The organism is Paenibacillus sp. FSL P2-0322 (assembly GCF_037975315.1).
GTDB lineage: Bacteria > Bacillota > Bacilli > Paenibacillales > Paenibacillaceae > Paenibacillus > Paenibacillus polymyxa_B.
Map to the genome: position 1 here is coordinate 851,200 of NZ_CP150243.1, position 115,343 is coordinate 966,542.

Below are 115,343 nucleotides of genomic sequence, written 5' to 3' on the forward strand. Positions count from 1 at the left end.
AGTAAAAGAGCCGTCCTCAGTCGTTAAAAAAGACCGAGGACGGCTCTGAGTCACATGAATATACTTGTATGTTCGTTAAAGCTAATCGATGCCACCATCGCTTTCAATCAGCCCTTTGCCGATTACATTGGCCGAAACCGGAGGCTTGCCTAGCTCCCGAGACCATATGGACAACTGCCCAATATGGTGGATTTGGTGGGCGATGACATGACGCATCACCTCGCCCCAGGCATCAATTACAATCCTGCCGTCCGGGAGGTGATCTTCAAACCTTTTCCGTTCCAGACCATCATGCCAGGCGAGCACGAACGGCTCGACATCGAGTCGAAACTTTGCATCCAGCTCACGGACTTTGTCGAGCGTATCATACAGAGAGAAGTCCTCCTGAAAGTCGGGTTTGCTCTGAATCGTTTGAATCCAGCTCCACTCCACATCAACGATATGAAAGAGTGTCTTTAGAATGCCGCCGACTCCGCCGACGCGTTGTTTCAGTAATTCCTCCTGCGGCACCTCTTCACACCAGCGGTACCATTGTTCCCGAATCATCCAGTTGTAACGAAAAAAAGTCTGCATCCATCAACCTCCAGGGACTATATTTAAGAATCATCTCCACCAGTTTACCATGGAATGCCAAAAGGGCTGTCTCATTCGTAGAAAATCTACTTTTGAGACAGCCCTTTATTATAGGATAGAGATGTTGTTACTGGCTTATTTCTTTGCAGCCGCGTAACGTTTGTTTACTTCATCCCAGTTGATTACATTGTAGAATGCTGCAATGTAGTCTGGGCGTTTGTTTTGATATTTCAGGTAGTAAGCATGCTCCCAAACGTCCAGTCCAAGTACCGGAGTCAGACCTTCGGACAGCGGGCTATCCTGGTTTGGAGTGCTAGTGATCGCCAGTTTGCCGTCTTTGCCGACAACCAACCAAGCCCAGCCGCTACCAAAACGTGTTGTAGCTGCTTTAGTGAAGTCTTCTTTAAATTTGTCGTAGCCGCCCAGCTCGTTGCTGATTGCTTCAGCAATAGCACCTGTCGGTTGTCCACCGCCGTTAGGACCGATAACTTCCCAGAACAGGCTGTGGTTGTGGTGTCCACCACCGTTGTTGCGAACCGCAGTGCGGATGCTTTCAGGAACGCTGTCCAGATTGGAGATCAGATCCTCCAGGCTTTTGCTTTGCAGTTCAGGAGCGCTCTCCAGAGCTGCGTTTAAGTTCGTTACATATGTGTTATGGTGACGATCATGGTGAATTTCTACTGTCAGTGCATCAATGTGCGGTTCCAGTGCGTCTTTTGCGTAAGGAAGTTCTGGTAATTGAAATGCCATAGTAAAATCCCTCCTGGTTATATGGTTGGGTAAGTGTTCCTATGTAATAATACCCTCGACAGTTATATTAAACCGCATTCAGCCTATTTAATCAACATTTTTGTTTGTAAAATAGCAAACTGGGCAATACGGCCTGGTAGCTAGCATGTCCAAAAACCCGATTGGAATACATAATACCTAGGTAATAAGAGGTAAATTGTGAACATTGAAATGTAAACGCTTTATATACAGCGCTTACATGAGAAAAAGGGATGTATTCCATCAAAAAGTATGGTTTAATGGTCAAGGAAGCAGAAATTTCGGCTTTTTTGTCGTCTGCTATAATCTGTCATGTCTATGACATGACGAACTTGAGGGCATACACCCTTTTCCTGTTCTTCATTTCATATATAGCAGATCGTATGCATTTTTATCATAATGCCTTGTGATTAACACCATGATAAGAAATTTAAGGATTTATGTAAAAATGACGGTGCTGTCTCAATTTTTTTATTATGCTTACGAAAAGGGAGATATTACTTATGCACGTTCGTTCCTTTCAATTAAGTGATGTGAACTCAGTAACGGAACTCATGCAAATTGCCTTGTCAGAGGAGTGCTACAAAGAGACGGTGAGTGCGTTTGCCCGTCAGCTTTCGTGGGATTCCGGTTTGATCATCGTTGCAGAAGAAGAGGGTGAGATCGTTGGTGCTTTGATCGGCACGATCGATCAGAATGATGGTTGTTACTATCGTATCGCTATTCACCCGGATCGTCGTCGGATGGGAATCGGCAAATCGCTTGTGGAATCCATGGAGCAGCGTTTTCAGCAACGTAAGGTTAGCCGTATTTGGGTAGCAGGGGACAAGCATAACAGTGCGGCCATGCCTTTGTACGAAGCGATGGGCTATGGAGCAAGCCAGATTTTACAGGCTTTTCAGAAGCTGAGTATTTTGGCGCCTCATTAATCGGGAATCGAAATAAAGAGAATTGAATAACATTAAGTATAATATTTACATTTAGAGCATATCTGAGTAACCGTTGCAATCGGGTACGGGATATGCTTTTCTATTTATAACAGGGTTAAGGAGGTTTAATCATGGACGCTTTGGCTCCTTCGCCAGGCCCGCTTCCCTCGCCGGAAACGTCCAAACCAGCAGGTCACTCTGGTTACATACGCGATTGGTTAGTCACCCTTCTGATTGCCATGGTCGTCTTGCTGCTTCTGAACCTGTTTGTATTTAACTTGTCCACGGTCAGAGGACATTCGATGCAGCCGACGCTAATGGAAAGCCAGCATTTGTTCGTCAACAAGCTGGTTTATAATTTTCATGATCCGGGCAGGGGGGACATTGTGATTTTAAAAGATCCCGATTCCAAGCTGTCGAGTCCAAGATTTTTAGTGAAAAGAGTCATAGGTATTCCCGGAGATGTAATCCGAGTTGAACATAATCATTTGTATGTGAACGGTGAACTGCTAAATGAACCTTACACCAACTCTGACGTGGAGGATGGTGATTATGGTCCTTTTACGGTGGAGCCGGAGCACTTTTTTGTCATGGGAGATAATCGCCATATTGCAGCGAGCAAGGATAGCCGCTATTTTGGAAGCATTAAATCTGAAGATTTACTGGGACGTGCAGAATTTATATTTTGGCCGATATCTGAGTGGAAATGGCTATAGAGCAACTAAAGTCTGAAATTAATGCGGAACACGTCCGAACCGATCAGGACCATGACGGAGCAGGCGGTTACCGATTAGGAAAGGAAGAGGATGATGAAAGAAGTGATGGTATATACCGACGGTGCTTGTTCGGGAAATCCCGGTCCTGGGGGCTGGGGGATTGTTTTGCTGTATGGGGAACATCGTAAGGAGCTGTCGGGTGCCGAGAAAATGACGACAAACAACCGTATGGAGATCAAGTCCGTGATTGAAGCACTGAAGCTGCTCAAGGAGCCTTGCCATGTGAAAGTACATAGTGACTCTGCCTATGTCGTCAATTGCTTCAAACAGGGCTGGATTAAGAATTGGCTTCGTAATGGCTGGCGCAACAGTAAAAACCAGCCAGTGGAGAACAAGGAACTATGGGAAGAATTGTGGGAACTGATGGGTAAGCATGAGGTTGAATATGTGAAGGTTAAGGGGCACAGTGACAATGAACTGAATAATCGCTGTGATTTTCTGGCGACCAGTGCTGTTAAAAATTTACGGTAGCATCTGCTGCTATTTTCTGTTGAAATTTGAGATATGAGAATTTTGCAAATCCTCATATCTGTAATGATAAAAAGTGGAAGAGAGGTGAGTATCGGATGCAACGCGGATTGACTCAGGCGGCTGCCGGAACCGCTTCGACTTGGGCTTCGCTCAAGCAGGAAATTATTGAGGCAGCTCCAGGGCTGGGTATCGACTCCATCGGGTTCGCATCCGCCGACCCCTTTCTGTCTCTGAAAGCTATATTGGAAGAGCATCGTGCGAAAGGCTATGAATCCGGCTTTGAAGAGCCAGATATTGATAAGCGGATCTACCCGGAGCTGTATGGCTCACAGCCTGCATCTCTGATTGCTATTGCGGTGGCGTACCCTTCCAAAATGAAGGACCCGCCGAAGTCGGACAAGGGGAAGTACCGTGGTATTTTGGCACGTTCAGCCTGGGGGAAAGATTATCATCTGGTACTACGCGAAGCGATGGAAAAGCTTGAGGCTTTTATAAGTGAGCGGGTACCTGATGCCATATTGAAAAACATGGTGGATACCGGAGAATTGTCGGATCGAGCCGTTGCGGAACGCGCAGGGATTGGCTTTAGCGGCAAAAATACGATGATGATTTCACCGACGCTGGGATCATGGATTTATCTAGGTGAGCTGTTGACGAACATTCCTTTCCAGCCAGATGAACCGGTAACGGATGGTTGCGGCGAGTGTACCAAATGTTTGGATGCCTGTCCTACGGGCGCGCTTGTGGGTCCTGGACAGCTGAATGCCCAGCGGTGTGTGTCCTTTTTGACGCAAACGAAGGGCTTTCTGGATGAGGAGTTTATGCGGAAGATAGGGAATCGGCTATACGGATGTGATACCTGCCAAATGGTATGCCCCAAAAATCGGGGTCTCAATTGGGATCACCATCCCGAGCTTACACCCGATCCTGAAATTGTGAAGCCGTTGCTGCTGCCGTTATTGGATTTGAGCAACCGTGAATTCAAAGACCGATTTGGACAAAGTGCGGCGGCTTGGCGGGGGAAGAAGCCCATTCAACGCAATGCAGTCATTGGACTGGGCAATTTCAAGGATATCAGCGCGGTGCCCAAGTTAACGGAGGTTTTATTGGATGATCCGCGTCCCGAGCTACGAGGCACGGCGGCGTGGGCTTTGAGTCGAATAGGAGGGGAGAACGCTATGACAGCGATCAAGCAAGCATCAGAGAAGGAACAACATGAGCAAGTACGCGAAATGATCGCGCAAGCGCATTCCAAACTAGAGGAACAAGAGCAGGCAGAACAGCAAAAGGCGTCTGAATTACCAAAATCAGAAGTAACGGCCGGAGATTCACAGGGTCCAACCACCATTTATTATGATGAGATGGAGACACCTGTGGGCACGTTGACGCTGTGCGCTACGGATCGGGGGCTGTGCCGAATAGACTATGGCGTTTTTCATGCAAAGGAAGCACTGCTTCAGCAATGGGCCCGAACATGGATTGGGGAATATGTCTATGTGCAGGAGCCGGAAAAACTGCGCGAAGCCGCGGACCAACTGCGTGAATATTTTGCGGGAGAACGACGGGAATTCAGTATAGCCTATGATTTGAGAGGCACTCCTTTTCAAGAGCAGGTATGGCGTGCATTACAAAATATTCCGTACGGACAAAGTGTGTCCTACAAAGATATTGCAGAATCGATCGGACGAGCCAAGGCGGTACGTGCTGTGGGTGGAGCCAATAACAAAAATCCGTTACCCATTCTGTTTCCATGTCACCGGGTATCGGGTGCAAACGGAAGTTTGGTCGGTTATGCTGGAGGCTTACCAGTCAAGACGAAGCTGCTGGATTTGGAGAAACAATAAGGACATATGTTTGCAAAAAGTGATTTGCTAGCTGTCCCATGTTTTGCTATGATAGGTTCGTGCAATTCAAGATGTTTCATATAAATATACAGAGGTGACGACTTCGTGGTGTGGAATATTGTCATTCCGATTATTACCCTGATTGCTGGTTTGGTTGGGGGATTTTTCATCGGTGCTTATTATCTTCGTAAACAGCTTGAAAAGATGCAAAACGACCCCGAAACGCTGCAAAAAATGGCCAAACAGATGGGTTACAACCTGAATGGGAAACAAATGCAAAAAGCCCAGCAGATGATGAAGAACCAACAGTTCTCCAAAAATCAGCCTGGTCCGCGTAAAAATCAGGGCCGTCGGAAATAATGAGCAACGTGAGCACGGATGCCGCATGAGGTTGCTGCATAGAGGAGGATTACTGTGGCTGGCGTAAAAGATTATATTAACCGCAAAGCTGCGGATAACCGGGATAAAATCGAGTACCATGTGGAGCAGATTTTACAACTGATCGGTGAGGACCCCAAGCGTGAAGGGTTGTTGGAAACACCGGCACGCGTTGCGCGCATGTATGAGGAAATATTTGCGGGTTATGAGGTTGATCCCCGGGATGCGTTGGGTGTGACATTTGACGAGAATCACGAGGAGCTTGTGATCGTGAAGGACATCGTCTATTACAGCCAGTGTGAGCACCATATGGCTCCTTTCTTCGGAAAAGTGCATATCGGCTATGTACCCAGCGGCAAAATTGTAGGACTGAGCAAGCTTGCACGCCTGGTAGAGGCAGTGACCCGCCGATTGCAGGTACAGGAGCGTATTACATCACAGATCGCTGATATTTTAAATGAAGCGGTCTCCGCTCACGGGGTTATGGTGGTCGTGGAAGGCGAGCACTTGTGCATGTGTGCAAGAGGTGTCAAAAAGCCTGGTAGCAAAACGGTAACGTCTGCGGTACGCGGTACGTTTCGTGATGATGCAGCGCAGCGCGCAGAGTTTTTGTCGCTGCTCAAGGATTGATCGAACATCGCAAGACGTTTATGTGATGAACAAAAAAAGGGTGGTTTACGCATAGGCGTAGCCACCTTTTTTTGTTAACATCAGAAATAGAGACGACGGGATAGCTGCCTTAAAATTACGATTTGCCTATGGATAACAGTTATTTTTATAGATAGGGGATAACGTATGGAGAATGTACATAGATCAATGGAAAAAACAACAGCTTTGCCTGAGTTACAGTGGTTTGAAACGCCACTCGCGGCCACTCAGGAGAATGTTTTGTCTCCGCTGGCTTGGGAGGAGCTGGCTTGTCGGCAAGTAGGGAAAGGAGCTACACCCATTTTGCATCTATGGCGGCATCCGTCAGCGCTTGTGATCGGTCACCGGGACCGCAGGCTTCCCTACGCCCCACAGGCGATGGAACGAGTGCGCAACGCGGGAACCTCGGTATGCGTACGCCCCTCGGGTGGAGCAGCCGTCATGCTGGACAGAGGGGTACTGAACCTGTCCTTAATCCTGCCGAATCCACAGCGGGCCATCAGCCTGCATGAGGATTTTCGGCTCATGGCAGCGCTAATTGCCGATGCGCTGGTTCCGTGGTCTGGCGAGGCGCAGACCGGAGAAATCCTCGGGTCCTTCTGTCCCGGGGATTACGATGTCAGCGTCCGGGGCCGCAAGTTTTGCGGCATTGCACAGCGGCGCCAAGCCAAGGCGTATATCATCACAGCCTTCGTGATGATTGAGGGCAGCGGTGCAGAGCGTGCACAGGCGGTGCAGCATTTCTATACAGAGGCAGCCGGGGACACATCGGCAGGCGTGCAGCAGCAGGATTACCCCCGGGTGAATCCAGCAACGATGGGTAGCCTGGCAGAGCTGGCTGGAGTGCCATCTGTTGAGGCGTACACGGCATCTCTGCGCCGTGTCGTTGAGAGCCGGACAGCCATTTTACCTGCCGATGGCTGGGTGGTACAACCGGAAGGATTGACCGAACAAATGGCAGCGCTCAGAGAGCGATACGATTTGCAGGTGTAGTTTTTCTTTAGCTTAGAAGCTTAGAAGGGTTGCCATCTCAGTTTGGAGGCTTGATCGTAGCGCGCTTCCACTTCAGGCCAGTTAACGACATGCCACCAATCCTCAATGTATTTGTTACGCTCATTTTGATGCTTTAAGTAATATGCATGTTCCCATACATCTATCGCCAGCAGCGGAATGGACTCCCATTGAGTCAGATTCTGGTGCTTTTCGGCCTGCAAAATTTCAAGCCGTCCCGCGCGTGGACTCCATACCAGGATAGCCCAGCCGCCACCCTCGACCTTTTCGGCTGCCGAACTGAATTGCTTTTTGAATGCATCGTAGCTGCCAAAATCCTTTTTAATCTGTTCAGCCAGCGGTCCGCTTGGGTTTCCGCCACCTTTAGGACTCATGATCGTCCAAAAAAGAGTATGCAGATAATGGCCTGCGCCGTTGAATGCCAGTTCGCGTTCCCAATGTTTTACGAGGTCAAAATCACCTGTTTTTCGGGCTTCTTCCAGCTTCTTTTCCGCTTTATTCAGGTCATTCACATAGCTCAAATGATGCTTATCATGGTGAATACGCATCGTTTTCTCATCAATATACGGTTCAAGCGCATTATAGGGGTAAGGGAGCGGCGGTAGCCGATGTCCCCCAATAGGAACCGAGCGGCCGATTGAGGTTTTTTCCGTTGCCGAAGGTTGTGCCTGGCTGGACTTGACGCTTTTAGTCGTCCATGCGCCTTCTCCCCTTATGCCTGCCTGCCGTTCTCGAAACGCTTCCTCTGGGTAATTCTCACCCTCTGCCGCTACATGATACAACCTAGCAGCCCTTGCGATGGAGCCAGGTTCTTGAAAGGGGGTTGTCGAGATTAGGAAATATTGGCTTTCATGTGCCGCGTGTAATACAACTCCGGCAGATTTTGGCTGCTGACGCAATGCATGACTGTGCTCGCTCAGCAGACCGAGCTGTCGTACATACTCCTGTGACTGACGGTTTGCGGTTTGCAGCAAATCGTCCAGTCGACGATTTAATTCTTGTGAGTCAGGCTGAGAGTTTAAGGCTGACTCTGACAATGGCATCTTTACAGATGATGATGCGTCTAATCCCCTTGACTGTTTTGAATGTCCAGTGAATTCGTGTGTATGTGCTTGTGGAGCAGCCGACATCTGTTTCCATTCCTGATGCCACGCCTGATCTGCCGGATCGAGTACGCTCCGTTGCTCTTCTAGCAACTCTATGGCGGTGCGTTCCGTCTGTTCGAATACAGTCCGCCAATCATCCAGCAACCGTACATAAGTTGGCTCCAATCCCTCGGTAGCGGATTTAATCACTTCCACATGCCAACTTTCCTGCTGCTTCCAATGCCGAATTTCCTCCAGCACACGTAAGGGCAGGAAAGACCCATAAGTACTCAGCATCGTTTTTTTACCTCCCGTATCCTACTATGGCTATCCGGCGGATCTGGCAGATCTGCCCTGGATGCATACGTACCCAGTATATTCGCTGTCTCATCAGGAATATGTCTATGAACTCCCTTAATCCGGTCACATCTGTTACGTAAAACAATGAATACCCATGGAAAACGAAAAAGAAGCCCAGCTACGGCACGGGTTAAGTGTCCATAGGCAGGCTTCTTCCAGGCGAAGAATAGAATACAGTTCTTCGAAAAATTTACTTCGTAGTCGTTTGTTTGTGGGCATCAGCGATGGTTTTCTTGTCCTCCAGCTCCTGTACACTGCTTAGAAACGTCGATACCCGTCGCAAATATTCACGAGGGTGCTCTCTGAAAATAAGCTCATGTATCCCGTTTTTAACAATCCATACACTGGAAAGCGGGTTGGTTTGATTGGCAGCGAGCTTTTCCGCAATAGGATAAGGAGCTTTTTCATCCTGTGTACCATGCACAAACATGATCGGGAACGGATAGTTTTCCTTTTTAACCTCCTGATATGGAATTTGATGCAAGCTGGTTCCGTTCAAGACTGGAAACAGCAACTCCAGAATTTCCAAAGACGGATGTCTTGGCAGATTAATTTGATTGTGAATGTTATGGTACAGCGTATCTGGCTCCAGCAGGAAGGTGCTGTCCAAAATCATTGCGTCCACATCCTTGGTTTGCAAGCCCGCCTGAAGAGCGGTTCCTGCCCCCATGGAGAAGCCCCATACGATAATCTCCGACGAGCCGCGTTGCTTCGCAAGCTGGATCGCTCCGAGAAGCTGCTGGGATTCCGCTTTGCCTCCGGTTGCGACTGCTTTGCTGTTTTGTGACGCAAATCCATAATCGAACATGACCACATTAAAGTTCAAACTGTGGGCATAATGCGCCAAATCATACATGGGAATCCAGCTTTCTTCGCGGTTAGCCCCATAGCCATGACTGAAAATAATCGTTTTCCGCGATTGGTCCGCCGGGATATACCAGCCTTGTACCATGCGGCTACCATCCTTGGCAGGGAAGCTGACTTCCTCATAAGGCATGCTTTTAGCCTGCATCGGATTAGAGTACAGTGGTGCAACGGTGGGATTCGTAAGTACCCATGCGATGTAAGCATGCAAGGCAATAAAACAAAACAACAGAAAAAAGACGACCGACAGCAGCAGAGCAATCACAACGTGCTTGAACCGCAGCAGACGGGGATTAAAGAGTGGGGTGGACGGCTCCTGAACAGCGGTCTGTAGCTGAGCGTTGCGCTGGGATGTCGAAATCATGTAAGAGCCTCCTTATATAAAATTGATCTTCGTTTCATAGAATTTAGGTATAATTCCACTTGAAAATAGTAGTGTAGATCCGTATAGATACCTATTATCGTATGATGGGGATTATCCAAAGTCAACGCCTGAACCGGAAAAGTAAAAATGATGCAAAGTATTGTCGATGTTTGTTCTCGTTCTGTAATATGGTTGTCACAAAAACATCGGTTTACAGTAGCCGCGACTATTCTATATAATTTATGTAACCATGTTTCATAGTGTGAAACGAATATGGATACAAGAGGAGCGGTTCACGATGGAAGACCGTAAATTAACCGTTCGCGCTGTAGAGCGTGCACTTGATATACTGCTGTGTTTTACCGCAGATTCGGATCTTGGCCTGACGGAGATTGCCTCCAAAATTGGTCTACATAAAAGCACGGTTCATCGGCTGCTGACTACGTTGGAGGATCGGGGCTTTGTCGTTCGGAATGCCGAAACGGAAAAATATCGACTTGGCTTCCGCATTTGGGAGCTATCCACGCATTTGTCCCAAAGCGACGAGCCGGCGGTGTTGTTACAGCCTGCAATGGAAGGACTACGTGATCGTCTGGGCGAGACGGTCAGCTTGTACTTACGGGACGGCAGCATGCGTATTCGCATACAAGCCGTGCAGAGCAATCAGGCGATCCGCAGGGTTGCGCCTGTAGGTGCGCGTATGCCGCTGGCTGTAGGGGCCTCCAGCAAAGTGCTGGCAGCCTTTATGCCGCCGCAAGAGCTGGAAGCCCTGCTAAGCGGGGATGAATGGCCGCCCTCGGTAGACCCGGAGGTCTATAAAGCCCAGCTGCAGGACATTCGCGAGAAGGGCTATGCGACCAGCTATGAAGAACGGGAGCCAGGGGCTGCTGCTGTGGCTGCCCCAATTGTAAACCGGAAGGGACAGGTCACTGCGGCTTTATCTGTATCCGGTCCGGTCAGTCGGCTTGCACCCGAGACGCTACATGACTTTGCTCCGATTTTGATTGAAGCGGCGAAGGAAATGGGACTTATGCTTCCGTAACAAGAATGAGCACAGTTGAAGCAAGCAAAGTGATTTGATGGGGAGCGTCTCCTTGGTAAAGGGAACCTAGAAGGGTTGCCAAAGCCATAAATTTAAAGTAGTCTGGTAAGGATGGCGGGATATCTGTTATAGCCGCCTCATGTGAATAGAAGTATCACAGTTACTGGGGGAGCCTGTAATGCCGGGCTGAGATGGAATCGTGCAAGATTCCGGACCCTTTGCACCTGATCTGGATCATACCAGCGTAGGGAAGTAATCGGCCATTGAAATGTATACGCGGCTGCTGTCTACGGTGACGCATTGGAATAGGATTATTCCACATGCGTACTGTCTGGATAGCTGCCTCGTTAGATTAGCCGGTTCCCTGGGGAACCGGCTTTTTTGCATAGATCAGCGCCACCCTGGGAATGGTTCCGGATCGGTGTGTCATTTCATCGAAACGGGAGGAATGGACAATGAAGCCGACAGAAGTAGAAGGAACAAAAGGAACAGAATTGAAATCAACAGAAGTAAGATTGGTAGGAACAAAAGAAGTTGAGGTAGAGAAGACAAACGGGGAGCAAGCCAGTGGGGTAAGGCCCTTTCCAGGGAGCCGTAAGGTATATATTCAAGGCTCACGGCCGGACATTGCCGTGCCAGAGCGCGAAATTGCTCTTCATCCTACACATACGCCGCAGGGCACGGAGCATCATGAGCCATTGCGTGTGTACGATACGAGCGGTCCCATGACCGACGAAGCCTATCAGGTCGATATCCGTCAGGGCCTGCCTCCATTGCGGCGAGCTTGGGCCCTGGAACGGGGCGATGTGGAGGCTTACGAGGGACGCGCCGTCCAGCCGGAGGATAATGGACTGAAACCTGGCTCCAAACGGGAGACAGTGGAATTTCCCGGCGTGACCAACCGTCCGCTTCGTGCTTTGCAAGGTCGTACAGTGACACAAATGCATTATGCGCGGCAAGGGATCATTACGCCCGAAATGGAATTTGCGGCGATCCGCGAAGGGGTGGAGCCTGAGTTTGTACGGCAGGAGTTGGCGGCTGGACGAGCCATTTTGCCTTCGAATATCAATCACCCTGAAAGTGAGCCAATGGTCATTGGGCGTCATTTTCACGTGAAGATCAATGCGAACATTGGTAATTCTGCGGTTACCTCCTCCATCGAGGAGGAAGTGGAAAAAATGACCTGGGCTGTGCGTTGGGGCTCGGATACGGTTATGGACCTGTCCACAGGCCGTAATATCCATACAACACGTGAATGGATCATTCGGAATTCTCCTGTACCGATTGGGACTGTACCGCTGTATCAGGCACTTGAAAAGGTGAACGGCGAAGCAGAAGCGCTGACGTGGGAGCTGTATCGCGATACGCTGATTGAGCAAGCGGAGCAGGGAGTGGACTATTTTACAATTCATGCGGGTGTATTGCTGAGGTATATACCGATGACGGCGAATAGAATGACGGGAATTGTATCCCGTGGCGGGTCGATCATGGCAGCCTGGTGCCTTGCGCACCATCAGGAGAATTTTTTGTATACACATTTTGAAGAAATCTGCGAAATTATGAAAGCCTATGATGTGGCCTTTTCTCTCGGGGATGGTCTACGTCCGGGTAGCATCTATGATGCGAATGATGAAGCACAGTTTGCAGAGCTGGAAACGTTGGGCGAGCTAACGCAAATCGCCTGGAAGCATGATGTTCAGGTCATGATTGAAGGGCCAGGACATGTCCCTATGCATAAAATCAAAGAGAATGTGGATTTACAAATGGAGATTTGTAAGGAAGCTCCTTTCTATACCTTGGGACCGCTCACGACGGATATTGCCCCCGGATATGATCATATTACCTCAGCCATCGGGGCGGCGATGATCGGTTGGTTCGGGACGTCCATGCTGTGTTATGTTACGCCTAAGGAGCATTTGGGTCTGCCCAATAAGGATGATGTCCGTGAGGGTGTCATTACCTACAAAATTGCGGCACATGCTGCCGATCTGGCGAAAGGTCATCCACGGGCGCAGCAGCGGGATGATGCTTTGTCCAAGGCACGCTTTGAGTTCCGCTGGCGGGACCAGTTCAATCTGTCGCTTGATCCCGAGCGGGCCTTGTCCTACCATGATGAGACGCTACCGGCAGAGGGCGCCAAGGAAGCACATTTTTGCTCGATGTGCGGCCCCAAATTTTGTAGTATGCGTATCACTCAGGACATTCGCGCCTATGCAGCGGATAAGGGGCTGAACACTCAAGAAGCAGTAGCTGCCGGGATGCGTGAGAAGGCAGAGCAGTATCGGGATGGAGGTCAGTAAAACGAACGTGGGAGTTTAGGGACAAATGAATTAAAAAAGCCGTGGTTCTCTACAGTCGATGTAGGAAACTACGGCTTTTTAGCTTATGTAAAGCGGATCATGCAACCGGATAAACGGCGCCTTATTTTTTACCCATTTTTTCATTCAAAATGTCCTGAAAGCTGAGCTTCTTCTCCGAGCTATCTTCTTTCTTCTGCATACTCACCGCGTTGGCACGTTGGTATTGGTGGTGAAAGGGCATCAGGGTGTGGACGGTTAAGTTCATTGTATTCATGTAGGTCATTCCTCCAATTCCATATTGTCAAATTCAGATTGAGTTGCTTAGGACGTCTGTATAGGACTATTTGTATGTACTTGATGTCGTGATGCTATGTAGGTTGCTTGGTAATGTTTCAATCATTATACCCACATTTTTTCAAAGTAAAACGCTTTTGACATAAAACAGGAAGATGGTCATATGTGTCCAAAATGTCGATTAGGAGGATGGTCGTTTTAGAGGAAAATGTGCCTAGGTCTAAAACAAGGGCTAGAGGCCCGTTTTCTTAGTTTAGTAGTCGGGATTGTGTTATTTTGTCGAATAACCTTGTAAAAGGAGAATTTTGCGGAATCCAAGTCAGGATTGAGGCAGTCTGGTGGCGAATTAAAGTGTCAAAGTTGTATTGACTTTATGTTTGGTAGTAGATACCATGAACTGGTTGTCAGCGTATTTTGGCAACAAGAGTCAGCCAATCCATCTGGCGATTCATCCTTTGAAATGTTAGAGAAAGGATTAGAGCATATATGAAAAAAAGTATTGCAGATATCGCATTTATTATTCTGGGTGCGTTTTTTTTCGCGCTAGCTGTTAATCTGTTTGTGATCCCGAATGAGTTTGGTGAGGGGGGCGTTACAGGGGTTACGATCATTTTGTACTACCTGTTTCAGTGGTCTCCCTCGATCGTCAATCTGGTGATCAATGGCTTGCTGTTGATTGTCGGATATAAATTTTTGGACAAGAGAACGACCCTGTACACTATAATTGCGGTCGCTTTTAACTCGCTGTTTCTACATTTAACGGTCAACTGGCGGATTGATTCGCATGAGCCGACGATTAATGCTGTATTTGCCGGAGTTTTGGTGGGGGTCGGCATTGGCTTAATTGTACGGGTAGGTGGCACTACGGCGGGAACGGTCATTTTAGCCCGAATTGCCAACAAGTATCTGGATTGGAATATCAGCTATGGCCTGCTGTTTTTTGATTTGATTGTCGCGTTCTCTTCCTATTTTATTATTGGTCCAGAAAAATTGATGCTAACTATCGTTATTTTGTACGTTGGTACGAAGGTGATGGACTTCATGATCGAAGGACTAAACCCTAAAAAAGCGGTCATGATCATTTCGGAGCACCAAGATAAAATTGCCGAGATGGTCATCACGAAAATGGATCGTGGAGTTACCGTCCTGTCAGGCCACGGATATTACACTAAAAATCCAAAAGAAGTGCTGTATATCGTCATTAGTAAACAAGAGGTATCAGCGCTTAAAAAGATAGTGAAAGCCATCGACACAGCAGCATTTATCACCATTCATGACGTGCGGGATGTGTTCGGAGAGGGTTTTCTGGATATTTCGAAATAACTCGCGTGCGAAGGTAAGGTTATAAGAGAACATAGTTGGAAGTCGGTCCTGAGGGATCGACTTTTTTTGTTTTATATAAATAAGATGAACTTGAAAAATGAACATCAAAACGGAGTAGGCGGAATGGTGCTGTACAAGCGAAGCACCATCCGACTGCGCAGTGGCGCTATAGGTAACTCTTAAGTTCGGTTTATATAAATAAAAAAATACCCCCGATTGCAGCTTTATCTGCAAAACGGGGGTTCTTCACATATGAAGTTCATAAACTTAGCTTTCGATCATTTGACGCAATACGGTTTGCAGAATACCACCGTTGTGGTAGTAGTCGATATCGACAGTGCTGTCCAGACGGGCAATTACTGGGAATTCGAACTTCGTGCCATCCTCGCGTTTAGCCACAACCGTAAGCTCTTGACCAGGCTTCACGTCATTGTCGATGCCAAGAATGTCAAACGTTTCACGACCGTTCAGACCCAAGCTGGACCAGCCATAGCCTTCCTGGAATTGCAGAGGCAGTACACCCATGCCGACCAGGTTACTGCGGTGAATCCGCTCGAAGCTTTCGGCAATGACAGCCTTAACGCCCAGCAAAAGCGTACCTTTGGCCGCCCAGTCACGAGAGCTGCCTGTGCCGTATTCCTTACCAGCAATGACGATCAGGTTTTGATCGGCTGCCTGATATTTCATGGATGCATCATAGATGGACATTTCCTCATCCGTTGGCAAGTATTTGGTCACGCCGCCTTCAGTACCTGGAGCCACATTGTTGCGGATACGGATGTTGGCGAATGTACCGCGCATCATGACCTCGTGGTTACCGCGACGGGAGCCGTAGGAGTTGAAGTCCTTGCGTTCCACGCCATGCTCCTTCAAGTACAGTCCTGCCGGGCTGGAAGGAGCAATGTTGCCTGCTGGTGAGATATGGTCGGTTGTGACCGAATCATTCAACAGGGCAAGCACACGGGCATTACGGATTTCCTTGATATCCTGCACGCCATCCTGAAGTTTTTCAAAGAATGGTGGATTTTGAATATAAGTTGATTTTTCATCCCATTCATATAGTTCGCCTTCAGGAACCGGAATGGAGTTCCATTTTTCGTTGGCAGTAAATACATTCTCATATTTACGACGGAACATATCCGGGCTGAGAGACAGGCTGATGGCTTCCTTGATCTCCTCGGAGGTTGGCCAGATATCTTTCAGGTAGACAGGCTGATTGTCCTGATCGTAACCGAGCGGATCATTCACCAAATCAATGTTCACTGTGCCTGCCAGCGCATAAGCGACAACCAGTGGCGGTGAGCCGAGATAGTTGGCTTTTACTTGCGCATGCACACGACCTTCAAAGTTCCGGTTGCCGGAAATAACTGCGCCAACCGTCAAATCATTGTCAGTGATGGCTTGACTCACTTCGTCAGGAAGTGGGCCGGAGTTACCGATACAGGTTGCGCAGCCGTAGCCTGCTACATGGAAGCCGAGGGCTTCGAGCGGTCCGATTAATCCGGCTTTTTGCAGGTATTCCGTCACGACGAGGGAGCCTGGTGTCAAGCTTGTTTTAACATAGCCTGGTTTTTTGAGCCCGCGCTGCACTGCTTTTTTGGCCAGCAAGCCCGCACCGAGCATAACGCTTGGATTGGAGGTATTCGTGCAGCTTGTGATAGCTGCAATAACGACTGCTCCTGTACCCAACTCGCTGGTGGAGCCGTCCGGATGGGTCAGAGGAATCTTCTGTGCGATTTTTTCATCGCTCAGTCCATAGCCGCCCTTGTCCACCGGGGTACGGATAATGCCTTCAAACGTTTCTTTCATGCGGCTAAGCTCAACACGGTCCTGCGGACGTTTGGGTCCCGCGAGACTCGGTACAACCGAAGCCAGATCCAGCTCAATCGTATCGCTGAACACAGGGTCCGGCGTATCGGATGTGCGGAACATGCCTTGCGCCTTGTAATATTCCTCTACAAGGCTTACTTGCTCATCGGAACGTCCGGTGCTGCGCAGGTAGGCCAGCGTTTCCGCATCGACCGGGAAGAAGCCAATCGTTGCGCCGTATTCCGGTGCCATGTTGGCAACTGTCGCACGGTCAGCCAAGCTGATGTTAGCCAGACCAGGCCCGTAAAATTCCACGAATTTGCCGACTACGCCTTTTTTACGCAGCATTTGCGTTACAGTGAGCGCCAGATCGGTGGCGGTAGAGCCTTCCGTCAGACTGCCTGTCAGCTTGAAGCCAATCACATCGGGAGTGACAAAATACAGCGGTTGCCCCAGCATACCCGCCTCTGCCTCAATCCCGCCGACACCCCAGCCAACAACACCAAGGCCGTTAATCATCGTGGTATGGGAGTCTGTTCCCACGAGGGAATCCGGGAAGACGACCGTTTCGCCGTCAATGGTTTTGGTGGCGGCCACGGAGGCGAGATACTCCAGATTGACCTGATGGACGATACCGGTGGACGGCGGTACAGCACGGAAGTTGTTGAACGCCGTTTGCGCCCAACGCAGAAAACGGTACCGCTCCTCGTTGCGTTCAAACTCTACATTAATATTGTAGTCCAGCGCGTCACTGGTACCGAAAGCATCGACCATGACCGAGTGGTCGATAACGAGATCGACAGGGACGAGCGGATTGATTTGTTTCGGATCACCGCCCGCTTTTTTCACCGTATCACGCATAGCTGCCAAATCGACAACCACCGGGACACCGGTAAAATCCTGTAGCACGATGCGTGCAGGAATGAACGGAATCTCCTTGTTGGTGTCACGATCCTCAGCCCATCCTGTCAGCTGTTGCACATGTTCTTCTGTAATGGCGCGTCCGTCAAATTGGCGAACCGCAGCTTCCAGCAACACTTTAATGGAGAAAGGCAGCTTGGCAATACCGCTCTTTCCTTGTTCCTCCAGTGCCTTAAGACTATAGTAGCGATAAGGCTTACCGTTAACTTCGAGACTACGGGCAATGGAGAACTGATCTTTTCCTGACATAAGTATTACCTCCTTGAAGTGGATGCTTGGGGGAAAATAGGGATGTCGTTTTTTCGACGTCTTGCACAGTTGGTTTAAATTGGTTGCGTTCTCAATTACATCTTCAGTGGTTCATTACGTGTTAGAGGTTGCGATCAATGTAATTTGTTTCATTAGATGAAACGTGATTTCAAAATGATTGCTTTTGGATTAAGTATACCGTTTTCAGACGGTTCCGTAAAGTTTTTTTGGCCTAAATGATGCGTTGCAGATTGGAAAATAAAACGTTCCGCTCCCTCGCGTTTCGATGTTCATACCAAGCTTTAGAGATTCATACTTATAGATAGAGAGCATTTCAGACCAGAGAGGCAAGAAAGGAAGTCATACATCACTCCGGTTATCCCCAGGAAAGGATAGCGGGACGAATATGGAGGGATTGGGATGGGGGAGCGGGAATGGAAACAGGCCCTTTTTGCTTACGTGAATCAATACAATCGCAGTGAAGTGAATGGTGTACCGCAGCCAGATGAGTATCTGGAGGTGGGGCAGCGGATGGAACGAGCAGCACGTGCGGCCAGATTGGAGCAGTGGTACAACGAACGGGACGCTGTTCCCCTACGCAGCGAGACACGCGCCAAGCCGCTACGAATGGTGCAGGATACTCCGGATGAGGCTGTGGTAGATGTACAACTGCATGTCCGACTCTTTTATGAGAAGGGCGGGATGACTCACCGGGAGGATCGGATTGAACGGGAGCGTCTGACGTTCACACGCGAGGGTGAAGCCTGGCAGGTAGCGAGAATTGAGCGCGATCCGGCAGAAAGGAAGCCAGCAGGGGGAGAGGTTCCTTTTGAACAGGCTTCGTTTAATCAAGGAGGAAATCTGCCGCTGCTGAATCGCGGTGTGCTGGGCTTCGGCTCATCAGCACGTCCCAGCCGATATCGCCGCGAAGAAGCAGCGGCCTATGCAGATCAGTGGTGGGATAGCTTCAATCCGGAGTTTGAAGGTTTTGATGTGGATTGCACCAATTATATCTCGCAATGCCTCTTTGCAGGGGGAGCACCGATCCACTATACTGGTAAAAGAGAATCGGGCTGGTGGTATAAAGGACGGGTTGCCGGACGTGAGCTGTGGAGCTACAGTTGGGCAGTTTCCAACAGTCTGGAGCGGTATTTGGGCTCCAGTTCATGGGGGTTGACTGCTGAGCAAGTGAGTCGCCCAGAGCAGCTCATGCTGGGGGATGTCATTTTTTACGATTGGGATGGTGACGGAACCTTCCAGCACAGCACGGTGGTGACGGCCTTTGATGCGGGCGGCATGCCGCTAGTCAATGCACATACGGTAAGCTCCAGACATCGTTATTGGGACTATAAAAATTCGTATGCGTGGACCGACAACACGGTATATCGCTTTTATCACATCGCCGACTATTTTTAAATGAGATGATGGATAACAGGTACAGTGATGCAAATCAGTCACAATGACGAAAGCAGGAAAGCGGAGGATAGGCATGGCAAATCAAAAATTGACCGTAGGGCTGGTGTACGGTGGCAAATCGGGTGAACATGAGGTTTCGCTGCAAACGGCGTATGCGGTAATGAACGCTTTTAACTATGAGAAATACGAGATTATTCCTTTTTATATTACGAAGGCTGGCGATTGGCGTAGAGGGGCGCTATTAAGCGCTCCTCTGGCTTCTGTAGAGCAATTGAAGCTGGAACGCGCAGAGGGTGGCACCAAGGCGGCATTAGATACATTGTTCGGCAAGCTGTACGGAGAGCAGACGCTGGATGTGCTGTTTCCGTTGCTGCACGGTACCTTTGGCGAGGACGGAACGATTCAGGGTCTGTTCGAAATGGCGGATATGCCTTATGTCGGTGCGGGAGTGCTGGCTTCGGCAGCAGGTATGGATAAAGGCGTCATGAAGAAGCTGTTTGAGCATGCAGGATTGCCGCAAGTGAAATACTGTTATTTTAATAGTACACAGTGGGCCCAAACCAGTCATGATCTGGTACGTAACATGGAAACCGAGCTAGGTTATCCTTGCTTTGTCAAACCAGCCAATCTGGGATCAAGTGTCGGTATTTCCAAAGCCAGCAACCGAGAAGAGCTGGAAAAGGCTGTAGATCTGGCTTTGCAATTTGACCTAAAGGTGATTGTTGAGGAGTACGTCGATGCCCGTGAGATTGAGGTCAGCGTACTGGGCAATGATGAGCCGATTGCCTCGGTACCGGGTGAAATTGTATCGGCGAGTGATTATTACGATTACGCTGCCAAATATACGGATGGCCAATCGGAAATGCTTATTCCGGCACCGTTGGATGAGGAAGTGGCAGATCGTATTCGTGAAGCCGCATTGCAAGCATTCCGCGCTCTAGAAGGCTGCGGGATTTCCCGTGCCGATTTCTTCGTCAGACGCTCGGACGGACATATCCTTATTAATGAAGTGAATACAATGCCTGGTTTTACACCGTTCAGTATGTATCCATTACTGTGGAGAGAAACAGGCGTATCCTATGCAAGTCTGCTGGACCGCATGATTGCCCTTGCACTGGAGCGTTATGAGCGCAGGTCGGCACTGCACTACGAGAACTCATAAACGAAACAAAGGGGAGCTGATCACTCTCCTTTTTGTTCATATAAATGGCATATCTTTGAGCACAACACTAAACCCTTAATCATGAAAGGTGGCGGCTACACATGGGCTTTCAAACTGAATTTAACTCAGTGTGCAAATTCAAGAGCGAACAAGAACTTTACGAACTGCTGGAATACGGACGTGGCAAGATGGTTAAATCCGGGCTGCGCGTGTTTCCGACAGGCCAGAAGGTCATCGCTTACAGCGTGGATAACGTGGCAGTAGCCATCGTGCAGATTGTGGGCTGTATCGCCGAAATTAATTTCCAGGGCGATGAAGTGACCGAAGTTGAAATGATTCTCATTCGTAAGCTGAATGAAGAGGAAGCGAGAATTCAGACCGCATTGGCGGATGAAATGTTTTTTGGAGCACAGCAGCAATCCTAGCTGATTCCTTCTTGCAATTTGTGCGATAACACCGAATCAGCAGGTGCTTTTCCGGGTATGATCAGTAGAAAAGGGTTTTAGGTCACAGAACGAAAGCGGCCTTACCATCTACTGCGACTGCTGAAAGGAAGACACCCTATGATCGTAAGGTTCGGTTATGTAGCCATGTCGGTTACCGTGCAAAATGCATCCCCCTCTAAAACCATGACAATGAGCAGCTTTAACAAGATTGGAGACCGAGAAGCTGCGATCCGCAAGCTAGAACGGATAGCAGCCGAAAATCTCCATAATACTTTGAGGCTGCTGCGCCATAATCGCGCGAGTGATATCCAGGTCTATCGTTTCTCATCTAAGCTGATTCCGCTCGCGACCCATCAGGATCTGCGGGATTGGGACCCGTTTCAGGCGCTTGCTGCTGATTTTGCAGAGGTAGGGAACTATGTCAAGGCGAATAGGATGAGGGTATCGTTTCACCCCGATCATTTTACAGTGTTAAGCACTCCCCGTCCTGAGGTGTTGCAGAGCTCCATTAATGATCTGAAGTACCACAAAGCGATGCTGGAGGCCATGGGGCTCGGTGCCGAAGCCAAGAACAACATTCATATTGGTGGTGCATACGGAGATAAGGTGACCTCAGGCCAGCGTTTTGTAGAGCAGGTTAGTGCGCTGGATCTTTCGTTAAGAGAACGGTTAACGCTGGAAAATGATGATAAAACGTTCAATGCGGTGGAAACGCTGGAGGCTTGCAAATTGACGGGGTTGCCGATGGTTCTCGATATTCATCATCAATGGGTGAATAATGAGGGGGAAAAGTCGTGGGAGCTATGGCCGGGTATTTTGGATACTTGGAAAGGGGAGTTGGCCCAAGCCGGATCTTCTGCTGATTATCCATTGCCGCCCAAAATTCATGCGTCCAGTCCCAAAAGTGAAAAAGATCCCCGGGGCCATGCGGAGGGTGTTCTAGTGGAGCCGTTGCTTACCTTTTTGCGCAATATTGCCGGATATACGGATCGAATTGATGTCATGCTTGAAGCCAAGCTTAAGGATGAAGCGTTATTCGGATTGATGAATGAACTGCGCCTTCAGGAAGACAATGGGGTTAAAGTGCTGGATGGGGCTTCCGTAGAAATTATGCCTTAGAAAGTGGCATTTCGCGGATAAAGCTCCCATTTAGAGAAACTTTATGCAGTTTATTGTGTATACTAGAATGTGTAAACTAGCAAACTTGTAATGAAACAGAGATGGTTAAGAGACTGTGCTGTAGGGCAGCTTCGTAAACCACGTAACAATGATATAGAAAGTAGAGTGAACACGTTGAACGAACATGAAAACGAAAAGGTTCCCTATATCGTATCAGGAAAAAGCTATACTGCCGTGGCTATTAACGCGGCATCCAAAGCCGGGGAATGGATTAAGAGCAGACTGGGAACTGTTGAACATTTGAATACTAAACAGTCTCCTACGGATCTAGTGACCGAGGTAGATAAAGGTGCAGAGCAGATGATTCGCAGACTGATTCTGACCCATTTTCCCGATCATGCTATTTTGGGTGAAGAGAGTGTAGAGCCGGGAGCCGAAGCTTCGGCCCGCGCATTAGAGGCTGCCCGTGAAGAGGAATATTTATGGATTATTGATCCGGTAGATGGCACTACCAATTTTGTACACAGTCTGCCGTATTACAGTGTGTCTATTGCCTTGGCCCATCGTGGAGAGGTGATTGTCGGGGTCATTTATGATCCGTCCCGTGATGAAATGTTTGTAGCGGAAAAAGGAAAAGGCGCGTATGTGCATGGCAATCGCATGCAAGCATCGAGAGAAGAAACACTGGGAGATAGTCTGGTCTGCATCGGCTTCCCACCGGACCGTACGTATGCACAACCGCTAAATATGAAAATTACGCAGGTTCTTACACCTCAAGTACGTGGCATTCGGGCGCTGGGATCGGCAGCATTGCATCTGGCTTATGTAGCGTCAGGACGGCTGTCGGCTTATTGCGAAATTGGTTTGAATGCGTGGGATGTAGCAGCGGGCGCTTTGCTGGTACAGGAATCAGGCGGTACCATCACCGATACATTGGGCAGACCTTATGACCTGAGTGTACGGCATATTGCAGCTACGAATACAGCTATTCATTCTCAACTTATTCAAGTGCTGAAAGAAGCAGACGCAACCGGGTTATAATTCTACGTAGACCATCATCCTGAAGGAGGAAATCGCGATGAGCCAATCCGAAGAATTGGAACGCCAGCTCAGTGAACTGCTGACGGAAGGCGAAATTCGTGAGAATGAGGCCAAAAAGCGGGAACGGCTCAGCCCTAAATATGAGGTGCGGATTCAGACTCATATCGATCCCATTGTTGAGGAGACGCGTAAATACCGGAGTATGGCACGTGAACTTGATGACCGATACGACGAATATATGAGCAAGGCGGACAAATCGAAACCATCCGATCAACGCTAAGCAAATACAAATACCTCTTGCCGAATGACCAAGGCATGGGGTATTTTGTATGTTATAAAGGAGGCGACATTCACTGATTACCTACTTTAAAAGCGCTTACAAAAATGCTGGAATCCATCATAAAATGGTACTACTGATTACGGTGCTTATGCTGGTTAATTTTGCAGTAGTTGCAGTCATACTTAAGTACGTATTTCATATTTATGATAATCAAATGTACAAAAAAACATCCGAAGTACTCAATATTTCTTCAATCGGTATAGAAAATGAGTTGAAGGATGTGGAAAAAGTTACTTTCAAGGTAACAACGGACGAGCAGCTTCAACGTTATTTGCTGCAATTGGAAAAGGAAACGTCACCTTATGCCAAAATGGTGCTGCGTAAAAAAATAACGAATAGGCTCGTCGCCTTTGCCGGCTCTGAGACCTATGTCTATTCTATGATAGTGATCGATAAAGAGGGACAGGTCATGAGTGCGGGCAACCGCGAAGGTATTCCCCAAGAACTTCGATCCACCCTGTCGGAGCTGGCAGACGAACATGACGGTTCCAATGCATGGTATGCGGCAGGCCATTCCTCCTTGCTGGCAGCTCGGCAGTTCAAATCCTTTACCGATTCCAATTTTACGCTGAATGGGCTCGGAACGCTTGCGATTCGTGTGCGAATTGACCGGATTGTAGCGGATCGTGTGCAGACCTCCGGCCGTGACGGACAACTGATGATTACAGATGGAAGGCGGATGATTTATCCCGAAACACCACTATTGAGTGAGAGTGATATTCAGGCCGAGCTTGGTCGGAAGCAGCCTTACGGGATTGCGACCTACTCAGGAGGAACCTTTTTCGCTGCTCAAATCAAATCCTCTTATACGGGTTGGACGTATTTGCATATGACCCCCTTCGATGATATGTTTCGCAGCATTACGATCATTAAAGAAGTTGTAAGCGCTATTTTTGTCATTATGCTTCTTATCGCATTGGCACTGGGGGCTAGGTTGTCAGGGAGCATTACCAAACCGATCGTTCAATTAATCCAGAACATGCGTAAAATAGAAAAAGGCGATCTCGACCGTTTGGAGGAAGAAGCACTTGGCGCGGTCCCTCTTTCCACACAGGATGAGGTGGGCTTGCTGCATAGGACATATAAGAAAATGATTCGCCGCATTCGTGAGCTCATTAATGAAAATGTTGCCAAGCAGCTATTACTGCGGGAAACAGAGCTAAAGGCACTACAAGCACAGATTAATCCACATTTTTTATACAACACGCTGGAATCCGTGAACTGGCTCGCCAAGGCCAATAAGCAGGATCGGATTTCAGAGATGGTGGAAGCACTTGCTTTTCTATTGCGTAGTGCGGTCAGTTTTGAAGAGCAACTGATTCCGCTTCGAAAAGAACTGGATATTGTAAGGAGCTACGTAACGATCCAAACAACACGTTTTGATGAACGTCTCGTTTTCCATCTGGATGTCCCGGAAGAACTGATGGATGCGCAAATTCCGAAGCTAACGCTTCAGCCTTTGGTGGAGAATGCCATCCATTATGCGTTGGAGCCGCGAATTGAACCCTGTCGGATTGCTATTATTGCGAGAGAAGGCGAGGGGGCTCTATTTCTGCGAGTTGAAGATGACGGACCGGGAATGACGCCGGATTTCTTGGAAAAACTGCGGAGCGGGCAGGTCACGACCCGTGGGCAGGGCATTGGACTTACGAATATTCAAGAACGGATTAACCTGACATTTGGTACACCTTGGGGGATAGAGCTGCATAGCGAGTCAGGAACAGGAACGTCGATTCATGTCTGTATTCCATATGTGAAAGGGGATCAGGGTCGTGTACAAGGTGCTACTGGTTGATGATGAGCGTATGATTTTGGAAGGCATATCGCAGGTGGTTGATTGGGGTAAAGCGGGAACGAGATTGGTGGGTACGGCACGTAACGGGATTGAGGCTTATGATCAGATTCAGGCCAGCCCGCCTGACTTTGTGATTAGCGACATCTCTATGCCTGGACTAGACGGTATCGGACTGGTTGCCAAAACGACGGAGCACTTTCCAGACGTTCGTTTCATTCTGTTGTCTGGTTACAAAGATTTCGACTATGCCTGTCGGGCCATGCAATACGGGGTGAAGCACTACTTGTTGAAGCCATGCAATGAGCGGCAAATTCATGAGGCTCTGACCGAGTTGGGGCAGGAGCGGGAGGAGCAGGAAGAACGCAAGCAGTTTGTAAACCGGATGAAGCTAGATTTTCAGCGTATGCTGCCTCATGTGAAGGAACACTTTTTGAAGGAGTTTATTTCCTATAAAACTTACGGTAGCCGCGATATCGCATTTTATGAACGGTTATTCGGACTTGAATTGCAAGATAAGCAGGTTCGAATGCTACTGCTGCGGGTGGAGGAATCACATGAGCCGGAGCATTTGTTTGCATTGCAAAATATAGCGGCAGATTTGATGGATGATGTCTTGCTCAGTACGACCATGCAGGGGCAATTGCTCATCGTGCTGGAAAGTGAGGATGACACGTCACGGTTTATGAAACAGATTGAAGCGGTACGTGCGACATTTCATCGCTTTTACAAGCTGGAGGTAACGGTCGCAGTTAGTGAGTCGGATAGTATGCAGCATTCACGGGGGATGTATCGGGAGACACTGCATTGTATGAATCACCGGTTTTACACCGGGGAAGGCAGTCTGATTACGAAGGAGGATTTAGCGGCTGAGGATACCCGGGAGATGGCAGATTTGGAGCTGGACGAGGAGAAGTTCGGTCTGCTGATCAAGGCTGGAAATACGGTGGAGGTTGCACAGGAAGTGGATCGGTTGTTCGGTATTCTGTCCCGTATGAAGCTGGAAATTTCCGTGACCCGCTCCTATGTGCTTCAGCTCTATGCCGCTATGATCCGTATATGCCCCGAAGAAGAGCGTGCGGCGTTTACGAGCCGAATGGTGGTGCTGGCAGAGCAAAAAACGCTGGCATGTCTCAAATCTTTTGTACAGGAAGCTGCCGAACGAATGACCGCAATCTATTATAAAAGTAATGTGTATCGCCAATCTTCCACCGTTGATAAAATGATCACTATTATTGAGCAAAACTACAGAAAATCGGATCTGTCGCTGAACGGAGTGGCAGGTCAAATGCTGTATATGAATTCCGACTACTTAGGGAAGATATTCAAAAAGGTGACGGGGGAAAACTTCTCACACTACGTCAATCGTTATCGGATCGAACGTGCGGCTGAGCATATTCGGGAGACAGGAGACGTGAAGGTGTTTGAGCTGGCGGAATGGTTCGGCTTCGGTGGGAACGCACAATATTTTAGCCAAGTGTTCAAAAAGTGGGCGGGTATGACGCCTTCCGAGTACATTAAATCACATGAACGGGGATGAGCGTATGGAGTCCCACTGTTTTTTAAACCCAGGAAACCTGATTTGTGTATTCCAATGTTTCTCGGCTTTTGGGAAAATAACAACAGGAGCTAATGTAAACGCTATCAAAATTGCGAAAGTGCGTTGTCACTCGTAATTTGGCTCCTTTCTAGAACAGCGAAAAGGGGAGAGATAGGTGGGCAAAAAGGGATGGTTTCTGATCATAGCTATGCTGCTCGTTTTGACGACGGCATGTAGCGGAGCGGGCGGCGGCAATTCGGGCACAAGTGCAGACGGGAAAGTAAAGTTACGTATCGCTTGGTGGGGATCGGATACGCGTCATGAATACACGCAAAAGGTCGTTGATTTGTATAAGCAGAAAAATCCAAATGTAACGATTGATGTGGAATATGCCTCTTTCGATGACTATTGGAAAAAACTCGCTCCGCAGGCTGCGGCTAATCAGTTGCCGGATATCGTGCAAATGGACATTTCGTACATTAGCCAATATGCGAAAAATGGTCAGCTGGAGGATCTCGCGCCTTACTTGAATCAAAAAATTCAGGTCGCTGATGTGACCGAAAATGTACTCAAAACCGGCGTAATTGCTGGAAAGCAATATGGTATCCCAACCGGTGTTAATGTTCTGGGTTTCCAGTATGACCCGGCGTTGCTCAAAAAAGCGGGTATAGACAAAATTCCTGACAACTGGACATGGGATCAATACAAAGAAATGGCTTTAAAGGCTGGTTCCAATAAAGTATACTTTGACAGCTCGATGGCTGCCGATATTTTCTTCCACTACTATTTGCGTACTCAAGGAAAGACTCTCTACAATGCGGAAGGAACAGGATTGGGGTATGACGACGATAAGCTGTTTGTTGACTTCTTCAGCGGATTGGCTGATCTGATTAAGAAGGGAGCGACCCCGCCTCCTGAAATCATGAACCAGACCAAGGGGATTCTTGAGGAATCCGATATCGTAAAAGGAACAGGCATCGGTATTTGGCAGTGGTCCAATCAGTATGTGGGCTTACAGCAGGTCGTTAACCGCCCAATGGCACTGGCTCCGATGTTTGGGCCGAATATGGAAAAAGGCGTATATATGCAGCCTACGATGTACTGGACGGTTGCTTCCCGTTCACAGGTGAAGGATGAGGCCGCAAAGTTTATTGATTTCTGGATGAACGATGTAGAAGCGAATAAATTGATTAAAGGCGAACGGGGCGTGCCGATTTCCGCCAAAATCAAGGAAGCTGTTGCACCAGAGTTGAGCGAGCCTACGAAGCAGGTGTTTGAATTTGTAGCTTCCATGGAGCCGAAGGCTTCTCCAATGAGCCCGCCGCCACCAGTCGGATCGCCGGAAGTGATTGCGACTCTGACCGATTATATTGAGCAGGTCAATTTCGGACAGATGACGGCTGAAGACGCAGCGACCAAATTCCGGGCTGATGCGAATACCATCCTTGCGAATAACAAGCAATAATAAGCGTAATGAGACCTTTAGGATATCTGACAACGTTTTAGCATAAGAATCGATAGGATCGAAGGAACATTTCGTTAAGTTAACCGTGCGTAGTCCAAAACATGATTGCGCACGGTTGATTCGACGAAGCAACTGCATAAGCACCCTTTGCAGACATCACGATATTATTCTCATAACAACGAATTATTGACATCATAAAGTTTTACTAATTCTTTAAATGCAACAGAAGGGAGGCTTGATGAGCTTGCGAAATCATCAGAGCTTGAAAGCCAATATGACCGGATATGCGTTTATCAGCCCTTTTATTGTGGGCTTTCTGGCGTTTACGTTAATTCCAATGTTTATTTCGCTGTATCTGTCCTTTACCACCTACAACCTGTTCACCCCGCCCAAATGGATTGGTCTGGGTAACTTCGAAAAGATGTTCACAGGCGACCCGAAATACTGGAATTCGATCAGGGTCACGTTTACGTATGTATTGGTCGGTGTACCGTTGCGACTGATTTTCGCGCTGTTTGTGGCTATGATTTTGAATACCAAATCGCGCATGGTCGGCACCTATCGGACGATGTACTATCTGCCATCCATTATCGGAGGTAGCGTTGCGGTATCGATTATGTGGCGGAACATTTTCAGTAATAACGGCATAGTGAACAGCCTGCTTTCGACTCTAGGGGCGACCCCGGTGAAATGGTTTGGTGATCCGGATGCTTCGCTTACGATGCTGATCACCCTGTCCGTATGGCAATTTGGCTCCTCCATGCTAATTTTTCTGGCAGGTTTGAAGAACATTCCTGTTGAATTGTACGAGGCGTCCAGTGTAGATGGCGCTAAGCCAGTACGAAAATTTTTCAGTATTACGCTGCCGTTGCTTAGCCCCATTATTCTATTTAATCTGATTATGCAGACGATCAGCGCCTTTATGACCTTCGTCCCGGCTTATGTTATTTCTAAGGGCGAAGGAGGCCCGATGGATGGAACGATGCTGCATTCACTGTATCTGTTCCGGCAGGCGTTTATGTTCAGCAACATGGGATATGCGGCAGCCATGGCTTGGGTCATGCTCATTATGATTGGGATACTGACAGCGATTTTATTTATAACCTCCAGATACTGGGTATTTTATGAAACGGAAAAGGGGCGCTGATACTGATGGCATGGAAAACGGTCAAATGGCCAATTTATCACATACTGGTTGCTGCACTGGCGCTCCTGATGCTGTATCCCGTTTTTTGGATGCTGTTCAGCTCGTTTAAAGAAAGTCGGACGATATTCGTCACGGCATCCTCGCTTTTCCCTACAGAATGGATCTGGCAAAACTATGTAACAGGTTGGAAAGGGACGACTGGCTACAACTTTGGCACGTACATTCTGAACTCGCTCACGATCGTGGTGATTTCAACGATTGGAGCTGTGCTTTCCTCCTCGTTGATCGCATTTGGCTTCGCACGCTTGAAATTCAAAGGGCGTAACTTGTGGTTTGCTTTGATGATGGTGACGCTTATGCTACCAGGGGATGTGGTACTGGTACCGCAATATATTATTTTCACCAAGCTCGGTTGGATCAATACGATCTTACCGTTAGTGGTACCCTCCTTCTTCGGGATGCCGTTCTTCATCTTTCTGATGGTGCAGTTTATACGGACGATTCCAGCAGAGTTGGATGAGGCGGCGACGATTGACGGATGCGGCAAGTTCCGGCTGTATTTCAGAATTATTTTACCCTTACTTAAATCGTCGTTGGCTACAGCGGCAATCTTCTCTTTCTACTGGAAGTGGGAGGATTTGCTTGGTCCGGTACTGTATCTGAATTCGCCAGAGAAATATACCGTATCTATTGCACTCAAGATGTTCCTCGACAGCGAGTCGGCTTCCAACTGGGGAGGAATGTTCGCGATGTCTATCCTAAGCCTGCTTCCAGTTATCGCTGTATTCTTCGCATTCCAGAAGCAAATTGTAGAAGGAATGAGTACGAGTGGTTTGAAGGGGTAAGATCCAAAATCCATAGCGTGAGTTATGAAGCTTACGAGTGGAAATGGAAGGCATCCGGGTTTGTGCGATTGAATGGACGGGATTTGAGGGCGATGGCTGAGAGGTGAGTAAATTGTGGAAGTTTGATTTTGGTCCGGGGGAGCCTGCGGATGGCTACAAGGGAGTGTCTCCGGATTGCTTATATACAACTGAACAGGGCTATGGCTTTGAGACTACGGAGCATGTGTACGGTCGGAAAAGGCAGAGTGCAGCCAAGGATGCACGCACGCGGCTGCGAAGCAGCTTTTGTATTCCACTAAACGCTGCATTTGTTGTAGATGTGCCAGACGGGCTGTATCTTGTCACTATACTGGTTGGCGATTCGCAGGCGGAAACGCTCACGCGACTCAAGGCTGGTGAAGGCAAGCACATGCTTCCCCCAGTGCACACGCTGCCGGGCCAGTTCACCGAAGCACTGTTTGCGGTGCCTGTCCGGGGTGGCAAACTGCGCCTCACCGTGTCAGGCACCGCGCCAAGGCTCAATGCGCTGGAGATTGCACCAGCGCCACAGACCCTCCGGCTATTCCTAGCCGGAGATTCCACGGTTACGGATCAGGACGCATCCGGCTATCCGTATACAGGCTGGGGTCAGGCTTTGCCCGCCTTGTTCAAGCATGATGTCTGCGTGGATAATCATGCCGTATCGGGGCGAAGCTCCAAAAGCTTCATGGACGAAGGACGGCTGGGTGTCATTTTGGGCGAAATAAAGGCAGGAGATTTCCTGTTCATCCAGTTCGGTCATAATGATCAGAAGCCTGATCCGGAGCGGGCTACAGAGCCTTTTACAACCTACAAGGAGCATCTTCGCCTCTATATCGACGGCGCAAGAAGCCATGGGGCAACCCCGGTACTGGTCACGCCCGTACATCGTCGCTATTTTAACGAGGATGGTACGCTATCTGACACACATGGTGACTATGTAACAGCGGTTCGTGAGCTGGCGGAAGAAGCGAATGTACCGCTGATTGATTTGTCTGCCCGCACGCAGGAGTTATATGAGCAGCTGGGTCCCGAAGAGAGTAAAGAGCTTTTTATGTGGTTGCTGCCTGGTGAATACATGAACTTTTCCGGCGGCTTAGAGGATAACACGCATTTTCATGAGAATGGCGCGGTTCGTATTGCAGACATGGTGGTGGATGCTGTGAAGGAACTGGATTTGCAACCGCTGCGCATGTATTTACGTTGAAGGACGACCTTTTCATGTACGGGCGTCAAGGAGGTAACTCACGTGAAACTTACCAAAGGGGGAGACGTGGAAATGCCTGCATTGATTTTTGATGAAGAACAAGTTAAGCAGGTGATCGACCGGGTAGTAGAACGCACCTTTCAAATGCACTACAGCTGGGATTGGCCGGGCGGAGTAGCCTTTTACGGAGTATGCGAAGCGTATGAAGCGACAGGGAACGAAAAGTATCTGACCAAGCTAAAAGAATGGGTAGACGAAAATATCGAGGATGGGCTTCCGTCTCTCTCGGTGAACGGCGTTTCTGTCGGGCACTGTTTGTTGACGCTTTATCAGGCCACAGGTGAGCAAAGATATCTTGATATTTCCATCGAGATGGCAGAATTTTTGGCCAAAAAAGCGGAGCGGTTTGCCGACGGCATTTTCCAGCATACGGTGAATTCACTTCATGATGTATTTCCGCAGCAAGCATGGGTGGATACGATGTTTATGGCCGGTTATTATTTGCTGCGCATCGGTCATCTGTTAGGCAACAAGGAGTATTGGGAGGATGGAATTCGTCAATATCACGGGCATGAAGAATTTTTGCAGGACCCGGATACGAATCTGTATTATCACGGATGGGATCATGCGAATCAAAGCCGGATGTCAGGAATATATTGGGCGCGCGGCAATTCATGGGCAGCCCTCACGATGGCAAAAGCGCTGAAACTTGTGGAGGTGCAGCATCCATCTTATATGATCATCGACGGCTCGCTGCGTGACCAGCTCAATGCACTGGTGCGGCTGCAATCCCCAGAAGGGCTGTGGCATACGGTGCTGAACGATGATACCTCTTATCTGGAAACCTCGGGCTCGGCAGGAATTGCGACCGCCTTGCTTATGCAAGGAAGATTGTTTAACAAATACACCCAAAAGGCGATCGAAGGTATTCTTTCCCGCATTAAGGACGACGGCACAGTAACGGGTGTATCCGCGGGAACTGCTGTGATGAACGATATTGACGGCTATCGAAACGTTCCATACAAACGCATTCAGGGATGGGGTCAGGGATTGGCGCTTGCTTTTCTGGCTCAACTGTTGCGTACCAAGGAGAATCCGTATGGCTAGAAGAAGGGACATAGGGAAACGAAAGTATTCATAGGTCAAAGGAGGCCGATAGCATGGGAGATACTGAACTTTCTCAGGAGCTTTCTCATGAAAAAGTAGCTAATCAGCCGCGAGGCAGCCTATTCTGGGTCATCCCCGATGGGTATATTCCACCGGAAAGCCGGGGTGAGCTGCTCAGTCATGAGAGTATATGCGTGCTGAATTGTGGGAGCCGTGTGGCAAATCTGAGTATGGACATCTATTTTGAAGACCGCGAGCCATTGGAGGGATTGATCGAGGTGGTGGAAGGAAGACGAACCCGTCATATCCGAACAGCCTCGTTGGAGAAATCCGGCGAGCAGATTCCGGTAGGTATTCCTTACGCAATTACGGTCACTAGCGATGTGCCCATAATCGTACAATATAGCAGATTGGACACGACACAGCCGGAATTGGCGTTAATGAGTGTCATGGCGTACCCTATCTAATGCGACGAAGACTAAGAAATGAAAAAAGAAATCTCTCGGCTGGAATTGCGCAGCCTGGAGATTTCTTTTTTTGCAGGCAAATGAGTGTCTATTTTTAGCCCGTTTTTTGTGATTTTGCCGAAGTTGTTTTGATTGGCGTGAAGTTTTTTCGTCCTCCGAAATTGGTACCCAACACGCCGATAATGATCATCACAGCCCCAATAATGTGATAGTAGGCGAGCTGCTCCTTCAAAATGTAAGCACCGGCAATCATGGAAATGAGGGTGGATAAATTGCCGATCACACTCATTTTGGAGGCTTCGATCCACTTCAAGGCAAAGCTCGATAACAGCGAGGTGACGAGGGTAGACAGAATGCCTAGATAAATCAGTGCCATCCAATAACCAGGCTTCACCAGTGGAGCGGTATAGGCGCTCATGGAGCCGTCTATGGCATGATATCCCAGTGCCACCACGTTAAAAACGATACATCCCAAAATAGAGGTAACGTAGGTCAATTCCATTGGGTTGTACTTTTGTGTTAATGGTCGTGCCAGCACATTATAGCCAGATAGGCATATCGCAGAAAGCACGAGCAGAAGAATACCGCCATAGCTATTGGATGCTAGCGGTGCTCCGCTTTTCATCACAAATATAAAAACCACGCCAAAGACAGAGAGCAGTAAGGAAATCTTCTGGACTACCGTTGTACGCTCTTTAATAAAATAGGAAGCTAACAGCAGCGTAAAGATGGGAACGGTTGCTTGGATAATTCCACCTTCCGATGAAGAAGTGCTCATCAGCCCGAAGGCTTGCAGTGGAAAATACACTAATGGCGAGAGCAGCGCCAGTGGTAAAATGCGCAGAATGTCACGCATCTTGATGTTGATCTTGATCCAACCGAGCAACACGGGAATGGTCAAAGCGATAAAAGACAGCGCAAAGCGGTGGGCGATCACATCCAGCGGGCTCGCCTCTGTGACTGTCAATTTTACAAATAAAAATGAAAATCCAAGTATAGCTGCATAGCTGAGAGCTGCCAGATAGGCGGCTCCATTTCTGGAACGACTGTTCATAATAAACCTCCGTAATAATGACCTTAACCTGTGGTTCTCTCAATATACCCGGATGGCATAACTTGATACAATCCATAAAATCTGCAACTGTACGGGTACAGTTGTGAAATGAAAAAAAGCCGGAACGAAGTCCCAGAGGTCGGATACCCATCCCTAAGACTACTTCCAGCTCTTATCCTATTCATATTTTATCAACTTACTGTTTAGTTTACTTACCTTGTGACATCGCCCGGAACGAATCGTCCGCCGCTTCCAGCGTAGTATCCACGTCTTCATCCGTATGCGCTGTTGTGAGAAACCAGGCTTCGTACTTGGATGGTGCCAGATGAATACCGCGATCCAGCATGTGACGGAAGAAGGATGCAAACGCTTCGCTATCCGTATCCTGCGCCTGCGCGTAATTCGTGATCGGATGATCACAGAAATGCGTCGAGAACGCTCCACGAATTCGGTTGATCGTCAATGGCACGCCGTAGCGTTCGGCAGAGGACTGGATACCGTCCGTCAGCCTCACAGCCAGACGTTCCATCTCTTCATACACGCCTTCCCCTTGAAGGACTTCAAGGCAGGCGATGCCTGACGAGATGGACGCCGGGTTGCCCGCCATCGTACCCGCCTGATAAGCTGGGCCGAGTGGGGCAACCTGCTCCATGATGTGCTTGCTGCCGCCGTAGGCACCAATCGGCAGACCACCGCCCATGATTTTGCCCAGCGCGGTCAAATCTGGCTGAATCGCATCATGGTTGTCCAAACCTGCATACGTTTGGGTGGAACCGAAGTGGAATCGGAATGCGGTAATGACCTCGTCATAAATGACGAGTGAGCCGTTCGCACGCGCCATGGAGCACAACCCTTCCAAATAACCGGGTTGCGGCATGACCATGCCAAAATTACCGACAATGGGCTCGACCATGACTGCCGCCACATCGTCGCTCCAACGCTCCAAGGCTTGGCGTAACGCGTCGAGATCATTGAATGGTACGGTAATAACCTCGCTCGCAATGTTGGTCGTAATGCCTGCACTGTCAGGTATGCCTAGCGTGGAAGGGCCGGAGCCTGCGGCAACAAGTACCAGATCCGAGTGACCGTGGTAGCAGCCGGCAAATTTGATGATCTTGTTCCGTTTCGTATAGGCCCGTGCAACACGAATCGTTGTCATAACCGCTTCTGTGCCAGAATTCACAAACCGGACCTTGTCCATAGAAGGAATTGCTTCCTTCAGCATCTTGGCCAGTTTGATTTCCAATACCGTTGAGGTTCCGTACAATACGCCGTTCGCGGCCGCTTCGCTGATAGCCTTAGTAATATGGGGATGGGCATGTCCAGTAATAATAGGGCCATAAGCCGCCAAATAGTCGATATACCGATTATCATCCTCATCCCAGAAATGAGCACCTTTAGCGCGTTTCATGAATACTGGAGCGCCGCCGCCCACAGCTTTAAAGGAGCGTGAAGGGCTGTTAACGCCCCCGACAATATGCTCCAGGGCTTCTTTATATAGTGCTTCGGAGTTTTCCCGTTTCATCATCAAAAACTTCCTTTCCGTTCATTAAAATAGGGTATACACACGCCAAAGGGCAGCGTTCACGGCTGCCCCTGCATACATCATTATAGCTCTTTTTGTCCTGTCTTTGTTGTTGATTGTGTGGAAGCATCCTCATTACTGGTTTTACTGCCCCCTGTAAAAGAAGCTTTATCCTTCTTGGTAGACGATGCACTGTCTGGCTGTTTCGTTTCATTCTGATCCTTATTTTGTTCCTGTGTTTGTGCGGGTGGATTATTAAATATATCCTGCACATACGTTTTCAGTTCTTCCGGATCGCGGACAGTAAGAACTGCCGCGCCGCCCACATTCTCTTCTCCGAGCATCTTCATCGGTGGAACCTGTTCGCTGCCTGCAAAGTTGCTTTGGTACCCCACATTTGCCAGCTTCCACATATCGTTAACACTGAGATTCGTGTCAATGAACGGGTTAACCTGCTCTAAAATATTTGGCAAGTTAGCGATGGAAGTCGTGGTCTGCATTTTCTGGGCTATTGCCTCCAAAAATGCGCGTTGCCGTCCTGATCGGGAGAAGTCGGACATTGCATCGTGGCGGAACCGCACATATTGAAGCGCCGTGTTGCCATCTAGATGCTGCATGCCCTTTTTCAAATCAATATCGTACTGATGTTTATCCGCATTACTTGTATAATGCATATCCTTTTCCACTTCAAAATCAATCCCGCCTACGGCATCCACCAGTTTGATAAAGCCCTGGAAATCCGTGTACACATAATATTGCACCGGGATGCCTAACAGATCGCCAGCCGTCTTCATGGCTGTGTTGGGTCCGTGAGTAATGGCGGTGTTAATTCGATTTTTTCCATAGCCGGGAATATCCACGTACGTATCACGCAAAATAGAGAACAGGTGGATTTTTTTCTTAACGGGGTCCAGCGATACGACCATCATACTGTCTGATCGGGGAACTTCCCCTTTCTGGATACCGCGCCCATCGACACCCATCAGCAAAATGTTAACCATATCGGTACCTTCCCACTTGGGCGGTTCTGGCGTACGAACCTGATCGACCTGCTTTACATTTTTGAAGGGGGAGTTAGCGCCTTCTTTATGCAGATTATCCAGCTGATTATAAATGGATGTAAAATAGTACACGGCAAAGCCGACAATCGCGACGATTACCACGGCTAGAACCGACCATATCGTCCTTTTGGTTCTGCTTGTCATGGATGCTCTCCCTTTCGCTTTTCAGTTCATTACATTATAATTTCTTTTTGGAGCACAATCAATTTAACTATGGATTTTACAAATCCTGATTGAGAGGTATAACATGCTGGCAATTGATGTGCAGGATCTGCGCAAAACATTTAAGGTTCAAAAAAATCGCGAGGGCTTAAAAGGTGCCTTCCTTGATTTATTCGCCCGCGAATACAACGAGGTAGCCGCGGTCAAAGATATATCCTTCCGTATTCCGCAAGGAGAAATATGCGGTTATATCGGTGAGAACGGCGCCGGAAAGTCCACCACGATTAAGATGCTGACAGGCATTCTCGTGCCGACATCGGGACATCTCAAGGTGGGCGGTTATGTCCCCTATGAGGAACGCGAGAAATTTGTAGGCAACATTGGTGTTGTTTTCGGTCAGCGCAGCCAGCTTTGGTGGGACATCGGTGTGATCGAGTCTTTTCAACTACTGCGGAAAGTATATCAGGTTCCGGCCACGGACTTCAAACGTAGGCTGGATGAGCTGGTAGAGAGACTGCAATTGCAGGATCTGCTAAGCCGCCCGGTACGCAAGCTTAGTCTCGGGCAACGGATGCGCTGTGAGTTAGTAGCAGCCTTGCTGCACAATCCGTCCATTGTTTTTCTGGACGAGCCGACCATTGGCCTCGATATTATGGTAAAGTCCGAAATCCGCGAGTTTCTAAAGGACATGAACCGGGATTATGGTACGACTATTTTGCTGACAACCCATGATTTGCAGGATATTGAAGCGCTGTGCTCGCGCGTCATTATGCTGGATGATGGGAATATCATCTATGATGGTGGTCTGGAGGATCTGAAGGCACGTTGGGGTACAGGTCGAGAAGTACGGTTTCAGTTCGGCACACCGACCCAACTGGAGCAATTACAGGCATGGACTGCTGATATGCCACTGGCTTGGACGGCGGATAACGATTTGGCTGCCAAGGTATGGATTCCTCTTCATATTAATGTATCGGATGTTCTCGCTTGCGTAGTCGGTCGCACGGATATTACGGATATCAAAATCATTGAAACCAACACGGATGATATCGTCCGCAGTATCTATCAGTCTGGTTCGGCTGAACGCCAGGGCAATCCGATAGTGGAGGCCAAAGTTCATGCTTAGCGTATACACCGATTTTATTCGTATCCGATTTCTCACGATGCTTGCGTATCGTGTGAACTATTATTCAGGAATCCTTATTTATTGCATGAATATTGGCGTATATTATTTCACATACAAAGCGATATATGGCGATGCGGGTAGCATTGGAGGTTTTACCGCTGCTCAGATGACGACGTATGTAGCAGTATCGTGGATGGCGAGAGCCTTTTATTTTAACAATCTGGATCGTGAAATCTCGACGGATATACGTGATGGAAGCATTGCAATTCAGATGATCCGACCTTATAACTATGTACTTGTTAAATTTATGCAAGGACTCGGCGAGGGAATGTTCCGTTTTCTGCTGTTTATGATTCCAGGCATGGCGATTGCGATGCTGCTATTTCCGGTAAAGCTTCCCACGGATCCGGTAGCCTGGGTTGGTTTTCTGGTCATGCTGTTTTTTAGCTTTATGATCAACACTCAGATCAATATTATTACGGGGTTAACGGCCTTTTTTATCGAAAATAATGAGGGCATGATGCGTATGAAGCGCGTAGTTGTAGATCTGTTTTCTGGGTTGATTTTGCCAATCAGTTTGTTTCCAGGCTGGCTGGCGACGATCGCCCAATGGATGCCGTTTCAGGCGATTACCTATTTGCCGGGCTCTGTATTTACGGGACGTGTAAAAGGCGTTGGCATCTGGAATGTACTGGGTATCCAAATCATTTGGCTGGTCGTTCTGCTCGTGCCGATGATTATCATTTGGCGACTGGCGCGCAGACGTCTGTTCGTGCAGGGAGGGTAAGCCGATGATGTACTATTTGAGTCTCATTAGCGAATATTTAAAAAATTACATGAAGTCACGGCTCACCTATCGAGCCGACTTTTGGGTAGAAGTGATTTCAGACCTGCTGTTTCAGGCCACAAATCTTATTTTTATCCTGGTTATTTTTATGCATACAGACAGTTTGGGCGGCTGGAGTGAAAATGAAGTCGTGTTCGTTTATGGATTTTTTATGGTTCCATACGGACTATTCAGTTGTTTTGTAAATCTTTGGAACTTTAGCGAACGTTATATTGTGAAAGGTGAGCTCGATCGGGTAATGACTCGTCCTGCATATAATCTGTTCCAGATTTTCCTTGAAAATGTGGACCCGCCAGCGCTGGTGGGTTCTGTGATTGGCCTGATTATCATGGGGATCAGCGGGGCACAGATGGACTTGGCTATGGAGTGGTGGTTCGTACCGGCGCTGATCATTTTGAGCCTAAGTGCCGTGGCGATCTATACGGGCATCTACACCATATTGACATCCCTTTCGTTTTTTTCGGATGCGCCGACAGGAATTATCCCGCTCATGTACAATATTCAGGGCTACGGACGTTATCCAGTGACGATCTATAACCGTGCTATTCAGGTTGTACTAACTTGGATACTGCCTTTTGCTTTTGTTGGTGTATATCCAGCCTCCCTGTTCCTTCACCGAGAGGATATGCGCCATATGGCCCTGTTAACTCCTGTGATGGGAATTGTCTTTCTGACTTTGGGTTTACTGGCATGGAACTGGGGAGTTCGCCGTTACAGAGGGGCAGGCTCATAGGGCGGATCACATAAGAACTCCCACAAGATAGGAGATGATGAGATGTCCACGACATCTACCATTATTGGACAAGAGGCACCGGATTTTGAATTGCCTGGGAGTGAGGGAAAGCATGTTAAGCTGTCTGATTATCGAGGCAGTAGGGTATTGTTGTATTTCTATCCCAAGGATTTGACCTCTAGTTGCTCGACTCAGGCTTGTGATTTTCGGGATAAACATACGGAGTTTGAAGGCTTGAACACGGTGATTCTGGGGGTAAGCCCTGATCCACTCAAGCAGCATGACAAGTTTATTGCAAAGTACGGACTCCCTTTTCAGTTGTTATCTGATGAAGAGCATCAGGTGGCTGAGACGTATGGTGTATGGCAGCAAAAACAGATGTACGGCAAGCAGTACATGGGTATTGTTCGGTCTACGTTCCTTATTGATGAAAATGGAATTTTAGTTCATGAATGGCGTGGTTTAAGAGTAAAAGGACATATTGATGCTGCGCTGGCATACATTCAGGATATGGCGTAAGTGAAGAACCAAAGAAAACCTTTTGAAACCGGATCGTGCTTTCAGGCGTGTCGGTTTCAAAAGGTTTTTTTTAATTTTTAGATATATTTTGCCGCTGCTTCCACTTTTGCTTGCAGAGATAAACACCCCATAATAGAAGCGGAATGATCAAGCCGTTACCACAGAAAATGAATACATATACAGATAACAGCATCTCACTAACGCGACTAAAAGCCTCTATTCCCGATAGTACAGTAAACACCAGTAATATCCATTTCCTCCAAACTACCTGAGTTACCAGCAATCAATACTTGATCCTTTAAATAGTCGAATGGTTCCGCGCCCTCTGGTACATGATGTTCGTTTTCCCGCATTAATGAACGCAGAACGGAATCATGGAGTAATTGAGTGTTAATCAGACCATTGATATAAAACAAAGCCGCTGGCCATTTTTGCATCCATAATAGCTCTTTAATGATTAAATCTCCGCTGTTTCCAAAGGAGCTTTCAATATGGTTTACATTATCCCTCAAGTTAGAGGACACATGAGTAACTGGACAACTTTTATTCTGATTTGGCATACGTAAAATCCTCCGATATTGGAGTTTCTTGGCTTAGTATGCTCTGAATATATGGATTTATGCCTTGACGGTTGTATAGTAAACTTATAAATTAGACAAATAACTAATTAGATTTATATATAATAAAAGAATTCTATCGATATGGAGCTGTTTAAAATGTTAGACAGGCAATACAGGAAGTTATTTGCCGCAGGCATCATTAACGGAATTGGAGACCGTTTCTGTCAGATCGCTTTGTTGGCTTTGATTTATCGGCTTACTAGTTCAGGATTCAGCGTAGGTATCATGCTGGGATTGCGAGTGATTCCTTTTTTAGTCCTGTCACCTGCGGCGGGTGTGCTTATTACCCGCATATCCCGGCGTAAACTTATGATGACCACGGATCTATTCAGAGGCTTGGTAGCCCTTGGTTTTTTAAGTGTTCATAGTCCTGAGGATATATGGATCATTTATGGGGTTAGTACCCTTCTAGCTTGCGGAGAAGCGGTGTATGCTCCTGCTCGTAAATCATCCATCCCGCTGCTTGTTCGTCCGTCGGAGTTATTGAAAGTGAACAGTCTTGAGCAAGTGATGAGTGGGCTGGTGCTGGTCGTTGGTGCTGCTGCCGGAGGCATCATATCTGCTCTCTTTGGACCACAAGCCGCATTTATACTGAACGCAGCAAGTTTTTTTGCCGCAGGTCTGATCGTTCGCAATATTGCATTCCCACCTGTCATGAAGGAGAAAATAAACAGGGAGGATTCCTGTGTTAAACCACATAAAAGCCCTTCGTTGTTAGATCATCCAAACCGGAGCAGATCGCGAATGTTGGACTGTATTCGTGCATCCGTTCCTCTCCAAGTCGTTGTTGCATTTGAGTTGCTGGTTCCCATGCTCAATGGCATTGATAATGTTCTGATCAGTGTATATGCAGTGCAGGAATTCAGGCTGGGCGATGCCGGGATCGGATTGTTTTACGCCGCTTTGGGCGCGGGTCTGGTTGCCAGCTATGCAATAGGGCGTTTATTCAGTCGTTCTTTGTTGAAGGGAGGACTGGTGTGCCTTTTGTTGGAAGGGATTTTACTTATGGGATTAAGCGGTATTTATCACGTATGGGCGGCGGTTGCCATTTACTTCTTAATTTCGTTGGCTGGCGGGGTGGGGGCGATTTGTCTGGATACATTATTAATGCAGGAGACCCCATTGTATTTACAGGGTCCATTGTTGGGCATGCTGACGGCGTGGAGCCAAGGTATCATCGGACTGTCTATGTTTGGAGCAGGGGTGGCGATTGAAATGATGGAGCCGCGTATGTTGGGCTTGGGTGGAGGCGCGGGGTTTGTTGTGATATCTATCGTGATTTCAATGTATTATGCAAGGACTCGTAACCGTAAGGCAGCAGGAGTTTGACTACTTCAAGTCATCCTTGTTGCTGGTTTTCACTGATTTTTCGGATTTGCGTAGCGAGCTAAACAGGAAGCTTCTCCACCGGTAAATAATATACAGCAGGATCATGAACCCAACGGCTCCCGCAATTCGCAGTGCATACAGCTCTACCAAATGGAAAATGACATCCCATTGGGGACCAAACAGCTTGCCGATGCTTAGAAAGAGGATGACCCAGAATAAAGCGCCGCTGTAAGCATACAAGACAAACTTACGGAAAGAAAGAGCAATAATTCCGGCAAAATAACCGGTAAAATGCCTGACACCGGGAATGAAATATCCAAGGAAAATAAGCCAGTATCCATATCGTTGAAACCATTTTTGTGTTTTCTGAAGCTTGTCCGGCGATAACAAAACCCATTTACCATATTTCTGAATAAAGGGGAGTCCAGCCCACTTTCCGATAAAGTAGGTAATAGTCATACCGATGGTTGTGCCCAAGAAAGCTAGCAGCACCAGTTTACTGAAATCCAGGGTGCCGGCATAGGAAAGATATCCCGCATAAGCCATTGTGGTTTCCCCGGGAAAAGGTAAAGCAATAAACTCAAGCAGCAAGCCGAAAAAAAGGACGCCGTAGCCGTATTCTTCGAACAATTGCGCGATCCACTTCAGCACATCCATCGTTTACACTCCTACGAACAGATTGAGTATTTTAGAATCAATTCATTTTAACAATCTTTTCATGCCCACTCAACTCCGGTTGATTTCTTGACGTCTTGTTTTATCGTTGCGTATAATGAAACGAACAATTGAGGGAGGCACGGTAATGAATAAGCCTAATGAAATCGTTGTAGTTCTCGATTTTGGAGGACAATACAACCAGTTAATCGCAAGAAGAATTCGGGATCTCGGTGTATATAGCGAGCTCCTTCCATACAATACGCCTGCGGAGAAGCTGAGAGAGCTGGCGCCAAAAGGGATTGTTTTCTCAGGCGGACCTTCCAGCGTATATACAGACAATGCTCCTCAGGTGGATCGGGCAATTTATGATCTTGGCATCCCTATCTTTGGTATTTGTTATGGCATGCAACTGATGGCTCACCAACTGGATGGTAAGGTAGAACGTGCGGGCAAGCGTGAGTATGGCAAAGCAGACGTGCAATTCAATCAGGATGCCCGCTTGGCTAAAGGACTGGATTCTCGTCAAACCGTATGGATGAGCCATGGGGATCACGTTACAGATCTGCCAACCGGATTTACACTAGATGCAGGAACAGAGAGTGCGCCGATTGCCGCGATGAGTAACCTGGAGCGGAATCTGTATGCGGTGCAATTCCATCCAGAGGTACGTCATTCCGTTCAAGGTAACGAGATGATCAGCAACTTCCTTTATGAAGTGTGCGGTTGTGAAGGCAACTGGACCATGGAATCGTTCATTGAAGATCAAATTCGTGAGATTCGTCAACAGGTTGGCGACAAGAAAGTATTGTGTGCCTTAAGCGGTGGCGTGGATTCTTCCGTTGTAGCGATGCTTATTCACAAAGCGATCGGTGACCAACTGACGTGTATGTTCATTGACCATGGATTGCTGCGCAAAGGTGAAGCCGAAAGTGTAATGGAGACGTTCGTTGGTAAATTTGATATGAAAGTTGTCAAAATTGACGCACGTGAGCGCTTCTTGTCCAAGCTGGCAGGAGTTGATGATCCGGAACAAAAACGTAAAATCATCGGTAACGAGTTTATCTATGTGTTCGAGGAAGAATCTTCTCAATTCGACGATTTTACTTTCCTGGCACAAGGTACACTGTATACGGATATTGTAGAGAGCGGAACAGCAACGGCACAGACCATTAAATCCCATCATAATGTGGGTGGTTTGCCGGAGAACATGAAGTTCAAGCTGATCGAGCCGTTGAATGCCCTGTTCAAGGACGAAGTGCGTAAAGTCGGAGAAGAATGCGGACTGCCACCTGAGATTGTATGGCGTCAGCCGTTCCCAGGTCCGGGTCTTGCCATTCGTGTGCTGGGTGAAGTGACAGAGGACAAGCTAACGATTGTTCGTGAGTCGGATTACATTTTGCGCGAGGAGATTGCTAAAGCCGGTCTGGACCGGGAAATCTGGCAATACTTTACCGCTTTGCCGAATATGAAGAGTGTTGGCGTTATGGGCGATGCTCGTACGTATTCTTACACTGTAGGTATTCGTGCAGTAACCTCCATCGACGGTATGACCGCCGACTGGGCACGTATCCCTTGGGATGTGCTGGAGAAAATTTCGGTACGTATCGTAAACGAAGTGGATAACGTGAATCGCATCGTGTATGATATCACCTCCAAACCACCAGCAACGATTGAGTGGGAATAAACGCGGAGACTCCCGCGCCGTAACCATCAATCCTTTAAGATTTATCAATACAACATCAGGACTCCTCCGTATCGGCGAAATATCGCTATGCGGTTGGAGTCTTTTTTACGGGTGCCAGGTCGAACCTTTGCTCGGGAAAGTTTACTGTACGGCAACCTCAATCGACGGGGGTTAGCTAAAGGCGAACAGCATTGCCTCATGCGGCGGAGATATGAAGTCATTTATTGTTGCAAAACGGAATATGAAGCTGAAAAAAGGAGATATTATTCAATGGTAATGTCTCCTTTTTTTATATGGTTTTATTAGATTCAAGCTATAAATAGCTTAAATCAAGTATGAAATTAAACGTTCACTTCTTTTTCATGTCATGCTCTAATGGTGTCATGTTTTGATACTAATATATTTTATAATGTACCTAGATTAAAGTGTTGCATATCTCGTTTTATTAAACGCTGTTCTAAGGAGAATAAAGAGATGAAAAAATTATTTCTGTCGTCCTCATTTAAGGATGTTGCACCATGCTTAGTCCATTTCGCTGGGGAAAACTTAGAAGGAAAAAAAGTCACCTTCATCCCAACCGCAAGTATTCCAGAGAAAGTTAAGTTTTATGTGGATTCAGGGAAAAAAGCATTAGAGAATTTAGGATTAGTCGTGGATGAAATCGAAATCGGCACAGCAACATTGAATGAAATAGAGAGTAAAATTAGAGAAAATGACTATATTTATATTACCGGAGGCAACACATTTTATTTACTTCAAGAGTTAAGAAGAACCGGGGCTGACAAAATCATTGCTGATGAAGTTAATGCAGGGAAGTTATATATAGGCGAATCGGCAGGTTCGATGATTTTATCACCGAAAATCGAATATGCCCGACTTATGGACAATGTGGAGGAGGCGCCTGCTTTGGATTCCTTTATTGCGCTCGGGATAATTGAATTCTATCCAGTCCCCCACCATACGAACATCCCGTTTAAAAAAGCGGTGGAGAGCATCATTGAGGAATATGGCAGCCAATTAAATTTATATCCAATCAGCAACGCGGAAGTTATTTTGGTTGAAAATGACAGTATAAAGGTCGAGAATGCATGATTTTAAAAGATCAAGAACCTTTAACTCCACATCTATCGTGGTGTTAAAGGTTCTTTTTTATAATTCTACCTTACCATACGATCCTTTTCCCAGTTGCAGCTGATTCCTCAATGCGGTCCAGTAGCTGATGCAGCTTTAAGGCATGGTTGAAATCGGGAGCGAGACGGGTGTGTGTCAAAATATCCTCGGCAAAAACATAATGAGCCTTGGCTACATTCAGGGTTACCCCTTCTTTTGGGAAATCTAGGCTTATATTAGGCTCTCTAGTTATACGTATTTGTTCAAAAGCGCCATTAGGACCATGACTCTGCGTACTGCTTGGATCGTACACAAGTTTTTCGAGCGTTAGATTCCCGAATTGAACATGCCCAAGCGAAGGATTCTGTGACAAACGCAAAATGCCCTTTTTCCCTTGAATCTCTATCTCAAACTTAGAACTCACTCCACCTTGAATGTGAACGGATACCGGTGCTCCTTTTTCTAATAGTCCGTGAATCAGAATCTGATCGGCTGTATCCTTGGAAATGGCTTCACCCGTTTCCTGAATAGTGGCTTCGTGATAACGTGATGATGTAATGGCCGATAGCTCGCGTAATTCGCCAACGATGTATTGCAACGCATCCAGGGAATGCCCACCATTAATCGTGAGCAGATTAGCCCCATTGGCTCTTTTTAGCAAATAAGCAGTGTCCTGATTTACTTGTCCTCCTTTGCCGGGAGTAGCTACTTGCATATGACAGGATATAATTTCACCAATCTCTCCGCCCTCCACGAGCTTTTTCATCGTTTGCACTTCAAGATCCTGCCGTGCCTGCAAGCCTACGGTATGATGAATACCTGCCAGTTCCGCCGCTTTGGCCATTTCAGCAGCTTCCGCAGTGTTTGCCCCCAAGGGCCATTCACAAAAAATATGCTTTCTCTCTTGAATTGCCGCCATCACCGCCTCGTAATGATGGGGAACTTTTACGCTCACCACGACCATGTCCACATCCTCGGAAGCTGCGAGCTTTTTGGAATCATCAAAAGCTAGTGCCGCACCTACTTCTTCTGCGCTTTGTCGCGCACTCTCCATACGAGAGGTACCGACGGCAGTGATATCCAGGTTCGAGTGCTTGAGCAAAGCCGGAATATGCGTTTGACTGGCCCATTTATTATTCATCGAACCTCCTACGATACCTACACGAATCTTCTTTTTGATCATGTTGCCATACCTCCTGATTTTTAAAATGAGGGTGGAAAATAGCATCCAAGGCCAATATAATACACTTAACTCATAAATAATAATGCTTGTTTATGATACAGGTATCATTTTATTTGATGGGAGGTGAAGGGATGGATATTGAAAATATGCAGGCATTTGTTTCGGTGGCAGAGCTGAGAAGCCTGACAGAAGCAGCACAAAAGTTGAATCACCTGCAATCGAATATGACGGCCAAAATAAAGAAGCTGGAGGCCCATTACGGCACAGCGTTATTTTACCGAAAGCCCCGTGGTATGGAGCTGACACCCGCAGGAGAAACCTTGTATGCTCAGTTCAAGCAAATGTTGTTGCTATGGCAAGACACGGAGATGAAAATGAGACCGCAGGAGGAAAAGCTGCGCATCGGTACCATGCAGTCCATCGTGGCGGGCGAAACAACGAGGGCGCTCACGAAGGTATATGAGCTGTATCCGCAGGCTTCGGTTACATTAAAAACCGGAACCACGACGGAAATGGAGCGATTGATCCTTGACGGCGAACTCGATATTGCTTTTGTTACAGGGTATCCCGCCAACCCGTATATTCATTATCAAAAAATATGCCGTGAAGAACTGGTGCTGGTGGGGAAAGGCATACATGAAGGCTCGGATCTCAAACAGGTACTCCAAGGAGCGTCTATTATCATATTGTCGGATGGCTGCCTGTATCTCACGTATTTAGAGAAGATGTATCAGGACATGCAATTGACCCATGGCGAGGTGGTGGAGGTCGGTGTGTTTGATACGATGGTGCAATTTTCCTTGATGGGAATGGGAATCACCCTCATGTCCAAAAAGCTGGCGCGGCAATTTAAAGTAACATCCTATTTGCCCGCTCCCCCAACCTTCGGCTACATGGATACATATTTAATAACCCGGTCAAATCACGAAATGACAGCGATTGAACATAAATTTATCGAAATCAACAATACGATCTAATAGATAGGAGAGATATCGAATGACAATCAATCAAGGCAAATACCAAGGCAGCCATGCTGTATTTCTGGGCGATAGCATTACGTTTGGATATGAATTGCGTGATGGAGAAAAGCCTTACCCCCACCTTGTGAGCGACGCACTGGGATTCCTAACCTTTGAGAATCACGGCATATCCGGCAGCAGTGCAGCCAGCGGCGGTTTTGAACCGATGTGTGAGCGTTATGAGAAAATGAACCCTCATGCAGACGTGATCTTTTTTATGGGGGGAAGAAACGATTTTTCGATGGGAGAAATACCGTTCGGTAGCTTGGATACGCCATCGACAGAAACGCGTACGTTTTATGGTGCGCTCAAGCATATTGCCGAAGGACTAATTAACCGTTACCCGGACAAGCTGATCGTCTTTTTGACTCCGCCTCACGGATCAAGTGATACGGTTCCTGAGCATCTGCCTAATGCCATTACTGGTCAAGTCTATAGCGCGTATGCACAGGCCGTGAGAGAAGTGGCCTCACTTTATTCTTTCCCGTGCTGCGATCTGTGGAATATCGCCGGAATTCAACCACTATTGCCTGTACATAAACAGATGTACTTTACAGGGGAAAATGGTGTTCCTGACGGCCTGCACCCGAATCAGGCAGGCCACGAGCGGATGGCGGCCCGTATTATCGGATTTATGAATACACTGTAATTTGGACCATTTCATCGTTTTATCCAATGACCCTACTAACTACAAATTCTAGATTGCTCAGGCTTATTCGTTTAGCTTGAGCATTTTTTTGTGATTGTAGGATTTGTATATATAGACTTGTCTCAGGGCTTGTTTATTTTTAGAGGGGGTGTATAATACTTGATATATCAATTGATAGGTCAAGTATTAGGAGGAGGGTTTGTCATCGAACATTGCTCTGAAAAAAGCCAGTTGTTTTATCGCATGCATCTTTTGTGTAAAGAAATGAATAACGCCTTTGAAGCACAGTTAAAAACCAGCTTTACCAAGGTTGAAATTTTGTATCATATTGATCATCGTCAGGAACTAAGTCAGCTGGAACTCCAACACCTGCTCGTTCTGGATGGTGCAGCAGTAACCCGACATCTGAGAAGGCTGGAAGAGGAAGGTCTGATTTTACGTAGTAAAAAAGAGCAGGATAAGCGTGTGACCTATATATGTTTGACCGAATTAGGGGTTCAAGAGCTGCAAGTTTTGTCAGAGCAAAGACAAGCCTTTCAGGAAAAGCTGCTCTGTAAGTTTACAGATGAGGAAATTGTGGCTTTGACAGATGTGCTACAGCGTATGTCTAGCAATGTAAAGAATATGTAAATGTGCGAGGAGGAAATGAATATGAAAGCCATCGTTATAGATCAGTATGGAAGCAAGGATGAATTGAAAGAAAGAGAAGTGGCTACTCCTACACCACAGGCTCATCAGGTTGTAGTCAAAGTGGCGGCTACCTCCATCAATCCAATTGACTGGAAGCTGCGTGAAGGTTACTTAAAACAAATGATGGATTGGGAGTTCCCGATTATTTTAGGCTGGGATGTAGCCGGCACTATTTCGGAAGTAGGCAGCGAGGTCACCGATTGGAAAGTGGGAGATGAAGTGTTTGCACGCCCGGACACCACACGGTTCGGTACTTATGCCGAGTATACCTTGGTGGATGATCACTTGCTGGCACGTAAACCTGCCTCAACTTCTTGGGAAGAAGCCGCTTCTGTACCTTTGGCGGGGTTGACTGCTTGGCAGGCGCTCTTTACACATGGTCAACTGACCAAAGGGGAGAAAGTATTAATCCACGCAGGTGCAGGTGGCGTAGGCATGTTTGCTATCCAGTTTGCCAAACAGGCCGGAGCCTATGTCATTACTACAGCCAGTGAGCGTAATCATGAATTGCTTGCTTCATTGGGAGCCGACCAAATCATTGACTATCGTACAACTCGTTTTGAGGAAGTTTTATCTGATGTGGACGTGGTGTTCGATACGATGGGTGGGGATGTTCAGAAGAATAGCTTTAAGGTAATGAAAAGGGATACCGGACGGATCATATCCATTGTCAGCAATTTTGACGAAGAGCTGGTGAAGGAGTACAACGTAACGGCCAAAAATATATGGCTGGAGCCCAACGGACAGCAACTACAGGAAATTGCCGATCTGTTGGAGCAAAAGAAAGTAAGATCGGTAGTAGGAGCTACGTTTCCTTTTTCACAAAAAGGTTTGTATGACGCACACGCTTTAAGCGAAACTCACCACGCTGTCGGTAAAATTGCAATAACCTTCTCATAAGGACGCATACACATATACAGCACGAAAGGAATTGCACACGATGAAGATTTTAGAAGAATATTTTCACTACTATGATTTAGCAAAAGATGACGAGAAGAGTAGAGAACGATTAATTAGCCTTTTTTCTGAGAAGATTGAGTTTGTATTGAATGGTGATCGAAAACAAGGTATGGACAGTTGGAAAAGCTTCTTGAATATGTTCTTTGAGGGATCGCTCGAAATCAAGCATATGTATGAAGGTTGGAAACCTGTACCCAGAGAACCTGATACCTATCAAACCAAATGGGCAGTGTGTGGTAAAAAAGCAACAGGCGAAGTTTATACACTTACTGGAGTGGACAAGGCCCGGCTGGATGCGGAAGGTAAGATCGTTTATCTGGAAAATATACCAGACACAGCGAATGCCTTTGATAAGTACAAAAATCTCTGATTCCTCTAAATCATAACCCGTCAGCTGCATAATAGCTTGCGGGTTTTCTGTTTTCCGAACAATACATATGTGTTCAATTTGTAACATTCGCTTTTTCTGTTGACAAGCAGTAGGTGAGAGCCTAAAATAACGAATGTAATAATATAGCGCATATGAATGCGAATATTACTTCAAACGAACGATAACAATACGAGTATGCTTTGCGTAGGAGGAATTACGACTCATGGAGCGTTTCTTTAAATTAAAGGAACATGGCACGAACGTCCGCACAGAGATTATTGCGGGGATTACTACTTTTATGACCATGGCTTATATTCTGGTGGTCAACAATACTTTTTTAGGTCCGACTGGAGCAGGTATGCCCAGTGAAGCTGTCTTTTTTGCGACGGCGGTAGGTGCAGGTTTGGTTACCATACTGATGGGTTTATTCGTTAATGTGCCGATCGGCATGGCGCCGGGTATGGGCTTGAATGCTTATTTTATGACTGTAGTCCTGAGTTCGAATGGCATGATTACTTGGCAAGCGGCACTTGGCGCTGTATTTATATCCGGTATCGTCTTTCTGATTTTAACCGTGACACGAGTAAGACAGATGCTGCTTGTTGCGGTTCCGGAAAATTTAAAGACAGCCATTACAGTGGGTATCGGCTTGTTTATTACGATTGTCGGCTTCAAGCTTTGTAATCTGGTTATGGTGAGCATCGTTCCAGGGACAGATGTTGGTCAGCCGGTTCCGGGTCATGCTTTTAATTTGATTCTGGGAAGTCTGGTACATCAAAAGGATGCACTGCTGGCGCTAATCGGATTGCTTATTATCGCAGCACTGATGGTCGTTCGGGTCAAAGGTGCATTGCTGATTGGGATCGTAGCTACTACATTAATCGGTATTCCGATGGGAGTAACAAATCTGAGTAGCTTGACAACAGGCAACTGGATTCCTGATTTCAGTAATTTGGCTGTAGGTCAGTTAGACTTGAAAGCAGCTTTGCATATTGGTCTGTTTGATATCATTTTCATTTTCACATTTGTAGAGTTGTTTGATACGTTCGGTACCTTGGTAGGTACAGCTACACGCGCGGGTATAATGAAAGATAAGAAAAAAGGCGAGAAAATTATCGGTAAAGCGATGCTGGTGGATGCTGTTGGCGTAAGTACCGGCGCAGTATTGGGTACAAGTACGATTACAGCATTCGTAGAAAGCTCCGCAGGGGTAGAAGAAGGCGGACGTACCGGACTGACTGCTGTAACGACAGGTGTTCTGTTCTTGTTGGCCCTGTTTATTGCACCATTGGCTCTGGTTGTGCCTTCTGCCGCTACTGCTCCAGCTCTGATTATCGTTGGGGTCCTAATGATGAGTCAGGTTCGCAACATCGACTGGGATAACTTCCTGTTGGCATTTCCTGCATTTTTGACCATCGTGCTAATGCCTTTCACAGGTGGAATCGCGAATGGTATCTCTGCTGGTATTCTGTCTTACGTTGTGCTGGCTGTGTTCAGTAATCTGTTTACCAGCAATAAAGTTAAAATTCACTGGCTCATGTGGGTGCTTGCTATTATTGTAGTGATCCGCTTTGCCTTTATGGGCTCCGAATAATCAGTAGATATAGAACACAGAACCTCTTTCCTGTTGCTTAAGGGAAGAGGTTCTTTTTTTGTAGTTAGACGCAGATAGATACAAAGAAGCTATTATATAGAAGGAAAACGAATAATAAATAAAGCATTGTGAAATCTTATCTAATAAATGCTTGCAATAGGGATATGCATATGGTATATTCTAATTCCGGCCAAGAAATACAATGTTGCGAGCGAGTGTTACAAAAAAAGATTTCAAAAAAATGCTTGCAAAGTTGGTTCGGACATGATATGATATAAGAGTTGATGAAGTGACAAGCTAAATCAACGAAAAAGAATGTTTGATCTTTGAAAACTGAACAACGAGTGAGTAAAATGATTTTGTTCGCAAAATCAAACAAGAGATATTTTTATCTCGTCAGTTTCAAAATGAGCTTATCGCTCTTTCTATAAACCAACTTCGGTTGGTCTTTAATGGAGAGTTTGATCCTGGCTCAGGACGAACGCTGGCGGCGTGCCTAATACATGCAAGTCGAGCGGGGTTGATTAGAAGCTTGCTTCTAATCAACCTAGCGGCGGACGGGTGAGTAACACGTAGGCAACCTGCCCACAAGACAGGGATAACTACCGGAAACGGTAGCTAATACCCGATACATCCTTTTCCTGCATGGGAGAAGGAGGAAAGACGGAGCAATCTGTCACTTGTGGATGGGCCTGCGGCGCATTAGCTAGTTGGTGGGGTAAAGGCCTACCAAGGCGACGATGCGTAGCCGACCTGAGAGGGTGATCGGCCACACTGGGACTGAGACACGGCCCAGACTCCTACGGGAGGCAGCAGTAGGGAATCTTCCGCAATGGGCGAAAGCCTGACGGAGCAACGCCGCGTGAGTGATGAAGGTTTTCGGATCGTAAAGCTCTGTTGCCAGGGAAGAACGTCTTGTAGAGTAACTGCTACAAGAGTGACGGTACCTGAGAAGAAAGCCCCGGCTAACTACGTGCCAGCAGCCGCGGTAATACGTAGGGGGCAAGCGTTGTCCGGAATTATTGGGCGTAAAGCGCGCGCAGGCGGCTCTTTAAGTCTGGTGTTTAATCCCGAGGCTCAACTTCGGGTCGCACTGGAAACTGGGGAGCTTGAGTGCAGAAGAGGAGAGTGGAATTCCACGTGTAGCGGTGAAATGCGTAGATATGTGGAGGAACACCAGTGGCGAAGGCGACTCTCTGGGCTGTAACTGACGCTGAGGCGCGAAAGCGTGGGGAGCAAACAGGATTAGATACCCTGGTAGTCCACGCCGTAAACGATGAATGCTAGGTGTTAGGGGTTTCGATACCCTTGGTGCCGAAGTTAACACATTAAGCATTCCGCCTGGGGAGTACGGTCGCAAGACTGAAACTCAAAGGAATTGACGGGGACCCGCACAAGCAGTGGAGTATGTGGTTTAATTCGAAGCAACGCGAAGAACCTTACCAGGTCTTGACATCCCTCTGACCGGTCTAGAGATAGGCCTTTCCTTCGGGACAGAGGAGACAGGTGGTGCATGGTTGTCGTCAGCTCGTGTCGTGAGATGTTGGGTTAAGTCCCGCAACGAGCGCAACCCTTATGCTTAGTTGCCAGCAGGTCAAGCTGGGCACTCTAAGCAGACTGCCGGTGACAAACCGGAGGAAGGTGGGGATGACGTCAAATCATCATGCCCCTTATGACCTGGGCTACACACGTACTACAATGGCCGGTACAACGGGAAGCGAAATCGCGAGGTGGAGCCAATCCTAGAAAAGCCGGTCTCAGTTCGGATTGTAGGCTGCAACTCGCCTACATGAAGTCGGAATTGCTAGTAATCGCGGATCAGCATGCCGCGGTGAATACGTTCCCGGGTCTTGTACACACCGCCCGTCACACCACGAGAGTTTACAACACCCGAAGTCGGTGGGGTAACCCGCAAGGGAGCCAGCCGCCGAAGGTGGGGTAGATGATTGGGGTGAAGTCGTAACAAGGTAGCCGTATCGGAAGGTGCGGCTGGATCACCTCCTTTCTATGGAGAATCGTTTCCTGAAATGGAAACATTCATTCAAATATGAAGCGTAAGCTTCAAAACTCAGGTTTAGGCCTGTTACTCACTCGTTGCTCAGTTTTGAGAGCTCAAACTCTCAAAAAAGCTGGTTATTTACAGCTTTGCACCTTGAAAACTGGATACCGAAACGAAATTGCGTTTTAGAATATTCCTTTAAGCTGATCTTGTGTAAACAAGTGAAATAAAGGTAGCAGGTAAGGAAAGATCTTTTGCCTTTGGCAAAAATCATTCTTTATCGAACATCGACATTTTCTTTCTTTGAAAGAAAAGTCTAGGTTAAGCTACAAAGAGCACACGGAGGATGCCTAGGCGCCAGGAGCCGACGAAGGACGTGGCGAACAACGATAAGGCCTCGGGGAGCTGTAAGCAAGCTTTGATCCGGGGATGTCCGAATGGGGAAACCCGGCTGTCTTCATCGACAGTCACTTTCTGCTGAATACATAGGCAGAATAGAGGCAGACCAGGGGAACTGAAACATCTAAGTACCCTGAGGAAGAGAAAACAATAGTGATTCCGTCAGTAGCGGCGAGCGAACGCGGATTAGCCCAAACCAAGGAGCTTGCTCCTTGGGGTTGTGGGACGTCTCACATGGAGTTACAAAGGAACCGGTTAGATGAAGAGGTCTGGAAAGGCCCGCCAGAGAAGGTAAAAGCCCTGTAGTTCAAAACTTGTTCTCTCCGAGACGGATCCCGAGTAGTGCGGGGCACGTGAAACCCCGTATGAATCCGGCAGGACCATCTGCCAAGGCTAAATACTCCCTGGCGACCGATAGTGAAGCAGTACCGTGAGGGAAAGGTGAAAAGCACCCCGGAAGGGGAGTGAAATAGATCCTGAAACCGTGTGCTTACAAGAAGTCAGAGCCCGATCTATGGGTGATGGCGTGCCTTTTGTAGAATGAACCGGCGAGTTACGTTCCCGTGCAAGGTTAAGGTGAAGAGCTGAAGCCGCAGCGAAAGCGAGTCTGAATAGGGCGATCTTTAGTACGTGGACGTAGACCCGAAACCGGGTGATCTACCCCTGTCCAGGGTGAAGGTGCGGTAACACGCACTGGAGGCCCGAACCCACGCATGTTGAAAAATGCGGGGATGAGGTGGGGGTAGCGGAGAAATTCCAATCGAACCCGGAGATAGCTGGTTCTCCCCGAAATAGCTTTAGGGCTAGCCTCGGAAAAAAGAATCGTGGAGGTAGAGCACTGATTGGGTGCGGGGCCCGCAAGGGTTACCAAGCTCAGTCAAACTCCGAATGCCATAGATTTAGTTCCGGGAGTCAGACAGTGAGTGCTAAGATCCATTGTCGAAAGGGAAACAGCCCAGACCATCAGCTAAGGTCCCCAAGTGTGTGTTAAGTGGGAAAGGATGTGGAGTTGCACAGACAACCAGGATGTTGGCTTAGAAGCAGCCACCATTGAAAGAGTGCGTAATAGCTCACTGGTCGAGTGACTCTGCGCCGAAAATGTAACGGGGCTAAACACACCACCGAAGCTATGGCTTGATGCAATGCATCAGGGGTAGGGGAGCGTTGAATGCGGGTTGAAGGTGTACCGTAAGGAGCGCTGGACTGCATTCAAGTGAGAATGCCGGTATGAGTAACGAAAAGATCTGTGAGAATCAGATCCGCCGAAAGCCTAAGGGTTCCTGAGGAAGGTTCGTCCGCTCAGGGTAAGTCGGGACCTAAGGCGAGGCCGATAGGCGTAGTCGAAGGACAACAGGTCGAAATTCCTGTACCACCGTAATCCGTTATGAGCAATGGGGTGACGCAGTAGGGTAGTGACGCGGACTGATGGATGTCCGTCTAAGCAGTGAGGCTGGTGTGTAGGCAAATCCGCACATCGTTAAGGCTGGGCTGTGATGGGGAGCGAAAATTGTAGTAGCGAAGGTCATGATCTCAGACTGCCAAGAAAAGCCTCTAGCCAGGAGAAGGTGCCCGTACCGCAAACCGACACAGGTAGGCGAGAAGAGAATTCTAAGGCGCGCGGAAGAACTCTCGTTAAGGAACTCGGCAAAATGACCCCGTAACTTCGGGAGAAGGGGTGCCTCGGTAGGGTGAATAGCCCGAGGGGGCCGCAGTGAAAAGGCCCAAGCGACTGTTTAGCAAAAACACAGGTCTGTGCGAAGCCGCAAGGCGAAGTATACGGGCTGACGCCTGCCCGGTGCTGGAAGGTTAAGGGGAGTGGTAAGCCTTCGGGCGAAGCTATGAACCGAAGCCCCAGTAAACGGCGGCCGTAACTATAACGGTCCTAAGGTAGCGAAATTCCTTGTCAGGTAAATTCTGACCCGCACGAATGGCGTAACGACTTGGGCGCTGTCTCAACGAGAGATCCGGTGAAATTTTAATACCTGTGAAGATGCAGGTTACCCGCGACAAGACGGAAAGACCCCATGGAGCTTTACTGCAGCTTGATATTGAATTTGGGTACGATCTGTACAGGATAGGTGGGAGCCGTTGAACCTTGAGCGCCAGCTTGAGAGGAGGCATCCTTGGGATACCACCCTGATCGTATCTAGGTTCTAACTTGGTACCGTGATCCGGTGCGAGGACAGTGTCAGGTGGGCAGTTTGACTGGGGCGGTCGCCTCCTAAAGAGTAACGGAGGCGCCCCAAGGTTCCCTCAGAATGGTTGGAAATCATTCGAAGAGTGCAAAGGCAGAAGGGAGCTTGACTGCGAGACCTACAAGTCGAGCAGGGACGAAAGTCGGGCTTAGTGATCCGGTGGTACCGCATGGAAGGGCCATCGCTCAACGGATAAAAGCTACCCTGGGGATAACAGGCTTATCTCCCCCAAGAGTCCACATCGACGGGGAGGTTTGGCACCTCGATGTCGGCTCATCGCATCCTGGGGCTGAAGTAGGTCCCAAGGGTTGGGCTGTTCGCCCATTAAAGCGGTACGCGAGCTGGGTTCAGAACGTCGTGAGACAGTTCGGTCCCTATCTGTCGTGGGCGTAGGAAATTTGAGAGGAGCTGTCCTTAGTACGAGAGGACCGGGATGGACGTACCGCTGGTGTACCAGTTGTTCCGCCAGGAGCACCGCTGGGTAGCTATGTACGGAAGGGATAAGCGCTGAAAGCATCTAAGCGTGAAGCCCCCCTCAAGATGAGATTTCCCAGTATGTAAGACCCCTTGAAGACGACGAGGTAGATAGGTTGGGGGTGGAAGTGCAGTAATGCATGGAGCTGACCAATACTAATCGGTCGAGGGCTTATCCTAAAATAAAACGCAAATAAGTTTCGGATCCAGTTTTCAGGGTGTAAGTTTTGTATTGTATAAGCTCAAGTAGCTTATATGAAACAAGCGAACACACAGCATTTGGCGATGCTGATTCCTGTTAAAGAATTTACGATGTAAATTCATGTTTGGTGGCGATAGCGGAGGGGTTCCACACGTACCCATCCCGAACACGACCGTTAAGCCCTCCAGCGCCGATGGTACTTGGACCGCAGGGTCCTGGGAGAGTAGGACGTCGCCAAGCAACAAACAAAAGAGACCATGATCTTCAGAAGATCATGGTCTCTTTTTTGCGTTAAAAGGCAGAGGGATTTTATTTAAAGTGAGTTTGTTATAAGTTCAACTGGATAAGTGGATATTAACTAGTAAATAAGAAGACGTTTTTAAAATAATTTAGTACCAGGTATTAGTATCTGGTGTTATAATGTGAATAAGGATTACAAAGGAGAGTGATCAGATTGTTGAATTCAAAAGCTAAGCTTACGGCCTTTGGCACTTATGTGCCTGAACGCATTTTGACAAACGCCGATTTGGAGAAGCTTGTGGACACTAGTGACGAGTGGATTGTACAAAGAACGGGTATGCGTGAAAGACGAATTGCGGCTGAAGATCAATATGTATCTGATTTATGTATACAAGCTATTACACGTATGATTAACCTGTATGACGTAAATATAAACGATGTTGAGATGATCATTGTAGCGACTAGTACACCTGATTACTACTTTCCAAGCACGGCTTCACGTATTCAGGCTCATTTTGATATTCCGAACACGGGGTCAATGGATATTAGTGCAGCATGTGCAGGTTTTTCCTATGGACTTCATTTGGCAAATGGCCTTATTACGAGTGGTCTGCATCGTAAGGTGCTAGTAGTGGGAGCCGAAACGTTGTCCAAAATTACAGATTATACGGATCGGACGACGTGTATACTTTTTGGAGACGGTGCAGGAGTTGCACTTGTTGAATATGACGAGGATGAAGGATCATTTTTAACTTCTGATATAGGTACTTATGGGCATGGGGGAGCACATCTTTACCGTGTGGGATTATCTGATCATTTGGATGGAGAGAAGCTGCAAGACCATGGATTTATTGCTCAAAATGGACGCGAGGTTTATAAATGGGCTGTTCGCTCTGTTCCAACGGGAATCGAACGATTATTGGATAAGGCAAATATGAAGAGGGAGGATCTTGACTGGTTTGTCCCTCATAGCGCTAATTTGAGAATGATCGAGTCCATATGTGAAAGAAGTACAGTACCTTTGGAAAAAACGCTGACCAGCGTAGAGTTGTATGGTAATACATCGGCGGCATCCATCCCGTTGGCTTTGCAGTGTGGTTTGGATGATGGACGTTTACGGTATGGACAACATTTATTGTTATATGGTTTTGGGGGAGGCCTCACCTATGCGGGTCTGCTATTAAAATGGAGTGTGCCTGATTTGTAAGTTATCCTAACTGATGTAGAAGCAATAGCAATAGTATGTAGGATCATGTTAATAAGAGCCGTTGGCATTAGAATTTATCGTAAGATGGCAGGATGGTATAATTAACACTATGAGAGAAAGGAGCGTAACATGAAGGTATTGGTATTGGCAGAAAAACCGTCCGTGGCCAGAGAGATTGCACGTGTGATGGGTAGCCGCGAGAAGCATAAAAGTTATATAGAAGGACCCCAGTACGTGGTGACGTGGGCACTGGGACATTTGGTCGGCTTAGCAGAGCCGGAGGATTACGATTCTAAGTATGCGACCTGGAATTTGGAGGACCTGCCTATTCTTCCGAAGAGTTCAAAGTTAAAGGTGCTGCGCGAAAGTAACCATCAGTTCAAAGCTGTGCAGCAGCTCATGAAGCGGCAGGACATTGGAGAGCTTATCGTGGCAACAGATGCTGCTCGTGAAGGAGAATTGTTGGCACGCTGGATCATCCAAATGGCAAACTGGAAAAAGCCCTTCCGGCGCTTATGGATCTCCTCGCAGACGGACAAGGCGATTAAGGCAGGTTTTGCAAAGCTATTGCCTGGTCAGCAGTTTGATCGTTTATATGAATCGGCTCGCTGTAGAGCTGAAGCAGACTGGATGATTGGTCTCAATGTAACTCGCGCGTTGACTTGTCGTTATAACGCCCAACTTTCGGCTGGAAGAGTGCAGACGCCAACGCTGGGGATGATTATGGAGCGTGAGAAAGAAATTACCGAATTCCGTTCTCAGGAATATGATACTTTGACGGCGGATTTCGGCGATTTTCAGGCAACTTGGCGGGCAGAGAGCGGGGATTCACGCATGTTTGACCGCACTCAAGCAGAGGCTTTGCGCCGCAGGCTTGAGGGGGCTAAAGGCACAGTTGCGAGTGTTAAAAAGAGCGAAAAGAACGAGCCTCACCCGCTAGCGTATGATTTAACGGAGCTGCAAAGAGATGCTAATCAGCGCTATGGCTTTTCGGCTAAACAAACGTCTAATCTGCTTCAGCGTCTGTATGAACAGCATAAGCTGGTGACCTATCCACGTACGGACAGCCGTTATCTGACATCCGATATGGTGGACACACTTAAGGAAAGGCTCAGTAGTGTAGCAGTAGGTCCATATGCTTTCTTGGCACGTCCGCTATTGCGTAACAACCTACCAATCACAAAGCGAATTGTGGATGACAGTAAAGTCACGGATCATCATGCGATTATTCCTACTGAGCAGACATTATTGCTTAATCAGTTGAGCCCAGAGGAACGTAAACTGTATGATCTGATTGCACGACGTTTTATCAGTCTATTCTATCCACCTGCACGTTATGATGCTGTAGCCGTATCAGTAACGGTGGAGCAGGAGACGTTTCAGGTAAAAGGCACAACGGTAAAAGATAGCGGATGGCGTGCTGTATATGACGCGAACCATTATGATATGGATGATGAAGAAGCAGAGGATCGGGAAAACAATGGACAAGGCGTTATTTTACCTGAGCTGCAAAAAGGAGATTCAGTCCGGTTACAACGTTGTCTTGTACGAGCTGGGCGAACGATGCCGCCGAAGCGGTATACAGAAGCAGCCCTGCTCGCTCAGATGGAAAAGCATGGACTGGGTACTCCTGCTACCCGTGCCGATCTGATTGAGAAGCTTGTCAGCTCGGATACGATTGAGCGTCAGGGGAACGTGATGCATCCCACAGGGAAAGGTAAGCAACTGATTGAACTGGCGGCTCCACAGCTTAGAACGCCCGAACTGACGGCACGTTGGGAAGCGGAGCTGGAACGGATTGCTCGTGGTCAAGGACAACCGGAACCGTTTTTGAATTCTATTCGTGCTATGGCGAAAGAGTTGGTTTCCACTGTAAAAAATAGCAGTGCGGAGTACAAGCCCCACAACGTGACGAATAGTCATTGTCCTGATTGTGGTACAAAGCTGTTGGAGAAGAAGGGGAAGAAAGGAAAGTTCCTTGTATGTCCAAGTGCGGATTGCGGTTACCGTCGTTCAGGGGAAAAACGTTTGTCCAATCGACGTTGTCCGCAGTGTCATAAGAAAATGGAAATGAAAGAGGGCAAGGCAGGGCTATATGTAAGATGCCTGCCCTGCGGCATTACTGAGACGTTGGATAATGACAAGCAGCGGGTAAACAAACGGGAACAGCAAAAGCTAGTAAGACAATTTGAAAAGCAGGAATCTTTTGGCTCCAGTTTGGGTGATTTGCTAAAAGCAGCGATGGAACAAAAGCAGGGCAAATAACGGATGACCAAAAGTGCTGTAGTCAACATAATCAGCAGGTATACGTCGGTATAAAAACGATCACTCCTTGGCATGGTAATCCGAGGAGGTGAGTATTTATGCCCAAGCATAAGTCGCTTAAAATCAATAATCAGCAAAATAAATCAAGTATTCTGGAGGAAGAAATCGCTCCTCATCCAGAGAAGCAAGCGAAATATCCTCCAAGCTTGAATGGGATTCCCAAACAGCAGTCTTGATGCTACATGGGAGGAACAACGAATTACTGTTTAAGACCAAGACGATTGGATATCAGATGAAATAGTTACTAATGCTAGAATTGTCTCGCAAAAAAAAGAAGCAGCAGTTACGGTGGTCAACCGTAATCGCTGCTTCTTTTTCATAATAAAGATGATCTATTTATTTGATTTGGGATGACTGCTTTTAGTATTCATTAAAAAAGGATTGAATTTGGTTAACATCGTGTGTTTGGGTCAAAGCAAGCATGAGCAAAATCCGTGCTTTTTGCGGATTAAGCGAATCGGTCGACACAAAGTTCGATGCCGCGTCTTTTGTTGACGGGGACACAACTCCACTTCCCACGCGGCTGGAGCGGGCAATGATCACTCCTTTTTTACCTGCGGCCTCTGCGCCCTCTGAGGAGGTCTTGGACAAGGAACCATTACCGGAACCAGCTACGACAATACCCTTGGCACCAGCTGCTACGGCTGCATCATATAGATAGCGACCATTGTTTTGATACTCGTATAAAATATCTACTTGCGGCAGTTGAGTCAGGTTAGAGATGTCGAATACAGAAGAAGTCGTATGCTTGTGCGTGGATTTGTTGTAGTAGTACACTTGATCACCCACAACAGCTCCAAGGTATCCCTGCTCCACAGACTTGAACGTATCGACTGCTGTTGTGTTTGTTTTAGTAATATATCTTGCTGCACCGATACGGTCGTTCAGCAGGACGAGTACACCCTGACCTTTAGAGGCCGAAGCCCCGGCGACTTTCACTGCATTATACAGGTTGAAGGGACCATCGGCACTGATGGCAGTAGCTGGACGCATAGAGCCAACGACAACTACTGGCTTATCGCTTTTGATAACAAGATTGAGGAAATAAGCGGTTTCTTCTAATGTATCTGTGCCATGTGTAATGACAATGCCGTCTACATCGTCTCTGGCAAGCAGTTCATTGGTACGTTTGGCAAGTTTTAAGAGGATCTCATTATTAACGTCGGGGCTACCTACATTAACAACTTGCTCACCACTGACATTTGCAATACTTTTCATCTCAGGAACGGCATTGATCAGAGTTTCCACACCTAACGCTCCTGCTTTGTAGCCGGTCGTATCCGTATTGACGGAAGATGATCCTGCAATGGTCCCTCCCGTGGCAAGTATTTTAATATTGGGTAAATGATTGGTTTGAGGATTTGCGGATTTGTCCGACGTTGTAGTGGCAGAAGTAGGTGCAGTTGTGCTGGTTGTAGCTGCTGCCGCAGCGTTGGCGGTAAATCCACCACTCCACAAGGTACTTCCGAGAATAAAGCTAGCCAACAGGGGAATCATCGTCATTTTTTTCATGTTAGTCATATAAAGCTCCTCTCCAATCTTAAACCTCAAATATTAATGATAGATTAACTGACAAATAATTTGTCGAATTACGTTAATATCACGAATTATAGGGTGTAAAATTGTTTTTAGTCAACACTTATGTTAGGGAATATGACTTTAGAACTTGTTTATTATAAATGTAATCGATTTCAAAAAAATATTTGCAAAAACAACAAGCAGATATCTCATAAGGAGTCTGCTTGCTGTTATTGTGGAAGCTAAACAACGGAGTTTACCTTGTACTCAATTCTCAGGAAAAGCTGCAAGGTTAAGTTGATACTATACGTTAATAACGTGGCTATACAGCTTAATACAGATTCCTTGATCAAGGATTGTTGGTATGCTGTTTTGTCGGCAAGCTGGCGCTGGGAGTTCCTTTTCCTCGTTTGCGGTTGCGTTCTGCCTTTTTTGCATTTTCTCGCAGCTTTTCAACGTATTCATGGGTGCTTTCCATCGTAGTCCCTCCTTTAAGACGAAATAGATGCACTCGGGGATCGCCCTTATGCCACCTTACTATTTCCGCAAAAGCACTATCCAAGTCAGGGGAGGCGTTGTTTCTGTAAAAGGGGTGGGGTTATAATGAGGGGGAGCGCTATATAAGGCCTAATCCTGAACTTGGTAGGTGTGCAAAAGGAGGAGAGACATTGCAGACAGGCTTGTTGGTATGGCTGCTGTTTATCAATGCAGTAGGCTATCTGGTAATGTCGGAAGATAAAAAGAGAGCACGTAAACATCGCGATCGTGTACCTGAACGGACGTTGTTTTTCCTGGCCCTGATCGGGGGAGCATTAGGCGTGCTAATTGCCATGTACCGTAAACGCCATAAAACACGGCATATGAGCTTCAGATTTGGTATTCCTGCGTTGCTATTCATGAACGCATTGCTGTATGGGTATTTTTTACGGTAAAGGGGAGGAGTTTAGGTTCTCATAGGGAAGTTTAATGATGAGTGAGAAGACTACTCCAGCCATCCAGTGATGACATGGCATGAACAACAGGACTACATATTTCAGGCTTTGGAATCAACAAACTGAATGAGGAAGAGGTGCGTATTATGCTATTTTCAAAAATATTGCTTGCTTATGACGGTTCGGATGCATCCAACAAGGCTTTGTTGAAGGCGACTGAATTGGTCAAGGCATCACCGTCCTCGCAGCTTGAGGTGGTAACAGCATTTGATTTTCCACGGATTTTTATGGGCGAAGGTTTGGCTCCTATTCCAGCTTCGGTGAATAAAGAATATTACGATTTGGCCGAACAAACTACGGATGAAGTTAAAAAGCGGCTTGCTGAGCAGGGCGTAGATGCCAAGGTGGAGCTCATTCAAGGTTCGCCAGCCGAAGTCATTTTGGATTATGCCAATGAGAATGACTTCGATGTGATTGTGATTGGTAGCCGCGGTTTAGGTGGTATCCGTGAATTCGTATTGGGTAGCGTAAGCCACAATGTGGTGCAGCATGCGCGTATTCCTGTGCTGGTCGTAAAATAACTGAATAAAAAAGTAAAAGTCGGTTTACTGCCTGTATAGGGAGTGCCGACTTTTATTTTTGTCAGTGAAATGCGGTGCGCTCGCTGTTATCAGGATAGGTGAGAGATAGCTAAATGTAATACAATAGTCCTGACCTATGGGTATATAAGGGTGTTGATTTTGTTAAACACGAACATTCTATTGTATGGTTATTATAATGTTCGTTTTCAAGTTGACATAAGGTGTAGGGAATTGTTAAACTAGGAAGTGTATTGTCGATAAAAAATGAACTTAAGGTGCAATTTAATAAGGTACACATGTTTGAGCCGAAACTGACCACGATCATACTTGTAAAGAATATCGTTGGGTATGGAATAGGCACAATGCTAACTCGTATAATGCCGGGGATATGGCCCGGAAGTTTCTACCTGGAAACCTTAAATTTCCGGACTACGGGAGACATACGGCTGAAGCCGCATTGGATGCGGTGGAAGAGGCTTGCTTTTGGCATGCCTTTAAGAGGCTCTGTCGTTTGTTTTTTCGTAGTCCGGTGTCTTGAAAATAACGTTATTTTCGAGTGCCGGATTTTTGGCGCTTATTGATAAACAGGGAGTGAAGGACATGTCAGTGCAGGTCGCTGTCATTATGGGCAGCACATCAGACTGGGACACCATGCAGCATGCATGTGCTGTGCTGGACGAGCTTGAAATCGGATATGAGAAAAAAGTAGTTTCAGCCCATCGTACACCGGATTTAATGTTTCGTTTTGCAGAAGAGGCCGCCGGGCGTGGACTAAAGGTCATTATTGCTGGAGCGGGTGGGGCTGCGCATCTGCCAGGGATGGTGGCTGCGAAGACATCCTTGCCGGTCATTGGTGTGCCTGTTCAGTCGAAGGCTCTGAACGGTCTGGACTCCCTGCTCTCCATTGTGCAGATGCCGGGTGGTATTCCGGTTGCCACTGTGGCAATCGGTAAGGCAGGTGCTACGAATGCAGGGCTGCTGGCAACACAAATATTAGGCGCTTTTGACGAAAAGATAAGCCAGCGGGTTTTGGCGAGACGCGACCGTATCCGTGATGAGGTGCTGGAAGGCAGTGACTCGCTATGAATGGGGCATGTGAACCCACAGGCCGTATCAGACCTCCTGGTACAACGATTGGACTTTTGGGAGGCGGGCAATTAGGAAGAATGCTTGTACTGGCGGGAACCAGTCTAGGATATCGCTTTGTGACACTGGACCCTACACCGGATAGCCCATGTGGACAGGTGTCAGAACAAATCCGCGCTGCCTATGATGATGAGCATGCAGCCAGAGAGCTGGCTGAGCGGTGCGATGTGATCACGTATGAGTTTGAAAATGTGGACGCGGGTGTGGCTGCACTTTTGGAACAGGAATCCAGCGTTCCGCAAGGCAGCAGTCTTTTGTACACAACCCAGCATCGTCTGAGAGAGAAGCGTTCTATTGAAGCTGCTGGTGTCCCTGTCGCTCCGTATCGTGAAATCAGTAGTCCTGCGGATATGGTTCAAGCGGTAGCTGAACTGGGTGTACCGTGTGTGCTCAAGACAGCAGTCGGTGGTTATGATGGCAAGGGACAAGTGGTCATTCGCCAACCGGAGGAAGCCACGGCTGCCTACGAACAACTGGCAGGAGGCGGTGCAGAACTGGTATTGGAACAGTTCATTCGTTTTCGCTGCGAAATCTCGGTGATTGTAGCTCGCAGCACGAACGGTGAAGCCAAAGCCTTTCCACCTGCCGAAAACATTCACGTGAACAATATTTTGCACACGTCGATTGTGCCTGCGCGTGTGCCAGAACCTGTCCAGGAGGAAGCGCGAAAGTTAGCGCTGGCTGTGGCAGAGTCGCTGGGTGCGGTGGGACTGCTCGCTGTGGAGATGTTTGTCACCGAAGATGGACAATTGTACGTTAATGAGTTGGCACCACGACCGCATAACTCCGGCCATTACACGATGGAGGGATGCGCGACGTCGCAATTCGAGCAGCACATACGTGCGATTTGCGGTTTACCCTTGGGCAGCACGAAGCTGCTGACTTCCGTCGTGATGGTCAATGTGTTAGGTGAGCATTTGGAGGGCGTGGTTCGGCGGTTTGCGCAATCGGATGTTGAAGCTGAAAGATTGGATGTTGTACCCAAGCTGCATTTGTATGGAAAAAGTGAAGCCAAGCCAGGCCGAAAGATGGGACATATTAATCTATTGTGCCAGGATGCGGAACAAGCGCTGGAATGGATTGAACAAACCAATATTTGGGGGAATAAATAGTCATGATCGAACGCTATAGCAGACCGGAAATGAGAGCCATTTGGACGGAAGAAAATAAATTTAAAGCGTGGCTGGAAGTAGAGCTGTGTGCCTGTGAAGCTTGGGCGGAATTAGGGGTTATCCCAAAAGAGGATACTGTGGCTCTGCGTAAGAATGCAAGTTTTGATATTGAACGGATCTATGAAATTGAGCAGGAGACAAGACATGATGTCATTGCTTTTACCCGCACGGTGTCCGAAAGTCTTGGAGACGAGCGCAAATGGGTACATTATGGTTTGACTTCCACAGACGTAGTTGATACGGCACTGGGCTACCTGTTAAAGCAGGCGAATGAAATCCTGGAGCGCGATATCTTGAATTTTATTGAAATTTTGAAGGAAAAGGCATTGGCTTACAAGCATACACCGATGATGGGACGTACACACGGAGTACATGCTGAGCCAACAACGTTTGGACTGAAGATGGGATTGTGGTACGAGGAAATGAAGCGCAATCTGGAACGCTTTCGTTTTGCGGCTGACCAAGTACAATACGGTAAAATGTCCGGTGCAGTGGGAACATATGCCAACATTGACCCGGCTGTAGAAGAATTTGTATGCCGCAAGCTGGGCACCAAGCCTGCACCGATTTCTACACAGACGCTACAGCGCGACCGTCATGCCGAATACATGGCAACATTGGCGTTGATCGCCACATCATTGGACAAATTTGCTACAGAAGTCCGTGCTCTGCAAAAGAGTGAGTTCCGCGAGGTGGAAGAAGCCTTTGCCAAGGGTCAAAAAGGATCTTCCGCGATGCCGCATAAACGCAATCCGATCGGAAGTGAAAACATCTCCGGTCTGGCACGCGTGATTCGTGGGCATATGGTATCGGCGTATGAGAACGTAACCCTGTGGCATGAACGCGACATTTCGCATTCTTCCGTAGAACGCATCATTCTGCCGGATGCAACGATGCTGTTGAACTACATGCTGAACCGTTTTGGTAATATCGTAAAAAATCTGACGGTCTTCCCTGAAAATATGAAGCGCAATATGGCCCGTACGTACGGCGTACCGTTCTCCGGTCGTATTATGACCAAGCTGATCGACAAAGGCTTTAGTCGTGAAAAAGCTTACGATACTGTGCAGCCGCGTGCTATGCAGGCGTGGGAAGAGCAACGCCAATTCCGCGAAATCGTCGAGACGACCCCGGAAATTACTGCCGTGCTCAGCGCAGACGAAATCGAGGACGCGTTCAACCCAGCCTGGCATCTGAAGAACGTGGATACGATCTTCAAAAAGCTGGGATTAGGGGAGTAGGAGGGAATGTTGGTGCGTGGTGAGGCCGCTGCGCGAACGGATCATTCTTCCGATTGCTGTTGCCCCTGGATTCCTGTGATTGTATAAGACCAGATATTGGTTGGAATCCAGAGGCAAAGGCAAGCGCTAACGCTTCTCCAGAACGATTCCGTCCGCTCCGCTGCTTCCAGCACCAACCTTCATGAGGGAGCAGAACTAGGGGTGGTGCGACACATAAGATGCCGCACCACCCCGAAGAACGATAGAAAAGCGTGTTCCACTGCTTTTCTATCGCAGGCAACGTTCTCGTGAGGGCTGCCGAATTTGCGTAGCAAACAGCCCGCGGCCCTCACGAGCACGCGCAGGCTCAAGAAGCGAAGCCTTGAGCCACCGTATCCGTGCGCATGCGTAGCATATGCGCACAACAGGCGAAGCCCAATGCTCGCTGCACGGCATGCCGAGCTACGGCCACGGGCAGAATGGTTTGGCGGTATGTAGACGCTGAACCACGATTGAGCTGTAAGCGGCATAAAACTTGTCGCTTAGAGTCGGAAGCGTGAATACATTGTTAATACGTAAAAACGTCGATCTGTACTAACGTAAAAGCGTTGCTGGATGAGGGCTTGTGCCAACAAGCCTTCATCCAGCGGAACGCGCTCACTCCACCGTAGCTCCAGTAACCCGCCATCCCCTGCTCACTAGCCAACCCTTGCGGGAGTCCCGAGGGCAGCAGCCCTGGGGGTCCTCCCTGAGGGGAGGATTTAGGAGGGGCAAGGTTGATTTAGGAGCGGTAATACTCTTTTGAAAGAGGTGTAATGAAATGTCATTGTCTACTGCCGAAGGTCTGATCCATGCGCCGCTCTTGTACAAAGGCAAGGTGCGTGAACTGTATGATCTCGGAGAGCATTTTCTGATTGTCGTGACGGACCGAATTTCGGCTTTTGATTATGTGTTAGAGCCGCCCGTGCCCGAAAAGGGGAACGTGCTGAATAAGCTCAGCGCTTTCTGGTTTGAGCAGACGAAAGACTTGTTGGAAAACCATGTCGTGCACACCGATGTGAACAAGCTCGGGCATGTGATCGACGAACAGAATAAAGAGTTGCTGAAGGACCGTATCATGGTCACGCTGAAGGCTGAACGCATCGACATTGAGTGTGTGGTGCGCGGATATATTACCGGAGGCGGCTGGCGTCAGTATGAGCAGAACGGTGAGGTGAACGGCATTCCATTGCCAGAGGGACTGCGTAAAAATGAGCGCTTTCCCAAGCCTTTATTTACACCGGCTGCAAAAAATGATGTTGGACACGACGAGGACATTTCTCTCCATCAGATGAAAGAGCTGGTCGGGGTTGAATTGACAGGCGAGCTTGAAGAAAAAAGCCTGGCGTTGTACGAATTTGCACGTGCTTTCTGTGAGAAGCGGGGGATTATTTTAGCCGATTGCAAGTTTGAGTTTGGTCTTGTTAACGGTAAGGTGATTTTGATTGACGAAATTTTCACTCCAGATTCATCCCGTTTTTGGGCTCAGGAAAAGTATGAGCTGGATGTTGAGATTGACAGCATGGACAAGGAGCCGGTACGAAGCTATTTGGCATCATCCGGTTGGGACAAGAATAGCAAGCCCGATCCGTTGCCTGCTGAGGTCGTAGAAGAAACAACTGCAAGATATACGGATATTTGGCGGCGTCTGACGGCACAGTAAATAGTAATCATAATTCAACCAAAAGGATTCACTCATTCGGAGGAGGAACTGAAGGAACATGATGAAAGCAACAGTCTATGTCACGATTAAGCAAAGCGTTTTGGACCCGCAGGGGGTTGCGGTGCAAGGCGCACTGCATTCTATGGGTTTCGGAGAAGTGGACAGCGTCAGAATTGGTAAGTATATGGAATTGAATCTGGATACAACAGACCGCGAGAGTGCTGAAAAGCGCATCATTGAGATGTGCGAAAAGCTGTTGGCCAACACGGTCATTGAAGACTACCGCTACGAACTGGAGGGCTGATTCCATGAAATTTGCAGTTCTGGTTTTTCCGGGCTCCAACTGTGATATTGACTGCTATAAGGCGGTAGAGGACACGGTCGGTGAACCTGTCGATTATGTTTGGCATACTGCGACGGATCTGTCGCCTTATGATTGTATTCTTGTTCCAGGAGGCTTCTCTTACGGGGATTACCTGCGTTGCGGCGCGATTTCCCGGTTTGCTCCGGTGATGAAGGAAGTAGCCAAAGCGGCTGCTGAGGGGAAATACATTTTAGGTATCTGTAACGGTTTTCAAATTCTGACTGAAGCTGGGCTGTTGCCAGGCGCTTTGCGCCGTAATCTGTCGATGAAATTCCGTTGCCATGATACGGTGTTGAAGGTTGCGAATAACCAAACACCTTTTACAAAAGATTACGCTGCTGGTGAAGAGATCGTCATTCCGATCGCCCACGGCGAAGGCAACTATTACTGTGATGATGAGACGCTGGCTCGCTTGCAGGCGAATAACCAGATCGTATTTACGTATAGAGATAATCCAAACGGTTCCGTGACGGATATCGCAGGGATTTGTAATGAACAAGGAAACGTGCTGGGCATGATGCCTCATCCGGAACGCGCGGTGGACGCATTGCTCGGAACGGATGACGGCAAACGTATGTTTACATCTATTTTGAATGCTTGGAGGGATCGACATGGCGCAGCAAGTGTCCGCTAAGGAACCGACGGCAGAGCAGGTTGCCGAACATAAACTGTATCAGCAGATGGGTGTATCGGACAGTGAATATGCGTTGATCTGTGAATTCATGGGACGTCAGCCGAATTATACGGAGATTGGCGTATTCAGTGTCATGTGGTCAGAGCATTGTGCTTACAAAAACTCTAAGCCGTTGCTGCGTCGTTTTCCAACGAGCGGTCCGCGAGTTCTGATGGGACCCGGCGAGGGCGCAGGCATTGTAGATATCGGTGACAATCAAGCGGTTGTATTTAAAATCGAAAGTCATAACCATCCGTCGGCTGTGGAGCCTTTTCAAGGGGCAGCGACTGGGGTAGGCGGTATCATCCGTGATATTTTCTCCATGGGTGCAAGACCTGTCGCGGTGTTGAACTCTCTGCGTTTTGGGAAGCTGGAGAGCGACCGTGTGAAATATTTGTTCGAGCATGTGGTATCTGGTATTGCGGGATATGGGAACTGTATCGGTATTCCGACTGTAGGTGGCGAGGTTGTATTTGATGAAAGCTACGAAGGCAATCCGCTCGTTAATGCAATGTGTGTCGGACTGATTGACCATGATAAAATCCAGCGTGGTGTTGCTAAAGGGGTCGGTAATCCAGTGTTCTATGTGGGCCCGCCGACAGGTCGTGATGGGATTCACGGAGCGACATTCGCATCGGTTGAACTGACAGAAGAATCTGAAGCGAACCGGACTGCGGTTCAAGTAGGCGATCCTTTTATGGAGAAGCTGGTTATGGAATCCTGTCTGGAACTGATCGACAGCGGTATTGTGCTGGGTATTCAGGATATGGGTGCCGCAGGACTTACCTGCTCCAGCGCGGAGATGGCGAGCAAGGCTGGCAACGGCCTGGAGCTGTATCTGGATCAGGTACCGCAGCGTGAAGAGGGTATGACACCTTATGAAATGATGCTGTCCGAATCACAGGAACGGATGCTGTTCGTAGTAGAGCCTAAGGATGAAGCACAGGCACTGGAAATTTTCGAGCGTTGGGGTGTTATTTGTGCCAAGGTCGGTAAAGTGACGGATGACGGTCGTTTGCGTTTGTTCCATCACAATGAAGTGGTCGGAGATATGCCAGTGACGGCGCTGGTTGACGAGTGTCCGATTTATGACAAGCCTTCCGAAGTCCCTGCTTATTATGAGCAAAATGCTGCTATTGACACACTTCGTTACGCTGAAGTGACGGATTTGAACGGTGCGTTGAAAAAGGTGCTGTCTTCACCAAGTGTAGCCAGTAAGAAATGGGTATACGAGCAGTATGACTACATGGTTCGCACGAGTACAGCCGTTCGTCCGGGATCGGATGCAGCTGTAGTGACTGTGCGCGGAACTCGTAAGGGACTCGCCATGACGACAGATTGTAACGGACGTTATGTATACCTTGATCCAGAGGTAGGTGGACGGATTGCAGTCAGCGAAGCAGCGCGTAACATTGTATGCTCCGGCGGCGAGCCGTTGGCGATTACGGATAACCTGAACTTCGGTAACCCTGAAAAGCCGGATATTTTCTGGCAAATGGAAAAAGCCGTGGACGGTATGGCAGAGGCTTGCCGTGTACTGGATACACCTGTTATCGGGGGCAATGTCAGCTTGTACAATGAAAATGCTAAAGGCTCCATCTATCCGACGCCTGTTGTCGGTATGGTAGGTCTGGTACATGATACAGATCACATTACGACACAAGGCTTCAAAGCCGAAGGTGATGTAATTTTCCTAGTGGGGGAAACGAAGGCCGAGCTGGGAGGCAGTGAGTTCCAAGCTGTCGTACACGGTGTATCCGAGGGACGCCCACCTGAGCTGGATTTGAACGTAGAGAAAAAACTGCTGACTGCGGTACTGGGAGCGATTCAGACCGGATTGGTACAATCTGCGCATGATTTGGCAGAGGGCGGATTGGCTGTAGCGCTTGCAGAATCCGGGATTAGCGGCGGATTGGGAGCACAGGTCAACGTAGAAACGAGCTTGCGTCCTGACCATGCGTTGTTTAGCGAAACTCAATCCCGTATTTTGTTATCTGCATCGCCGGATAAAGCGTCTGCTCTGGAAGCACATCTGCGTGGTTTGGAAGTGCCAGTTACCGTATTAGGAAAAGTTGAAGGATCACAATTGACAGTTGAGGTGAACGGACAACCCGCTTTGAACGAGGCAGTCGCCAGTTTGAAGCAAATCTGGGAGGATGTCATTCCATGTCTGATGAAATAACAGCACGGACGTTGTGGACTGGAGATTATTATAATGAAGGCTCTGGTAAAGAGGGGCTGTTTGATAAATTAAAAGAGGAATGCGGCGTGTTTGGAGTATATAGACACTCCGATGCCGCTTCCCTAGCATATTACGGATTGCATGCACTCCAGCATCGCGGGGAGGAAAGTGCGGGCATCTGTGTGAGCAGTGGCGACGAGTTCCATTATCATCGTGGAATGGGGCTTGTAAAAGAAGTATTCAATAAAGATTTGATGGCTTCGCTGACAGGCGATATTGCCATAGGACATGTGCGCTACTCGACAAGTGGAGACAGTAAGCTAACGAATGCACAGCCTTTGGTGTTTAAGTATCGTGATGGGGATCTAGCGGTAGCTACGAACGGGAATATCGTGAATGCTTTGCAAATCCGGCATGAGCTGGAGCAGGGCGGGTCTATTTTTCAAACGACCAGCGATACAGAAGTAGTGGCGCATTTGATCGCACGATCGTCCAAGGATTTGGTGGAGGCTGCCAAAGATGCATTGAAGCGTATTGTCGGCGGATTTGCTTTTCTCATTATGACCAACGATAAACTGCTGGTCGCTTCTGATCCCAATGGCTTGCGTCCGTTGACGATGGGCAGATTAGGTGATGCATATTTGTTTGCCTCCGAAACCTGTGCTTTGGAAACGATTGGAGCAGAGCTGTTGCGCGATATCGAGCCGGGTGAACTGTTGGTGTTGGACAAAAATGGTCTGCACGAAGACCGTTACAGTGAAGGCAAGCATCGTAAAGCACTGTGCGCGATGGAATATATTTATTTTGCCCGTCCTGACAGTGATTTGAATGGTTCTAATCTTCATGCTGCACGCAAAAGAATGGGGAGCCAGATGGCGCTGGAAGCTTTTGTCGATGCGGATCTGGTGACAGGAGTGCCGGATTCCAGTATTTCGGCTGCGATTGGTTATGCAGAGCAGACAGGTATTCCTTATGAGCTGGGTATGATTAAAAATAAATACACTGGACGTACCTTCATTCAGCCGAGTCAGGAGCTACGCGAGCAGGGTGTGAAAATGAAGCTGAGCGCTGTACGCCGTGTTGTTGAAGGTAAACGAGTCATTATGATCGACGATTCTATCGTACGGGGCACTACATCCCGTCGAATCGTGAATATGCTGCGGGATGCAGGGGCACTGGAGGTACATGTACGTATTACCTCACCGCCTTTCAAAAACCCGTGCTTCTATGGCATCGACACGCCGGATCGCCGGGAACTGATCGCTTCGTCCAAAACCGTCGAGGAAATTCGTGAGGAAATTAACGCCGATTCGCTCTACTTTATGAGCGCCGAGGGTTTGATTGCCGCTGTAGGAGGATATAACGAACAGGATTACAAAGGCGGCTTGTGCCTAGCCTGTTTCGATAATGATTACCCGACTCAGGTAGATTTCAAAGGTGAAGAAAAGTTCGGATGTAGTTGTTGAGAAAAGGGAACAAAAGAAGCACAGTGGTGCATGGCAGGAATGGGGATGTCGGTTTTGAGGGGGCCACTCCGCGTGTGGAAGGTTCTTCCGATCGCTGTTGCCGCTGGATTCCTGGATTGGAATAACCCATTACAGGGTTAGAATCCAGCGGCAAAGGCGAACGCTTTCGCTTCTCCAGAATCCTTCCACCCGCTCCGTTCCTCAGGTGTGCAGCATTTTGCAGCAGTGACTGTACCTCTTCTGTTCCCACGGGGAAGAGGATAGGTAAGGCAGTTAAAAACTCATGGCATAACTATTTCATGCCATGAGTTTTTAACGGAGCGGTGACTCACAAAAAGTCACCCTGCTCTTATAAGGTTGAGCCAGCGAAGCGAAGCTCAACAGCAGGCAAGGCGAAGCTGCCTGCCTCAATGGTCAAATAAGTAAGCCGCCCGTTGGCGCTGCTCACTTATTTGACCGGCACGTCCCCGCCTTTGCGAAGCAAACAGCCCGGGACGTGCCCCGCCGCCACTGCATAGGCGGCCTTGCACTAAAGCGTGTCCTTTGTATTCGCGGGTATAGCCCACGAATACAAAGGACAACACGCGACTCACAGCACGAACCAACCACCAAGCAGCACCCAACCTTACACATCTGACCGACTCTTGAGGGGTCCAGGGGGAGCAGCCCCATGGAATCCTCCCTGTTAGGGAGGACTTAGGAGGGTCAATCATTTGAAGGAGTGTTCATGAATGTCCGAAGCATACAAAAACGCAGGGGTAGATATCGCTGCCGGTAATGAAGCAGTAGAACGGATGAAAAAGCACGTTAAACGTACCTTCCGTCCCGAAGTGCTGACGGACTTGGGCGGATTCGGTGCGTTGTTCGGCCTGAATAAGGATAAGTACGATGAGCCTGTACTCGTTTCCGGTACCGATGGTGTCGGCACGAAGCTGAAGCTTGCTTTCGCAATGGATCGTCATGACACCATTGGTATTGACGCGGTTGCGATGTGTGTAAACGACATTATCGTCGGGGGCGCGGAGCCACTCTTTTTTCTGGATTACCTCGCTTGTGACAAGGTTGTACCCGAGAAAATTGAAGCTATAGTCGCTGGAATCGCAGAGGGTTGCCATCAATCGGGCTGTGCGCTGGTCGGCGGTGAAACCGCAGAAATGCCAGGGATGTACAGCGAGGGTGAATATGATATTGCCGGATTCACGGTAGGGATTGTAGATAAAAGCAAAATCATCAACGGTAGCTCGATTGCTCCCGGAGATACCGTTATTGGACTGGCTTCAAGTGGAGTTCACAGTAACGGCTTCTCACTGGTTCGCAAGCTGTTATTGGAACAGCAGGGCTATGATTTGCATGATGAAATCGAAGGCTTGAACGGCAAACTGGGCGATGTACTGCTGGAGCCGACGAAAATTTACGTGAAATCCGTTTTGGCATTGCTGGACAAGGTAAAAGTAAAAGGCATGGCGCATATCACAGGTGGCGGTTTTATTGAAAATATCCCTAGAGTGTTACCGGATCACGTCAATGTGGATATAGAATACGGCACTTGGCCGATTTTGCCAATCTTCCAGCTCATGCAGGAAAAAGGCGCAATCTCCAACAAAGACATGTTCACAACCTTTAATATGGGAATTGGAATGGTAATCGTTGTAGGCGAAGAGCATGCACAGACTGCACTGGAAGTTCTGAAGGAACAGGGCGAAGCTGCATATGTGATCGGAAAAGTAACGGAAGGCAGTTCTATCGTGACCTTTACGGGAGCCGAGGTGTAATGAACGAGTACCGGATTGCTGTTTTTGCATCAGGCGAGGGGACGAATTTTCAGTCATTGGTGGATGCGGCTGCACGAGAAGAACTGGGCGGCGCCTCGGTAGAATTGCTCATCTGTGACAAGCCTGCGGCTCCTGCCGTAGCTAGAGCACAGAAAGCTGGAATTGCGTGCCATACTTTTCGACCCAAGGAATATCTTTCTCGAGAAGACTATGAGCGTGAACTGGTGACTTTACTGGAGCAGAAATCGATTGATCTCATCGTGTTAGCTGGCTACATGCGTTTGCTATCCAGCGTCATGGTCGATGCCTACGCAGGAAAAATCATTAATATTCATCCGTCACTACTTCCGGCATTTCCAGGGAAAGATGCTGTTGGACAGGCATTGGCCTATGGGGTCAAGGTAAGTGGCGTCACCGTTCATTTTGTGGACGGGGGCATGGATACGGGTGCCATTATTGCCCAGCGTGTCGTGGAAGTTGACGACCATGATACAGCGGAATCCTTATCCGCAGCCATTCAATCCGTGGAACGTCAGCTATATCCAGAGGTAGTTGGCAAATTGGCCCAAGGCAAAATCCAATTAAATGGTCGCAAAGTGATTTCACTTCTCTAAGAATGATTGTAATTTGTCATATCATTGTCATATCAAGGATGCTGTACAGGCATTTTCCGATATTTCTCGGGAAATAAAATGATAAAAGAGAATTTTGCAAAATTCTGAAAGAGCTAAAGGAGGAGACAGGGTGAGTATTAAAAGAGCGCTCGTCAGCGTATCGGATAAGCGGGGGATCGTGGAATTTTGCCGCGAGTTGTCCAAATTGGGTGTGGAGATCGTTTCGACAGGGGGAACGAGCAGCTTGTTGTCGAAGGAGGGCATTCCCGTCATCGGCATTTCAGAGGTAACGGGTTTTCCTGAAATTATGGATGGACGTGTTAAAACACTCCACCCTGCGGTACACAGCGGCTTGCTGGCTGTTCGGGATAATGAAGAGCATCAGCGTCAGATGAAAGAACTTGGATTGGGTTATATAGATCTGGTCGTTGTGAATCTGTATCCTTTTGCGGAAACGATTGCCAAACCCGGTGTAACTTATGAGGACGCGATTGAAAATATCGACATCGGCGGTCCAACGATGCTGCGTTCTGCGGCAAAAAATCATGCTTTTGTCAGTGTGGTGGTCGATGCTGATGACTATAGCACAGTGCTGGAGGAAATCCGTAAGGATGGCGATACGGAACTGAATACCCGTAAGCGTCTGGCCGCAAAAGTTTTCCGTCATACGGCGTCATACGACGCTTTGATATCCGATTATTTGTCGAATGTGACAGGCGAGCCGTTGCCTGAGCGATACACCGTAACCTATGAAAAAATTCAGGATTTGCGTTATGGCGAAAATCCGCATCAGCAGGCGGCATTTTACCGTGAGCCATTGGCGGCAAAGGGTACACTGACAACAGCGAAACAACTTCACGGCAAAGAGCTGTCTTACAATAACATCAATGATGCTAATGCTGCTTTGCAAATCGTTAAAGAATTCAGCGAACCTACAGTAGTAGCAGTTAAGCATATGAATCCTTGCGGTGTGGGAATCGGCGGCAGTATTTATGAAGCGTACAGCAAGGCGTATGCAGCTGATCCAACCTCGATTTTTGGTGGCATCGTAGCGGCTAACCGGATTATTGATGGTGATACAGCGAATAAGCTGAGTGAGATCTTTTTGGAAATTGTACTGGCACCGGGATTTACGAAAGAAGCATTGGAGATTTTAACGAAAAAGAAAAATATTCGTTTGCTTGATCTGGGTGAGCTTTCCCGGTCTGAACAGGCAGAGAGCCGTTTCGTCGTCACTTCCATTGAAGGCGGCATGGTAGTTCAGCAAAATGACATTCACGCTGTAGACTCGGATGCACTTACAGTTGTAACGGAGCGGGCACCATCCGAGGAAGAACTGAAACAGCTTTTGTTTAGCTGGAAAGTGGTTAAGCATGTGAAATCCAACGCCATCGTACTGGCGGCAGATAATATGACCATTGGCGTAGGCGCAGGACAAATGAACCGTGTCGGTGCGGCCAAGATTGCTATCGAGCAGGCCGGTGACAAAGCAAAAGGTGCCGTACTGGCATCCGATGCATTTTTCCCGATGGGCGATACGTTGGAGCTGGCAGCTAAAGCAGGCATCACAGCAGTTATTCAGCCGGGCGGCTCCATCAAAGACGAAGAGTCCATCAAGGTTGCTAACGAATACGGCATTGCCATGGTCTTTACAGGCGTACGTCATTTCAAGCACTAACTTGTATGAGTTGAGGATGCAGCAGCATTTTCACCTGAACAATCTAATGGGAGCGGGAGGAAACACCTGAATGGATATTTTGGTTATCGGAGGGGGCGGCCGCGAACATGCAATTGTGTGGGCGCTGAAGAAGAGCCCCAAGGCCGGGCAAATCTATTGCGCACCAGGCAATGCTGGTATCGGACAGTTAGCGGAGTGCGTGCCGATTCCGGTGAGTGACTTTGACGCGCTGACAGAGCTGGCGGAATCCAAAAAGGTAGGACTTGTCGTGGTTGGTCCCGATGATCCGCTGGCAGATGGCATTGTGGATGCTTTTGAAGCGAAAGGCATTCCAGTATTCGGACCGCGTAAAAATGCAGCGGAAATTGAAGGCAGCAAAATCTTCATGAAGGATTTGCTCCATAAATATCATATTCCGACAGCAACCTATCGCAAGTTTTATACTTACGAGGAAGCACATGCATACTTGAAGGAGCAACCGATCCCAGTCGTCATCAAGGCAGACGGACTGGCGGCAGGCAAAGGGGTAACGGTCGCGTACTCGATGGAGGAAGCGGAAAAGGCTCTCTCTGACATTATGGTGGCCAAGGTGTTTGGTGAAGCCGGGGCACAAGTCGTGATCGAGGAGTTTCTGGCTGGTCAGGAAATGTCGATTCTCTCCTTTGTCGACGGTGAAACGGTTCGTCCGATGGCTGCGGCGCAAGACCACAAGCCAATTTTTGATGGTGACAAAGGGCCGAATACAGGTGGCATGGGTACGTATTCTCCGTTGCCTCACATAGCCAATTCCATTATTGAGGAAGCTATTGAGACGATTATTAAGCCGACGGCCAAGGCCATGGTTGCTGAAGGGCGTCCGTTCCGAGGTGTATTATTTGCTGGATTGATGATTTCGCCGGACGGCAAGCCAAAGACCATTGAGTTTAATGCACGTTTCGGTGATCCGGAAACTCAAGTGGTTCTGCCTCGTTTAAAATCCGATCTGCTCGATATATTTCTTGCTGCTGTAAATGGCACGCTGGATCAGGTGGAGATTGAGTGGAAGGATGAAGCGGCGGTGTGCGTGGTGCTGGCATCCGGAGGTTATCCTGCAGCTTACGCCAAAGGCGTACCTATCCACGGATTGGAACAGGTAGACGAAGCCATTGTGTTCCATGCTGGAACAGGCATCAACGAACAGGGTGAGTGGGTAACGAACGGCGGACGTGTATTAGGTGTGGTCGGCTTGGGACGTGATATTGCCGGGGCACGGAACAAAGCTTACGAACAGGCGGATCGTATTACCTTTGAAGGTAAACAAAACCGTACGGATATTGCGGCAAAAGCATTGCTGTAGCAGTAATATATAGGATAAAGAGGACCTCTGTGGAGGTTCTCTTTTTTCGTTTGACAAAAGTATACTTATCCTATAGGATTAAAAATACAAAACTGACTGACTGATCAATCGGGAGGAGGAAACCCATGCAGCCACGGAAGGCGAAGCAGTCCGAGACCGTCTCAAATGACCAACCTGCTGAGCACGCGGGAGAAGAAACAGACCGCAGAACACAGCTTCTTCACATTGCATTGAAGCGGTTCGCCGAGCAGGGTTACCATCAAACGAAGATTTCAGATATCGTGGTAGAGGCGGGAGTAGCCCAAGGCACGTTTTATTGGCATTTTAAAAGTAAAGAGGCACTGGCGCTGGAGATTATCGCTACTGGTCGTGAACAACTACTGTCAGCGATCGGACAGGGATATCGCCGTGACGCGGGAACGCTGGCTGATATGGTTAAGGCATCAGAGGCGCTGTTTGTTCGGTTATTTGATTTTGCATTGGAGAACCGCTATCTGATGGGTTTGCTGCTGATCGGCAGCGGTGTCGATGAACCGGTGCGCCAGAGTATCCGAGAGACAAGGGCCGCGATGGAGCTGGCATTCCGGCGCAATATGGAAAGAGCGATCGAGCTGAACATGTTGCCTGCTGAATTGGATGTCGAATTAAGGGCGGCACTACTCATGAGTATGATCGAAGGTGTCATTACACGCTGGCTATTCGGTTCAGAGGGAACACATGACCACATCACGCAGATAACTGCTAAAAGATTGGCAGCAGAGGCGGCTAATTTTGAGTTTTATGGACTATTAGGTCAAAGCTAGATGTGCAACATCGCATGAATGGGGCGTTGGCAACAAATAATATAGCCAAATCACATAGAAGAACTCAATCATTTACATCCAGACAGGAGAGAACGATACATGAAAACACGTAAAAAAGGGTTCTTGGTAACTACACTCATGGCTCTGGCATTGTTCAGCCTTGTGCTGAGCGCTTGCGGTACTAAGCCAGAAGCTTCTAATACTAGTAATGGAGCGGGTAGCAGTAATGTGGCAGCGAGTAACCAGCTCGAAGCAATCAAGAAGGCTGGTGTAATTAAGGTAGGCATGATGGGCACCTATCCGCCGTACAATTTTTTGAACGACAACAAGGAATTGGATGGATTTGATGTGGATATCGCCAAAGAATTGGCGAAGCGGATTGGAGTGAAACCGGAGTTCACGGCACAAGAATTCTCGGGACTGGTTCCAAGTTTGCAAAAGAAAAAATTCGATGCAGTGATTAGCCAGGTGACGATCACAGAGGATCGTAAGAAGGCCATTGACTTCACAGAACCTTATATCACAAACAATGTAAACATTATCGTAAACAGCAAAACAAATGATATTACCAAGCTGGAGGACTTTAAAGGCAAAACCATTGGTGTCGGCTTGGGAACGAATGATGAATCTTATCTGCGGAATGAAGTACTACCGAAGGTAGGCGATTTTGAGATTAAAACGTATGATGATGTCATTACTTCCTTAAAGGATTTAAACTCTGGCCGTATTGACGCAACCATTAACAATCTGTATGCTCTCAAGCCCATTATTGATAAAAACGGGTTCCAAATTAAAGCCGTAGGCGAGCCGATTAAATCGGACCAAGCGGGTGTAGCTATTAACCAGAAAACTCCTGAGCTCAAAGAAGCCTTGAACAAGGCTTTGAAGGAAATGAAGGAAGACGGCACTTACAAAACAATTTTCAAAAAATGGTTTGGCGAGGAGCCAAAAGAATAACGTAAGCCTGTTAGAGGCGTCTGGCTCCAGTCTTGGCTTTTATGCTGACATGGGGCCACTCGTCTGAAAGAAGGGAATATAACCGATGCTTGAATTAATGTGGGAGAACGTCCCTTTTTTATTAAAGGGTGCTTATTATACGCTTTATATCACGATTGTCTCTATGTTTTTTGGCCTAATCATTGGTTTGGTTGTTGCTGTGGCCCGGTTGAAGGGGAATCGACCCGCTCGATGGCTGGCGCGCATGTATGTATCGATCATTCGGGGGACGCCGGTTTTGGTGCAGATTGCGGTCATTTATTACGGACTGGATGATTATGGAATATCATTCGGATCGCTGACGGCTGCTTGTCTGGCACTCAGTATTAATACAGGGGCGTACTTATCGGAGACGTTCCGTGGAGCTATTTTAGCCGTACCCCAGGGACAGACCGAGGCAGCTTATGCGACGGGAATGTCGCCCGGTCAAACGATGTGGCGCATTATTCTTCCTCAGGCGGTACGCATTGCAATTGCACCGATGGGGAATACATTTGTAGGTATGCTTAAAGAAACGTCGCTGGTGTCGGTTATCGGGGTCAGTGAATTGATGCGACAGGCACAGCTTTTACAGGCACAGTATTTGCTCTACATGCCGTTTCTGCTCGAAATTGGCCTGATGTACTGGATTATGAGCATTGGATTCTCCGCTATACTGGAGCGGGTGGAAAAGCGTCTGGCTCGAGCTTATTAAGGTGGAGATGATAGATGATGATAACAACAAACGGATTAGGTAAACGATTCGGACAGGTAGAGGTTCTGAAAAGCATTGATTTTCAGGTTGCCGCTCGTGAAATCGTCGTATTACTCGGCCCGAGCGGCTCAGGTAAAAGTACCTTGCTGCGCTGCCTGAACGGTCTTGAAGAGCTGTCTTCCGGCAAGTTTGAGGTGAATGGGATTGAGGTAGATGCTACGGCTCCCGTTCGTGTCCGCCAAGCAGCCATTCGTGATATTCGCAAACAGACGGGGATGGTGTTTCAGCAATTCAATCTGTATCCGCACAAAACCGCAATCGGCAATGTCATTGAAGGACTGCTGACAGTAAAAAAAATGCCGCGCGACAAGGCTATGTCCATCGGACAACGGTTGTTGGAGCGGGTGGGGTTATCGGATAAGCAGGATGTACATCCTTCACGTCTGTCCGGTGGACAGCAGCAGCGGGTAGCCATTGCACGTGCGCTGGCGATGGACCCGGCGATTATGCTGTTCGACGAGCCGACATCGGCGCTTGATCCCGAGCTGGTAGGGGAAGTGCTGGGTGTTATGCGAGAGTTGGCTCAAGACGGAATGACGATGGTCGTCGTTACTCATGAGATGAAATTTGCTCGCGAGGTGGCAGACAAGGTTATATTTATGGCAGATGGTATCATTTTGGAGGAGGCAGCGCCACAGGCGTTTTTTGACACTCCCCAGCACGAGAGAACACAGAAATTTTTACGCCAAATCAGCGAATTTTAAAGTAAGATCGAGGATAAATCATAGATTATTAAGATGGAAAGAAGGCCTTTGAACATGAAAGTATCTACAACTTGGCACGGCAAACGCGCGTTTACTTCGGAGGGACCATCCGGTTATTCTGTAGGGATGGATGCTACGGCGGCTTATGGCGGTGATGGTAAAGGGATAACACCCATGGAACTGCTGTTGGCAGGTCTGGCAGGATGTATGGGGATCGATATCACAATGATTTTGGATCGTTTCTTGTCGGACATTACTCGTATTGATATTGACGCAGAAGGTACGCGCAAGGAAGAAATGCCGACAGGCTTTACAGCGATTGATCTGACATTCAATGTAGATGGAGATATTCCAGATTACCGCGTATGGAAAGCGATTCAGATGGGTAAGGAAAAATATTGTGCAGTATCCGACTCCTTAAAAGCGGAAATTCGGATGCACCTCATATTGAATGGAACCGAAGTACCCTATCCAGCATAAGTGTCGAAGGGTAATGAAAGAGAGTCAGCCTGTGTTATGTACAGGTGGCTCTCTTTTTTATGTTATTTGAAAATATGACACGTAATGAAACTTTTTGTACTGTGTTTTCGTTTAAAATAGAAATTGAAATATAAAAATGGGAAAATAAACCTGTGTATGAAGTGTATACAGGGGGAGGTTATAGTGAAACGAAAGCGCCTTATCATAGTAGCAACTATTTTGGCTACAGTGCTCATCGTTATGGGAGTGGCAACAGGATTACTATCTTTCATGCAGAATCAAGTGGCTAATCCCCCGAATACCGTCCGGCCCACAACTGCGATTGCAGCCGAGGTTGAGGGTGAAACAAAGGAACAGGATGCTGCCACGCGTTTACTTCATTTTGTGGAGGAGAATGCAGAAAAAGTTTCGATTACGATTCTGAGAGATGGAAAAAAGCTGGCAGGCCAAGAGGAAAACCGGATGATGCCTTTGGCGAGCACCGTCAAAACAATCATTGCGATCGAATATGCCAAGCAAGCGGCGGTGGATCAGATCAACCCGGATGACAGAGTGAAGCTGATTTCGCTGGAAAGGTTTTATTTGCCGGGTTTGGATGGTGGTGCTCATACGGCGTGGCTACAGAATATGGAGGCTAAAGGGCGGATACAGAATGAAACTGTATCTGTACGAGACGTCGCCAAGGGGATGATTCAATTTAGTTCCAACGCCAATGCGGAGTATTTAATGGACAAACTGGGGGTGGATGCGATCAATCGGACGAGAGCCAAAATGGGGCTGCAAAATCATGATCCCATTTATCCGTTTGTATCCTCCATTTTGATTCCTTACGAATGGATGAAGGAGAGACAAGGTGAGAATTGGAATAATACAAAGAATAAAATTTCTGCCAAAGAAGCCATTCAGGCGATGTCGGACACGGAGTTTCGCCGATATGCCCGCGTGATTCATAACAAGCTGCGCCGTGATGTGAGTGGTTCTTACAAGAAAAACGCAGATATTGAGACCTGGTATGATCAGGATTATGACCGTATTAATACGGATCGTTTTATAGCTTCAACGACGGCCGATTATGCCTCTTTAATGAGTAAGCTGAACCGCCGTCAAGGGTTCACAAAAGCTGAGCAAAAGTTATTGTCCGAGGTCATGGAGGAACCATTTATGGTTCTTCCTGAAAACCAGCAATTCCTGAAACATACTGGGCAAAAAGGAGGCTCCACGGCTTACGTTTTGACACTGGCAATGTATGCGACAGATAAGGAAGGGCATTCGACAGAGCTAGCTGTCTTTTTTAACGATTTGGACCCTAGCACAAATGCCAGCTTTCCTGAAATGATAAATGTTTTTAAAAAGAGGTTACTGCATGATGAATCGTTTAGAGAAGAAGTTAATCGGCGTATCGGTGTACAGGTAGCGCTGCTAAACGCTAGAGTATAGTACTGCGTTTAGCAGCGCTGCGCAACTTCTTATCCTAATCCTATCCGCTGCCTTTTTGTTTGCGTTCCCGCAGCAATAGATACAGAAAATATGGCGCGCCAATGACGGCTGTCACGATGCCAGCGGGAATTTCTAGCGGCGGCCTCAGCCCCCGTCCCAACGCATCGGCGAGGACGAGAATCAGGGCGCCGATCATCGCCGAGCCGGGCAATAGATAGCGGTGGCGATTCCCAAATAACCGCCGTGCCAGATGCGGTGCCAGCAGTCCGATAAAGCCGATGGAGCCGATGGCAGCAACACAGGAGGCAGCCAAGGCGACTGACACGGCTAGCAGTCCTGTACGCACGCGTTTCACGCTAAGTCCCAGCCCAGCAGAGCTTTCTTCATCTAGGCTCATAATGTCGAGCTTACGCTGTAGGGTATAGGCGAGAGGCAGCAACACGATTAACCACGGCAGTAGCCCATACACTTCGTCCCAGCCTTTTCCCCACAGACTTCCAGCTAGCCAAGTGAGCGTGTCGCTGGCTTCGAGTGGATACTTGACCAGTATATAATCGGTCGCAGCCTGAAAAATAGCGCCCACCGCCAGTCCGGTCAAGGCTAGCATATTGGGACGCATGCCTCCCTTCATCGAAAGCTGTACGAGCAACAGTGCAGCTAGTCCGGCACCGACAAAGGCCGCTACAGGCAACAGCGCCACTGGGGATGAGGGTAGCAGTACGATGACGAGAACCGCCGCAAAGCCGGCCCCCTTGGATACACCTACCACATCTGGCGAGGCTAGCGGGTTGCGGATCATGCCTTGTAGCAGAACACCGGCTACTGCCAGCCCAGCTCCGGCCATGATGGCCAGCAGACCACGTGGCAGCCGATAGTGGTGAACGATGAACCAGGAAGAGGCATTCTGGTCAGTCAGAGCTGTGATCAGCTCAGAGGGCGTAATGTAGGTGCTGCCCACGCCTATAGCTATAAAAGCAACACCCAGCATGAGCGCGAGTAAAATCCACAGTTTTTTCATCGTGAAGCCCTCCCGTTCTTATGCGCCAGATATAAAAAGAAGGGCGCACCCACCAGCGCCGTTACAATACCAACGGGCGACTCATAAGGAAATGCAATGAATCGTCCAAGCACGTCTGCATATGTCAGCAGCAGAGCTCCGCAGATTGCAGACAGGGGAATGACCCGCTTGTAATTGTCACCTGTAAACATCTTGATGATATTCGGCACCATCAGGCCCACAAAGCCGATGGACCCGGCTACCGCTATGGCAGAGCCTGCCAGCATAATCACTGAGGCCGAGGCCAGTAGACGGACAAGACGTACGTTTTGTCCCAATCCTTGTGCGACTTCCGTCCCGAGGCTCAGCACAGATAGCGAGGGGGCCAGCGCCAGCGCAAGGATCATACCCACGGCGAACCATGGCAGCACCAGACGCGTGTCGGCCCAAGTGGAACCATCGATGGCTCCGGCGAGCCAATACAGCACATCGGATATTTGCTCGTTGAACACGAGCAGTCCCTGGGTGATGGAGGCCAGCAACAGATGCACGGCCATCCCGGCAAGGGCCAGCTTAACCGGCGTCATGCCCGCCGTTCCGGCCAGCGCATATACGAAGGAGCCGCCTGCGATGGCCCCGGCAAAAGCAAAATAAATGCTGCCGGACGATCCGATATTCGGCAGCAGCACGACGGACAGCACGACAGCCAGCGAAGCGCCTGAGCTGACCCCGAATACCTGCGGCGAGGCCAGCGGGTTGCGTGTGATGGCCTGCATCAGGGCTCCAGCCCCGGCGAGCCCCGCCCCGACGATTAGGCCAATAACGGCACGCGGTAGGCGTACCGTCAAGACAATGAGCTGATCCTTGGACGGATGCTCGGTGAACAGCGCAGTCAGCATGGTGGGGATGTCCATCCTGACTGGGCCAATCGCCACGCTGAGCAGCAATCCAGCCAGCAACGCAGCGATAAGTGCAAAGAAGACCGGCTTATTCAGCCGGTCGCGTGAGACTTGTCCGATCAACGGGAGCCGTCTCCTTTACTTTGCGCGGGATACAGAAGCGAAATGGCTTGCTCCAGTATTTTCTCGGCTGAGCCGAGTCCACGGTACCGGGTCCATAGTGCCCGGTTCACTTCGTAAACTTCCCCTTTTTTGACGGCCGTAATGTTTTGCCAAAGCGGGTTTTGCTTCCATTCCGCAATCAGCTTCTCATCGGCTTCCACCAAAAAGATCACATCAGGATCCGCTTGTGCAATCTGTTCCAGCGTCAGCTTGACGGTAGGCTCGCTTGTATTTTGAAGGGCATTGTGAATACCCGCTTGCTCCAGCAGTTGTCCATCAAAGGATGAAGCACCGTGAGCCGATAGTGAATCAGAGCGGAATACCCCTAGCAATACGCTACGTGACTCGCCAGCTTTGATGCCTTCTTTTAACTTTTCCATGGTAGCTTTATGCGCAGTGAGAATTTGCTTCCCTTTTTCCTTCTCGCCCAACGCATCGGCGATGACACCGAAGGATGCCAGGTTTTGTTCATAGGAGGAATTGCGGCTCTTTAGAACAATGGTCGGAGCAATCTCGCTTAGTTCTTTGTATATGCTTTTATGACGATTCAGATCGGCAATAATCAAATCCGGCTTCAGGGAGCTGATCGTTTCCAGGTTTGGCTGTTTGCGCGTGCCTACTGGTGTGAAGTTGATTTTCTTACCGAGCAGCCCATCAATATCATCGTCATTTTCCTGAGCTATGCCGACAGGAGTAACGCCCAGTTGGGTTGTGGCATCGACAAAAGAGAATTCCAGGGTTACGATTCTTTTGGGTGTACCTGTAACCTTGGTTTCTCCCATCTCATGTTTAATCATTCGAGTGTCGCCTGTTGCTTGAGGTGCTACTGCGCTGTTATCTTGTGACTGGCGTCCACATCCCGCCATAATGACCGTCAGTAGTGCCAGGATCGCTGCAAGCAGCATGCCTGTGCGCAGTGGTTGTTTCGGTGTTGCCATACGTTATCCCCCGTTCCAGTATGATTATCAGAGAAACTGATAATCATTATCAATCAACTAACTGTTGATCATTCTAGCAATCGGGAAGGAGGACGTAAATAATGTGGTCATTTAAACCGTTTTGATCGATTAAGTGAATTAAATTCAATAAAATTATGAATAGGAAGAGGGGGAAGTAACAGGACATCAGAGTTGGGCGGTTTATGCATCCCTCCGCTGTCGCCGATAGATACGCTCCGGTCTGCCGACGGTTCCGTACACCTGATCGTGGTGCGCGTCGCCACTTTCCACTAAATACTCCAGATACCTTCTGGCTGTAGAACGGCTCATACCCAGCTCAATTCCCACTGTACCTGTAGTCACCTCACCCCGTCGATTCAGGAGATCTAGCACTTTGTCGCAAGTTACTTTATCGATGCCTTTGGCCCATAATTCTCCGACTCCGTTCCCCGCCATCCGACCGGTGCCCGCGCTTTGAAGCAAACTGTCAATTTCAGATTGTTCGACTGTGGATTGTTCCTCTTGCCATGTTGTGATTTGTCGCCGAAACCGGGCATATTCCTCCAAGGTCGCACGCAATCTCTCGAATATAAGCGGCTTTACGATAAAATCAAACACGCCTGCTCGAACGGCTTGTACCACTGTTTCAGCTTCTTTGGCGGCAGTCAGCATAATAACATCTGTACCCGGATAGTGTTGCTTGATGAACGATAGCAGGGTTAGACCATCTGTGTCGGGAAAATAAACATCCAGCACGACTAGAGGAGGACGGAGCACGTCCAGTTGAAGTTTTGCCTCAAATTCGTTCGTGGCGATTGCACATACGGTGAACCCGTCTACCTTTTCAATAAATCGACGGTTAATCTCCGCAATTCGCGGATCGTCTTCAATAATAAGAACCTCAATGTCCGATAAAACCCGCTCATTCATGGGCATAACCTCCTTTTGCATCATTATTCATATCTGTCCTATGTAAGGGAATGTATACCTCAAAAATACTTCCACCACCAGGCCGTTCATACACTTCAATAGAGCCGCCCATTCGTTCAGTGTACTCCAGCACGAGAGCAAGGCCATATCCATGTCCTGCTTCTGCTTTGGTCGAAGCTCCCCTGACAAACAGCTTTTCTTGGATATCGTCCGAAATTCCCGATCCGTTATCCGCAACTTCGACGATGATGGCTTCAGTCGTTTCTTCAAGCCGGAACCAGACCTGTCCGTCAGAGATGGAGGACATCGCAACAGCTTCCATGGCATTGTCCAGCAGGTTTCCGGCTATGGAAGCGAGAAAGGACCACTCCAACGTAGGAGACTGGGTTGAGAATGCTCCTTTAATATCAAAATGGAGTAAAACCCCTTTTTCCAGCGCCTGTTTCTTCTTACCGATCAGTAGGCTGGCGATGATTGAATCGGTTAGGAGAGCTGTGCCAATCGGCCTGTGTACACGATATTCCTCTGATTCCTGGGTGATAAAGTCCACCGCTTCGTCATAACACTCCAACTGAATCAGGCCGGATATGAGATACAGCCGATTGGCGTATTCGTGTGTTTGTGATCGAAGTACTTCCGCGTAATCTTTGACCTCTGTCAACTGTTGTGTCATGTGGAGCAGTTCGGTCTTGTCACGCAGACTGGCAACCGTGCCCATGATGCGACCGGAACGATCCTGGATCGGCACACGGCTGACGACTACAATTCGCTGCTGGACCTCAATTTCCTTATTCCATATGTCCTGTCCCTGATCTGGCCCCATCGTTGAATGCTCTACTGTGTAATCGGCAACAAGCATATCAACCAGTACATCTGGAACACCTGTCAAGTGACGAAGGTCGCATCCGTAGATAGAGGTTTCCGCGGGGAGTCCGATCAAGCGAGCTGCCTGTGGATTGGCAAGTGTGATTTGTCCGTTACTATTAACCGCGATAATTCCTTCGCCGATGGACTCAATAATGGCTTGCTTTTCCTGGTACAACCGTCCGATCTCCACTGGCTCCAGTCCATGCAGTGCGCGTCGAACCCGTTGCGCTATAACCAGGCTTCCCAATATGCCGATCATCAGCGCGCCCACCATAAACCAGAGCCATGCATATGTGTATGTACGAATATTTTGCTGCACATCTGTCATTAAAAAACCTACAGAGACGAGCCCGATGGCCTTACCTTGCGTATCATAAACGGCTGTTTTGGCGCGTATTGACGGTCCGAGAGAACCCGTCGATTCAGTGATAAAGGACTGCCCTTGCAGTACCTTATCATTCATGGGGTCTATCATAGGCGTGCCGATGCGCTCCGGGTTTACATGCCACTGTCGAATGAGATGACGATCAGCAATAGTAATAAAATCAGCGCCGCTGCTGGCTTGGACAGGCTTTATGACCTCGTTGATACGCGAACGCAATTGCGTCGTCTCAGTCTGCTCCAGAGCGTCTCTGACCTGCGCATCTACGGCGAGGGTATTGGCGACGGTGAGCGCCCTTTCTCCGATTTCATCATATAGAGCGGAGGTGATCATATATCGAAAGGATAATCCCAACAGCCCGGTAACTACCAGTACTAAAAGAGATATAAATACCATTAGTTTTGTCTGAAAACGCACATGCCTTCACCGCCGTTAAACAAAATATAGGAGGAACGGATCAGCTGATCTTCTCCCCCATACGATCTATTTTACTGTATTACAGAAACGCCCGCACTTTTATTCTGTCGAAAGAATGGTCTATAATAGAAATAGTTACATAATACGAGGAGGAACATAATATGATTATTATTCATGCCGATATGAAAGTTTTACCTGAAAAAAGAGAGACTTTTCTGCAACAAACCCAAGGGCTGATCAGCGCATCCCAAGCTGAAGAAGGCAATGTACGTTACACGTTAATGCAGGATCTGAATGATCCCAACGCATTTACGATGGTTGAAGAGTGGAAAGATGCTGCTGCTGTAGATTTCCATAATAATTCTGCCCATTTCCAGGCATTTGTTGCCGCGGCTAAAGAATTGTTGGCTGCTCCACTTCAAGTGAATGCTTTTCAGGATGCAACTAAACTGTAATCATCCCGTTGAATAATTCATAATCAGGAACAGGAGGAATAGACATGGGGAACATTGCGGATACAACTGTACTGAATAACGGAGTTCAGATGCCTTGGCTCGGTTTCGGTACTTACAAGGCGGAAGGCAATGAGGTCTACGAAGCGGTCAAAACAGCTATTGAGGTCGGTTACCGTCACATTGATACAGCGGCGATCTACGGCAACGAGGAACTGGTTGGACAAGCCATTCGTGATAGTGGAGCGGCTAGAGAAAACCTGTTTGTAACTACCAAGCTATGGAATCAGGATCAAGGCTACGATTCAACACTGCGTGCCTTTGAGGAAAGCCGTAAGCGGCTGGGTCTGGATATCATTGATCTGTATCTCATTCATTGGCCTGGCAAGGATAAGTACAAGGAAACCTGGAAGGCATTCGAACGACTGTATGAAGAAGGAAGCGTACGCGCTATCGGAGTTAGTAACTTCCAAGTTCACCATCTCGAAGACCTCCTCAAAGACAGCAACATGGTTCCTGTCATCAACCAAGTGGAGCTTCACCCTCGTCTGACTCAACAAGAGCTGCATCAATACTGCCGGGAGCACCAGATTCAGCTTGAATCGTGGAGTCCGCTGATGAAGGGGAAATTAACCGAGCAAGCGGACATCGTTGAGATTGCTGCCAAATACGGTAAAACCTCTTCGCAGGTTATTTTGCGTTGGCATCTGGATCGGGGGATTGTGACGATTCCCAAATCTGTAACCGCGCATCGTATTCGCGAAAATGCTGATTTATTCGACTTTGAATTGACGGCTGAGGATATTGAACGAATCAATGGTCTTCATCTTGATGAGCGTGTAGGCACGCATCCCGATAAGCTGCTGTTCTAATATTAAGATTAAATGTACAAAGAACCTCCTAATTCTACGTTTACGTGGATTGGGAGGTTCCTTTTTTAGGTTCAGGTTTGGCTTTGTCTGCTTACTGGTTTAGCTTACGATACAACAAGAGAGAATAGAGTATGGGAGAGATGACGGATATGATCAGCATGGATAGAAAAATGACCGTTCCCGCCACTCCATCGACCCATGCCGCCACCAAACCCGAAGCACCACCGAGCATCATCATAGGTCCACCGAAACGGTGCGTTTTACGCCATACCTCGGGGTTAGACAGAGTCCACGGAGTGCGGATACCGAAGGTATAGTTCGGCTGCACCTGAGTCATATAATTACCCATCACCAGCAGCAGCAGGCCTATTACCCCCAAAATTATAGTATTCATTTGCAGTCGTATGTTCAGGTTATACAGCAGCATCCCCCATCCAGCTACAGCCAGAACCAAAGAAATACCTGCACGCGTAACTTCATAGGCTTTTGAAAATTTCTCATAATTAGCTCTGTTGGGGTCCATGTAGCGTGCCAATCGAATGACCAGCGGTACTAGACCCAACAGCACGAGCATGATAATAGAACCACTTTTGCTCATATACCCGTCTGCTGTATTGTCAAAGCCAAAATGCGAGGCTAGAACATTGGGAAGTCGGTCGTACAGCAATATAGCTCCTATCGCAGGTGATAAGGCAATCAAAGTCGTCAAAACATCTGTAAAGCTCCAATGTATTCGAAATTTCATTCAGATCCCTCCGTATCCTTGATATGATTCACATTTTTCTGGGCAGGGGTATCGGAGTGGGCGATGCTGAACATCCAACCGATGACATCCGCCACAACCGTTGTATGCAGGGTGTAGATAATGTTTTGCCCCTGTCGTTCATCCAGCACCAGCCCAGCCTGCTTCAGGATATTGAGATGGTGGGAGATGCTGGGCTTACTAATTTGAAAATGTTCAGCCACTTCACCTGCGCTCATACTTTTCTCCTTTAAAAGCTGTAAGATTGTACGCCGGGTCGGATCAGCCAAAGCTTTGAAGGCATCGTTCAAAATACATTTCCTCCTTTAGATATTTAGATAATATTCTAAATATCTAACATCATAGTAAAATAGAGCTATACTGCATGTCAATGGAACAAGACATCATTTTAGAAAAAAGATTTAGATCAGGCTAATTAGGTTTGTAAAAGGCAGCGAAGTTGGCTATAATTAATTTATACTAAAAATAAGAATCTTAATTTAAAGAAAAAATGAGGAGGAAATATAAATGAAACACGTATTTCGTAAAGGAAATCATCCGCAAGCCCCGGTTATTTTGCTGTTGCATGGTACAGGCGGGAACGAACAAGACCTGATACCTTTGGCCGAGATGGTAGCACCGGGAGCTTCTGTGTTAGGCGTGAGAGGAAATGTGCTGGAAAATGGGATGCCACGTTTCTTTCGCCGTTTGGCAGAAGGAGTGTTCGACATTGAGGATCTCGTATTTCGCACCAAAGAACTGAGCGAATTTGTGGACACAGCTGCAGAGCAATACGATTTTGATCGTAATAACGTGGTGGCTCTTGGCTATTCCAATGGTGCAAACATAGCCGCCAGCATGCTCTTTCACGATGCAAAAGCGTTACGTGGAGCTATTTTGCACCATGCAATGGTGCCGTTGCGTGGCCTGGATTTGCCAGCTTTGAATGGTATCCCTGTATTTTTGTCTTCCGGTGAGAATGATCCCATTGTTCCGATTTCGGAATCTCAGGAGCTGCAAGCATTATTGGAAGGGGCCGGAGCGCAGGTGGAAGCATATTGGGAACGCAATGGTCATCAATTGACTCGGACTGAAGCCGAAGCCGCAGGAAAGTGGTTTGGGGAGCATTTTAATGCATAAAATGATCCGATAGCGATCAAGCTACGGATTAGCGCTCTACTGAGCGACCCCATAATTAGGAGGCGACAAACGAATGGCAAAACCAGATAATCGAGCCGATAATGTTGAACATTTGCAACAAAGTATTCAGAACACACAGCAGAACCTGCATGAAGCTGAAGGATATCTAAACGAATTTTCCTCTGAAATCAGCAACGAGGAGCGTAAGCAGATCGAAGAAAAAAATAATCGTCGTAAAGAAAGTATTAGATCATTTCGGGAAGAAGTGAAGGACGAAGCAGCCCATTCCCAAGAGTAGTTAAAATAGCGAGGCCCAACTTCGAGTTTCAATTCGAGTGGGGCCTCTTTTTTATGCAAAAATCATCATAGCCTCATTCAATTCATTTTCCCCCTATAATGCAAAGGAGACGCTAATCTGCGTTGAAAATAAATATTTTATAAATAATGTTGTTGTAAACTAATTTGTGTTGATGTTAAATAATAAAAGAAAGCGCAATCATTTACGAATTAGGATTTCATCATGCGAAGGGGGAAGGATATGCTGCTGCGAAGAAAACGCATGGCTTTGATGCTTATGGCGGTGGTTTTGATGGCTGGACTGCTGCAAGGCTGTTCTTTCAAGACCGATGAAAAGGATGGGCCGGGAACAGAACTTGTATTATGGACGTTCAATGAACTGCATGAGAAGTTTTTTCTGCAAATGGCTGACCAATGGAACCAACAGCACCCTGATGAATTGATTAATTTGAAAGCGAATACATTTCCTTATGATAACCATCACAGTAAGCTGTCGATTGCGCTGCAATCGGGGGTGGGAGCGCCGGATATCGCGGATATCGAGGTGAACAAGATCGGTAATTTCCTCAAAGGCATACCGCAGCTGGTCCCGCTCAATCCGGTGATTGACCCCGAGATCAATAACATTGTGCCTTCCAGAGTACAGATTTACGGCAAAGACGGTAAATATTACGGCATTGACTTCCACGTTGGGGCCGAAGTGATGTACTACAATAAAGAGATTATGGACCAGGCGGGGGTAAACCCGGATTCCATCGTCACCTGGGCAGACTATGCTGCTGCAGGCAAGCAAGTACTGGCGAAAACAGGCAAGCCCATGGCGACCTTAGAAACGAATGACCTATGGAGCTATTGGCCGATGATCTCCCAGCAAAATTCAGATTTTCTGGATGACAAGGGCGAGTTGACGTTGGATAACGAAACCAATATTAAAACACTCGAGTTTCTTCAACAGATGATAAAAGACAAAATCGCTATTCCCGCACCGGGCGGCGGGCATCACATGGAGGAATACTACGGATTTATGAACAAAGGTGGGGCCGCTTCGGTATGGATGCCGATGTGGTATATGGGACGTTTTACGGATTACATGCCTGACCTAAAAGGTAAAATTATCATCAGACCCATGCCAGCGTGGGAAAAAGGTGGTTTTCGCTCAGCGGGTATGGGTGGAACCGGAACAGTAGTCACGAACCAATCAGAGCACCAGGATCTGGCGATGCGCTTTCTGGCCTTTGCCAAGCTATCCAAGCAAGGGAATGTGGAGATCTGGAAGCAGCTTGGTTTTGATCCCATCCGTAGTGAAGTGTGGACCATGCCGGAAGCCAAAGCCAAGAATAAATTTACGGAGTATTTCGGAACGAATATTTTTGACACGCTCATCGAAGTCAAAGATGAAATCAATGCGGTGCATATCGGTCCGAAAACGCCTGATATCGCCAGTGCTGTGCGCAATAAAATACTTTATCGGACACTACAGAATGGCGAAGATCCAGCCACGGTGCTACATGAGCTGGCAGATGAACTGAGATAGACCCCAACAGGAAAGGGAGTGAGATTCATGGCAACGCCCGTTCATACGAACGCTAATGTACCGACAGGTCAGCCGCCACAGCCTCAGCGTCCGACCAGAAGCCGATGGAGTCGCTTTATTCATTCCAGCCGTACGGCACCGTATGTGTTTGTCCTTCCATTTTTACTGTCCTTTGCGCTATTTTTTGCCTATCCGGTCATATCGACGGTCATTATGAGCTTTCAGGAAGTCCTGCCAGGGATAACAACTTATGTTGGACTGGAAAATTATAAGGACTTAATCAATCCTACGTTTGGAAAGGCGATATTGAATAGCGTCCTGTACACGCTCCTTACCCTGGTCGTGCTGATTCCTCTGCCGCTGGTATTGGCGGTATTGCTGAATTCGCCTAAAATGCCGGGCAGAGGGTTGTTTCGCTCCGTGATGTTTATCCCTGCACTAACCTCAGTGGTGGTAGCAGGAACGATCTTCCGCCTCATGTTCGGGGAATTGGATGGTTCGCTGATGAACTCCCTGTTGGGGGTATTCGGTCTGGAGCCTTACAAATGGCTAATGAACGCGAACACCGGCTTTTTAGCGTTGATCGTGCTGGCCTTGTGGAGATGGTTAGGCGTGAACATGCTGTATTACATGTCGGGACTCCAGAACATTCCTCCCGAGTTGTATGAGGCTGCGCAGATTGATGGAGCCAGTCGTTTCGATTCATTTTGGCGGATTACGATTCCTATGCTGAAACCGGTGACGATCTACGTATTTACGATTAGCATTTATGCGGGGTTATCCATGTTCACGGAGAGCTACATGCTGTGGAACGGAAATAACTCCCCGAACGATATTGGTTTAACGATTGTTGGCTATCTCTATCGCCAAGGTCTGGAGCAGAACAGTATGGGCTTTGGAGCTGCGGTAGGCATTGTATTGCTTGTATTTACACTCGTGCTGAACCTGATCCAGCTCAAATTTTTCGGCATGTTCCGGAAGGAGGATTAAGCGATGGCTCAGAAACAAAAAGGCTCGTTATCCGCATTGCTCGTTGTCCTGTTCATTCTGTTTGCCGGGTTTGCCCTGTTTCCGCTATTTGCCGTGACGCTTGCCTCGTTCAAGCCATCGACGGAGCTGCTGCGCTACGGCTTGAATCTTAAGCTGGAGTGGGGCATCATGTCCTTGAAAAACTATGCGTTCATCTTTCAGGGGACGACGGATTATTTTCAATGGTACTGGAACAGTATTGTTATTACCGTCTTGTTTACGGTGTTATGTCTGATATTGTCCGCGATGGTAGGCTACGGTCTGGAGATGTACCGTTTTAGATTGAAAAATGTGATTTTCACACTGGTGCTGGTCGTGATGATGATCCCGGTAGAAATTATCATGCTGCCGCTCTACAAGCTAATGATTGGCATGAAGCTGATTAATACAGTATGGGGCGTAATTCTACCCTTCGTCGTCGCGCCGATCCCGATCTTTTTCTTCCGTCAATATTTGAGTGGTGTTCCCAAGGACTTCATGGATGCTGCGCGGGTTGACGGCTGTTCAGAATATGGCATTTTCGTACGGATTATGATGCCTCTGATGGCGCCAGCATTTGCGGCAATGGCTATTTTGCAGGCGATGAACAGTTGGAATAACTTCCTGTGGCCGATGATTGTATTGCGTACCAATGACATGCTGACACTACCGATTGGTTTGTCCAGTCTGCTGACGCCGTATGGCAACAATTATGATGTGCTGATCGCGGGATCCGTTTTGGCTATTTTACCGATTCTCGTCGTGTTCCTGTTCTTCCAGCGTTATTTTATTGAAGGAATGACGGCAGGTGGAGTAAAAGGGTAATCGGAAAGGTATTAAATAGAGCAATGGAATACAAGAAATGTGCAACGTCAGAAAAGGCTGATCGGGCATTGTCCCGGTCTGCCTTTTTTTAGATTCGATTGATTTTCATTCTCATTTTCATGACTATCATCTGCACAAGCTATGGGTAAACGTGGTATGATATTTGAAAGATTTCAAATACAGTACTTTGCATAATTCGATTCCTAACGCTCAATAGTACAATATATAGACGAACTAAACCGTTTCGATCTGTATATTGCTGATTTGAAATCGCTCTTGGGATTTATGCAAAATGCTCAAATACAGAAATATTCAGGCGGAGCGTGGAGAACCTATGGAACCAACAGAAACCCAGAAAACTGACCCGACCATGGCGTCAACCGTTGGCATGGAGGATATTGTACGGGCGCATCATATGCTGCGTGAGGTGATTGTACGTACACCTTTACAGAGGGATGCCGTCCTATCGGCCAAATATAACTGTAATGTGTATCTGAAAAGAGAGGATCTCCAAGTCGTGCGGTCCTTTAAAATCCGTGGAGCTTACAACATGATCCGTAGCTTGACCCCTGAGCAAATGGAAAAAGGAATCGTGTGTGCGAGTGCGGGGAATCATGCGCAAGGTGTGGCTTTTTCATGTAATGCACTTGGTATCCGCGGTAAAATATTTATGCCGAGTACAACGCCTAATCAGAAGGTGAAGCAGGTTCGTCGCTTTGGCGGTAACAGTGTAGAGGTCATTCTGACCGGAGACACGTTTGATGATGCCTATGACGAGGCAATGAAGGTGTGCAGCGAGCAGGCAATGACCTTCATCCACCCGTTCGATCAGCCGAAAATTATTGCGGGCAATGGTACGATTGCAATGGAAGTGATGGAGAGCCTAGATGCACCTATGGACTATGTGTTCGTAACGATTGGCGGCGGCGGTTTGGCAGCAGGTGTAGGTACGTATGTTAAAACCGTGAGTCCGTCCACCAAGGTAATTGGCGTGGAACCCCTCGGCGCGGCGTCGATGACGGAAGCGATGCGTTTGCACAAGGTGGTTACACTGGATCAAATAGACAAGTTTGTTGACGGAGCTGCAGTGAAGCGTGTGGGTCAGCTGACATACGATATTTGTAAACATACTTTGGACGATATTGTGAAGGTACCGGAAGGCAAAGCATGTACCGCGATTCTGGAGCTGTATAATGAAAATGCGATTGTTGTGGAGCCTGCGGGTTCACTGCCTGTTGCAGCACTTGATTTGTATCGCGAGCAGATTCAAGGCAAAACGGTGGTCTGTATCGTCAGCGGTGGTAACAACGATATAGATCGTATGCAGGAGATTAAGGAACGGTCCCTCATTTACGAAGGACTGAAGCATTATTTTATGGTGAATTTCCCGCAAAGAGCTGGGGCACTGCGTGAGTTTCTACAGGATGTGCTTGGACCGGACGACGATATTACTAGGTTTGAATATACTAAAAAGAATGATAAGGAAAATGGACCCGCTCTGGTCGGCATTGAGCTGTTCCACAAGGAAGACTATCTTCCTTTAATTGAACGAATGAACCGCAAGGGGCTTAAATATACGGAACTAAACAAAAACGAAAATCTATTTAATATGTTAATTTGAAAAGGAGCCTACGGGCTCTTTTTTTTGTATCAGGATTTTGCAAAATCCTCGTATGTATATTGTTATGCGTAGTTTATGAATTTCTTTTTATTTGAAATAAAGCGTTTACAAAACTGAATGTGATAGGTTAATATATGGGTAACTTCATAAGTATAAACACTAATGTAATAGGTGTGTCACCTGAATTTCATTATAAGATACTCATTCGGAGGTGCGAAAGAATGTTGAAGGCATGGAAAAAATCAGTACAGAGTAAATTGACCCGAACGGCGTTTGCTGCCGTAACCTCGGCTGCTTTAATGCTGTCAGTGATGCCATCTGCATCCGCAGAGCATTGGGCGTTAACTGGCGATGTGGCAGTGCATGATCCGTCCATTACGAAGGAAGGCAACGCATGGTATATTTTCTCTACAGGGCAGGGGATACAGGTTCAAAGATCGGACGACGGACGCAATTTTTACAGATTGCCGCAAATATTTCTGTCGCCGCCATCATGGTGGAAAACGTATGTACCTAAGCAAAAGACTAACGATGTATGGGCACCGGATGCTCAAAAGTACAATGGACGGGTATGGCTGTACTATTCCATTTCTACTTTTGGTGCCCGGACCTCGGCTATCGGACTAGCTTCCGCAACGAGCATTGGCGCGGGGAGCTGGAGAGATGATGGACTAGTGCTGCGTACGACGGATGCTAACGATTATAATGCTATTGACCCGAATCTCGTCATTGACGCTTCCGGTAACCCGTGGCTTTCCTTTGGTTCATGGAATTCAGGCTTGAAAGTGACTCGACTGGATAAAAATACGATGAAGCCTACGGGCCAGATCTATTCTATCGCCAAGCGTACGGCTGGTGGTTTGGAAGCGCCGCATGTTACATACCGCGACGGCTATTATTATCTGTTTGCTTCCATTGATAACTGCTGCAAAGGCGTAGACAGTAATTATAAGATTATTTACGGTCGCTCTACTAGTATTACCGGACCGTATGTGGACAAGAGCGGCAAAAGCCTGATGGATGGCGGTGGAACGATACTGGATGCAGGGAATGACCGTTGGAAGGGACCGGGTGGACAATCTGTCTATAACAACAGTGTGATTGCACGTCATGCCTATGATGCCACTGATGGTGGAAATCCAAAGCTTCTGATTAGTGATTTGAAATGGGATTCGGCAGGCTGGCCTACGTACTAAAGAGAGGACCGTTTGGAGTCATTTGTGCAGTAAAATCATATAGATATATTCAAAAACTGTTCCTCCTAAGGGGAACAGTTTTTGGCTTGCAATGTCATAGAAACATGCTATTATGTATCAAGTTGATAATAATTATCATTATCGTTATAAGAGACGTGATGATTTTCAGGTATGGAGGGAGTGACCTCACCAAATGCAGTCCAAAGACAGCATGGACAAACATACAGCTCTGACAGAGAGGGCAGTTCCTGAAGTAGACATAACAGCACGTCCAGTGCTTCGAGCGGGTAGGGTTCGGCAGGCGTTGTTGTTCACAGCTTCGGCTGTATTGTTGGCTTTGGCCATATTCGCCGCCATTTCTCTCGGAGCCAAGGATTTGACCGTAAGCACCGTGTGGTCGGCAGTATTTCACTATGATCGTTCGCTAATGACCCATCAGATCATTCACGAGCTGAGATTACCGCGTGTACTCGGTGCAGCAGTTATTGGAGCTGCGCTGGCGGTGGCAGGCTCTCTGATTCAGGGTATTACACGCAACCCGCTGGGAGATACAGGTTTGCTGGGCATTAACGCAGGAGCGATGTTTGTAGTTGCAGTGAGTTTTGCCTTTTTCCCCAATCTACCTTATGGGACGTTAATAGTATTGTCGTTCCTTGGTGCGCTGATGAGTACCTTACTAGTATTTGGTCTGGGAGCATCTGCACCGGGAGGATTGACACCTATGAGATTGACGGTGTCTGGAGCTGTGACGGCTGCCTTGTTAGGTTCCATGACTTCGGGGATTGCGATTTATTTTGATCTAAGTCAGGATTTAGCCTTCTGGTATGCGGGTGGTGTAGCCGGGATTAAATGGTCGCAGCTTGAGATTCTTGCACCAATTTTGCTTATTGTGATCGTCTGGTCTATGGGGCTGGCACGTTCCATTTCGCTGATTTCGATGGGCGATGAGGTGGCGTTAAACCTTGGGTTGAATCTCAGGCGTATCCGGCTTTTGGGTCTGCTGATTGTAGTGGTACTGGCCGGCCTATCTGTATCGGCTGCCGGAGCCATCGGCTTTGTAGGTTTGGTTATCCCACATATCGCTCGCAAGCTAATCGGTGTGGATTATCGCCAGATCGTGCCGCTGTCTGCGTTATTGGGAGCCGTATTACTGGTGCTGGCAGATTTGGGAGCGAGAATGGCAAATCCGCCAGAGGAGCTAGCTATTGGGATTATGGTGTCTTTTATCGGAGTACCCTTTTTCCTCTTTCTCGCCCGTAAGGAAAGGAGGGATTTATAGTGAGTCGCTCTTTAGGGATTGGGGACACAAGAACGAAAAAGGCTTGGCTCGTTTGTTTGGTATTGGCGGGGATCAGCTTTGCTGTCCTTGTTTTGGGTTTGAATACCGGAACGATTCGTATTCCACCGCTACGTGTGCTGGATACGTTGTTTGGCGGTGGCAACGGACGTGATCATATCGTTCTGTTCGAATATCGTCTGCCACGTATTGCTGTAACGGTGCTAGCTGGAGCGGGACTAGGCGCAGCCGGGGCGGTCATGCAAGGCTTGTCACGGAACGCACTTGCTGATCCGGGAGTGCTCGGTCTTCATGCGGGGGCTGCGTTGGGACTGGTGATGTTCGTTAGCTTTTTTCGCGACCTGGACGGATCGGCTGCCGTTCTGATCCCCTTGTTTACCTTTGCAGGAGGTGTCATTGCGGCGGTGCTGATTGTTTTGTTGTCCTATAACCGCAACAGAGGAATCGTGCCCGTGCGTCTGATTTTGTCCGGCATCGGTGTAGCCTCGGGCCTTAGCGCCATAACGCTGTATTGGTCGTTGCGGCTGGATGAGGATACATACGCATTTACTGCACGTTGGTTGGCTGGCAGCGTTTGGGGCCGGGATTGGATACACGCAGCGGCTTTGTTGCCTTGGATAGTCATTGTATTACCCTACGTTCTGTCGCAGACGCGCAGTCTGAACAATCTGTCGTTGGGCGACGAGACCGCAGCTGGAATCGGCACAAATGTGAAGCGCCAGCGTCTATTACTGCTGGGCGCAGCCGTGGCTCTATCCAGTGCCAGCGTATCCATGGCTGGAGGCATCGGTTTTATTGGGCTGATTGCGCCTCATCTGGCTCGCCGTCTGGTTGGGCCGATGTACCAGCATTTGCTGCCAGTAGCCTGTTTGGTCGGGGTCGTTATTCTGGTCACCGCAGACACGATTGGGCGTTCGGTGTTTCAGCCGAATGCGATTCCCGCAGGTGTGGTGGTTGCTGTGGTAGGAGCTCCGTACTTTTTATTCCTGTTGTCCCGAACAAAATGACAGAAGGAATAGGTACATATGAAATCATATGATGCAAATGATGCAACCCGCTGAAATTAATAACTAAGCAGAAGCCTTCTATATTGATCATTATAATGTAGAGTTTCTGTAGTATAGGAGAGAGTAATCATGAGAAAGCACAAATTTGAGGGTTCAGATTTTAAACGTTCATGGGTAGTCACAACTCTTGTTGTATGCATGATCATGCTGTCCGCTTGCGGACAAGCAGCCGACAAACAGGCTACCGATACAAAAGCGGCTGGCAGTGCGCAGACAACCATTAGTGCGGATTCGCGTATTGCTTCGATGTCTATTCATTTGACGAACAACCTGCTGGCATTGGGCATTACTCCGGCTGGTTCGGTCATTGGTGGAGATGTGAAGGATTTTCTGCCCCATGTAAAAGATCGTCTTCAAAGTACCCGTAAGCTAGGTGTTGTCACAGACCCGGATATGGAAGCGGTATTGGAACTTCAACCTGATCATATTTTTTTGGACAAAAAATATTCGGGAACCGATGTGGCCAAGTTTGAAAAAATTGCGCCGACCGAAGTTTTTGATCTGGATGAAGGCACATGGAAGGATCAATTGAAAAAAATAGCTGCTATGGTCAAACATGAAGCACAGGCAGACGCATTTCTAAAAGATTATGATACACAGAAGGAACGAGTCAAAAAGCTGATTCATTCAAAAATTGGGGACGGAACGGTTATGGCTGTACGTGTGACGGCGAAAGAGGTTCGTGTTATGGGGATGAAGCGTCCCGTAGGACCGCTGTTGTATCAGGACTTGGGTTTGAAGCCAGCCAAGGGTGTAGAAAAGATCAACAAGGCTTATCAAGTTGTTTCCCAAGAGGTTTTACCGGATTATGATGCCGATGCGATCCTTGTTATCATCAGTAAAGGCGCGGATGCCCAAAAGGTATACAAACAGCTGGAAGGAAATACAGTATGGCAAGGTCTCAAAGCGGTGAAGCAAGGGCATGTCTACATGTTGGACGGACAGCCTTGGCTGGACTATTCCGCGATGGGACATAAAATTGCTCTGGATAATGCAGAACAACTATTTTCCAAATAAGTTTTAAAGTATATCAAGCCGTATTCCCCCATGCAGCTTCTTGCAGGCCAGGAATACGGCTTTTTGGCGCACGCTCAAGCTGTAAGTCGGTTGCCTGATCGAAATGAAAAGGAGCTGCTATGATCCAAAATGAGGCAGCTCCATATAATGAGAATTGCGGGCTATGAACGTTTTTTACGCAGAAAAATCGGTTTGAGTCCAATAAAGCCGATGGCGGCGAGAATTAAATTTACCCAAGGTGAGATCCTGAATACCGGCAGTACACTGCGCAGCGCTAGTCCGGCGACAAGAATCACGACAACTAACACAACATACATCAAGATGGATTTAAGATTCATCTGGGGCTTTACAGGGGCATGGTCTGGCTGTTGTGTCTCCTCGCCTTCTTCGGGACGGTCCATAAAATTCATCAGGGCTTCAACGAGTAGAATGGCTCCTGCGGCGATGATGATAAGGGTGGATAGGCTGATTTTTTCAAAGGGTTTGATATCCCCACCTGTAAAGGTGACAAACCATCCGATAATTGCCTGTGTCAAAAAAAACATAGACAAGGCAATCCATGCAATAAGCGTATAATTTTTTGCTTTATTCATTTCTTCCTCCTGCTTTATGAGCGTATCCCGAGCTGATGGAACCGCCATTTCGTAACAAAGACAGTATACGTGAGGAAGCGTCGGATGGCAAAAGACTTTATCTATAAAATGTATATTACCGCTGCATTCTCCTCAAACTGGATACAGGGTGAGCACATAGAGCAACCTGAATATAAACGTTAAGAGGGTGTGGCATCATGAAACTGGAGAACCAGGCAGATTATTCAGTCCAAAAACGATTAGCAAACGCTTCGAACAGGAATAGCGGGGTGGCCTCGTCTACAAATGTGAGTCACCGGAGTGTTCAAGGAACTTCTCCAACCTACCGTATACTGGACGATATTGAAGTGGCTGAGGATACAGAATTTGCAGGTGAACTAGGTGCACAGAACTACCGCAGCCTGTGGCATGAGGATGAACATAACGGCGCCTCTTGTAAGCTGGAGTGGGAGGGACGAACGGAGACCCACCAAATGTTTAGGAACAGCTACGAATAACGAATGTCTACTTTAATGTAGTGGATTCACTCTAATAAGTGTAGTATAGCGTTCTCCGGAATCGCATCGGGGAGCGCTATTTGTTTACTTTTTTAACGATGTGAACTGACAGGTTGACAAGGAAGCAGGGCGATGATAGACTGACTTTACTATAAAACTTATTAAACTTATCGGAATTAAAGTGAATGAATATCCTGGATGGATATTCCACGTTACTATATGAGTTTGAATTCATAAATGTGTAGTGAAGCTTGAAACAGGGGGAATCAGGATGGAACGGCAAATTGGAATTCGCTTTGAACATGAAGAACTGGCCGCAACAATTCATTATCCAAACCGTACAAATGAGGGAGATCGTCGGAGACGAGTTCCTCTCGTTATTATATGTCACGGTTTTGTGGGCAATCGTATCGGAGTAGATCGATTATTCGTCAAGACTGCGCGTGAACTGGCCGAAGGGGGATACTTTGTCCTGCGCTTTGATTTTGCCGGTTGTGGGGAAAGCACAGGTGAATACGGCAAGCAGGGGCTCGAGTCCATGATTAATCAGACACGTACCGTATTGGATTACGCCGTCAATTGCGCGGACATTGACCCGACCAAGGTGACGCTGATCGGTCACAGTCTGGGGGGCGCGGTTGCCCTTCTCACAGCCGTACGGGATAAGAGAGTACAAAATCTGGTTCTTTGGTCAGCAGTGGGCTATCCATTCAACGACATCGTCAAAATTACGGAGCGAAGCGTGTACGATGAGTCTGTTAAAACCGGTCATGCCGACTATTTGGGCTATAAATTTACGCCTGCTTATTTTGAGTCGTTAGCTCTATTTCAGCCGTTTCAGGAGGCCGTTAAATTTAACGGAGATGTGCTCGTTGTTCATGGCACCTCGGATGATATTATTCCTGTGGATTATGCATTTCTGTTTCAAAAGATATTCTGGATGCGTCCAGAGGGGCGCTGTGATAAAGAGATTATTTTCCAGGGGGATCACACTTTCTCGTCAGGTAAAGAGCGGCAACGGCTCATTGATCGGACACTTGAATGGCTGGATGAACAGGAAAATATTCAACGGGATTGGCAGCACTGGATGATCTGATTTCAGTGTGTAACGGATTGTATTGGAAATTGCGCCTCCGCCGGAGTAAAATGGAAGAGTAACACTATACTGGCGTGTGGAGGTTGGCAGCGATGACATTACCCTCAATTTTTGTTGCGCATGGTTCACCGACACTGGCTGTAGAAAATAACGCATATACCAGCTTTCTTGCAAAGCTGGGCGCGAGCCTGCCCCGACCCAAAGGAATTGTCATTTTTTCCGCGCATTGGGATAGCCCCGATCAATGTATTGGCGCGGATGATCAGCATGCAGCGTTGCACGATTTCTATGGCTTTCCCGAAGAAATGTACTCAATCGATTACCCTGCACCAGGCGATCCGAAGCTGTATGAGGAGATAGAGCATCTGTTCAGTCAGCATAACCTGTTCCACCAGCCGGTTCGGAACCGAGGACTGGATCATGGAGCATGGGTGGTTTTGCGGCATATATATCCTGATGCGGACATACCGGTCGTACCCTTATCCATTGATTCTCGGCGCGCTCCCCAGGAGCAATACGAGATTGGACGGATGCTGGCGCCTTTGCGAGAACAAGGGATTTTGATTATCGGTAGCGGCGGATTGGTCCACAACTTGCGGACACTCAAGCAGACGAGTGAGCCAGCCGATTGGGCCGTTCAATATGATGACTGGATTGCACAGCAGCTTCAAGACTGGAATTTGCGCCACCTATTCCAATATGACAAAAAGGCTCCATATGCCAAACAGGCGGTACCTTCTTATGGAATAGAGCATTTTTCACCTTTGTTTTATGCGATGGGGGCTGCGGATCATGAGCGCTCTGCGCATAAGCTTTTTCAATCGTATGTCCTTGGCTCGTTGAGTCTCAATTGTTGGGCTTTTGGTCAAGAAAGTGATACGTAAATGTAAAAAAAGAACTTCCGAATCCACATGGTCTGTGGGAATGGAAGTTCTTTTGTGTATTTTGCGTCTTTGATTAATTAGAAGGCACGTTCTTTTTTAGCCAAGTGGATACCTGCGTAGTACGCTGATCTCCATTTTGATCCAATAGTGTCATAAATGCTTTCAGCTTTTGAATGTAGGTACTCTTCGAATCCATATTACGTTGAACGACGAATTGATACCCTTTTTTGGCATTCGGATGAATCTTTCCGGTATCATAATCGAATAATGGCGTATTGTTCGTGCCATAGAAAGTATAGAAGAAGTACAGATCGTGCAATTTTTTTATAGCTTGTGTACGGTTGGAATGAGGATATTGGTTTAAAAATGCCTCCTGTGCCAGCACTCGTCCGGCTAACTGTTGATAGCCGATACGGAGCGCGGCATCCTTGGTAGCCGCCTGTCCGGATTCCATCGCCATGATGTCAATATAGCTGCGGATATCTGTCGTGGTGTGCTTCCCGAAGACTTTATATTTTTCATAGTTGATGACTGGGTAGTACATGCCTTCTGCAGTTTCAAGTTTGTAGCCGGCATCTCTTGTTTGAGTTAGCAACTTTTTCAGGTTCACATCGCTTGAACGGCTGATTACATTTGTGAACGAATCACCGGGTTTATAGATTTGATTTATTTTGGTTTGAACAGAGGCCGGGTATAAGGTCTTTGCATAGGAATCCAATTGCTGTTTCTGCGCATTTTCCAGATGAAGCACCATGATGGTAGCTTGAGAGGCTGGAATGGATTGAATATGCTTTTGCAAATAAGTGAATGCCTGAGGTAGCTTGTCGGGTTGGCGTAGTAGCTGCTCGAAGGTCTTGGAGATAAGTTGTACACTTTCTGCCTGAGATGTCGTAGTAGACGTCGCCGCTTTGACTGATGTCGTATATCCCAATCCCATAGTCTGCACTGTGAAAGTTACGGCTGCGAGCATGAGATAGGCTTTGGTAATTTTTTTCATGATATAACCCTCCATTACGTTCTTTGATGTAACTGTAGTGTATAGGGTAAATGTATCGTGAGCATTCCATGTTGTATCCAACTTGTAAACGTTTGGGGGGATGATGAATCCGATAAAAGAGTTCGAGTTAGAAGGAGCTGAAAGACCCCTTGTGAGCATAACAGCGCAAAAAAATAACCATTACCCCGGAGGATAACGGTTATTTTGGGATGTTTAAGCTATTTTTCGGCTAGGGTCAGCTGGAAAGGTATCTTTATTTTTACGAAACAGTCCACGCAGGAAGGGCAGTACCCAACGGTCAAAGCCAATTCTTCCGGCATTTGCACCAGCAACTACAAGGAAGATTTCAAACAGCAGGTAGATTGCATTGGTGCTTACTGTACCCGAGAACAGGAACGAGAAGTTCATAACCATAGCCATCAAAGCAGCCAGTGTAGTCAATGTACCGAGAAGCAGGCCAACCCCTACCAAGAACTCACCCAATGGGATCAGGACGTTGAACAAACCTACATTCGGCAGGGCAAAGGCTTCCAGGAACGATCCCCACCAGCCTTGTACAGCGGGATGGTCTCCACCTGTTTTAGCAATGGCCCCCGAGATAAATCCGCCTGCATCAAATCCACCTGTCAGCTTTTCAAGTCCGTGGGTCATCCATTCATACCCTAGATAAACCCGTACTACAGTCAGCAACCACATTGCGACTTTGTTCTCACGTAACCAGCTGTTAAACATTCAAACCACTCCTCTTTCTTAATCTATAATGTTGGTTGTATTTCATTTTGTTGGGGATGATCATCTTTGCTACACCTTTATTGTAGTAGGTTCAGTTACAGTTATTTGTGATAAAAATCACAAAGTCTAAATATTTTTTAAATTTTAATGTCTTCAGATAAGTATTCTATAGATTGGTCATGCTTCAATCAAGACAAAAACAGGAAATAAAGCTTATAATGAGAAAAATAACTAAGTGGAGGGATGAACTTGTCCGGGCCCATTTCCCAACGAAATCATTGGTTGCGTGTGATGGCCTCAGCTCTGTTATGCATGACGCTGATGTCTTGTTCTGCTATGTCCAATACGGGTGAATCTGAATCCGTTCCCCAACTGACCAAGCAAGAAACAGAGAAGGAGGCACTTGAACCGCCGAAGGAGCAGTCTATTCCGGCATTTACAGCTCCGCTCACCGGTCTTCCGGTGGAGCAGCCAGTTTTGGAGCGACCGCTCGCTGTCATGATCAACAATGCTCCGGCTGCACGTCCACAGGCAGGACTTAGCCAGGCAGACATGGTATATGAAGTTCTTGCAGAAGGTGGGATTACCCGTCTGGTCGCTTTTTTCCAAAGTCATGGCGGAGATGTAAAGATCGGACCGGTCCGTAGCATTCGACCGTATTTGATTGAGCTGGGCGAAACCTATGGTGCGTTGCCGATACACGCAGGGGGAAGCACAGATGCCTATGCGATTTTACAGCAGCAGCGGAAGGAACATCTGGATGAGATTTCAAATGGAGGGGCTTACTTCTGGCGAAGCAAAGATCGTCGTCCTCCACATAATTTATACACAGACGTGAACAGACTGCGCAAAGGAAGCGATAGTAAAGGGTATGCCAAGCAGACGGACGTTCCAGTATATTCTTACCTCAAATCCGGTGAAACCCCAGTTATGGTGGACGAGACTGCATCATCTTTACAAATTCGGTTTTTGCTTAAAAGCTATCGGGTATCTTATACCTATGATCCAGCGGATCAACAATATAAGCGTTTTGTGAACGAAAAGTCACATGTGGATCAAAATAATAACCAACAGCTCTCAGCAGCCAATGTCATTGTGATGAGCGCTAGACATCGAACGTTGGATGATGTAGGCAGATTAAGTGTTGAGTTGGACGGTAGCGGAGAGGCCATGGTGTTTCAACAAGGACGGTTAATACAGGCTGAGTGGCAACATACACCAGGCGATGCGATTCGTTTTATGAAAAATGGGGTTGAAATCCCGTTAACACCAGGTACATCCTATATACATGTGGTACCTGCAGATACTTCACTAAAGGAACATGTAACCATAGAAGCAAATTAGAAAACGAAATACACCTTTTTAGGGAAAAAATGTCGGATAATGACCTTCCATGTCGGGCAATGTATACGTATATCATGAAATTTGCTTTTACAAACATTACAAAAACATTGATGAGTGTGATAAGATAGCAAAGGTTGTCTATTGCAGTCGAAACAGGTTGCGGATATTTTCGTAAAGGGGTAATCGTTATGAGATTGAAGAAAAAGGATATATTCTTCGAGACGTTGGAAAATATGGCAGATACGATCGTGCAAGCAGCCGATTATTTTGCCCAACATACTTCAAATCTTCAGGATGTAACTTTGTTTACAAATGAAATGAAGAAGTATGAAAATAAGTGTGATGATTACACACACACGATTATTACTGAGCTGAACAAGACCTTCATTACGCCGTTGGAACGCGACGACATCATGGAACTGACAACAACCATGGATGATGTGTTGGACGGTCTTGAAGCGACGGCTTCTCGTTTTTATATGTACAATATTACGGAGCCGGACGAGTATATTGTGCAGTTCGCTGATATTTTGCGTCAATCAGCTTACGAAATTCAGAAAGCTGTGCATTTGCTTTCACAGAAAAAATTGCTGGCCATTCGTGAATACACTATTCGCCTGAATGATTTGGAAAATCAGGGGGATGAATTGTTGCGTATTTGCATTAAAAACCTGTTTGCAACTGTAACTGACCCTATTGAACTGATTAAACGCAAAGAATTGTACGAACGCCTTGAAACGACAACGGATTCATGCGAGGATGTTGCAAATATGCTGGAATCCATCATTATGCGTAACTCGTAAGGGAGTCCTTTTACATGGATACAAGTTTATTGGTATTGGGTATTGTTATTTTTCTTGCTCTGGCATTTGATTTTATTAATGGTTTTCATGATACGGCGAACGCGATTGCAACTTCGGTATCGACCCGTGCATTGACCCCGCGACGTGCGATTATTATGGCTGCGGTCATGAACTTTCTCGGGGCAATATTGTTTACAGGGGTTGCGAAGACCATTGGTGGAAGTGTCGCTGATCCAACCAAGCTTACGAATGGAATTGATATCGTCATTGCGACGCTGATCGCTGCGATTATCTGGAACCTCTTAACCTGGTGGTTCGGTATTCCTTCATCCTCTTCTCATGCATTGATTGGTGCATTGGCTGGAGCGGTGTATGTAGGTGCGGGATCGGATAAATTAAACTGGAGCGGCTTCATCGGGATTGTCGAAGGACTTATTTTCTCCCCGTTGATTGCTTTTGTTGTCGGTTACATCGTGATGATGATTTTAAAATATATCTTCGCTCATCGTAGTCCGCATACGGTGAACAAAGGGTTTCGTACAATGCAGGTCATTACAGCAGCGCTTCAGTCGTTCACGCATGGTACGAATGATGCTCAAAAGGCGATGGGGATTATTACATTCGCACTCGTTTCGGCGGGGTATCAGGACCATTTGGAAGTACCCATGTGGGTAAAAATTTCAGCCGCAACAGCCATGGCGCTGGGTACGTCTATCGGGGGCTGGAAAATCATCAAGACGATGGGAACCAAGATTTTTAAAATCGAGCCAATTAACGGATTCGCAGCTGACATTTCGGGAGCCTCTGTTATTTTCACAGCTACATTGCTTCATTTGCCCGTAAGTACTACTCATGCCATTACTTCGGCTATTTTGGGTGTGGGTTCTGCGAAGCGCTTTTCCGCTGTGCGTTGGTCGCTGGCCGGTCGAATTATTATTACTTGGGTGATAACCATACCGATTGCTGCACTGTTATCTGGATTGATTTTCAAAATTCTTTTTTAGTTCATTATTATTTCTTGAAAAAAAGGTACACACTATAGAATACACAATAAGCTTCCGTCCGCTTTTTGCGGCAGGGGCTTATTGGCATTCTAGGATAAAACTGCTTCTTCAAAGTTCACACATCCAGATAGTTCCATGAAACGTTTTTCAAAAAATACCTGACATCAAAGTAGTCAATTTTTAATAACTCCTGTAGAATAAACAGAAAACTTTGAACCGTTCAACTGACTGGAGGAAATTATGCAAAAATCTAGAAAACTAATAGCGCTCATGATTTGTTTGTTTTTTGTGGTTGCCCTGGCCGGTAATTTCGGTGTAGTGGCACATGCAGAAAATAAAACAAAGTATGATATCGGCACGGATACAACGTTCGCGCCTTTTGAGTTTGAAGATGTAGATGGTAAATTTGTCGGTATCGACATGGATTTGCTGGCAGCTATTGCCAAGGATCAGAATTTTGAATATACCATTAAGCCCCTTGGCTTTAACGCGGCAGTGCAGGCCCTTGAAACGAATCAAGTGGATGGTGTCATTGCCGGGATGAGTATTACCGATGAACGCAAGCGGAAATTTGATTTTTCCGAGCCTTATTTTGATTCAGGCGTCGTCATGGCGGTCCGCAAGGATAATGATACGGTTAAACGCTATGAGGACTTGAAAGGACAGCGTGTCGCTGTCAAAACAGGAACGGAAGGTTACACATTCGCAGAATCCATTAAGGCCAAATACGGCTTTACTACAGTACCGTTCGACGATTCTTCTCAAATGTATGATGAAGTTAAAACAGGTAATTCGGTTGCCTGCTTTGATGACTATCCGGTACTGGCATACGGTGTAAACCAGAATAACGGCCTTAAGCTGGTAACAGATAAGGAAAAAGGTGCTTCTTACGGGTTTGCTGTTAACCAAGGCAAGAACCAAGAGTTGCTGGAGAAATTTAATGCAGGGCTTGTTAATCTGCGCAATAGCGGGGAATACGATAAAATTTTGGCTAAATACCTTGGCGAATCGGGCAAAGGTGTGGCGCCTGTAGAGACCAGCCGCTGGGGACTGATTTCCGCTTCGCTGCCTTCACTGATTAAGGGCATGGGAAATACGTTGCTGTACACACTTGTATCTTTACTCGTAGCCTTTATCCTAGGATTGGTGTTTGGCTTTATGAAGGTAAGCCATAACAAGGTGTTCCGTGGTATTGCAACTGTATTCGTCGATATATTCCGCGGTATTCCGCTGATCGTGCTTGCTTTCTTTATTTACTTTGGTATTCCACAGGCACTGGATTTCAAAATGCCGCTTTTTGTTGCGGCTGTATTGACGTTATCCCTGAATGCGGGTGCGTATGTAACTGAGATCATCCGTGGTGGTATTCAATCCATTGATCCGGGACAAATGGAAGCAGCTCGTTCGCTTGGTCTACCCTATCGGACGGCTATGCTTAAAATCATTTTGCCACAAGCTGTGAAAATCATGATCCCGTCGTTTATCAATCAGTTGGTTATTACGTTGAAGGATACGTCCATTTTGTCTGTTATCGGTTTGGTCGAATTGACCCAATCGGGTAAGATCATTATTGCGCGGACCTTCCAATCCTTTGATATTTGGCTGGTAGTAGCGGTGATGTATCTTATCGTCATTACAGTCCTGACCAAAATTTCCAACCGTCTTGAAGGGAGAGTTCGCCGTGGGTAAAATTATCGTTAAAAACCTGAAAAAAAGCTATGGTAGTAATCAAGTGCTAAAGGGCATCGACATGCAAGTACGTGAAGGCGAAGTTGTGTGTGTCATTGGCCCGTCTGGTTCGGGGAAAAGTACGTTTTTGCGTTGCATGAACATGCTTGAAGAAATTACCGCAGGTGAGGTCATTGTTGATGACTACAACTTGAGTGACAAAAACGTGGACATTAACAAAGTCCGTGAAAATATAGGTATGGTATTTCAACATTTCAATCTGTTTCCGCATATGACCGTGCTCAAGAACATTATGTTCGCGCCGACTGAACTGGGCAAACAGTCCAAGACAGAGGCCCGGGAAACGGCTATGAAGCTGCTGGATCGTGTAGGTTTGGTCGATAAGGCAGATGCATTGCCAGGACAGCTTTCCGGCGGTCAGAAGCAGCGTGTGGCGATTGCACGTGCGCTGGCAATGAACCCAGACATTATGCTGTTTGACGAGCCTACCTCGGCGCTCGATCCTGAAATGGTGGGCGAAGTGCTCGGCGTAATGAAAGATCTGGCGCGTGAAGGCATGACGATGATGATCGTAACGCATGAGATGGGTTTTGCACGCGAAGTAAGCGACCGTGTCGTGTTTATGGACGGTGGTTACATCGTAGAAGAAGGAACGCCACAAGAGGTATTTGGTAATCCGAAAAATGAGCGGACCATTAGTTTCTTGGAGAAGGTATTGTAAGTGGGACAGGGTTTACGTTGAGCGTAGATAGAGCTGAGAGTGCCGCTCCGCGTTCCATTTGATCTTTCGATCGCTGTTGCCCCTGGATTTTTTTGGATTATATAAGATCTTATAAGGTGAAAATTCAGGGGCAAAGGCGAGCGCTGTCGCTTCTACAGATTCAAATGGACCGCTACGCTACGACTCGCTGATTGCTCCTTTTCGTGCAAAGAGCCTGCCTCACTCTTGAATGAGTGGGTATAGGGGAAGAGAGCGAGATGAAGATTACGCGCGTATCGTCGTTTTTGTGATGGATTCAAAACATCGTAATAAAGGCATCGGCAAGGCGTTAAATCAGGAAGCGGAAGCTCGGGCTAAAGGAACGGTTTGGATATGAAGCGACAAGCACGGGGTTTGTGAAAAAGATTTAATTATAATGAATTGATTATTTTATAAGGATATCTTGGGAGGCATGTTGGCCCGGAGATATCCTTTTCTTTATTAAAAGGAATTTAGAACTTGAGATTTGTATAATGTTAATTGGCTTATATAAAATATAAATAACATATCAGACGGAAGTGTAAGCGAGGGGGACGTACGGTGATACGTACATTGGCTATAGGTCATGATCATCAGGTAACAGTGGGAAAACCATTGGATCAGATCGTCATGGAGGATTATATATGGATGTGGGTAGATTTTAGCGAGCCTACAGATCGCGAGACGGAGCTGCTGACGAGTTATTTTCATTTTCACCCATTGGCTGTGGAGGATTGTATGCATGTTCTGCAACGTCCCAAATTGGATTATTACGAGGATGTGCAGTTTCTGGTCGTGCATGCGCTTGATGTAGATACGTTAGCTGCGGAAGAAGTGGATATGTTTATTAGCAGTCGTTTTTTGGTTACATATCACCATCATGAGTTAGAGGAGCTGGATCAAGCCTGGGAGCGGATTGTCCAGCATGCGAATGAACGCAAAATATGGTCGCGAGGACCGCTGGCTGCAGCCTACACGGTGATGGACAAGTTGGTAGATAACTATTTTCCGAGCCTTTTTATGATTGAGGATGAATTGGCCGAGCTGGAGGGCTTGGGCGGTCGCGAATCCGTAGAGGAATTAATGAAGCAGGTATTTGACCTGCGTGGCAGGCTGCTCAAGCTGCGCCGTACCATCGTACCCATGCGTGATCTGATGTACCGAGTTTTGAATTCGCAGCATGTGCAGGGCCAAGGAGATCATATGGCTTATTTTACCGATATATATGATCATTTATTGAAGCTGACAGACATGCTGGAGGCCGACCGCGAGATGACAGCCGACCTGAGGGACAGTTATATATCGCTCAATTCCAATCGCATGAATTCAATTATGAAGACACTGACCGTAATTACGACCGTTTTTATGCCCTTGACGCTGATTGCAGGAATCTATGGTATGAATTTTTCGAATATGCCCGAGTTGGCCTGGAAATATGGATATTTTGGTGTACTGTTCTTCATGTTTTTGTTGAGTGTTGCAATGGTGATCTGGTTTATGCGCCGAGGCTGGTTCAAATAGTATAGTCTACTTTCTTTTGCGTTTGCGCGGACGTCTGCGCGTGGTGGTGGTGCTTTTGCGCTGTGTCTTTTTCCGACGTGGGCGTGGTGGTGTGTATTCATCCAATTCCTCGGCGATATCTGTTGCAGAATTTTTGCTCGCGGATTTGCCGAATGCTGGGAGAGAGCCCATAATCAGCTTCGCCATTGGAGCAAATTGCT

The 115,343-nt window shown here is 47.6% G+C and carries 108 protein-coding genes, 3 rRNA genes and 2 riboswitches (1 of these 113 running past the window's edge); of the genes, 85 read left to right on the forward strand and 26 right to left on the reverse strand.

The features are described 5' to 3' along the window. Positions 1-81: 81 nt before the first annotated feature. Positions 82-573, reverse strand: coding sequence for a DinB family protein (locus MKY24_RS03860; protein WP_076160609.1), 492 nt, complete (start codon positions 571-573; stop codon positions 82-84). A gap of 135 nt (positions 574-708) precedes the next feature. Continuing rightward, on the reverse strand, positions 709-1,323 hold the full coding sequence (locus tag MKY24_RS03865) for a superoxide dismutase (protein ID WP_023986992.1): 615 nt from the start codon (positions 1,321-1,323) through the stop codon (positions 709-711). A gap of 521 nt (positions 1,324-1,844) precedes the next feature. Between MKY24_RS03865 and MKY24_RS03870 the strand changes: the two genes are divergently transcribed. From MKY24_RS03870 to MKY24_RS03900, 7 genes are all read left to right on the forward strand, one after another. Continuing rightward, positions 1,845-2,270 carry a GNAT family N-acetyltransferase gene (locus tag MKY24_RS03870; protein ID WP_023986994.1) on the forward strand — a complete coding sequence of 142 codons (426 nt, stop codon included), beginning with the start codon at positions 1,845-1,847 and terminating at the stop codon, positions 2,268-2,270. A 131-nt stretch (positions 2,271-2,401) separates the two neighbouring features. Further along, positions 2,402-2,986, forward strand: coding sequence for a signal peptidase I (gene lepB / locus MKY24_RS03875; RefSeq protein ID WP_023986995.1), 585 nt, complete (start codon positions 2,402-2,404; stop codon positions 2,984-2,986). Between the two features lie 93 nt (positions 2,987-3,079). Continuing rightward, complete coding sequence (gene rnhA / locus MKY24_RS03880) at positions 3,080-3,517, forward strand: ribonuclease HI (RefSeq protein ID WP_023986996.1); 438 nt, start codon at positions 3,080-3,082, stop codon at positions 3,515-3,517. A 95-nt stretch (positions 3,518-3,612) separates the two neighbouring features. Next, on the forward strand, positions 3,613-5,361 hold the full coding sequence (gene queG, locus MKY24_RS03885) for a tRNA epoxyqueuosine(34) reductase QueG (protein WP_028541010.1): 1,749 nt from the start codon (positions 3,613-3,615) through the stop codon (positions 5,359-5,361). 105 nt (positions 5,362-5,466) lie between these two features. Continuing rightward, positions 5,467-5,721, forward strand: coding sequence for a YneF family protein (locus MKY24_RS03890; protein ID WP_013308742.1), 255 nt, complete (start codon positions 5,467-5,469; stop codon positions 5,719-5,721). A gap of 54 nt (positions 5,722-5,775) precedes the next feature. Beyond that, complete coding sequence (folE, locus tag MKY24_RS03895; RefSeq protein ID WP_013308743.1) at positions 5,776-6,369, forward strand: GTP cyclohydrolase I FolE; 594 nt, start codon at positions 5,776-5,778, stop codon at positions 6,367-6,369. 165 nt (positions 6,370-6,534) lie between these two features. Next, a complete protein-coding gene (locus MKY24_RS03900) occupies positions 6,535-7,380 on the forward strand; it encodes a lipoate--protein ligase (RefSeq protein ID WP_028541009.1) in 846 nt (281 codons plus the stop codon). A gap of 20 nt (positions 7,381-7,400) precedes the next feature. Here the strand turns inward: MKY24_RS03900 and MKY24_RS03905 are convergent, their stop codons facing one another. Together MKY24_RS03905 and MKY24_RS03910 are read right to left on the reverse strand one after the other, a co-directional pair. After that, positions 7,401-8,780, reverse strand: coding sequence for a Fe-Mn family superoxide dismutase (locus MKY24_RS03905; RefSeq protein WP_023987000.1), 1,380 nt, complete (start codon positions 8,778-8,780; stop codon positions 7,401-7,403). 253 nt (positions 8,781-9,033) lie between these two features. Beyond that, a complete protein-coding gene (locus tag MKY24_RS03910) occupies positions 9,034-10,071 on the reverse strand; it encodes an alpha/beta hydrolase (RefSeq protein ID WP_023987001.1) in 1,038 nt (345 codons plus the stop codon). A 298-nt stretch (positions 10,072-10,369) separates the two neighbouring features. Here MKY24_RS03910 and MKY24_RS03915 point away from each other — a divergent pair, with 298 nt between their 5' ends. Next, complete coding sequence (locus MKY24_RS03915) at positions 10,370-11,113, forward strand: IclR family transcriptional regulator (protein WP_071639527.1); 744 nt, start codon at positions 10,370-10,372, stop codon at positions 11,111-11,113. Positions 11,114-11,268: 155 nt separating this feature from the next. Beyond that, positions 11,269-11,381, forward strand: a riboswitch (TPP riboswitch). A gap of 187 nt (positions 11,382-11,568) precedes the next feature. After that, complete coding sequence (thiC, locus tag MKY24_RS03920; RefSeq protein WP_339201437.1) at positions 11,569-13,413, forward strand: phosphomethylpyrimidine synthase ThiC; 1,845 nt, start codon at positions 11,569-11,571, stop codon at positions 13,411-13,413. 121 nt (positions 13,414-13,534) lie between these two features. Here thiC and MKY24_RS03925 read toward each other — a convergent pair whose 3' ends face one another. Then, entirely contained in the window at positions 13,535-13,687 is a 153-nt protein-coding gene (locus MKY24_RS03925) for a hypothetical protein (protein WP_010348453.1), read from the reverse strand. 506 nt (positions 13,688-14,193) lie between these two features. On the opposite strand from MKY24_RS03925, the gene MKY24_RS03930 reads away from it, so the two are divergent. Beyond that, a complete protein-coding gene (locus MKY24_RS03930) occupies positions 14,194-15,030 on the forward strand; it encodes a YitT family protein (RefSeq protein ID WP_023987004.1) in 837 nt (278 codons plus the stop codon). 267 nt (positions 15,031-15,297) lie between these two features. Here the strand turns inward: MKY24_RS03930 and acnA are convergent, their stop codons facing one another. Further along, on the reverse strand, positions 15,298-18,009 hold the full coding sequence (acnA, locus tag MKY24_RS03935) for an aconitate hydratase AcnA (RefSeq protein ID WP_023987005.1): 2,712 nt from the start codon (positions 18,007-18,009) through the stop codon (positions 15,298-15,300). Between the two features lie 420 nt (positions 18,010-18,429). On the opposite strand from acnA, the gene MKY24_RS03940 reads away from it, so the two are divergent. The 14 genes from MKY24_RS03940 to MKY24_RS04005 all read left to right on the forward strand — a co-directional run bounded on the left by MKY24_RS03940 (position 18,430) and on the right by MKY24_RS04005 (position 33,121). Then, entirely contained in the window at positions 18,430-19,425 is a 996-nt protein-coding gene (locus tag MKY24_RS03940) for an amidase domain-containing protein (RefSeq protein WP_023987006.1), read from the forward strand. A 73-nt stretch (positions 19,426-19,498) separates the two neighbouring features. Then, a complete protein-coding gene (locus tag MKY24_RS03945; protein WP_068939418.1) occupies positions 19,499-20,587 on the forward strand; it encodes a D-alanine--D-alanine ligase in 1,089 nt (362 codons plus the stop codon). Between the two features lie 101 nt (positions 20,588-20,688). Then, positions 20,689-21,012, forward strand: a complete 324-nt coding sequence (locus MKY24_RS03950) for a hypothetical protein (protein ID WP_023987008.1) — start codon at positions 20,689-20,691, stop codon at positions 21,010-21,012. A 138-nt stretch (positions 21,013-21,150) separates the two neighbouring features. Further along, the gene (uvsE, locus tag MKY24_RS03955; RefSeq protein WP_339201440.1) at positions 21,151-22,152 is read left to right on the forward strand and encodes a UV DNA damage repair endonuclease UvsE; all 1,002 of its coding nucleotides are present in this window, start codon (positions 21,151-21,153) and stop codon (positions 22,150-22,152) included. A gap of 174 nt (positions 22,153-22,326) precedes the next feature. After that, positions 22,327-23,193 (forward strand): inositol monophosphatase family protein, encoded by an 867-nt coding sequence (locus MKY24_RS03960; RefSeq protein ID WP_023987010.1) that lies wholly within the window; start codon positions 22,327-22,329, stop codon positions 23,191-23,193. A gap of 37 nt (positions 23,194-23,230) precedes the next feature. Beyond that, positions 23,231-23,473 (forward strand): hypothetical protein, encoded by a 243-nt coding sequence (locus MKY24_RS03965; protein ID WP_338533233.1) that lies wholly within the window; start codon positions 23,231-23,233, stop codon positions 23,471-23,473. 124 nt (positions 23,474-23,597) lie between these two features. Further along, complete coding sequence (locus MKY24_RS03970; RefSeq protein WP_339201442.1) at positions 23,598-25,328, forward strand: histidine kinase; 1,731 nt, start codon at positions 23,598-23,600, stop codon at positions 25,326-25,328. Beyond that, entirely contained in the window at positions 25,306-26,865 is a 1,560-nt protein-coding gene (locus MKY24_RS03975) for a response regulator (RefSeq protein ID WP_023987013.1), read from the forward strand. The genes MKY24_RS03970 and MKY24_RS03975 overlap by 23 nt, the downstream gene beginning before the upstream one ends. A 175-nt stretch (positions 26,866-27,040) precedes the next feature. Beyond that, positions 27,041-28,330 carry an extracellular solute-binding protein gene (locus MKY24_RS03980; RefSeq protein WP_028541002.1) on the forward strand — a complete coding sequence of 430 codons (1,290 nt, stop codon included), beginning with the start codon at positions 27,041-27,043 and terminating at the stop codon, positions 28,328-28,330. 238 nt (positions 28,331-28,568) lie between these two features. After that, a complete protein-coding gene (locus MKY24_RS03985; RefSeq protein ID WP_023987015.1) occupies positions 28,569-29,477 on the forward strand; it encodes a sugar ABC transporter permease in 909 nt (302 codons plus the stop codon). Between the two features lie 5 nt (positions 29,478-29,482). Then, positions 29,483-30,322 carry a carbohydrate ABC transporter permease gene (locus tag MKY24_RS03990; RefSeq protein WP_023987016.1) on the forward strand — a complete coding sequence of 280 codons (840 nt, stop codon included), beginning with the start codon at positions 29,483-29,485 and terminating at the stop codon, positions 30,320-30,322. 112 nt (positions 30,323-30,434) lie between these two features. Then, the gene (locus MKY24_RS03995; protein WP_071559301.1) at positions 30,435-31,547 is read left to right on the forward strand and encodes a rhamnogalacturonan acetylesterase; all 1,113 of its coding nucleotides are present in this window, start codon (positions 30,435-30,437) and stop codon (positions 31,545-31,547) included. A 72-nt stretch (positions 31,548-31,619) separates the two neighbouring features. Next, positions 31,620-32,654: a glycoside hydrolase family 88 protein gene (locus MKY24_RS04000; RefSeq protein WP_068939430.1), complete on the forward strand. Its 1,035-nt coding sequence runs from the start codon at positions 31,620-31,622 to the stop codon at positions 32,652-32,654. A 53-nt stretch (positions 32,655-32,707) separates the two neighbouring features. Continuing rightward, on the forward strand, positions 32,708-33,121 hold the full coding sequence (locus MKY24_RS04005) for a sensory rhodopsin transducer (protein ID WP_028540999.1): 414 nt from the start codon (positions 32,708-32,710) through the stop codon (positions 33,119-33,121). Between the two features lie 94 nt (positions 33,122-33,215). On the opposite strand, the gene MKY24_RS04010 is transcribed toward MKY24_RS04005, so the two are convergent. From MKY24_RS04010 to MKY24_RS04020, 3 genes are all read right to left on the reverse strand, one after another. Further along, positions 33,216-34,175: a DMT family transporter gene (locus MKY24_RS04010; RefSeq protein ID WP_071559300.1), complete on the reverse strand. Its 960-nt coding sequence runs from the start codon at positions 34,173-34,175 to the stop codon at positions 33,216-33,218. Positions 34,176-34,383: 208 nt separating this feature from the next. Then, positions 34,384-35,700: a glutamate-1-semialdehyde 2,1-aminomutase gene (locus tag MKY24_RS04015; protein ID WP_023987021.1), complete on the reverse strand. Its 1,317-nt coding sequence runs from the start codon at positions 35,698-35,700 to the stop codon at positions 34,384-34,386. Between the two features lie 83 nt (positions 35,701-35,783). Continuing rightward, positions 35,784-36,905, reverse strand: coding sequence for an LCP family protein (locus tag MKY24_RS04020; RefSeq protein ID WP_023987022.1), 1,122 nt, complete (start codon positions 36,903-36,905; stop codon positions 35,784-35,786). Positions 36,906-37,008: 103 nt separating this feature from the next. On the opposite strand from MKY24_RS04020, the gene MKY24_RS04025 reads away from it, so the two are divergent. Genes MKY24_RS04025 through bcp form a run of 4 tightly spaced genes read left to right on the forward strand, consistent with a single transcriptional unit; the run spans position 37,009 to position 40,148 of the window. Beyond that, positions 37,009-38,049 (forward strand): ATP-binding cassette domain-containing protein, encoded by a 1,041-nt coding sequence (locus MKY24_RS04025; RefSeq protein ID WP_075153730.1) that lies wholly within the window; start codon positions 37,009-37,011, stop codon positions 38,047-38,049. Next, entirely contained in the window at positions 38,042-38,836 is a 795-nt protein-coding gene (locus tag MKY24_RS04030; RefSeq protein ID WP_053324641.1) for an ABC-2 family transporter protein, read from the forward strand. The genes MKY24_RS04025 and MKY24_RS04030 overlap by 8 nt, the downstream gene beginning before the upstream one ends. A 4-nt stretch (positions 38,837-38,840) precedes the next feature. After that, positions 38,841-39,629: an ABC-2 family transporter protein gene (locus tag MKY24_RS04035; RefSeq protein WP_339201444.1), complete on the forward strand. Its 789-nt coding sequence runs from the start codon at positions 38,841-38,843 to the stop codon at positions 39,627-39,629. Positions 39,630-39,671: 42 nt separating this feature from the next. After that, positions 39,672-40,148: a thioredoxin-dependent thiol peroxidase gene (bcp, locus tag MKY24_RS04040; protein ID WP_076295350.1), complete on the forward strand. Its 477-nt coding sequence runs from the start codon at positions 39,672-39,674 to the stop codon at positions 40,146-40,148. A gap of 206 nt (positions 40,149-40,354) precedes the next feature. Here bcp and MKY24_RS04045 read toward each other — a convergent pair whose 3' ends face one another. Continuing rightward, entirely contained in the window at positions 40,355-40,708 is a 354-nt protein-coding gene (locus MKY24_RS04045; protein ID WP_068939403.1) for a spore germination protein, read from the reverse strand. Positions 40,709-40,864: 156 nt separating this feature from the next. Between MKY24_RS04045 and MKY24_RS04050 the strand changes: the two genes are divergently transcribed. Further along, entirely contained in the window at positions 40,865-42,097 is a 1,233-nt protein-coding gene (locus MKY24_RS04050; RefSeq protein ID WP_339201446.1) for an MFS transporter, read from the forward strand. On the opposite strand, the gene MKY24_RS04055 is transcribed toward MKY24_RS04050, so the two are convergent. Beyond that, a complete protein-coding gene (locus MKY24_RS04055; protein ID WP_339201447.1) occupies positions 42,098-42,754 on the reverse strand; it encodes a DedA family protein in 657 nt (218 codons plus the stop codon). Between the two features lie 145 nt (positions 42,755-42,899). Here MKY24_RS04055 and guaA point away from each other — a divergent pair, with 145 nt between their 5' ends. After that, on the forward strand, positions 42,900-44,438 hold the full coding sequence (guaA, locus tag MKY24_RS04060) for a glutamine-hydrolyzing GMP synthase (protein WP_023987031.1): 1,539 nt from the start codon (positions 42,900-42,902) through the stop codon (positions 44,436-44,438). A gap of 474 nt (positions 44,439-44,912) precedes the next feature. Beyond that, the gene (locus MKY24_RS04065) at positions 44,913-45,530 is read left to right on the forward strand and encodes a Type 1 glutamine amidotransferase-like domain-containing protein (protein ID WP_339201449.1); all 618 of its coding nucleotides are present in this window, start codon (positions 44,913-44,915) and stop codon (positions 45,528-45,530) included. 70 nt (positions 45,531-45,600) lie between these two features. On the opposite strand, the gene MKY24_RS04070 is transcribed toward MKY24_RS04065, so the two are convergent. Further along, positions 45,601-46,731, reverse strand: a complete 1,131-nt coding sequence (locus MKY24_RS04070) for a Gfo/Idh/MocA family oxidoreductase (protein WP_339201450.1) — start codon at positions 46,729-46,731, stop codon at positions 45,601-45,603. Positions 46,732-46,862: 131 nt separating this feature from the next. On the opposite strand from MKY24_RS04070, the gene MKY24_RS04075 reads away from it, so the two are divergent. The 12 genes from MKY24_RS04075 to MKY24_RS04130 all read left to right on the forward strand — a co-directional run bounded on the left by MKY24_RS04075 (position 46,863) and on the right by MKY24_RS04130 (position 61,230). Beyond that, on the forward strand, positions 46,863-47,708 hold the full coding sequence (locus tag MKY24_RS04075; protein WP_076265274.1) for a LysR family transcriptional regulator: 846 nt from the start codon (positions 46,863-46,865) through the stop codon (positions 47,706-47,708). A 19-nt stretch (positions 47,709-47,727) separates the two neighbouring features. After that, positions 47,728-48,399, forward strand: a complete 672-nt coding sequence (locus tag MKY24_RS04080) for an SGNH/GDSL hydrolase family protein (RefSeq protein WP_339201451.1) — start codon at positions 47,728-47,730, stop codon at positions 48,397-48,399. 159 nt (positions 48,400-48,558) lie between these two features. Then, positions 48,559-49,029 (forward strand): MarR family transcriptional regulator, encoded by a 471-nt coding sequence (locus tag MKY24_RS04085; RefSeq protein WP_023987036.1) that lies wholly within the window; start codon positions 48,559-48,561, stop codon positions 49,027-49,029. Positions 49,030-49,050: 21 nt separating this feature from the next. Beyond that, positions 49,051-49,989: an NADP-dependent oxidoreductase gene (locus tag MKY24_RS04090; RefSeq protein ID WP_023987037.1), complete on the forward strand. Its 939-nt coding sequence runs from the start codon at positions 49,051-49,053 to the stop codon at positions 49,987-49,989. 40 nt (positions 49,990-50,029) lie between these two features. Next, complete coding sequence (locus MKY24_RS04095; protein ID WP_023987038.1) at positions 50,030-50,419, forward strand: nuclear transport factor 2 family protein; 390 nt, start codon at positions 50,030-50,032, stop codon at positions 50,417-50,419. Between the two features lie 223 nt (positions 50,420-50,642). Further along, positions 50,643-52,013 (forward strand): NCS2 family permease, encoded by a 1,371-nt coding sequence (locus tag MKY24_RS04100; protein WP_023987039.1) that lies wholly within the window; start codon positions 50,643-50,645, stop codon positions 52,011-52,013. 449 nt (positions 52,014-52,462) lie between these two features. Further along, a 16S ribosomal RNA gene (locus MKY24_RS04105) occupies positions 52,463-54,018 on the forward strand. Positions 54,019-54,331: 313 nt separating this feature from the next. After that, positions 54,332-57,260, forward strand: a 23S ribosomal RNA gene (locus MKY24_RS04110). Positions 57,261-57,405: 145 nt separating this feature from the next. After that, a 5S ribosomal RNA gene (gene rrf / locus MKY24_RS04115) occupies positions 57,406-57,522 on the forward strand. Together the 16S, 23S and 5S rRNA genes form the textbook arrangement of a ribosomal RNA operon. Before the next feature lie 214 nt (positions 57,523-57,736). Then, complete coding sequence (locus MKY24_RS04120; RefSeq protein ID WP_339201452.1) at positions 57,737-58,729, forward strand: ketoacyl-ACP synthase III; 993 nt, start codon at positions 57,737-57,739, stop codon at positions 58,727-58,729. Between the two features lie 129 nt (positions 58,730-58,858). Further along, complete coding sequence (locus tag MKY24_RS04125; RefSeq protein WP_339201453.1) at positions 58,859-60,994, forward strand: DNA topoisomerase III; 2,136 nt, start codon at positions 58,859-58,861, stop codon at positions 60,992-60,994. 98 nt (positions 60,995-61,092) lie between these two features. Continuing rightward, on the forward strand, positions 61,093-61,230 hold the full coding sequence (locus tag MKY24_RS04130) for a hypothetical protein (RefSeq protein WP_023987042.1): 138 nt from the start codon (positions 61,093-61,095) through the stop codon (positions 61,228-61,230). 184 nt (positions 61,231-61,414) lie between these two features. Here MKY24_RS04130 and MKY24_RS04135 read toward each other — a convergent pair whose 3' ends face one another. Together MKY24_RS04135 and MKY24_RS04140 are read right to left on the reverse strand one after the other, a co-directional pair. After that, complete coding sequence (locus MKY24_RS04135; protein ID WP_339201454.1) at positions 61,415-62,575, reverse strand: type II asparaginase; 1,161 nt, start codon at positions 62,573-62,575, stop codon at positions 61,415-61,417. Between the two features lie 346 nt (positions 62,576-62,921). Further along, the gene (locus MKY24_RS04140; RefSeq protein WP_023987044.1) at positions 62,922-63,050 is read right to left on the reverse strand and encodes a DUF4023 family protein; all 129 of its coding nucleotides are present in this window, start codon (positions 63,048-63,050) and stop codon (positions 62,922-62,924) included. Between the two features lie 190 nt (positions 63,051-63,240). Between MKY24_RS04140 and MKY24_RS04145 the strand changes: the two genes are divergently transcribed. The 10 genes from MKY24_RS04145 (at position 63,241) to purF (ending at position 74,010) form a co-directional block, all read left to right on the forward strand. Next, positions 63,241-63,504, forward strand: coding sequence for a DUF1294 domain-containing protein (locus MKY24_RS04145; RefSeq protein ID WP_339201455.1), 264 nt, complete (start codon positions 63,241-63,243; stop codon positions 63,502-63,504). Positions 63,505-63,650: 146 nt separating this feature from the next. Beyond that, positions 63,651-64,085 (forward strand): universal stress protein, encoded by a 435-nt coding sequence (locus tag MKY24_RS04150; protein WP_023987046.1) that lies wholly within the window; start codon positions 63,651-63,653, stop codon positions 64,083-64,085. Positions 64,086-64,435: 350 nt separating this feature from the next. After that, positions 64,436-64,537: riboswitch (purine riboswitch) on the forward strand. 148 nt (positions 64,538-64,685) lie between these two features. Next, complete coding sequence (gene purE, locus MKY24_RS04155; protein WP_160789755.1) at positions 64,686-65,171, forward strand: 5-(carboxyamino)imidazole ribonucleotide mutase; 486 nt, start codon at positions 64,686-64,688, stop codon at positions 65,169-65,171. Continuing rightward, complete coding sequence (purK, locus tag MKY24_RS04160; RefSeq protein ID WP_279835296.1) at positions 65,168-66,343, forward strand: 5-(carboxyamino)imidazole ribonucleotide synthase; 1,176 nt, start codon at positions 65,168-65,170, stop codon at positions 66,341-66,343. The genes purE and purK overlap by 4 nt, the downstream gene beginning before the upstream one ends. Before the next feature lie 2 nt (positions 66,344-66,345). Next, positions 66,346-67,644 (forward strand): adenylosuccinate lyase, encoded by a 1,299-nt coding sequence (gene purB, locus MKY24_RS04165; protein ID WP_028541984.1) that lies wholly within the window; start codon positions 66,346-66,348, stop codon positions 67,642-67,644. Between the two features lie 799 nt (positions 67,645-68,443). Further along, a complete protein-coding gene (locus tag MKY24_RS04170; protein ID WP_025719826.1) occupies positions 68,444-69,325 on the forward strand; it encodes a phosphoribosylaminoimidazolesuccinocarboxamide synthase in 882 nt (293 codons plus the stop codon). Positions 69,326-69,383: 58 nt separating this feature from the next. Next, positions 69,384-69,629, forward strand: a complete 246-nt coding sequence (purS, locus tag MKY24_RS04175; protein ID WP_013308797.1) for a phosphoribosylformylglycinamidine synthase subunit PurS — start codon at positions 69,384-69,386, stop codon at positions 69,627-69,629. Between the two features lie 4 nt (positions 69,630-69,633). After that, positions 69,634-70,323: a phosphoribosylformylglycinamidine synthase subunit PurQ gene (gene purQ / locus MKY24_RS04180; protein ID WP_023987050.1), complete on the forward strand. Its 690-nt coding sequence runs from the start codon at positions 69,634-69,636 to the stop codon at positions 70,321-70,323. Continuing rightward, complete coding sequence (gene purL, locus MKY24_RS04185) at positions 70,301-72,544, forward strand: phosphoribosylformylglycinamidine synthase subunit PurL (RefSeq protein ID WP_023987051.1); 2,244 nt, start codon at positions 70,301-70,303, stop codon at positions 72,542-72,544. Before purQ ends, purL begins: the two co-directional genes overlap by 23 nt. Further along, on the forward strand, positions 72,529-74,010 hold the full coding sequence (gene purF / locus MKY24_RS04190) for an amidophosphoribosyltransferase (protein WP_023987052.1): 1,482 nt from the start codon (positions 72,529-72,531) through the stop codon (positions 74,008-74,010). The genes purL and purF overlap by 16 nt, the downstream gene beginning before the upstream one ends. Before the next feature lie 407 nt (positions 74,011-74,417). Here purF and MKY24_RS04195 read toward each other — a convergent pair whose 3' ends face one another. After that, the gene (locus MKY24_RS04195; protein WP_143757184.1) at positions 74,418-74,603 is read right to left on the reverse strand and encodes a hypothetical protein; all 186 of its coding nucleotides are present in this window, start codon (positions 74,601-74,603) and stop codon (positions 74,418-74,420) included. 138 nt (positions 74,604-74,741) lie between these two features. Here MKY24_RS04195 and purM point away from each other — a divergent pair, with 138 nt between their 5' ends. The 10 genes from purM to MKY24_RS04245 all read left to right on the forward strand — a co-directional run bounded on the left by purM (position 74,742) and on the right by MKY24_RS04245 (position 84,584). Beyond that, a complete protein-coding gene (gene purM, locus MKY24_RS04200) occupies positions 74,742-75,782 on the forward strand; it encodes a phosphoribosylformylglycinamidine cyclo-ligase (protein ID WP_023987053.1) in 1,041 nt (346 codons plus the stop codon). Next, positions 75,782-76,396, forward strand: coding sequence for a phosphoribosylglycinamide formyltransferase (gene purN / locus MKY24_RS04205; protein WP_023987054.1), 615 nt, complete (start codon positions 75,782-75,784; stop codon positions 76,394-76,396). Before purM ends, purN begins: the two co-directional genes overlap by 1 nt. A 130-nt stretch (positions 76,397-76,526) precedes the next feature. Next, positions 76,527-78,074 carry a bifunctional phosphoribosylaminoimidazolecarboxamide formyltransferase/IMP cyclohydrolase gene (gene purH / locus MKY24_RS04210; protein ID WP_013308804.1) on the forward strand — a complete coding sequence of 516 codons (1,548 nt, stop codon included), beginning with the start codon at positions 76,527-76,529 and terminating at the stop codon, positions 78,072-78,074. A 70-nt stretch (positions 78,075-78,144) separates the two neighbouring features. Continuing rightward, positions 78,145-79,410 carry a phosphoribosylamine--glycine ligase gene (gene purD, locus MKY24_RS04215; protein ID WP_023987055.1) on the forward strand — a complete coding sequence of 422 codons (1,266 nt, stop codon included), beginning with the start codon at positions 78,145-78,147 and terminating at the stop codon, positions 79,408-79,410. A 125-nt stretch (positions 79,411-79,535) separates the two neighbouring features. Continuing rightward, on the forward strand, positions 79,536-80,213 hold the full coding sequence (locus MKY24_RS04220) for a TetR family transcriptional regulator (protein ID WP_075153736.1): 678 nt from the start codon (positions 79,536-79,538) through the stop codon (positions 80,211-80,213). A gap of 99 nt (positions 80,214-80,312) precedes the next feature. Further along, a complete protein-coding gene (locus tag MKY24_RS04225) occupies positions 80,313-81,170 on the forward strand; it encodes a transporter substrate-binding domain-containing protein (protein ID WP_025723274.1) in 858 nt (285 codons plus the stop codon). Between the two features lie 85 nt (positions 81,171-81,255). Continuing rightward, positions 81,256-81,903, forward strand: coding sequence for an amino acid ABC transporter permease (locus MKY24_RS04230; protein WP_023987058.1), 648 nt, complete (start codon positions 81,256-81,258; stop codon positions 81,901-81,903). A 14-nt stretch (positions 81,904-81,917) separates the two neighbouring features. Beyond that, positions 81,918-82,667 carry an amino acid ABC transporter ATP-binding protein gene (locus tag MKY24_RS04235; RefSeq protein WP_081366795.1) on the forward strand — a complete coding sequence of 250 codons (750 nt, stop codon included), beginning with the start codon at positions 81,918-81,920 and terminating at the stop codon, positions 82,665-82,667. Between the two features lie 54 nt (positions 82,668-82,721). Continuing rightward, on the forward strand, positions 82,722-83,147 hold the full coding sequence (locus MKY24_RS04240; RefSeq protein ID WP_339201456.1) for an OsmC family protein: 426 nt from the start codon (positions 82,722-82,724) through the stop codon (positions 83,145-83,147). Positions 83,148-83,330: 183 nt separating this feature from the next. Next, positions 83,331-84,584 carry a serine hydrolase gene (locus MKY24_RS04245; RefSeq protein WP_339201457.1) on the forward strand — a complete coding sequence of 418 codons (1,254 nt, stop codon included), beginning with the start codon at positions 83,331-83,333 and terminating at the stop codon, positions 84,582-84,584. A 40-nt stretch (positions 84,585-84,624) separates the two neighbouring features. On the opposite strand, the gene MKY24_RS04250 is transcribed toward MKY24_RS04245, so the two are convergent. The 5 genes from MKY24_RS04250 to MKY24_RS04270 all read right to left on the reverse strand — a co-directional run bounded on the left by MKY24_RS04250 (position 84,625) and on the right by MKY24_RS04270 (position 90,155). After that, the gene (locus MKY24_RS04250) at positions 84,625-85,602 is read right to left on the reverse strand and encodes an iron chelate uptake ABC transporter family permease subunit (protein WP_053324655.1); all 978 of its coding nucleotides are present in this window, start codon (positions 85,600-85,602) and stop codon (positions 84,625-84,627) included. Beyond that, complete coding sequence (locus tag MKY24_RS04255; RefSeq protein WP_339201458.1) at positions 85,599-86,603, reverse strand: iron ABC transporter permease; 1,005 nt, start codon at positions 86,601-86,603, stop codon at positions 85,599-85,601. The genes MKY24_RS04250 and MKY24_RS04255 overlap by 4 nt, the downstream gene beginning before the upstream one ends. Beyond that, positions 86,600-87,580, reverse strand: a complete 981-nt coding sequence (locus MKY24_RS04260; RefSeq protein WP_076295793.1) for a Fe(3+) dicitrate ABC transporter substrate-binding protein — start codon at positions 87,578-87,580, stop codon at positions 86,600-86,602. The genes MKY24_RS04255 and MKY24_RS04260 overlap by 4 nt, the downstream gene beginning before the upstream one ends. Before the next feature lie 201 nt (positions 87,581-87,781). After that, a complete protein-coding gene (locus tag MKY24_RS04265) occupies positions 87,782-88,510 on the reverse strand; it encodes a response regulator (protein ID WP_023987065.1) in 729 nt (242 codons plus the stop codon). Beyond that, positions 88,503-90,155 (reverse strand): sensor histidine kinase, encoded by a 1,653-nt coding sequence (locus tag MKY24_RS04270; RefSeq protein WP_339201459.1) that lies wholly within the window; start codon positions 90,153-90,155, stop codon positions 88,503-88,505. The genes MKY24_RS04265 and MKY24_RS04270 overlap by 8 nt, the downstream gene beginning before the upstream one ends. A 182-nt stretch (positions 90,156-90,337) precedes the next feature. Between MKY24_RS04270 and MKY24_RS04275 the strand changes: the two genes are divergently transcribed. Continuing rightward, positions 90,338-90,631: a putative quinol monooxygenase gene (locus tag MKY24_RS04275; RefSeq protein ID WP_013308817.1), complete on the forward strand. Its 294-nt coding sequence runs from the start codon at positions 90,338-90,340 to the stop codon at positions 90,629-90,631. A gap of 44 nt (positions 90,632-90,675) precedes the next feature. After that, the gene (locus tag MKY24_RS04280) at positions 90,676-91,500 is read left to right on the forward strand and encodes an aldo/keto reductase (protein ID WP_023987067.1); all 825 of its coding nucleotides are present in this window, start codon (positions 90,676-90,678) and stop codon (positions 91,498-91,500) included. 91 nt (positions 91,501-91,591) lie between these two features. On the opposite strand, the gene MKY24_RS04285 is transcribed toward MKY24_RS04280, so the two are convergent. After that, positions 91,592-92,245 (reverse strand): SdpI family protein, encoded by a 654-nt coding sequence (locus tag MKY24_RS04285; protein WP_053324658.1) that lies wholly within the window; start codon positions 92,243-92,245, stop codon positions 91,592-91,594. Further along, a complete protein-coding gene (locus tag MKY24_RS04290; protein WP_013308820.1) occupies positions 92,242-92,553 on the reverse strand; it encodes an autorepressor SdpR family transcription factor in 312 nt (103 codons plus the stop codon). Before MKY24_RS04290 ends, MKY24_RS04285 begins: the two co-directional genes overlap by 4 nt. 217 nt (positions 92,554-92,770) lie before the next feature. Between MKY24_RS04290 and MKY24_RS04295 the strand changes: the two genes are divergently transcribed. The 10 genes from MKY24_RS04295 (at position 92,771) to MKY24_RS04340 (ending at position 103,244) form a co-directional block, all read left to right on the forward strand. Beyond that, complete coding sequence (locus MKY24_RS04295; protein ID WP_053324659.1) at positions 92,771-93,382, forward strand: alpha/beta hydrolase; 612 nt, start codon at positions 92,771-92,773, stop codon at positions 93,380-93,382. A 73-nt stretch (positions 93,383-93,455) separates the two neighbouring features. Further along, positions 93,456-93,680, forward strand: coding sequence for a small acid-soluble spore protein Tlp (tlp, locus tag MKY24_RS04300; RefSeq protein WP_013308822.1), 225 nt, complete (start codon positions 93,456-93,458; stop codon positions 93,678-93,680). Positions 93,681-93,920: 240 nt separating this feature from the next. Then, complete coding sequence (locus tag MKY24_RS04305) at positions 93,921-95,213, forward strand: ABC transporter substrate-binding protein (RefSeq protein ID WP_023987070.1); 1,293 nt, start codon at positions 93,921-93,923, stop codon at positions 95,211-95,213. A gap of 27 nt (positions 95,214-95,240) precedes the next feature. Further along, positions 95,241-96,203 (forward strand): sugar ABC transporter permease, encoded by a 963-nt coding sequence (locus MKY24_RS04310; protein ID WP_023987071.1) that lies wholly within the window; start codon positions 95,241-95,243, stop codon positions 96,201-96,203. Positions 96,204-96,206: 3 nt separating this feature from the next. Further along, the gene (locus MKY24_RS04315) at positions 96,207-97,046 is read left to right on the forward strand and encodes a carbohydrate ABC transporter permease (RefSeq protein ID WP_023987072.1); all 840 of its coding nucleotides are present in this window, start codon (positions 96,207-96,209) and stop codon (positions 97,044-97,046) included. 334 nt (positions 97,047-97,380) lie between these two features. After that, complete coding sequence (gene ilvA / locus MKY24_RS04320; protein ID WP_028541996.1) at positions 97,381-98,667, forward strand: threonine ammonia-lyase IlvA; 1,287 nt, start codon at positions 97,381-97,383, stop codon at positions 98,665-98,667. 221 nt (positions 98,668-98,888) lie between these two features. Then, positions 98,889-99,863 (forward strand): glycoside hydrolase family 43 protein, encoded by a 975-nt coding sequence (locus tag MKY24_RS04325; protein ID WP_013308827.1) that lies wholly within the window; start codon positions 98,889-98,891, stop codon positions 99,861-99,863. Positions 99,864-100,056: 193 nt separating this feature from the next. Continuing rightward, positions 100,057-101,142, forward strand: a complete 1,086-nt coding sequence (locus MKY24_RS04330) for an iron ABC transporter permease (RefSeq protein WP_339201460.1) — start codon at positions 100,057-100,059, stop codon at positions 101,140-101,142. Continuing rightward, positions 101,142-102,167, forward strand: a complete 1,026-nt coding sequence (locus tag MKY24_RS04335; RefSeq protein WP_068938547.1) for an iron ABC transporter permease — start codon at positions 101,142-101,144, stop codon at positions 102,165-102,167. Before MKY24_RS04330 ends, MKY24_RS04335 begins: the two co-directional genes overlap by 1 nt. A gap of 129 nt (positions 102,168-102,296) precedes the next feature. Then, positions 102,297-103,244 (forward strand): ABC transporter substrate-binding protein, encoded by a 948-nt coding sequence (locus tag MKY24_RS04340; protein WP_339201461.1) that lies wholly within the window; start codon positions 102,297-102,299, stop codon positions 103,242-103,244. A 161-nt stretch (positions 103,245-103,405) separates the two neighbouring features. Here the strand turns inward: MKY24_RS04340 and MKY24_RS04345 are convergent, their stop codons facing one another. Next, positions 103,406-103,837 (reverse strand): hypothetical protein, encoded by a 432-nt coding sequence (locus MKY24_RS04345; protein ID WP_013308831.1) that lies wholly within the window; start codon positions 103,835-103,837, stop codon positions 103,406-103,408. A 197-nt stretch (positions 103,838-104,034) separates the two neighbouring features. Between MKY24_RS04345 and MKY24_RS04350 the strand changes: the two genes are divergently transcribed. From MKY24_RS04350 to MKY24_RS04360, 3 genes are all read left to right on the forward strand, one after another. Continuing rightward, positions 104,035-104,334, forward strand: coding sequence for a hypothetical protein (locus MKY24_RS04350; protein ID WP_023987079.1), 300 nt, complete (start codon positions 104,035-104,037; stop codon positions 104,332-104,334). Between the two features lie 271 nt (positions 104,335-104,605). After that, on the forward strand, positions 104,606-105,430 hold the full coding sequence (locus MKY24_RS04355; RefSeq protein WP_339201462.1) for an alpha/beta hydrolase: 825 nt from the start codon (positions 104,606-104,608) through the stop codon (positions 105,428-105,430). A 92-nt stretch (positions 105,431-105,522) separates the two neighbouring features. Beyond that, on the forward strand, positions 105,523-106,314 hold the full coding sequence (locus MKY24_RS04360) for a class III extradiol ring-cleavage dioxygenase (RefSeq protein ID WP_023987081.1): 792 nt from the start codon (positions 105,523-105,525) through the stop codon (positions 106,312-106,314). Between the two features lie 73 nt (positions 106,315-106,387). On the opposite strand, the gene MKY24_RS04365 is transcribed toward MKY24_RS04360, so the two are convergent. Beyond that, entirely contained in the window at positions 106,388-107,311 is a 924-nt protein-coding gene (locus tag MKY24_RS04365; protein ID WP_069080216.1) for a hypothetical protein, read from the reverse strand. Between the two features lie 213 nt (positions 107,312-107,524). Further along, the gene (locus MKY24_RS04370) at positions 107,525-108,043 is read right to left on the reverse strand and encodes a DoxX family membrane protein (protein WP_023987083.1); all 519 of its coding nucleotides are present in this window, start codon (positions 108,041-108,043) and stop codon (positions 107,525-107,527) included. 249 nt (positions 108,044-108,292) lie between these two features. On the opposite strand from MKY24_RS04370, the gene MKY24_RS04375 reads away from it, so the two are divergent. From MKY24_RS04375 to corA, 7 genes are all read left to right on the forward strand, one after another. Beyond that, positions 108,293-109,387, forward strand: coding sequence for a DUF3048 domain-containing protein (locus MKY24_RS04375; protein WP_023987084.1), 1,095 nt, complete (start codon positions 108,293-108,295; stop codon positions 109,385-109,387). A gap of 188 nt (positions 109,388-109,575) precedes the next feature. Next, positions 109,576-110,190: a DUF47 family protein gene (locus MKY24_RS04380; protein WP_007428879.1), complete on the forward strand. Its 615-nt coding sequence runs from the start codon at positions 109,576-109,578 to the stop codon at positions 110,188-110,190. 14 nt (positions 110,191-110,204) lie between these two features. After that, positions 110,205-111,194 carry an inorganic phosphate transporter gene (locus tag MKY24_RS04385; protein WP_023987085.1) on the forward strand — a complete coding sequence of 330 codons (990 nt, stop codon included), beginning with the start codon at positions 110,205-110,207 and terminating at the stop codon, positions 111,192-111,194. Between the two features lie 240 nt (positions 111,195-111,434). Beyond that, a complete protein-coding gene (locus MKY24_RS04390; protein WP_023987086.1) occupies positions 111,435-112,883 on the forward strand; it encodes an amino acid ABC transporter substrate-binding protein/permease in 1,449 nt (482 codons plus the stop codon). Beyond that, positions 112,876-113,604, forward strand: a complete 729-nt coding sequence (locus MKY24_RS04395) for an amino acid ABC transporter ATP-binding protein (RefSeq protein ID WP_339201463.1) — start codon at positions 112,876-112,878, stop codon at positions 113,602-113,604. The genes MKY24_RS04390 and MKY24_RS04395 overlap by 8 nt, the downstream gene beginning before the upstream one ends. Positions 113,605-113,833: 229 nt before the next feature. Continuing rightward, positions 113,834-113,980 (forward strand): GNAT family N-acetyltransferase, encoded by a 147-nt coding sequence (locus MKY24_RS04400; RefSeq protein ID WP_081327454.1) that lies wholly within the window; start codon positions 113,834-113,836, stop codon positions 113,978-113,980. A 203-nt stretch (positions 113,981-114,183) separates the two neighbouring features. Then, a complete protein-coding gene (gene corA, locus MKY24_RS04405) occupies positions 114,184-115,143 on the forward strand; it encodes a magnesium/cobalt transporter CorA (protein WP_339201464.1) in 960 nt (319 codons plus the stop codon). A gap of 6 nt (positions 115,144-115,149) precedes the next feature. Here the strand turns inward: corA and MKY24_RS04410 are convergent, their stop codons facing one another. After that, a protein-coding gene (locus tag MKY24_RS04410; RefSeq protein ID WP_075153753.1) for a tyrosine protein kinase crosses the window boundary here: on the reverse strand, positions 115,150-115,343 show its end. 322 nt of this gene lie beyond the right edge of the window; only the last 194 of its 516 coding nucleotides appear in the window; its start codon lies beyond the right edge, outside the window; it ends in the stop codon at positions 115,150-115,152.

What these genes read in the sequence shown, in the direction of transcription:
- MKY24_RS03860 (WP_076160609.1), bottom strand. Translation starts at nt 573, where the DNA reads ATGCAGACTTTTTTTCGTTACAACTGGATGATTCGGGAACAATGGTAC.
- MKY24_RS03865 (WP_023986992.1), bottom strand. Translation starts at nt 1,323, where the DNA reads ATGGCATTTCAATTACCAGAACTTCCTTACGCAAAAGACGCACTGGAA.
- MKY24_RS03870 (WP_023986994.1), top strand. Translation starts at nt 1,845, where the DNA reads ATGCACGTTCGTTCCTTTCAATTAAGTGATGTGAACTCAGTAACGGAA.
- lepB (WP_023986995.1), top strand. Translation starts at nt 2,402, where the DNA reads ATGGACGCTTTGGCTCCTTCGCCAGGCCCGCTTCCCTCGCCGGAAACG.
- rnhA (WP_023986996.1), top strand. Translation starts at nt 3,080, where the DNA reads ATGAAAGAAGTGATGGTATATACCGACGGTGCTTGTTCGGGAAATCCC.
- queG (WP_028541010.1), top strand. Translation starts at nt 3,613, where the DNA reads ATGCAACGCGGATTGACTCAGGCGGCTGCCGGAACCGCTTCGACTTGG.
- MKY24_RS03900 (WP_028541009.1), top strand. Translation starts at nt 6,535, where the DNA reads ATGGAGAATGTACATAGATCAATGGAAAAAACAACAGCTTTGCCTGAG.
- MKY24_RS03905 (WP_023987000.1), bottom strand. Translation starts at nt 8,780, where the DNA reads ATGCTGAGTACTTATGGGTCTTTCCTGCCCTTACGTGTGCTGGAGGAA.
- MKY24_RS03910 (WP_023987001.1), bottom strand. Translation starts at nt 10,071, where the DNA reads ATGATTTCGACATCCCAGCGCAACGCTCAGCTACAGACCGCTGTTCAG.
- MKY24_RS03915 (WP_071639527.1), top strand. Translation starts at nt 10,370, where the DNA reads ATGGAAGACCGTAAATTAACCGTTCGCGCTGTAGAGCGTGCACTTGAT.
- thiC (WP_339201437.1), top strand. Translation starts at nt 11,569, where the DNA reads ATGAAGCCGACAGAAGTAGAAGGAACAAAAGGAACAGAATTGAAATCA.
- MKY24_RS03925 (WP_010348453.1), bottom strand. Translation starts at nt 13,687, where the DNA reads ATGAATACAATGAACTTAACCGTCCACACCCTGATGCCCTTTCACCAC.
- MKY24_RS03930 (WP_023987004.1), top strand. Translation starts at nt 14,194, where the DNA reads ATGAAAAAAAGTATTGCAGATATCGCATTTATTATTCTGGGTGCGTTT.
- acnA (WP_023987005.1), bottom strand. Translation starts at nt 18,009, where the DNA reads ATGTCAGGAAAAGATCAGTTCTCCATTGCCCGTAGTCTCGAAGTTAAC.
- MKY24_RS03940 (WP_023987006.1), top strand. Translation starts at nt 18,430, where the DNA reads ATGGGGGAGCGGGAATGGAAACAGGCCCTTTTTGCTTACGTGAATCAA.
- MKY24_RS03945 (WP_068939418.1), top strand. Translation starts at nt 19,499, where the DNA reads ATGGCAAATCAAAAATTGACCGTAGGGCTGGTGTACGGTGGCAAATCG.
- MKY24_RS03950 (WP_023987008.1), top strand. Translation starts at nt 20,689, where the DNA reads ATGGGCTTTCAAACTGAATTTAACTCAGTGTGCAAATTCAAGAGCGAA.
- uvsE (WP_339201440.1), top strand. Translation starts at nt 21,151, where the DNA reads ATGATCGTAAGGTTCGGTTATGTAGCCATGTCGGTTACCGTGCAAAAT.
- MKY24_RS03965 (WP_338533233.1), top strand. Translation starts at nt 23,231, where the DNA reads ATGAGCCAATCCGAAGAATTGGAACGCCAGCTCAGTGAACTGCTGACG.
- MKY24_RS03970 (WP_339201442.1), top strand. Translation starts at nt 23,598, where the DNA reads ATGGTACTACTGATTACGGTGCTTATGCTGGTTAATTTTGCAGTAGTT.
- MKY24_RS03985 (WP_023987015.1), top strand. Translation starts at nt 28,569, where the DNA reads ATGAGCTTGCGAAATCATCAGAGCTTGAAAGCCAATATGACCGGATAT.
- MKY24_RS03990 (WP_023987016.1), top strand. Translation starts at nt 29,483, where the DNA reads ATGGCATGGAAAACGGTCAAATGGCCAATTTATCACATACTGGTTGCT.
- MKY24_RS04000 (WP_068939430.1), top strand. Translation starts at nt 31,620, where the DNA reads ATGCCTGCATTGATTTTTGATGAAGAACAAGTTAAGCAGGTGATCGAC.
- MKY24_RS04005 (WP_028540999.1), top strand. Translation starts at nt 32,708, where the DNA reads ATGGGAGATACTGAACTTTCTCAGGAGCTTTCTCATGAAAAAGTAGCT.
- MKY24_RS04010 (WP_071559300.1), bottom strand. Translation starts at nt 34,175, where the DNA reads ATGAACAGTCGTTCCAGAAATGGAGCCGCCTATCTGGCAGCTCTCAGC.
- MKY24_RS04015 (WP_023987021.1), bottom strand. Translation starts at nt 35,700, where the DNA reads ATGAAACGGGAAAACTCCGAAGCACTATATAAAGAAGCCCTGGAGCAT.
- MKY24_RS04020 (WP_023987022.1), bottom strand. Translation starts at nt 36,905, where the DNA reads ATGACAAGCAGAACCAAAAGGACGATATGGTCGGTTCTAGCCGTGGTA.
- MKY24_RS04025 (WP_075153730.1), top strand. Translation starts at nt 37,009, where the DNA reads ATGCTGGCAATTGATGTGCAGGATCTGCGCAAAACATTTAAGGTTCAA.
- MKY24_RS04030 (WP_053324641.1), top strand. Translation starts at nt 38,042, where the DNA reads ATGCTTAGCGTATACACCGATTTTATTCGTATCCGATTTCTCACGATG.
- MKY24_RS04035 (WP_339201444.1), top strand. Translation starts at nt 38,841, where the DNA reads ATGATGTACTATTTGAGTCTCATTAGCGAATATTTAAAAAATTACATG.
- bcp (WP_076295350.1), top strand. Translation starts at nt 39,672, where the DNA reads ATGTCCACGACATCTACCATTATTGGACAAGAGGCACCGGATTTTGAA.
- MKY24_RS04045 (WP_068939403.1), bottom strand. Translation starts at nt 40,708, where the DNA reads ATGCCAAATCAGAATAAAAGTTGTCCAGTTACTCATGTGTCCTCTAAC.
- MKY24_RS04050 (WP_339201446.1), top strand. Translation starts at nt 40,865, where the DNA reads ATGTTAGACAGGCAATACAGGAAGTTATTTGCCGCAGGCATCATTAAC.
- MKY24_RS04055 (WP_339201447.1), bottom strand. Translation starts at nt 42,754, where the DNA reads ATGGATGTGCTGAAGTGGATCGCGCAATTGTTCGAAGAATACGGCTAC.
- guaA (WP_023987031.1), top strand. Translation starts at nt 42,900, where the DNA reads ATGAATAAGCCTAATGAAATCGTTGTAGTTCTCGATTTTGGAGGACAA.
- MKY24_RS04065 (WP_339201449.1), top strand. Translation starts at nt 44,913, where the DNA reads ATGAAAAAATTATTTCTGTCGTCCTCATTTAAGGATGTTGCACCATGC.
- MKY24_RS04070 (WP_339201450.1), bottom strand. Translation starts at nt 46,731, where the DNA reads ATGATCAAAAAGAAGATTCGTGTAGGTATCGTAGGAGGTTCGATGAAT.
- MKY24_RS04075 (WP_076265274.1), top strand. Translation starts at nt 46,863, where the DNA reads ATGGATATTGAAAATATGCAGGCATTTGTTTCGGTGGCAGAGCTGAGA.
- MKY24_RS04080 (WP_339201451.1), top strand. Translation starts at nt 47,728, where the DNA reads ATGACAATCAATCAAGGCAAATACCAAGGCAGCCATGCTGTATTTCTG.
- MKY24_RS04090 (WP_023987037.1), top strand. Translation starts at nt 49,051, where the DNA reads ATGAAAGCCATCGTTATAGATCAGTATGGAAGCAAGGATGAATTGAAA.
- MKY24_RS04095 (WP_023987038.1), top strand. Translation starts at nt 50,030, where the DNA reads ATGAAGATTTTAGAAGAATATTTTCACTACTATGATTTAGCAAAAGAT.
- MKY24_RS04100 (WP_023987039.1), top strand. Translation starts at nt 50,643, where the DNA reads ATGGAGCGTTTCTTTAAATTAAAGGAACATGGCACGAACGTCCGCACA.
- MKY24_RS04125 (WP_339201453.1), top strand. Translation starts at nt 58,859, where the DNA reads ATGAAGGTATTGGTATTGGCAGAAAAACCGTCCGTGGCCAGAGAGATT.
- MKY24_RS04130 (WP_023987042.1), top strand. Translation starts at nt 61,093, where the DNA reads ATGCCCAAGCATAAGTCGCTTAAAATCAATAATCAGCAAAATAAATCA.
- MKY24_RS04135 (WP_339201454.1), bottom strand. Translation starts at nt 62,575, where the DNA reads ATGACTAACATGAAAAAAATGACGATGATTCCCCTGTTGGCTAGCTTT.
- MKY24_RS04140 (WP_023987044.1), bottom strand. Translation starts at nt 63,050, where the DNA reads ATGGAAAGCACCCATGAATACGTTGAAAAGCTGCGAGAAAATGCAAAA.
- MKY24_RS04150 (WP_023987046.1), top strand. Translation starts at nt 63,651, where the DNA reads ATGCTATTTTCAAAAATATTGCTTGCTTATGACGGTTCGGATGCATCC.
- purE (WP_160789755.1), top strand. Translation starts at nt 64,686, where the DNA reads ATGTCAGTGCAGGTCGCTGTCATTATGGGCAGCACATCAGACTGGGAC.
- purK (WP_279835296.1), top strand. Translation starts at nt 65,168, where the DNA reads ATGAATGGGGCATGTGAACCCACAGGCCGTATCAGACCTCCTGGTACA.
- purB (WP_028541984.1), top strand. Translation starts at nt 66,346, where the DNA reads ATGATCGAACGCTATAGCAGACCGGAAATGAGAGCCATTTGGACGGAA.
- MKY24_RS04170 (WP_025719826.1), top strand. Translation starts at nt 68,444, where the DNA reads ATGTCATTGTCTACTGCCGAAGGTCTGATCCATGCGCCGCTCTTGTAC.
- purS (WP_013308797.1), top strand. Translation starts at nt 69,384, where the DNA reads ATGATGAAAGCAACAGTCTATGTCACGATTAAGCAAAGCGTTTTGGAC.
- purQ (WP_023987050.1), top strand. Translation starts at nt 69,634, where the DNA reads ATGAAATTTGCAGTTCTGGTTTTTCCGGGCTCCAACTGTGATATTGAC.
- purL (WP_023987051.1), top strand. Translation starts at nt 70,301, where the DNA reads ATGGCGCAGCAAGTGTCCGCTAAGGAACCGACGGCAGAGCAGGTTGCC.
- purF (WP_023987052.1), top strand. Translation starts at nt 72,529, where the DNA reads ATGTCTGATGAAATAACAGCACGGACGTTGTGGACTGGAGATTATTAT.
- purM (WP_023987053.1), top strand. Translation starts at nt 74,742, where the DNA reads ATGTCCGAAGCATACAAAAACGCAGGGGTAGATATCGCTGCCGGTAAT.
- purN (WP_023987054.1), top strand. Translation starts at nt 75,782, where the DNA reads ATGAACGAGTACCGGATTGCTGTTTTTGCATCAGGCGAGGGGACGAAT.
- purD (WP_023987055.1), top strand. Translation starts at nt 78,145, where the DNA reads ATGGATATTTTGGTTATCGGAGGGGGCGGCCGCGAACATGCAATTGTG.
- MKY24_RS04220 (WP_075153736.1), top strand. Translation starts at nt 79,536, where the DNA reads ATGCAGCCACGGAAGGCGAAGCAGTCCGAGACCGTCTCAAATGACCAA.
- MKY24_RS04225 (WP_025723274.1), top strand. Translation starts at nt 80,313, where the DNA reads ATGAAAACACGTAAAAAAGGGTTCTTGGTAACTACACTCATGGCTCTG.
- MKY24_RS04230 (WP_023987058.1), top strand. Translation starts at nt 81,256, where the DNA reads ATGCTTGAATTAATGTGGGAGAACGTCCCTTTTTTATTAAAGGGTGCT.
- MKY24_RS04235 (WP_081366795.1), top strand. Translation starts at nt 81,918, where the DNA reads ATGATGATAACAACAAACGGATTAGGTAAACGATTCGGACAGGTAGAG.
- MKY24_RS04240 (WP_339201456.1), top strand. Translation starts at nt 82,722, where the DNA reads ATGAAAGTATCTACAACTTGGCACGGCAAACGCGCGTTTACTTCGGAG.
- MKY24_RS04250 (WP_053324655.1), bottom strand. Translation starts at nt 85,602, where the DNA reads ATGAAAAAACTGTGGATTTTACTCGCGCTCATGCTGGGTGTTGCTTTT.
- MKY24_RS04260 (WP_076295793.1), bottom strand. Translation starts at nt 87,580, where the DNA reads ATGGCAACACCGAAACAACCACTGCGCACAGGCATGCTGCTTGCAGCG.
- MKY24_RS04265 (WP_023987065.1), bottom strand. Translation starts at nt 88,510, where the DNA reads ATGAATGAGCGGGTTTTATCGGACATTGAGGTTCTTATTATTGAAGAC.
- MKY24_RS04270 (WP_339201459.1), bottom strand. Translation starts at nt 90,155, where the DNA reads ATGGTATTTATATCTCTTTTAGTACTGGTAGTTACCGGGCTGTTGGGA.
- MKY24_RS04275 (WP_013308817.1), top strand. Translation starts at nt 90,338, where the DNA reads ATGATTATTATTCATGCCGATATGAAAGTTTTACCTGAAAAAAGAGAG.
- MKY24_RS04280 (WP_023987067.1), top strand. Translation starts at nt 90,676, where the DNA reads ATGGGGAACATTGCGGATACAACTGTACTGAATAACGGAGTTCAGATG.
- MKY24_RS04285 (WP_053324658.1), bottom strand. Translation starts at nt 92,245, where the DNA reads ATGAAATTTCGAATACATTGGAGCTTTACAGATGTTTTGACGACTTTG.
- MKY24_RS04295 (WP_053324659.1), top strand. Translation starts at nt 92,771, where the DNA reads ATGAAACACGTATTTCGTAAAGGAAATCATCCGCAAGCCCCGGTTATT.
- tlp (WP_013308822.1), top strand. Translation starts at nt 93,456, where the DNA reads ATGGCAAAACCAGATAATCGAGCCGATAATGTTGAACATTTGCAACAA.
- MKY24_RS04305 (WP_023987070.1), top strand. Translation starts at nt 93,921, where the DNA reads ATGCTGCTGCGAAGAAAACGCATGGCTTTGATGCTTATGGCGGTGGTT.
- MKY24_RS04310 (WP_023987071.1), top strand. Translation starts at nt 95,241, where the DNA reads ATGGCAACGCCCGTTCATACGAACGCTAATGTACCGACAGGTCAGCCG.
- MKY24_RS04315 (WP_023987072.1), top strand. Translation starts at nt 96,207, where the DNA reads ATGGCTCAGAAACAAAAAGGCTCGTTATCCGCATTGCTCGTTGTCCTG.
- ilvA (WP_028541996.1), top strand. Translation starts at nt 97,381, where the DNA reads ATGGAACCAACAGAAACCCAGAAAACTGACCCGACCATGGCGTCAACC.
- MKY24_RS04325 (WP_013308827.1), top strand. Translation starts at nt 98,889, where the DNA reads ATGTTGAAGGCATGGAAAAAATCAGTACAGAGTAAATTGACCCGAACG.
- MKY24_RS04330 (WP_339201460.1), top strand. Translation starts at nt 100,057, where the DNA reads ATGCAGTCCAAAGACAGCATGGACAAACATACAGCTCTGACAGAGAGG.
- MKY24_RS04340 (WP_339201461.1), top strand. Translation starts at nt 102,297, where the DNA reads ATGAGAAAGCACAAATTTGAGGGTTCAGATTTTAAACGTTCATGGGTA.
- MKY24_RS04345 (WP_013308831.1), bottom strand. Translation starts at nt 103,837, where the DNA reads ATGAATAAAGCAAAAAATTATACGCTTATTGCATGGATTGCCTTGTCT.
- MKY24_RS04350 (WP_023987079.1), top strand. Translation starts at nt 104,035, where the DNA reads ATGAAACTGGAGAACCAGGCAGATTATTCAGTCCAAAAACGATTAGCA.
- MKY24_RS04355 (WP_339201462.1), top strand. Translation starts at nt 104,606, where the DNA reads ATGGAACGGCAAATTGGAATTCGCTTTGAACATGAAGAACTGGCCGCA.
- MKY24_RS04360 (WP_023987081.1), top strand. Translation starts at nt 105,523, where the DNA reads ATGACATTACCCTCAATTTTTGTTGCGCATGGTTCACCGACACTGGCT.
- MKY24_RS04365 (WP_069080216.1), bottom strand. Translation starts at nt 107,311, where the DNA reads ATGAAAAAAATTACCAAAGCCTATCTCATGCTCGCAGCCGTAACTTTC.
- MKY24_RS04370 (WP_023987083.1), bottom strand. Translation starts at nt 108,043, where the DNA reads ATGTTTAACAGCTGGTTACGTGAGAACAAAGTCGCAATGTGGTTGCTG.
- MKY24_RS04380 (WP_007428879.1), top strand. Translation starts at nt 109,576, where the DNA reads ATGAGATTGAAGAAAAAGGATATATTCTTCGAGACGTTGGAAAATATG.
- MKY24_RS04385 (WP_023987085.1), top strand. Translation starts at nt 110,205, where the DNA reads ATGGATACAAGTTTATTGGTATTGGGTATTGTTATTTTTCTTGCTCTG.
- MKY24_RS04390 (WP_023987086.1), top strand. Translation starts at nt 111,435, where the DNA reads ATGCAAAAATCTAGAAAACTAATAGCGCTCATGATTTGTTTGTTTTTT.
- MKY24_RS04400 (WP_081327454.1), top strand. Translation starts at nt 113,834, where the DNA reads ATGAGTGGGTATAGGGGAAGAGAGCGAGATGAAGATTACGCGCGTATC.